The organism is Saccharothrix sabaoui (genome assembly GCF_051756985.1).
Lineage (GTDB): Bacteria > Actinomycetota > Actinomycetes > Mycobacteriales > Pseudonocardiaceae > Actinosynnema.
Window position 1 is genome coordinate 1 of the sequence record NZ_JBPKJK010000015.1, and the last position, 88,113, is coordinate 88,113.

At 72.1% G+C, this 88,113-nt stretch carries 74 protein-coding genes and 1 pseudogene; 48 read left to right on the plus strand and 27 right to left on the minus strand.

What is annotated here, in order from left to right; genetic code table 11:
• A partial coding sequence (locus ACR807_RS06930) for an amino acid adenylation domain-containing protein (protein ID WP_438920377.1) occupies positions 1-1,406 on the minus strand: 1,406 nt, incomplete at its 3' end.
• On the minus strand, positions 1,406-2,527 hold the full coding sequence (locus ACR807_RS06935; RefSeq protein ID WP_438920378.1) for an NAD-dependent epimerase/dehydratase family protein: 1,122 nt from the start codon (positions 2,525-2,527) through the stop codon (positions 1,406-1,408). The genes ACR807_RS06930 and ACR807_RS06935, both read right to left, overlap by 1 nt.
• A gap of 146 nt (positions 2,528-2,673) precedes the next feature.
• Here ACR807_RS06935 and ACR807_RS06940 point away from each other — a divergent pair, with 146 nt between their 5' ends.
• The 14 genes from ACR807_RS06940 to ACR807_RS07005 all read left to right on the plus strand — a co-directional run bounded on the left by ACR807_RS06940 (position 2,674) and on the right by ACR807_RS07005 (position 27,575).
• The gene (locus ACR807_RS06940; protein ID WP_438920379.1) at positions 2,674-3,105 is read left to right on the plus strand and encodes a DUF6892 domain-containing protein; all 432 of its coding nucleotides are present in this window, start codon (positions 2,674-2,676) and stop codon (positions 3,103-3,105) included.
• Positions 3,106-4,780: 1,675 nt separating this feature from the next.
• Complete coding sequence (locus ACR807_RS06945) at positions 4,781-5,917, plus strand: GntG family PLP-dependent aldolase (RefSeq protein WP_438920380.1); 1,137 nt, start codon at positions 4,781-4,783, stop codon at positions 5,915-5,917.
• The gene (locus ACR807_RS06950; RefSeq protein ID WP_438920381.1) at positions 5,886-6,785 is read left to right on the plus strand and encodes a cupin-like domain-containing protein; all 900 of its coding nucleotides are present in this window, start codon (positions 5,886-5,888) and stop codon (positions 6,783-6,785) included. Before ACR807_RS06945 ends, ACR807_RS06950 begins: the two co-directional genes overlap by 32 nt.
• Before the next feature lie 16 nt (positions 6,786-6,801).
• Complete coding sequence (locus ACR807_RS06955) at positions 6,802-7,083, plus strand: acyl carrier protein (protein ID WP_438920382.1); 282 nt, start codon at positions 6,802-6,804, stop codon at positions 7,081-7,083.
• Positions 7,076-9,382 (plus strand): lantibiotic dehydratase, encoded by a 2,307-nt coding sequence (locus tag ACR807_RS06960; RefSeq protein ID WP_438920383.1) that lies wholly within the window; start codon positions 7,076-7,078, stop codon positions 9,380-9,382. The genes ACR807_RS06955 and ACR807_RS06960 overlap by 8 nt, the downstream gene beginning before the upstream one ends.
• A complete protein-coding gene (locus ACR807_RS06965) occupies positions 9,379-10,671 on the plus strand; it encodes an acyltransferase domain-containing protein (RefSeq protein WP_438920384.1) in 1,293 nt (430 codons plus the stop codon). The genes ACR807_RS06960 and ACR807_RS06965 overlap by 4 nt, the downstream gene beginning before the upstream one ends.
• Entirely contained in the window at positions 10,668-12,173 is a 1,506-nt protein-coding gene (locus ACR807_RS06970) for an argininosuccinate lyase (protein ID WP_438920385.1), read from the plus strand. The genes ACR807_RS06965 and ACR807_RS06970 overlap by 4 nt, the downstream gene beginning before the upstream one ends.
• Entirely contained in the window at positions 12,170-13,138 is a 969-nt protein-coding gene (locus tag ACR807_RS06975) for a GHMP family kinase ATP-binding protein (protein ID WP_438920386.1), read from the plus strand. Before ACR807_RS06970 ends, ACR807_RS06975 begins: the two co-directional genes overlap by 4 nt.
• Before the next feature lie 56 nt (positions 13,139-13,194).
• Positions 13,195-13,413 (plus strand): phosphopantetheine-binding protein, encoded by a 219-nt coding sequence (locus ACR807_RS06980; protein ID WP_438920387.1) that lies wholly within the window; start codon positions 13,195-13,197, stop codon positions 13,411-13,413.
• Positions 13,410-14,240, plus strand: a complete 831-nt coding sequence (locus ACR807_RS06985; protein ID WP_438920388.1) for a thioesterase II family protein — start codon at positions 13,410-13,412, stop codon at positions 14,238-14,240. Before ACR807_RS06980 ends, ACR807_RS06985 begins: the two co-directional genes overlap by 4 nt.
• Positions 14,240-15,427 carry a pyridoxal phosphate-dependent aminotransferase gene (locus ACR807_RS06990; protein WP_438920389.1) on the plus strand — a complete coding sequence of 396 codons (1,188 nt, stop codon included), beginning with the start codon at positions 14,240-14,242 and terminating at the stop codon, positions 15,425-15,427. Before ACR807_RS06985 ends, ACR807_RS06990 begins: the two co-directional genes overlap by 1 nt.
• A gap of 8 nt (positions 15,428-15,435) precedes the next feature.
• Positions 15,436-18,639, plus strand: a complete 3,204-nt coding sequence (locus ACR807_RS06995) for a non-ribosomal peptide synthetase (RefSeq protein WP_438920390.1) — start codon at positions 15,436-15,438, stop codon at positions 18,637-18,639.
• 13 nt (positions 18,640-18,652) lie between these two features.
• The gene (locus tag ACR807_RS07000) at positions 18,653-18,841 is read left to right on the plus strand and encodes an MbtH family protein (protein ID WP_438920391.1); all 189 of its coding nucleotides are present in this window, start codon (positions 18,653-18,655) and stop codon (positions 18,839-18,841) included.
• Positions 18,842-18,860: 19 nt separating this feature from the next.
• Complete coding sequence (locus ACR807_RS07005; protein WP_438920392.1) at positions 18,861-27,575, plus strand: non-ribosomal peptide synthetase; 8,715 nt, start codon at positions 18,861-18,863, stop codon at positions 27,573-27,575.
• A 377-nt stretch (positions 27,576-27,952) separates the two neighbouring features.
• Here the strand turns inward: ACR807_RS07005 and ACR807_RS07010 are convergent, their stop codons facing one another.
• Together ACR807_RS07010 and ACR807_RS07015 are read right to left on the minus strand one after the other, a co-directional pair.
• Positions 27,953-29,170 carry an ATP-grasp domain-containing protein gene (locus tag ACR807_RS07010; RefSeq protein ID WP_438920393.1) on the minus strand — a complete coding sequence of 406 codons (1,218 nt, stop codon included), beginning with the start codon at positions 29,168-29,170 and terminating at the stop codon, positions 27,953-27,955.
• A complete protein-coding gene (locus tag ACR807_RS07015; protein WP_438920394.1) occupies positions 29,155-30,159 on the minus strand; it encodes a cysteine synthase family protein in 1,005 nt (334 codons plus the stop codon). The genes ACR807_RS07010 and ACR807_RS07015 overlap by 16 nt, the downstream gene beginning before the upstream one ends.
• 184 nt (positions 30,160-30,343) lie before the next feature.
• Between ACR807_RS07015 and ACR807_RS07020 the strand changes: the two genes are divergently transcribed.
• On the plus strand, positions 30,344-31,615 hold the full coding sequence (locus ACR807_RS07020; RefSeq protein WP_438920395.1) for an MFS transporter: 1,272 nt from the start codon (positions 30,344-30,346) through the stop codon (positions 31,613-31,615).
• A gap of 50 nt (positions 31,616-31,665) precedes the next feature.
• Here ACR807_RS07020 and ACR807_RS07025 read toward each other — a convergent pair whose 3' ends face one another.
• Positions 31,666-32,580 (minus strand): phytanoyl-CoA dioxygenase family protein, encoded by a 915-nt coding sequence (locus ACR807_RS07025; protein WP_438920448.1) that lies wholly within the window; start codon positions 32,578-32,580, stop codon positions 31,666-31,668.
• 278 nt (positions 32,581-32,858) lie between these two features.
• On the opposite strand from ACR807_RS07025, the gene ccrA reads away from it, so the two are divergent.
• From ccrA to ACR807_RS07040, 3 genes are read left to right on the plus strand one after another with little or no spacing between them, the layout of a single operon-like run.
• Positions 32,859-34,199, plus strand: a complete 1,341-nt coding sequence (ccrA, locus tag ACR807_RS07030; RefSeq protein WP_438920396.1) for a crotonyl-CoA carboxylase/reductase — start codon at positions 32,859-32,861, stop codon at positions 34,197-34,199.
• Entirely contained in the window at positions 34,196-35,185 is a 990-nt protein-coding gene (locus tag ACR807_RS07035) for a 3-oxoacyl-ACP synthase III family protein (RefSeq protein WP_438920397.1), read from the plus strand. The genes ccrA and ACR807_RS07035 overlap by 4 nt, the downstream gene beginning before the upstream one ends.
• Positions 35,182-36,045 (plus strand): 3-hydroxybutyryl-CoA dehydrogenase, encoded by an 864-nt coding sequence (locus tag ACR807_RS07040; protein WP_438920449.1) that lies wholly within the window; start codon positions 35,182-35,184, stop codon positions 36,043-36,045. Before ACR807_RS07035 ends, ACR807_RS07040 begins: the two co-directional genes overlap by 4 nt.
• Positions 36,046-36,345: 300 nt before the next feature.
• Here ACR807_RS07040 and ACR807_RS07045 read toward each other — a convergent pair whose 3' ends face one another.
• Positions 36,346-37,170 (minus strand): AfsR/SARP family transcriptional regulator, encoded by an 825-nt coding sequence (locus tag ACR807_RS07045; protein ID WP_438920398.1) that lies wholly within the window; start codon positions 37,168-37,170, stop codon positions 36,346-36,348.
• A gap of 310 nt (positions 37,171-37,480) precedes the next feature.
• Here ACR807_RS07045 and ACR807_RS07050 point away from each other — a divergent pair, with 310 nt between their 5' ends.
• A complete protein-coding gene (locus ACR807_RS07050) occupies positions 37,481-38,836 on the plus strand; it encodes a serine hydrolase domain-containing protein (protein ID WP_438920399.1) in 1,356 nt (451 codons plus the stop codon).
• 39 nt (positions 38,837-38,875) lie between these two features.
• Here the strand turns inward: ACR807_RS07050 and ACR807_RS07055 are convergent, their stop codons facing one another.
• The 4 genes from ACR807_RS07055 to ACR807_RS07070 all read right to left on the minus strand — a co-directional run bounded on the left by ACR807_RS07055 (position 38,876) and on the right by ACR807_RS07070 (position 41,555).
• Positions 38,876-39,820, minus strand: coding sequence for a GNAT family N-acetyltransferase (locus ACR807_RS07055; protein ID WP_438920450.1), 945 nt, complete (start codon positions 39,818-39,820; stop codon positions 38,876-38,878).
• Positions 39,821-39,894: 74 nt separating this feature from the next.
• Complete coding sequence (locus tag ACR807_RS07060; protein WP_438920400.1) at positions 39,895-40,809, minus strand: HTTM domain-containing protein; 915 nt, start codon at positions 40,807-40,809, stop codon at positions 39,895-39,897.
• Positions 40,806-41,318: a hypothetical protein gene (locus ACR807_RS07065; protein ID WP_438920401.1), complete on the minus strand. Its 513-nt coding sequence runs from the start codon at positions 41,316-41,318 to the stop codon at positions 40,806-40,808. Before ACR807_RS07065 ends, ACR807_RS07060 begins: the two co-directional genes overlap by 4 nt.
• 75 nt (positions 41,319-41,393) lie before the next feature.
• On the minus strand, positions 41,394-41,555 hold the full coding sequence (locus tag ACR807_RS07070) for a hypothetical protein (RefSeq protein WP_438920402.1): 162 nt from the start codon (positions 41,553-41,555) through the stop codon (positions 41,394-41,396).
• Between the two features lie 12 nt (positions 41,556-41,567).
• Here ACR807_RS07070 and ACR807_RS07075 point away from each other — a divergent pair, with 12 nt between their 5' ends.
• The 8 genes from ACR807_RS07075 to ACR807_RS07110 all read left to right on the plus strand — a co-directional run bounded on the left by ACR807_RS07075 (position 41,568) and on the right by ACR807_RS07110 (position 50,301).
• Positions 41,568-44,813: an AfsR/SARP family transcriptional regulator gene (locus ACR807_RS07075; RefSeq protein WP_438920403.1), complete on the plus strand. Its 3,246-nt coding sequence runs from the start codon at positions 41,568-41,570 to the stop codon at positions 44,811-44,813.
• A gap of 258 nt (positions 44,814-45,071) precedes the next feature.
• Positions 45,072-45,503, plus strand: coding sequence for a DUF6892 domain-containing protein (locus tag ACR807_RS07080; RefSeq protein WP_438920404.1), 432 nt, complete (start codon positions 45,072-45,074; stop codon positions 45,501-45,503).
• A gap of 870 nt (positions 45,504-46,373) precedes the next feature.
• Entirely contained in the window at positions 46,374-46,646 is a 273-nt protein-coding gene (locus ACR807_RS07085; RefSeq protein ID WP_438920405.1) for a peptidase inhibitor family I36 protein, read from the plus strand.
• A gap of 75 nt (positions 46,647-46,721) precedes the next feature.
• A complete protein-coding gene (locus tag ACR807_RS07090; protein WP_438920406.1) occupies positions 46,722-46,904 on the plus strand; it encodes a hypothetical protein in 183 nt (60 codons plus the stop codon).
• Between the two features lie 63 nt (positions 46,905-46,967).
• A complete protein-coding gene (locus ACR807_RS07095; RefSeq protein ID WP_438920407.1) occupies positions 46,968-47,693 on the plus strand; it encodes a hypothetical protein in 726 nt (241 codons plus the stop codon).
• On the plus strand, positions 47,690-48,604 hold the full coding sequence (locus tag ACR807_RS07100) for a DUF6895 family protein (RefSeq protein ID WP_438920408.1): 915 nt from the start codon (positions 47,690-47,692) through the stop codon (positions 48,602-48,604). Before ACR807_RS07095 ends, ACR807_RS07100 begins: the two co-directional genes overlap by 4 nt.
• Positions 48,601-49,623, plus strand: a complete 1,023-nt coding sequence (locus ACR807_RS07105) for a serine hydrolase domain-containing protein (RefSeq protein WP_438920409.1) — start codon at positions 48,601-48,603, stop codon at positions 49,621-49,623. The genes ACR807_RS07100 and ACR807_RS07105 overlap by 4 nt, the downstream gene beginning before the upstream one ends.
• A 192-nt stretch (positions 49,624-49,815) precedes the next feature.
• Complete coding sequence (locus ACR807_RS07110; RefSeq protein WP_438920410.1) at positions 49,816-50,301, plus strand: DUF5980 family protein; 486 nt, start codon at positions 49,816-49,818, stop codon at positions 50,299-50,301.
• 74 nt (positions 50,302-50,375) lie between these two features.
• On the opposite strand, the gene ACR807_RS07115 is transcribed toward ACR807_RS07110, so the two are convergent.
• The 3 genes from ACR807_RS07115 to ACR807_RS07125 are packed head-to-tail and all read right to left on the minus strand — an operon-like array spanning position 50,376 to position 52,816.
• Complete coding sequence (locus ACR807_RS07115) at positions 50,376-50,570, minus strand: ferredoxin (protein ID WP_438920411.1); 195 nt, start codon at positions 50,568-50,570, stop codon at positions 50,376-50,378.
• A 37-nt stretch (positions 50,571-50,607) separates the two neighbouring features.
• The gene (locus ACR807_RS07120; RefSeq protein WP_438920412.1) at positions 50,608-51,813 is read right to left on the minus strand and encodes a cytochrome P450; all 1,206 of its coding nucleotides are present in this window, start codon (positions 51,811-51,813) and stop codon (positions 50,608-50,610) included.
• A 43-nt stretch (positions 51,814-51,856) separates the two neighbouring features.
• Positions 51,857-52,816, minus strand: coding sequence for a ketopantoate reductase family protein (locus tag ACR807_RS07125; protein ID WP_438920413.1), 960 nt, complete (start codon positions 52,814-52,816; stop codon positions 51,857-51,859).
• Between the two features lie 89 nt (positions 52,817-52,905).
• Between ACR807_RS07125 and ACR807_RS07130 the strand changes: the two genes are divergently transcribed.
• The 4 genes from ACR807_RS07130 to ACR807_RS07145 all read left to right on the plus strand — a co-directional run bounded on the left by ACR807_RS07130 (position 52,906) and on the right by ACR807_RS07145 (position 56,677).
• Positions 52,906-53,475: a TetR/AcrR family transcriptional regulator gene (locus tag ACR807_RS07130; RefSeq protein ID WP_438920414.1), complete on the plus strand. Its 570-nt coding sequence runs from the start codon at positions 52,906-52,908 to the stop codon at positions 53,473-53,475.
• Positions 53,476-53,734: 259 nt separating this feature from the next.
• Positions 53,735-54,166 (plus strand): DUF6301 family protein, encoded by a 432-nt coding sequence (locus ACR807_RS07135; RefSeq protein WP_438920415.1) that lies wholly within the window; start codon positions 53,735-53,737, stop codon positions 54,164-54,166.
• Between the two features lie 5 nt (positions 54,167-54,171).
• Positions 54,172-54,624: a TY-Chap domain-containing protein gene (locus ACR807_RS07140; RefSeq protein WP_438920416.1), complete on the plus strand. Its 453-nt coding sequence runs from the start codon at positions 54,172-54,174 to the stop codon at positions 54,622-54,624.
• Positions 54,625-54,631: 7 nt separating this feature from the next.
• Positions 54,632-56,677, plus strand: coding sequence for an ATP-binding protein (locus tag ACR807_RS07145; RefSeq protein ID WP_438920417.1), 2,046 nt, complete (start codon positions 54,632-54,634; stop codon positions 56,675-56,677).
• Positions 56,678-57,050: 373 nt separating this feature from the next.
• Here the strand turns inward: ACR807_RS07145 and ACR807_RS07150 are convergent, their stop codons facing one another.
• From ACR807_RS07150 to ACR807_RS07165, 4 genes are all read right to left on the minus strand, one after another.
• The gene (locus ACR807_RS07150) at positions 57,051-57,521 is read right to left on the minus strand and encodes a hypothetical protein (protein ID WP_438920418.1); all 471 of its coding nucleotides are present in this window, start codon (positions 57,519-57,521) and stop codon (positions 57,051-57,053) included.
• Positions 57,522-57,586: 65 nt separating this feature from the next.
• Positions 57,587-58,600: an ArsR/SmtB family transcription factor gene (locus tag ACR807_RS07155; RefSeq protein WP_438920419.1), complete on the minus strand. Its 1,014-nt coding sequence runs from the start codon at positions 58,598-58,600 to the stop codon at positions 57,587-57,589.
• A 13-nt stretch (positions 58,601-58,613) separates the two neighbouring features.
• Positions 58,614-60,173, minus strand: coding sequence for an RICIN domain-containing protein (locus ACR807_RS07160; protein ID WP_438920420.1), 1,560 nt, complete (start codon positions 60,171-60,173; stop codon positions 58,614-58,616).
• 91 nt (positions 60,174-60,264) lie between these two features.
• Complete coding sequence (locus ACR807_RS07165) at positions 60,265-61,176, minus strand: SDR family NAD(P)-dependent oxidoreductase (RefSeq protein WP_438920421.1); 912 nt, start codon at positions 61,174-61,176, stop codon at positions 60,265-60,267.
• A gap of 100 nt (positions 61,177-61,276) precedes the next feature.
• Here ACR807_RS07165 and ACR807_RS07170 point away from each other — a divergent pair, with 100 nt between their 5' ends.
• A complete protein-coding gene (locus tag ACR807_RS07170; RefSeq protein WP_438920422.1) occupies positions 61,277-61,942 on the plus strand; it encodes a TetR/AcrR family transcriptional regulator in 666 nt (221 codons plus the stop codon).
• A 246-nt stretch (positions 61,943-62,188) separates the two neighbouring features.
• Here the strand turns inward: ACR807_RS07170 and ACR807_RS07175 are convergent, their stop codons facing one another.
• Entirely contained in the window at positions 62,189-63,040 is an 852-nt protein-coding gene (locus ACR807_RS07175; RefSeq protein WP_438920423.1) for a helix-turn-helix domain-containing GNAT family N-acetyltransferase, read from the minus strand.
• Between the two features lie 100 nt (positions 63,041-63,140).
• Between ACR807_RS07175 and ACR807_RS07180 the strand changes: the two genes are divergently transcribed.
• A complete protein-coding gene (locus ACR807_RS07180) occupies positions 63,141-64,466 on the plus strand; it encodes an FAD-dependent oxidoreductase (protein ID WP_438920424.1) in 1,326 nt (441 codons plus the stop codon).
• Positions 64,467-64,517: 51 nt separating this feature from the next.
• Positions 64,518-64,741, plus strand: a pseudogene (locus ACR807_RS07185) (MFS transporter); the annotation flags it as partial.
• A 172-nt stretch (positions 64,742-64,913) separates the two neighbouring features.
• On the opposite strand, the gene ACR807_RS07190 reads toward ACR807_RS07185, so the two are convergent.
• The 4 genes from ACR807_RS07190 to ACR807_RS07205 are packed head-to-tail and all read right to left on the minus strand — an operon-like array spanning position 64,914 to position 69,549.
• Positions 64,914-65,909, minus strand: a complete 996-nt coding sequence (locus ACR807_RS07190; protein WP_438920425.1) for an NAD-dependent epimerase/dehydratase family protein — start codon at positions 65,907-65,909, stop codon at positions 64,914-64,916.
• On the minus strand, positions 65,906-67,552 hold the full coding sequence (locus tag ACR807_RS07195) for an AMP-binding protein (protein ID WP_438920426.1): 1,647 nt from the start codon (positions 67,550-67,552) through the stop codon (positions 65,906-65,908). The genes ACR807_RS07190 and ACR807_RS07195 overlap by 4 nt, the downstream gene beginning before the upstream one ends.
• On the minus strand, positions 67,549-68,529 hold the full coding sequence (locus tag ACR807_RS07200; protein ID WP_438920427.1) for a 3-oxoacyl-ACP synthase III family protein: 981 nt from the start codon (positions 68,527-68,529) through the stop codon (positions 67,549-67,551). The genes ACR807_RS07195 and ACR807_RS07200 overlap by 4 nt, the downstream gene beginning before the upstream one ends.
• 36 nt (positions 68,530-68,565) lie before the next feature.
• Positions 68,566-69,549, minus strand: coding sequence for an alpha/beta fold hydrolase (locus tag ACR807_RS07205; RefSeq protein ID WP_438920428.1), 984 nt, complete (start codon positions 69,547-69,549; stop codon positions 68,566-68,568).
• A 360-nt stretch (positions 69,550-69,909) separates the two neighbouring features.
• Here ACR807_RS07205 and ACR807_RS07210 point away from each other — a divergent pair, with 360 nt between their 5' ends.
• From ACR807_RS07210 to ACR807_RS07220, 3 genes are read left to right on the plus strand one after another with little or no spacing between them, the layout of a single operon-like run.
• Positions 69,910-70,155 (plus strand): acyl carrier protein, encoded by a 246-nt coding sequence (locus tag ACR807_RS07210; RefSeq protein WP_438920429.1) that lies wholly within the window; start codon positions 69,910-69,912, stop codon positions 70,153-70,155.
• A gap of 52 nt (positions 70,156-70,207) precedes the next feature.
• On the plus strand, positions 70,208-71,479 hold the full coding sequence (locus ACR807_RS07215; RefSeq protein WP_438920430.1) for a beta-ketoacyl-[acyl-carrier-protein] synthase family protein: 1,272 nt from the start codon (positions 70,208-70,210) through the stop codon (positions 71,477-71,479).
• A gap of 27 nt (positions 71,480-71,506) precedes the next feature.
• Positions 71,507-72,499 carry an ACP S-malonyltransferase gene (locus tag ACR807_RS07220; protein ID WP_438920431.1) on the plus strand — a complete coding sequence of 331 codons (993 nt, stop codon included), beginning with the start codon at positions 71,507-71,509 and terminating at the stop codon, positions 72,497-72,499.
• Here the strand turns inward: ACR807_RS07220 and ACR807_RS07225 are convergent.
• Entirely contained in the window at positions 72,438-73,328 is an 891-nt protein-coding gene (locus tag ACR807_RS07225; protein ID WP_438920432.1) for a DUF6114 domain-containing protein, read from the minus strand. The two genes, ACR807_RS07220 and ACR807_RS07225, sit on opposite strands and share 62 nt — an antisense overlap.
• A gap of 25 nt (positions 73,329-73,353) precedes the next feature.
• Entirely contained in the window at positions 73,354-73,923 is a 570-nt protein-coding gene (locus tag ACR807_RS07230; RefSeq protein WP_438920433.1) for a DUF6230 family protein, read from the minus strand.
• 349 nt (positions 73,924-74,272) lie between these two features.
• Between ACR807_RS07230 and ACR807_RS07235 the strand changes: the two genes are divergently transcribed.
• The 3 genes from ACR807_RS07235 to ACR807_RS07245 are packed head-to-tail and all read left to right on the plus strand — an operon-like array spanning position 74,273 to position 77,947.
• Positions 74,273-76,012: a carboxyl transferase domain-containing protein gene (locus tag ACR807_RS07235; RefSeq protein ID WP_438920434.1), complete on the plus strand. Its 1,740-nt coding sequence runs from the start codon at positions 74,273-74,275 to the stop codon at positions 76,010-76,012.
• Between the two features lie 17 nt (positions 76,013-76,029).
• Positions 76,030-76,596, plus strand: a complete 567-nt coding sequence (locus ACR807_RS07240; RefSeq protein WP_438920435.1) for an acetyl-CoA carboxylase biotin carboxyl carrier protein — start codon at positions 76,030-76,032, stop codon at positions 76,594-76,596.
• Positions 76,583-77,947 (plus strand): acetyl-CoA carboxylase biotin carboxylase subunit, encoded by a 1,365-nt coding sequence (locus tag ACR807_RS07245; protein ID WP_438920436.1) that lies wholly within the window; start codon positions 76,583-76,585, stop codon positions 77,945-77,947. The genes ACR807_RS07240 and ACR807_RS07245 overlap by 14 nt, the downstream gene beginning before the upstream one ends.
• Positions 77,948-77,996: 49 nt before the next feature.
• Here the strand turns inward: ACR807_RS07245 and ACR807_RS07250 are convergent, their stop codons facing one another.
• Positions 77,997-78,494, minus strand: coding sequence for a response regulator transcription factor (locus tag ACR807_RS07250; RefSeq protein ID WP_438920437.1), 498 nt, complete (start codon positions 78,492-78,494; stop codon positions 77,997-77,999).
• Between the two features lie 334 nt (positions 78,495-78,828).
• On the opposite strand from ACR807_RS07250, the gene ACR807_RS07255 reads away from it, so the two are divergent.
• The 3 genes from ACR807_RS07255 to ACR807_RS07265 are packed head-to-tail and all read left to right on the plus strand — an operon-like array spanning position 78,829 to position 80,990.
• Positions 78,829-79,125 carry a hypothetical protein gene (locus tag ACR807_RS07255; RefSeq protein ID WP_438920438.1) on the plus strand — a complete coding sequence of 99 codons (297 nt, stop codon included), beginning with the start codon at positions 78,829-78,831 and terminating at the stop codon, positions 79,123-79,125.
• Positions 79,126-79,165: 40 nt separating this feature from the next.
• Positions 79,166-79,498 carry a hypothetical protein gene (locus ACR807_RS07260; RefSeq protein WP_438920439.1) on the plus strand — a complete coding sequence of 111 codons (333 nt, stop codon included), beginning with the start codon at positions 79,166-79,168 and terminating at the stop codon, positions 79,496-79,498.
• Entirely contained in the window at positions 79,491-80,990 is a 1,500-nt protein-coding gene (locus ACR807_RS07265) for an ABC1 kinase family protein (RefSeq protein WP_438920440.1), read from the plus strand. Before ACR807_RS07260 ends, ACR807_RS07265 begins: the two co-directional genes overlap by 8 nt.
• A 43-nt stretch (positions 80,991-81,033) precedes the next feature.
• Here the strand turns inward: ACR807_RS07265 and ACR807_RS07270 are convergent, their stop codons facing one another.
• Positions 81,034-81,822: a helix-turn-helix domain-containing protein gene (locus tag ACR807_RS07270; RefSeq protein WP_438920441.1), complete on the minus strand. Its 789-nt coding sequence runs from the start codon at positions 81,820-81,822 to the stop codon at positions 81,034-81,036.
• 288 nt (positions 81,823-82,110) lie between these two features.
• On the opposite strand from ACR807_RS07270, the gene ACR807_RS07275 reads away from it, so the two are divergent.
• From ACR807_RS07275 to ACR807_RS07285, 3 genes are read left to right on the plus strand one after another with little or no spacing between them, the layout of a single operon-like run.
• The gene (locus ACR807_RS07275; protein WP_438920442.1) at positions 82,111-83,172 is read left to right on the plus strand and encodes a carboxylate-amine ligase; all 1,062 of its coding nucleotides are present in this window, start codon (positions 82,111-82,113) and stop codon (positions 83,170-83,172) included.
• 15 nt (positions 83,173-83,187) lie between these two features.
• Complete coding sequence (locus ACR807_RS07280) at positions 83,188-83,772, plus strand: pyruvoyl-dependent arginine decarboxylase (RefSeq protein ID WP_438920443.1); 585 nt, start codon at positions 83,188-83,190, stop codon at positions 83,770-83,772.
• 8 nt (positions 83,773-83,780) lie between these two features.
• Entirely contained in the window at positions 83,781-85,019 is a 1,239-nt protein-coding gene (locus ACR807_RS07285) for a metal-dependent hydrolase family protein (RefSeq protein ID WP_438920444.1), read from the plus strand.
• Between the two features lie 495 nt (positions 85,020-85,514).
• Here the strand turns inward: ACR807_RS07285 and ACR807_RS07290 are convergent, their stop codons facing one another.
• Positions 85,515-86,747 (minus strand): AraC family transcriptional regulator, encoded by a 1,233-nt coding sequence (locus ACR807_RS07290; protein WP_438920445.1) that lies wholly within the window; start codon positions 86,745-86,747, stop codon positions 85,515-85,517.
• Here ACR807_RS07290 and ACR807_RS07295 point away from each other — a divergent pair.
• Positions 86,648-87,658: an aldo/keto reductase gene (locus ACR807_RS07295; protein ID WP_438920446.1), complete on the plus strand. Its 1,011-nt coding sequence runs from the start codon at positions 86,648-86,650 to the stop codon at positions 87,656-87,658. The genes ACR807_RS07290 and ACR807_RS07295 overlap by 100 nt on opposite strands.
• Before the next feature lie 181 nt (positions 87,659-87,839).
• Positions 87,840-88,112 (plus strand): GlsB/YeaQ/YmgE family stress response membrane protein, encoded by a 273-nt coding sequence (locus tag ACR807_RS07300; RefSeq protein ID WP_438920447.1) that lies wholly within the window; start codon positions 87,840-87,842, stop codon positions 88,110-88,112.
• Position 88,113 lies beyond the last annotated feature (1 nt).

An 88,113-nucleotide genomic window follows, 5' to 3' on the forward strand; every position in this document is an offset into this window, starting at 1 on the left:
GTGTACGCGGCCTCCAGCCGCGTCTGCCCGTCCTCGCCGCGCAGGGCCACGACCGCGACCTGACCGATACCGTCCTGCTCGCGCAGCACCGCCTCGACCTCACCGATCTCCACCCGCTGGCCCATGACCTTGACCTGCTGGTCGAGCCGCCCCAGGTGCACCAGGACCCCGTCGTCCAGCACCTGCACCAGGTCTCCGGTGCGGTACCAGTGCTCCTCGTCCGGGACGTACCGCCCGGCGGTCTCCACGGGACGCCCCGAGTCGTCCAGGAACCGTCCCCGGTTGTCGTCCTCGTCGAGGTACCCGGCGAACCGCTGCACGCCGCGCAGGCGCAACTCGCCCACGTCGGAGGGCCTGCCCCGATCGTCCACGACCTGGTGGTCGAGATGGGGGTAGACCAGGCCGATGGGCAGGGTGCCGTTGACCGTGCGCGGCCAGTCCTCCACCCGCTCCGGCAGCCGGTACTGCGTCGAGAGGATGGTCAGCTCGGTCGGCCCGTACACGTTCTCCACAACGCTCTGCGACGCGGCCCTGCGCCACGCCCTGGCCTGCTGCACCGTCAGCTGCTCGCCCCCGAACAGGCTCCAGCGCAACGAGGGCATCGAACCGGGGGCGAGACCTCCGGTCAGGTCCGCCATCGTGATCACGGACGGTACCGAGAACCAGTGCGTGATCCCCTCACGGGCCACGAACCGGGCCGGTTTGGGCAGTTCGCTCCGGGGCGGGACGACCAGGGTGGCGCCCGAGCCCCAGGCGCCGAACAGTTCGAGGACGGACGCGTCGAACGCGAGGCCGCTGTTCTGGGCCATCCGGCAGCCGGGCCCGAGCGCGTAGCGGTCGATGACGTACCGCAGGAAGGCGTCGATGCTGCGGTGCGCGACCGGTACGCCCTTGGGGGTGCCGGTGGACCCCGAGGTGAACAGCACGTACGCGGCATCCCCCGCGGGTGCTTCGACCCGGGGCGGTACTTCCCCCACCGCTTCGCCTCGGCGCAGCCGCGCCAGGAGGTCCGCGGACAGGCGGAGGACCGGTACGTCCGGGACCTCCGGCGCCGGGGTGTGGTCGACCAGGCGCAGGTCCAGACCGGAGGCCCGCGCGATGTGCGTCAGCCGTGCCGCGGGGAAGGACGAGTTGAGCGGGACCACGGCCGCGCCCAGGCGCAACGCCGCCAGGCACGCCGCGTAGGTCGACGTGCCCGGCGTCGTCGTCAGGCCCACCCGACGCGGAGCACGACCACCGCACGCGGTCAGGATCTCCTCGGCCAGCTCCACGGCCAGGCCGTCCAGTTCGCGATAGGTCAGCCGTTCCCCGCCGACCTCCAGGGCGACGAGCCCGCCGTGCTCCCGTGCCGACGCGGCGAACCAGTCGTACAGGTCGCGCGGCGCACCGGGTTCCTGTCCGGTCATCAGTCGCCCACCTCGGTCCGCCATGCGCGGAGTACTCCGCGCTCCTTCACCGGGTCGATCCCGAGCACGGCGTCGCCCTGCCGGTAGGGGGTCTCGGACGGGCCGCGCTCGCCCAACCACTCCCAGGTGTCCGCGACCGTCCGGGCCAGCGGGCGGCAGCGCAGCCCGGCGGCGACGGCCTTCGCCGGGGAAGCCGCCCAGGCACCCGCCATGGCGGGCTGCTCCGGCGCCCAGAACGGCATCTCGGTCCAGGGCCCCACGCCCTGGTCCACGAGGAAGTCCTCGGCGACCCACACCGGTCGTGCCCCGGCTCCGGTCACCCGCGCGCACAGGTCCAGCAGCTCACCGAAGGTCGTGGTGCCGTTGGGACCGGTGACCAGGTGCCGCCCGGCGGCGCCCCTCTCCAGCAGGTCGAGACCGAACGCCGCGACGTCCCGGGCGTCGATGAGCTGGACCGGCTGCTCGGCGCGGCCCGGCGCAACGACCTCACCGCCGCGAGCCATGCGCTCCAGCCACCACAGCAGCCGTCCGGGAGTCTCGCGGGGACCTGTGATCAGTCCGGGGTTGAGGACGCAGGTGTCACCTTCGAAGTACTTCTCGACAGCTCGCTCGCACCCTGCCTTGAGCACGTTGCCGGACACCTCGTCAACGGCAGCGTCCGGCGGGCAGGGGTGGCGCGCCGACTGCTCGTCGACGGGGCCGGCGGGCCAGTCGGCGTAGGCGTGGACGGACGACACGAACAGGTAAGCGCCCGCCCTGCCGCTGAGGGCTCGGGCCGACCGCCCGACGGTGCGGGGCTGGGAACCACTGGTGTCGATGACCGCGTCCCACGGTCCCGCGGCGGCGAGGACCTCCAGGTCGGCCGAATCCTCCCGGTCACCCCGAAGATTCTTCGCCCCCCGTATTTCGGGTCCGGATTTTCCTCGGTTGAACAAGGTCAAAGAATGTCCGCGATCGATTGCCTCCTGCGCGAAAGACCATCCGAGGAATATCGAGCCCCCAATGATGAGAATCTTCACCTCCTCATGATCGCATGACCACGAACCCCTGACAAGGACCCGGAATTCAGGTTGCCGCGCACAGCGGGCCGCAAACGAATGCAGATCTTGAAAGGCCGGCATTACCGCGGTCCGGGCTCGATGTCCGGTGCGGCGCGGGCGAAGAAAGCCCCGGCCGGCTCAAGCCGGTACCGGGTCCGCTTGGTCCGCCGATCGGAAGGTGGTGTCGACCGCCCGGATTGTCGGGGTGGCCTGGTAGACAGTGGGACATGTTCCGCGACTTCAACTTCAAGCTGCTGGTCATCGACAAGCTCATGTACCAGGACAAGGTGATCCAGCCCCGTTTCCGGATCGCCGACGTCCTCCACGCCAAGGGCGCCACCGGCGACCTGTGGAAGTACCTGCACCAACAGGACCTGCTGCACACCGTCCTCGAAGAAGCCCGCCAGTACTTCACCGATCTGGAGATCACCCCCGAGCAGCTGGCCACTGTGGACGAACTGACCACCGACGGCGGCTTGGAGATCTACCACCAGTGCTCGCCTTTCTGGGACGGGGAGGACGACCTCTTCGACGTCACCTCACTGGACGACCTCGACCTGCTGCCCAACCTCCGCGTGATCCACGGCGGCGACGAGGCCATGATGGCCGCCCCCGACGCCGAGGCCACCCTCAAGGCCCGCGGAATCGCCGTGGGCTGAGCACCCGCGTCCACCGCCACCGCTCAACGGCCCCCGCGCCCCCGCAGGAGAACTCCCCGAAGGCTTCCCTCCTCCCCCGACGGCAACGACGGGGCATCCTCGACGGGTACCACCATGCCGCGTGAACTGCACGGACGACAGGATCGACTACGTGACAGCCCGCAGTTCCGCGACGGCGCGCGTGGTGCTGTCGCGGAGTCGGGCGGCGAGCGCGTCGGGTCCCCATCGGGAGAGCCAGGCCGGCGCGGCCGGGAACGGGTCTATCTCGTGATCGGCTCTGGCGCACTTTCGGTGGTGACGGTGAGCAGCCGGTCGGGTCGTGATCTTGCGATGGGCGCCAATCCCTTTGTGGGGACGGCATTTCCGGACTGTCGGTTTCGGTCGTTGGGTGCGTGGCAGAGAGCGGTGGTCGCGGTCCGCATCCGGGTTGTCGCCGTGCCTTCCGGCGCCCCGGGCCTGCGATGACGAGGGCGTCGACAGCCCGAAAGCACCTTCCCGACAAGGGCATCGATCTCCACCGCAAGGTCACGGCCGCGACCGGCTACTCATCGTCAGCACCGGAAGTGCGCCAGGGCCGATCTTGAAACAGTCCCCGACCGGGTGGCGCACGAGTGCCGTCGCGACGACCGCGGCGGCTCCGGCGTCATGGACCTCGACCCGGCGGACGTGCGAGATCCTCCTGGCCTGGTCCCGGATCGGGCCGGATACGCGGCACCTGGTCGTGGTCAACCTCTCCCCGTGCCGTCCCGGGACCTGTACGTCGCGCTGCCACCCCCGGGGGTACCACCTGCTGGCCGTCACCGGCTGGTCCTGCGTGCTGATGTCGCGGCACGGCGCGAATTCCCGGACTTGTCGGTCGTCGAGCGCCGGCGCCGCGAACTTTCCGGGACGGCGACTTCGTGCCTGTCGACAACTCCACCCATATCGGTAGGAGGGCATGAGCGGTACAAGGGCTCAGCCTGACCCTGCCGGTGATCTCGGAACAGTCGGTGTGTCGCGGAGGGTGACCGGTTGGTCCCGGGTGCTTGACGGAGATCGAGGAGTTCACCGCGCGGAGGGCGCGAGCCGGTAATCCCGGTGGTACGGCGGCGATGGGGGTGCGTGCGGCCCTGGGGAAACCCGCCCGCGTCGCCGATCATGCGCACGACGGCCTGCTCGAACACCTCGGCCTCAACCATCCCGGCCTGCTGGACATTTTCCAGGTCCGGGCTCTGCGGCAGGCGCCGGCGCGGAACCACCACTGGGACGACACCACGGGCCGCCCGCGAATCGGGTCGACATCCTCGGTCAACCTGGCGCGGCCACAACGCGAAAACCGGATCACCGTCGTCGAACCACTCCGGGGAGCCCACCCATCGGCACCGCGGCGGACCTTCCCATTCGGCCGCCCCCGCGGGGTGGTGGACGAGACCCGCGTCCACGACTCGGGCGGAGGCTCGGGTGCGCGTCGGCAGTCCACCTCCGTCCAGCCCGAAACAGCCCGAAACAGGTCACGGACGGCGTGGCGGCGACCTCGTCCACCTCGCGTGGAATCCCCGCTGCCCCTCGATCCTGATCCGACCATCGGCCCCTCATCCCGGCACGGTGATAGCGGGCGGACAGGGCGCTGATCGCCGCGCACCCGACTGTGGTGTCGGAGAGTCCGTTGCGACGGACACCGACACCGGAGGTGGTCGTGGGCGAGGGCTTGGTGAAGGACGTCGGACGAGCTGGGCGTCGGATCGAGTTGCGCAGTGACACTTTCACCCTGCCGACAGCCGAGATGATGGCCGCGATGGCCGCAGCACCGCTCGGGGACGACGTTTACGGTGAGGACCCGACGGTGGTTGCGCTGGAGGCAGAGGCTGCCTCGGTCCTGGGGAAACCGGCCGGCTGCTACCTGCCGAGCGGGACCATGGCCAACCTGGCGAGCATCCTCGTGCACTGCCCGCGCGGTACGAAGGTGATCGTCGGTGAGCAGTCGGACATCTACGTCTACGAGGCGGGTGGCGCATCGGTCTGCGGCGGCGTGGTCTACCACCCGGTGCCCAACCTCCACGACGGCTCGCTCGACCCGGACGCCCTGGTTGCCGCGTTCCCCACCGATCCAGGGGACCCGCAGTTCGCCCTGCCCGCCCTGCTGTGCCTGGAAAACCCCCAGAACCACGCGGGCGGCAAGGTGCTGTCCCAGGCGTATCTCGCCGACACCGCCGCCTTCGCCCACGCACACGGCGTTCCGGTGCACGTCGACGGCGCCCGCATCTTCAACGCCGCCGCCGCGACCGGCGTCGATGCCGCCGACATCGCCGCGCACGCCGACAGCGTGCAGTTCTGCCTCTCCAAGGGTCTCGGCGCCCCGATCGGTTCCGTGGTGGTCGGTCCGGAGGCGTTCGTCGCCGGCGTCCGCAGGGTGCGCAAGATGCTCGGCGGCGGCATGCGCCAAGCTGGCGTGGTCGCGGCAGCGGGCCTCGTCGGCCTCCGCGATCGCGGACGGTTGGCCGAGGACCACGCCACCGCGCGTCGCCTGGCCGAGGGGTTGTCCGCGATCCCGGGCATCACCCTCGACGGCGACGCCGACATCAACATGGTCTTCTTCCGCGTCACCGCGCACGGGTGGGACAGCACAGCGCTCATCGGCGCCGCTCGCGAGCACGGGATCGACCTCGCTGAACTCGGTCCGGGACGCATCCGGGCCGTCACGCACCTGGGAGTCGATACGGCGGACGTCGACCACGCGGTCGACGTCGTCGCTTCGATCCTGCACGACTCGACCGCTCGATCCGAGCCTGCTGGGAGTCCGCATGTCCGCTACCGCGCCGACCTGGTCGGCTGACGTCCGATCCGACCTGTCTCCAGCCGAGTTCTACCGCGACTACGTCAACAAGCGCCCGGTTCTGATGAAGGGCGCGCTCGCGCACCTGCCGGCCACCCGCTCGTGGAGCCTGCCCTACTTCGCCGAGATCGCACCGGACCTGCCGGTCAGGCTCAAGGTCGGCCGGGTGGCCGATGGCAGGACCTCCTCGGTCAGGATGGCCGACTACTGCGCGTCCGTGCTGGAGTGGGAGGCACTGCCCGAGGAGGTGCGCGCGGAGCGGGAGCCGCCCGCCTACCTGCACGACGTGCCGCTGCTGGCGATGGTGCCGCGGTTGAGGGACGAACTGAAGCCGTTTCCCGCCGAGCTGCTGCCGTCCTTCTTCGCCAAGCAGTGGTGGGAGTTCCCCCAGTTCTTCGTCGGACCGTCCCGGGCGGTCACGCCGCTGCACTTCGACACCCTGCTCACCCACAACCTGTTCTTCCAGTTCCACGGCAGCAAGCGGTTCGTCATGGTGGCGCCCGAGGACCGGGACCGGGCGTACACCTACAACTGGCGGTGGTCCGGTGTGGACCCGGACGCCCCGGACTACGAGAAGAACCCCAGGTTCGAGGGAGTCCAGACCACGACGCGCGTGGTCGAGGCGGGCGACGTGCTCTACATGCCACCGGGCACCCTCCACAAGGTCACCTCGCTGAGCGCGTCGGTGTCGTTCAACATCGACTGGCACGACCCGGTGAGTGCCGTGCGCTCGGTGCTCGCGGTGAAGGACGGGATGCCGATCCAGAACCTGCGCTACAACCTGCTGTTCGCACTCGGGGTCTGCGGACGCATCCCGCTCAAGGTGCTGATGCCCGCGCTCAAGTCCTACTTCGTCTACATCTCCTGACCTGGAAGGCCGTGCGATGACCAACGACCAGGCCGTCTCGACCGAGGAAATCCGGCTCGCCGTCCTCGGCATCTACCGCGAGGTGCTCGGTTCGACCGCGTTCACCGCCCAGGACGACTTCTTCGACCACGGTGGCGACTCCGTCAAGGGCGTCGACGTGGTGCACGGGATACGCGACCTGCTCGGTGTGAAGCTGCCCGTCTCGACGCTGTTCATGCTGCGAACCGTGGACGAGATCACCGAGGAGATCACGAGCGTGCTCGTCGACCCGGCGGATCACGATGCGCCCCGTGGGTGACCCCACCGCCGCCACCCACGTTCGGATCGGCGACGATTGGGCACTGTGGCGCCCGTTCCTGCTCAGGGCGCCGGGCTTCCCGGCGTCCGGGGTGGCGGCCCTGGCCGCGCCCGACCTCGCCGCCGCCGCGGACCGCGCGACCACGCCCGTGGATCGGGCCGCCTACCGCGAGCGCTTCGCCGAGGCGATGTCGACGCTGACCCTCCGGTTGCAGGAGGTCACCGGGACAGCCGGGTTCCGCCGCGCCCTGGTGTGGCAGAACCACCGGGCGGCCGAGGGCGGGCTCGGGTCGTTCCTGCGGCGCGACCCGGTCGCCGATGGCCGGAACGCGCGCTACCGCCAGCAAGAGGAGCGGATGGCCAACTACTGGCAGCGCTACTGCGTCAAGAACGACACCATCGGCTTCTTCGGCCCGGTCGGCTGGGGTCGGTGCGACCCCTCGACGCCCACGTCGGCGGTGACGAACGGCCCGGCGCTGGTCGAGCGCTCCGAGATCTTCTTCGAGTCCTGGGCCGTCGATCGGCTCGCCGCCCTGATCGGCACCGATGAACGAGTCCGACGCTGGATGCCCCCTTATCGACGGGCGTTCGCCGAAGTCGGGGGAACCGAGGTCCGGTTGCCCGGTTTGCGGCCCCTCACCCTGTCCGCGTCGGATGCGGCGGTCCTCGCGCGGTGCGACGGAACCACCCCCGCCCACCGCATCGCCGGGGAGCTGGCCGGAACCGCGCCCGGCCTGGCCACCGAGGACGACGTCTACGCGATGCTGGACCGGCTCTGTCGCAAGAGGGTCCTCACCTGGCGCTTGGAGGTGCCCGCCGGGCTGAGGCCGGAGGTCGCGCTGCGGGCGCTCCTCGCCCGGATCGGGGACGGGACGCTGCGCGATGCCGTCGAGATCGGTCTTGACCGGCTGGAAGCCGCACGCGACACCGTGCGCGAGGCCCAGGACGACCCGGACAAGCTGGCGCTGGCGCTGGTCGGCCTGGACGAGGTCTTCCGGGAAGTGACCGGTAGCGAGCCGGGACGCAACCACGGCAAGATGTACGGCGGCCGGACCCTGGTCTTCCTCGACGCGCTGCGGGCTGCCACACCGGTCATGGGCCAGGACTTCCTGACGGCGCTCTCCCCCGTCGAACTCCTGCTCCGCAGCGTCCGCTGGTACACCCACCGGATCGGGCAGGCGCTCGCCGAGCGAATGCGCGACTTGGTCCACCAGTACACCGCCGAACACGGCTCCGCTCCCACGTTGGCGTGGCTGTGGAGCACCGCCATGCCATTGGTGCACGACGAAGGTCGAGTCCTCGCGGACGCGGTGGACGCGGAGTTCCGGCTCCGCTGGCGGACCGTCCTGGGTGAGCCCGCCGACACCCCCTCCCTGGCGTACCGCGGCGCGGACCTCGCCGGCCCGGTGGCCGAGGTGTTCGCGGCGCCCAAGGCGGGGTGGACGGCCGCGCGCTACTGCAGCCCGGACGTCATGGTGTCCGCCGCGGACGACGAGGCGTTCCGGCGTGGCGACTTCACGCTGGTCCTGGGCGAGTTCCACATCGCGGTCAACACCTTGCGCAACGCTGTCGGCGTCGCCTTCCACCCCGAGCGGGACGAACTGTTCGCCTGCCTGGACGCCGAGGACCCGAGGCCCCGGCTGCACCCCGTGCTGCCCAAGGAGTCCGGGCGTCTCTCGGCCCGCACCCGCCCGGCCCTGATCCGCGACCGGGACTTCCTGGTCGCGCTGTTCGACCAGACCGAGGACCCGGCGCGGCCGGGGCTGCTGCGTGCCGCCGACCTCGTCGTCGGCAGCGACGCCGACGGGGTCCACGTCACCGTGGAGGGACAACGGTTCGACGTCCTCGACGTGTTCGCCGAGATGCTCATGAACCTCGTCGGCGACCGCTTCGACATCTTCGGGGACGTCCCGCACACACCCCGCCTCACCGTCGACAGACTCGTCGTCACCCGCGAGTCGTGGGCGTTCCCGGCCACTGCGCTCGGGTTCGCCGCCGTCCGCGACGAGGCGGACCGCTACGCCCGGACCCGGCACTGGTGGCGCGACCACGGCCTGCCCCGGCACGTGTTCGCCAAGGTGCAGGGTCAGCAGAAACCGATCTACGTCGACTTCGACAGTCCGTTGCTCGTCAATGTCCTGTGCAGGGCCATCCGCAGCGCGGATCTCACCGGCGATCGGACCGTCCGCCTCACCGAGATGGCACCGGGGGCGGACCACCTGTGGCTGCGCGACGCTGCGGGGCGCCGGTACACCTCGGAGCTGCGGCTGGCCACGGTGGACCTCGGAGGTCACCCATGATCACCCGCGCCGCGCCCGTCGAGCCGGGCACCGCCCTCCCCACCCCCTTCCCGCACGTCCTGCCGCTGTCCGCACCCGATCCCGCCGCGCTCACGGCGTTGGCCGGCGAGTACGCGGACCTGCTGGACGCACACGGTCCCGAGACCGTGTGCCGTACCGCCGCGGAGCGCGCGCACCACCCGTGCCGCGGTGCGGTCGTCGGCCGTGACAGCGCCGAACTGGCCGCTGCGCTGCGTGCGCTCCCGACGACCGGCTCCGGCCCCCGTCCCGGTCCCCCCGACCGCGTGGTGTTCGTCTTCCCAGGTCAGGGAGCGCAGCGGGCCGGGATGGGCCGCGAACTCCTCGCAGCAGGACCGGTCGTGGCCGAGGCCCTCGACGAGTGCGACGCCGCCGTGGCACGGCACGCCGGGTGGTCGCTCCTGGACGCGGTGCGCGGGTCCGCGAACATCGAGGGGGAGGGCCGCGTCCAACCCGTGCTGTGGGCGCTGCAGGTCGCGCTCGCCGCGCTCTGGCGGCACTGGGGCGTGGCGCCCGACGCCGTGATCGGTCACAGCATGGGCGAGATCGCCGCCGCCGTCACCGCCGGGGCGCTCACCGTCGACCACGCGGCGGCCTTGGTGTGCGTCCGAGGCGAACTGCTGGAGTCCATGGCGGATTCCGGTGACATGTGGGCGGTGCAGGCGGATGAGCGGACCGCGCGGGCGGCCGTTGCGCCGTACGCGGACCGGGTGTTCGTCGCGGCGGTCAACAGCGACCACTTCGTCACCCTGTGCGGCGATCCGGCGGCGCTCGTGGAGGTCGTCGAGCCACTGCTCGCGCGCAAGGTCTTCTGCCGCAAGCTCAAGGCAGGTGCCGCCTCGCACTCGCCGAGGGTCGCCTCCGCCGTGCCCGAGCTGGTGTCCCGGTTGACGGCGCTGGAAGCCACCGACACCGACATCCCGATGTACTCGACCGTCCTGGCCCGCGTGGTGCGCGGGCCCGAACTCGGCGCCGCGTACTGGGCCGCGCACCTGTGCTCGCCGGTGTTGTTCGCCGCCGCCTGCCGCGCCGCCGCGGCCGACGCCCGCCGGCCCCTGTTCGTCGAACTGGGGCCGCAGGCCGCGCTGACAGCGTCCGTGGAGGACCTGCTCGTGGCCGACCACCGCGACGGCACGGTGCTGCCCTCGGCGCGGCGCGACGTGCCGGACGCGGTGTCGCTGGCCACCAGCGTCGGCTTGGCCCACGTCGCGGGGTACGACCCCGATTGGCGTCGGGTGGCCGGTACGCGCGAGAGCGGGAGCGGCCGATGACCGCGACTTCGGGGAGCGCGACCCCGCTCAGCGGCCGGGTCAGCGGGCACCCGGACGACGTGTGGCGCCGCGAGGTGCTGAACCCGCAGTTCCACCACGACGCCGACCACCTGCTGCGGCACCACCTGGTCGTGGAGAAGGTGCTGCTCACCGAGTACGTCCGCTTGGGCGTGCTGGACCGATCCGCCGCGGAACGAGTCGTAGCCGCGCTCGACGGCATCGCCGCCGAGGGGGTGACCGCCGACCCGGGTGGCAACCTCTCCGACCTGGCGCTCGCCGTGGAGCGGCGGGTCGCCGACCAGGTCGACGCCCCCGCCTGGCACGTCGACCGCAGTCGCAACGACCTGCAGGCCACCGTGGCGCTCATGGCCGGGCGAGACGGTGTGCTGGACGTGCTGGACGAGTTGTTGGCCTGCGCCGCCGCCGCGCTGCGCACCGCCGGTCGCCACCTGACCGACCCGTTCCCCGGCTTCACCCACCTGCAGGCGGCACAGGTGGTCACGCCCGCGTTCCACCTGTCCGCCGTCGTCTCGCACCTGCTGCACACGGCCCGGCGGCTGCTGGCCGTCCACGAGAGCATGGCCCGCTGCCCGCTGGGCGCGGGGGCCATGTCGGGGCAGGAACTGCCCTGGGATCGCGACCGGATGGCCGCGCTGCTCGGCTTCTCCGGGCCGGAACCGCACGCCCTGGTGAGCGTGGCGTCCCGGTCGTGGGTGCTGGAGGTCGCCGCCGAGTGCTCGACGTTCGCGGTCGGCGCCAGCAGGTTCGTCACCGACCTGATGGCGTGGTCCGGGAGCGAGTACCGGTTGGTCGAGCTGCCCGATGCCCTGGCCGGGATTTCCTCCGCCATGCCGCAGAAGAAGAACTACCCGGTGCTCGAACGCATCCGCGGCCGGGCCGCGCACCTGACGTCGTGGTACGTCGACGTCGCGCTCACCCAGCGCAACACGCCGTACAGCAACACCGTCGAGGTGTCCAAGGAGAGCACCGCCGGGCTGGTCGGGGCGCTCGGGACCGCAGGATCGCTGCTGCGCTTGTGGACGCACGTCCTCGACGAACTGGTGTTCCGCACCGAGCACGCCCGACGCCGATGCGCCGAGGAGTACCTCGGTGGGTTCTCCCTGGCCAACCGGTTGACCCTGGACGCGGGCGTGCCGTGGCGGGAGGCCCAGGTCCTGGCCGGCCGGTTCGTGTCCGTCGCCCACGCGGCCGGTCGTGACGGGGAGGCCGTCGCCGGTGACCTGCTCGGCACCATCGCCGAGGCGCACGGCCACCACCTGACCGACCCGGGGGGGCTGCTCGCAGACGCACTCGACCCGGCCGGCGAGCTGCTCCGCCGAGCCTCCGCGGGGGCGGCGCACCCGGACAGGACGGCCGAGTTGTTGGCCGCGCAGACCACTGAACGCGCCACGCTGGCCGACCAGGTCGCCGGACTGCGCCGGGCGCTGGAAGCGGTTGCGGGTGGCGTCGACCGCGCCTTGGGCGGGAGAGGTCGGCCGTGACCCGGCTGGGCGACCCGGTGTCCCGCAGGATCGGCACCGGCGAACGCAGCGGCACCGCCTCGGCGTTCGGCACGTTCGGCGAGCTGTTGCAGGGTGCCCTGCCCGACGGCTCCGACTTCCTCGTGACCATGCCCATCGCGCGGTGGAGCACCGCGTCCTTCCACCACGATCCGGGCGCCCACGACGTCGTCGTCCGGCCGCGGCACAAGTCCAAAGCCCTGACCCTGGTCAGGACGATGCTGGTCCGGTCGGGTCGAGGTGGCGGAGGGCTGCTGCTGCTCGACGGCAACCTGCCCGAGGGCAAGGGCCTGGCCAGCTCGTCGGCCGACCTGGTGGCCACCGCACGCGCCACCGGGTTGGCGCTGGGGGACGTGCCCACGCCGGAGGCCATCGAGGACCTGATGCGCGACATCGAGCCTTCCGACGGCGTCATGTACCCGGGCGTGGTGGCCTTCCACCACCGCGAGGTGCGGCTGCGCGCGATGCTCGGGCACCTGCCGCCGATGGTCGTGGTCGGTGTCGATGAAGGCGGGGAAGTCGAAACAGTCGGTTTCAACCGGCAGCCCAAGCACTTCACCGCGGCCTCGATGCGAACCTACGAGCGCCTGCTCGCCACCGTGACAGGCGCAGTCGCCGCAGGCGACGTCGGTCTCATCGGTGAGGTGGCGACCCGCAGCGCCCTGATGAACCAGCGGCTGTGCCGCAAGCGATTCCTCGACGAGATGATCGAGGTGTGCCGGGCGGTCGGTGGGCTGGGGGTCGTCGCCGCCCACAGCGGAACCGCGCTCGGAGTGCTGCTCGCTGCCGACGACCCCTCCTACCCGGATCGGTTGGACCGAACGCGGCGCGCCTGCGCCGCCCTGTCGGATTCGGTGTGGGTCGACCGCTGCCTGCCCGACGACGGCGTCCCGGGAGAGCCGGGCTACCAGCCCCGGGCCGCACACCCGTTCCCGGCGTCCCTGTAACCCGCGAGAAGAGGAACCAAGCCGTGGTCAACGACGATCGACACAGGTCGGCAGGCGTGGTGCGGTCGGTCTGGCGCGATTGCCTCGACACCGACGTCACCGACGGGGACGACTTCTTCGACCTCGGTGGTGATTCCGCCACCGCGCTGGCGATCTGCGCCCGCATCGAGGCCGAACTGGGGGTGCGGCCCGAGTTGCGCGCCCTGTTCGACCACCCGGGGTTCGCCGACTTCGCCCACCGCGTCGACCTGCTGGCCCGGGAGGCGACCCGGTGACCGGCTCGCCGTGGCTGCGCCGGCTGGGCCGCACCGAACCCGACGCCCAGCCGGGGGTGGTGTTCTTCCCACCAGCCGGAGCGAGCGCATCGGCGGGCTGGGCCCTGGCGACCGGCCTCGCCGGGACCCGTGCCGTGCTCGGCGTCCAGTACCCCGGCCGTGGTCCCAGGCTGCGCGAACCACACGCCCGGTCGGTGCGCGCGATGGCCACCGCCACCGCTGCCGCGCTGGCCCCCGACGCCCACGCGGTCGTCCTGTTCGGGCACAGCTTCGGCGCGCTGCTCGCGTACGAGGTCGCCCGCACCCTGGAGGGCATGGCACTCCCGGTCGCCGGGCTGGTCGTCTGCGGCGGTTCCGCCCCGGGCAGGGGTGACCTGCCCACCCACCCCGAGGACCTGTCCGACACCGCGCTGCTGGCTTTCCTCGGCTCACGCGGCGGAACCCGGCCCGACCTGCTGGCCGACGACGACCTGATGCGGCTCACCCTCCCCGCTCTGCGCGCCGACCTGGCCGCGGGCGGGACCTACGTGGACACCCACGCGGAACGCACGCGCACACCCGTGGTCGCGATCGGCGGAGCAGCCGATCCCGTGGTCCCGGCGGCCCGCTTGGCGTCGTGGGAAGCCGTCACCGATACCTGGTGGGGGACGGAGGTGGTCGACGGTGACCACTTCTCGTTCCTCACCGACGCCGCCGCGCTCGCCGCCGTGCTCGACCGCCACTGGCCCACCCGCGAAGGGGGCGAGCACGAGCCTCGCGGTCCCTCGGCCACGACGCCGGAGGCCCGCCGCCCCGTGCAGACCACCCGTTTCCCGAGAGGTGAATGATGAACGATCGAGTGCCGCTCTCCCTCCAGTCCCGGCTACCGGTGTCCTTCGCCGACGAGCGGTTCCTCATGTTCGTGCTGGACGGGATGGCCCAACAGATCGAACGAACGCGGGACGACGTCGTCCGGCTCACCTTGGGCAAGGTGGAGGAACCCCCGGCCGCGCCGATCGTCGACGCCATGCTGGAAGCCGCAGCCGACCACGCGAAGAGTTCCCTGGTGTTCCCCGGTGGCCTGCCGCAGCTGCGCGAACGGCTGGCCGTGGAGTACGAGAAGCGGCACAACGTGACCCTGGACCCGGAGCGGTTCGTGGTCAGCGTCGGTACCAGCATGGCGTTCCGCAACCTGAACCAGCTCCTCGCCGGGCCCGGCGACGAAGTCCTGGTGCCGATGCCGTACTACCCGCTCTACACCTTCACCGCCCGCTTGGCGGGTGCCACCGTGCGGTACTACCGCATCGACCCGCACACCTTGCGGATCGATCTCGATTCGTTGGCCGGAGCGATCACCGACCGCACCCGGATCGTCGTGGTGAACTCGCCCGGCAACCCGCTGGGCAACGTCGTCAGCCGGGAGGAGTTCGCGGCCGTCGACCGCATCGTCGACGGCGGTGCGGTGATCATCAGCGACGAGATCTACAACAACTGCCACTTCGACGACGTCCCGTTCTCCGCGGTCGAACTGACCGGGACCCGTTCACCGATCGTGGTCACCAACGCCTTCTCCAAGGGCCACCGCATGTACGCCCGGCGGGTCGGGTACGCCTTGGTCCCGCAGGAGTTGGTCGAGCCGCTGACCGTCGTGCAGCACCACACGCTGCTGACCACGGACCCGGTACCCCAGTTCGGTGCGATCGCCGCACTGGACCACCAGGACGGCCTGGCGGAGATCGTCGGTCGTTACCGCAGGCGCCGCGACTACACCGTGCGCGCGTTCGCCCCGGTGCCCGGAGTCACCGCGATCCGCTCGCGCGGCGGCTTCTACCTGACCCTGGACTGCGCCGAGCACATGGAGGAGCACCGGATCCCCGACTCGCTGACCCTGGCCGTCGACATCCTGCGCGAAACCGCCGTCGCGACCGTGCCCGGCGCGGACTTCGGACTGCCCACGACACTGCGGCTGTCCTACACGTCGGCCCGGTACGAGGACGGCATCGACCGCATGGTCCGCTACTTCACCACCCGGTGATGGCCCGGATGACGCCCGCTGTCGCGGACCGGGTCGCGGTGCCCAGGAACCAACACGTGCTGTGGCTGGCCGACCAGCTCACCCCGGCGAGCGCGGTCTACCTGAGCACGACGTTCCTGCGCCTGACCGGCCCGTTGGACCTCGAAGCGCTCCGGCTCGCCCTCACCGGGATCGTCACCAGGCACGAGGTCCTGCGCACCTCGATCACCGAAGACGGCGGCGCCCTCGTCGGACTGCGCAGGCGGTTGGAGGAGTTCCGGTTCATCGTCGCCGACACCTCCCCCGACGACCTCGACGACACCCTGCGGGCCGTGGCGGCGGCGCCGCTCGACCTCGCCGCGGAACCGCCGATGCGGACACGCGTGCTGAGGCTCGGACCGGAGGAGCACGTGCTCTGCGTGACAGTCCACCACGTGGCGATCGACCGGGCATCCCTGGGCGTGCTCTACCTGGAGCTGGAAGCCCTCTACAACCGGTTGGTGGACGACGGTCCCGGAGGGGTGCCGCTGCAGCCGGTCCGCCAGTTCCGGGACGTCGCCGCCGAGGCCACCGCGGCGGTTCGTCCGGCCGCGGTGGAGCGGTACTCGGCGGCGCTGACGGGTCGGGCGCCGTTCGAGTTGCCCCCGGATCACCCGAGACCCCCGACGCGGGGCGGCCACGGCAGGCGCAGCACCGCGTTCCCCGTCGCCGGGGAAACCGTGGCCCGTCTGCGCGAGGTGGGCCGGACGCACGCCGCGACCCTGTTCATGGTCCTGCTCGCGGGTGCGCACGCCGTCCTCTACCGCTACAGCGGTCGAACCGACGTGACCACCGGCAGTTCGTCGTCCACCCGCCCGGGGGCAGGCGGCCCTCCGGTCATCGGTCCGTTCCTCAACATGGTGGCGGTCGCGGGGGACGTCTCGGGCAACCCGGCGTTCGGCGAGCTGGTCGACCGCGTCCGAGCCACGGCGCTGGACGCCTACGAGGCACGGACGGTCCCGTTCGACACCGTCGTGACCGAGACGGGGGTGGTGCGGGACCCGTCCCGCACTCCGCTGTTCCAGGTCCTGGTCGACCACACCACCCCGCTGGTGCCGCCCCGGCTGCACGGCTTGACCGTGGCCGAGGTGCCGACCCCGGGCAGCGGCGCCAAGTACGACCTGTCGCTGGACTTCCACCGGACCAAGGGCGGGCTCGACCTGTACGTGGAGTGGGACACCGCCTTGTACGAGGTGGACACGGTGACCCGGTTCGCCGAGCACCTGGTCCGCTTCCTCTCGGCCGTCGCCGCCGACCCGACGCTGCGGGTGGACGACGTGCCCATGCTGGACCGCCCGGACCTGGTCCTCCTACGCACAGCGGCCGACGGCGGCGCCTCCGGGCGGGCCCCGGACGTGCTGCACCGGCTGATCACCGAGCAGGTGCGGCGGACGCCGTCGGCGGAGGCCGTGGTCGACGGCGACACCCGGCTCACCTACGTCGAACTGGACGCCAGGGCCGAGGCCATCGCACGCGGCCTGGTCGCTCGCGGTGTCGGGCCGGACGTGCCGGTGGGCGTTCTCGTGGAGAGGTCCGCCGACCTGGTGGCCGTGCTGCTGGGCGTGCTGAAGGCGGGCGGCGCGTACGTGCCCCTGGAACCCGACACGCCCGCACCGCGGCTCGCTCGCCTGCTGTCCACCGCCGGAGCCCGGATCTGCATCGTCGCGGGCGGCGCGGAACCGGCCACCGACGGCCCGGATCGCGTGGACGTCGCCACGCTGGTCGAAGCGGGGCTCGCCGGGCCCGCGCTGCCCGAGGTGCGACCGGACCACCTGTGCGCCGTCTACTTCACCTCGGGGTCCACCGGCGAACCGAAGGCCGTCGGGTGCACCCACGCCGGGTGGGTCGGCCAGATGGTCGACCTCCAGCTGCGCTACCTGCTCGCTCCCGGCGATGCGGTGCTCCTCAAAACCCCGCTGACCTTCGACGACGTGGCCCGCGAGGTCTTCTGGCCGCTCATGCACGGGGCGCGAACCGTTGTGCTGCCGCCCGGCCTGCACCGCGACCCGCGCGCCCTGCTGGCGGCCGTCGCCGACCACGGCGTCGTGTGGCTGCAGTTCGTCCCGGGGATGCTGGCGCTGTTCTTGGAGGAGATCCGTCCCGAGCACAGGTCCGAGCTCGGCGCGCTGCGGAACCTGGTGTCCGACGGCGACCGGCTGCCGCCCTCGGCCGTCCGCCTCTTCCACGAGCGGTTCGCGGGTCTGGACTGCTCGCTCAACAACCACTGGGGCACCACGGAGGTGTCGATCGACTCCACCCACCACGTGTGCGTCCCGGCCGACGCCGATGGCGACGAGGCCGTCGCGCTCGGCCGTCCCATGGAGGACCAGGCGGTGTACGTGCTCGACGATTCACTGCGGCCGGTGCCGCCCGGCGCGTTCGGTGAGCTGTGCATCGGCGGGATCGGTCTCGCCCGGGGCTACCTGGGACAGCCCGGTCGCACCGCCCGCGTGTTCGTGCCCGATCCGTGGTCGCCCGGGCGCCGGATGTACCGGACCGGGGACTTCGGCAGGGTGGGGACCGATGGCGTGCTTCGCTACCGGGGGCGCGACGACCACCAGGTGAAGCTGCGCGGGGTGCGGATCGAGCTCGGTGAGGTCGAGGCCGCGGTGCGGGCGTTCCCCGGGGTGGCGGACGCCGCCGCCGCCGTCTGGGAGCCGATGCCGGGTGAACGCCGCCTGGTCGCGTACGCGGCCGTGGGGGCCGCCGAACCCACCAACGCGGTGCAGGCGGCGCTGCGCGAGTTCACCGCCGAGCGGCTCGCGCCCGCCGCCGTGCCCGCGGTGTTCGTGCTGCTGCCGGACCTGCCCAGGACACCGTCCGGGAAAACCGACCGTCGGTCGTTGCCACCGCCCGACCCGGACGATGCGGACGACCGGCCGCACGTCCCACCCAGCGGGGACGCGGAGGTGGCCGTGGCACGGATCTGGGCCGAGGTGCTCGGGGTGCGCGAACTCGGCGCCCACGACGACTTCTTCGCGTCAGGTGGGCACTCGCTGCTGGTGACCAGGGCGGTCAACCGGATGCGCGACGCGTTCGCCGCCGACATCCCCATCCGGCTGATCTTCGAGCACCCCACGGTCCGCGCGGTGGCAGCCCGCGTGGAGGACCTGATCGTGGCCGAAGTCGCGGGGCTGACCGAAGCCGAGATCGCCGCCCTCGTAGCGGCCGACCCGGACCACACGAGCCGCTGAGGGAGACACAGCGATGACCGAGCCCACCGAACGGCAGTACCTCGTCGTGGTCAACGACGAGGAGCAGTACTCGATCTGGCCGCGGGAGCGGCCCCTGCCAGCCGGGTGGTCGGCCGAGGGCACCCGGGGCCCGGAGGAGGACTGCATCGAGCACATCGAGCGGGTGTGGGTCGACATGCGGCCCCGCAGCCTGCGCGACTGACACGGACCGGGAGCCACAGATGACCGACACCGACCGCGCGACGCAGCTCGCCCAGGCCAAACGGGACCTCGTACTGCGCCGCCTGCGCGGCGCGGGCGGCCGGGCCGAGGTGGTCCGCATCCCGCCCCGTCCGCCCGGCCCCGCGCCGCTGTCCCCGGTGCAGCACGCCATGTGGGTCGCCCACCAGTTCTCAGCCGCCACCGGGCTGTACAACGTACCGAGGGTCCTGCGGATCCGGCGCCCCCTGGACGTGAGCGCACTCCGTCGGGCGCTGGACACCCTGGTGACCAGGCACGACATCCTGCGCACCACCTACCCGGACCCGGCCGGGGCCACCCAGGTGGTGGCCGACACCGTGGAGGTCCCGTGGCGCTTCGTCGACTTGGGCGACGTCGCGGAGCCGCTGCGCTGGACCGAGGCCGTTCGCGTCGCCGAGGCCGAGTTCGCCACGCCGTTCGACCTGCGACGTGGACCGGTCCTGCGCGCCCTGCTGGCCACCCTCGCGCCGGACGACCACGTCCTGGTCCTGACCACGCACCACATCGCCACCGACGACTGGTCGAGCGCCCTGCTCCTGCGCGAGCTGGACGTCGCCTACCGCACGCTGCTCGACGGGGACGCACCCGAAGCGGCCTCCCGCCCCGTGCGGTACGCCGACTTCGCGCAGTGGCAGCGTGACCGGCTCTCCGCCGGGTTGGCCGACCGGCAGCTCGCGCACTGGCGGACCGCGCTCGCGAACACCCCGGAGGTGCTGGAACTACCCACCGACCGCCCCCGCCCCGGCGAGCCGTCCCACCGGGGTGACACGGTTAGGCAGTCCCTCCCCGCCGACCTGGCCGACGCCGTGCGCGCTGTGGCGGCGACCAGCGGAACGACCGTCTACACGGTGCTCCTCGCCTGTTTCGCCGCCGTGTTGCGGCACTGCTCGGGCCAGGAGCGGTTCGCGGTGGGGTCCCTGCTCTCCGGTCGCGGTGACACCGCCACCGAATCGATCGTCGGCCTGTTCGCCACACCGGTCGCGCTGCCGGTGGACCTGACCGGCGAACCGGTGTTCACCGAGGCGCTGCGCCGGGCGAAGGACGCCGTCCTCGCCGCCTTCGACCACCACGACGTGACCGTCGAGCAGGTGGCGGCCGAACGGGGACGCGGCCCGCTGTACCAGGTCGTCTACCAGTGCCTGGAAGCCGCCGAACGCCCGGCGGAGGTACCCGGCCTCGGGGCCTCGGTCGTCCAGCTCACCGAGCGCACGGCCAAGGTCGACCTGGCACTCACGGCGGTCAACGGCACCGACGGGATCGACCTGGCGCTGAACTTCGCCACCGACCTGTTCGACACCGGCACCGCGCGGCGCCTGCTGCGGTACGTGGGCAACGTCGTCGCCCACGTGGCGGAACACCCCGGGGAACCCGTCACCGCCGCCGCCGTGATGGGACCCGCCGACCTCGCGCTGGTCACCGGGAACTGGGCCCGCAACACGGCCGACCACCCGGACGACGGTTCGTACCCCCTCGACCGGACGGTCGTGGACCTCCTCCGCGCGCAGGTCGCGGCCAGCCCGACCGCGACCGCCGTCGTGGCCGCAGGGCACACCCTGACCTACGCCGAGCTGGACCGGCACACCGACGCCTTCGCGGCCGGGCTGCGGGCCGCGTCGGTCCGCCGGGGCGACGTGGTCGGGGTGGGCCTGCCCAGGAGCGCCAACCTGGTGGTGGCCATCCTCGGCGTGCTCAAGGCGGGCGCGGCGTACGTCCCGCTCGATCCCGGCTACCCGGCGGCTCGGCTCGCGTTCCTCGCCGAGGACGCCGGTGCCCGGGTCGTGGTCACCGACGACGGAGCGGACCACCCAGCCCTCGGGATCGCGCGCGTCCTGGAGTTCTCCGGTGTAGCTAGGGACGGAGCCCTCCCACCGAGCCCACCGCGCCCGACCGACCTCGCGTACGTGATCCACACGTCCGGATCCACCGGGCGGCCAAAAGGCATCGACATCACCCACACCGGGCTGACCAACTTCTTGCTCGGCGCACGCGACCACCTGCGTTCCGGCCCCACCGACCGGTGGTTGCTGGCCACGTCGCCGAACTCCGACCCGTCCACCGTGGAGCTGTTCCTGCCCCTGATCACAGGGGGCACGGTCGTGGTGTCACCGGACTCCGGCCACGCCGACGGCGCCGTACGCGCGCGGGCGATCCGGGAACACGGCGTCACCCACGTCCAGGCCACCCCGGCCGGGTGGCGGTTGCTGCTCGCGGCAGGCTTCGACGGGCCGCTGAAGATGGCGGTCACCGTGGGCGAAGCGATGCCGCCGCCGATGGCGGCCCGGATCGCGGACTTCTCCGGACGGCTGGTCAACGCCTACGGCCCCACCGAGATCACGGTCTTCGCCACCTATGCCGACCTGACCGGGCACACACCGACCACGCTCATCGGCACCCCCACCGCCAACACCCGGGTCCACCTGCTCGGCGACACCCTCGACCCGGTTCCTCCCGGCGCCCTCGGCGAGCTGTACGTCGCGGGCCACGGTGTCGCGCGCGGTTACCACGGCCGCCCGGGCTTGACCGCCCGCACCTTCGTACCCGACCCCTACGGGCCGCCCGGCGCCCGGATGTACCGGACCGGCGATCGCGCCCGCTTCCGCTCCGACGGTGCCCTCGACCTGCGGGGCCGCATCGACAGCCAGGTCAAGGTGCGCGGCCACCGCGTCGAGCCGGGCGAGCTGGAGGTCGCGCTGCTGGCCCACCCCCGAGTCCGGGAAGCCTCCGTCACCACGTTCGGCGGCCCCGATGGGGCGCTGCGGCTCGCCGCGCACGTGGTGCCCGTCGACAGGGGCGATCGGCTGGAACCGGAGCTGCGTCGCCACCTGGCCGACCGCCTGCCGCCTTTCCTCGTGCCGAGCAGGATCGTGCTCCTCGACCGGATGCCGTTGACCCCCAATGGCAAGACCGACCGCCGTGCCCTCGCCGCGGCACTCGCCGCCGACCCCGCGGCCGCCGTTGACCCGGTGCCGACGGTCCCGGGCACCGACGCCGAGCAGGTGCTCGCACGGGTGTGGGCGTCAGTGCTGGGTCGGGCCGCGGTCTCGCCCGCGGACAACTTCTTCGACATCGGCGGCGACTCCCTGATGGCCATCCTGGTCGTCTCGGGTGCCGCGAAGGCAGGTCTGCGGGTCACCCCGACCCAGGTCCTCACCCGCACGACCTTGGCCGAGCTGGCCGCCGTCGCCGAACCGCTCACCCCGAGCGCCGTCGCCGATACCGTCCCGGCCGAGGAGAGCCACCCGTTGTCGCCCCTGCAAGCGGGCATGCTGGCCACCGCCCTGTTCGAGCCGGGCAGCACGGACTACGTCGTCCAGTTCGCGTACACGCTGGACGAGCCCGCCGAACCGGATCTGGTGCGCCGCGCCTGGCAGCACGTGGTCGACCGGCACGCCGCCTTGCGCACGACCTTCGCGTGGCGGGACCGCCCGGAGCCGGTGCAGGTCGTGCGGACCGCGGTCCAGGCGGCGTTCCGCGACCTCGACTGGCGGGACAGCGCCGCCGACGACGTCGCCGCCCGCCTCACCCGGCACCTCACCGAGGAGCGTGCCCGCGGCGTGGACCTGGTGCGGCGACCCCCGTTCCGGCTCGACCTGGTGCACCTCGCCCACGACGCCCTGCTCATCCTGCACGGGCACCACTCCCTGCTCGACGGGTGGAGCGTGCGCCTGGTGGTGAACGAACTGGTGACGACCCTGCGCGTGCTGCGCGCCGCCGGAGTGCTGCCGCAGCTGCCCGAACCGGTCGCGTTCCCCGACTACGTCCACCGGTTGCGCGAGCTGGCCGGCTCCGAGGACACGTACTGGCGCGACCTGCTCGCCGACGTCACCACCCCCACCCGGCTCGCCGTGCTCTCCGACCGGGGCGGTGACCACGACGTCGCCTTCCTGACCGGCGAGGTGACGCCCGCGGTCACCGACCGCCTGGTCGAGCTGGCGCGGCGGGAGCGGATCACCTTCGGCTCCGTCGTGCACGCCGCGTGGGGTCTGCTGGTCAGCCGCCACTGCGGGAGCGGTGACGTCGTCTTCGGGTCGACGACGACGGGGCGGTCCGGCGACCTGCCCGGCATCGACCGGGTCGTCGGCCTGCTCATCAACACCGTGCCGGTGCGGGTCCGGGTCGACGCCCGGACCCCGGTCGCCGCCTGGCTGCGCACGACCCACGACCAGGTCACCCGGTCATGGGACCACGACCACCACTCGCTGACGCGGATCCAGCGGGAGAGCGGGCTGCCACCAGGTACCGCCCTGTTCGACACCGTCCTCATGGTGGAGGGCCACCACACCGATCCGGCGACCGGCGCCGTGCCCGCGGGGTCCTGGGAGAAGACCGAGTACCCGGTGGTCATGAACGTGGGCCGGCGGGAGGGGCTGCGGTTCCGCCTCGACTACCACACCGACCGGCTTGCCCCGGACGCCGCCCGCAGGCTCGCCGCCCACTTCAGCGCCCTCCTCACCGAACTGGCCGAGCACGCCGGCCGGTCCGGCTCCCTGCTCTCCGACCTCGCCCCACTGCCCGATGAAGAGTGGGACGCGGTGGTCCGCCAGGTCAACGACACCGACACCCCCTTCCCGAACGACCTCTGCCTGCACCAACTCTTCGAGCGGGCCGCCGACCGCGCTCCGACGGCCGTGGCCGTGCGTGACGAGGGCACGGCCACGACCTACGCCGAGCTGGAGGCGCGGGCGAACCGGCTCGCGCACCGCCTGCGGGAACTCGGCGTGCGTCCGGAGACGCTGGTGGGGATCATGCTGGAGCGCGGCGTGGACGCGGTCGTGGCCGTACTGGGCGTGCTCAAGGCGGGCGGCGCGTACGTACCGCTGGACCCGGACTACCCGCGCGAGCGCTTGGAGCACATGCTCGCCGACAGCGGCGCGCGGGTGGTGCTCACCGAGTCCGCTCTCGCCGACCTGCTGCCCGGGGACAGCGGACGGGTGCTGTGCTTGGACGACCGCGCCGAGCGGGCCGCGATCAACGCGCAGCCGGCACACCGGCCGCCCCGGACGACGGTTCCGGAGGCGTTGTCGTACGTGATCTACACCTCCGGGTCCACCGGCAGGCCGAAGGGCACGCTGATCCGTCACCGGGGCATCGTCAACTACGTGTGGTGGATGGCGACCACGTTCCCCCTGGACCCCGGTGACAAGGTCCTGCAACTCGCCGGGTTGAGCTTCGACATCTCCGTCTACGAGATGTTCTGGCCGTTCAGCCGGGGCGCGACCGTCGTGCTCGCCAAGGCCGACGGCTACCGCGACCCCGGCTACATCGTGGACGTGGTGGTCGAGGAGGGCATCACCGCCGCCCACCTGGTGCCGTCCATCCTGCGCATGGTGATGCCTGCGGTGACACGGCCGTTGCCGCTGCGGTGGCTGTTCGCCAGTGCCGAGGCGCTCACCACCGATCTGGTGGCCGAGACCGCCCGCCGGTGTCCCGGCACGGCCCTGATCAACCTCTACGGCGCCACCGAGGTGTCGGTGGACTCCACCGCCTGGTTCGCCGACCCGGACGCACCCGCGGTGTCGGTCGGCAGGCCCATCGCCAACACCGCCGTCCACGTCCTGGACGCCGACGGCGCGCCGGTGCCCATCGGCGTACCCGGTGAGGCCTGTCTGGCGGGTGCGAGCGTCGGGCGCGGCTACCACCGGCGCCCCGGTCTCACCGCCCGGCGGTTCGTGCCCGACCCCTTCGGACCGCCGGGCGGCAGGCTGTACCGCACCGGGGACCTCGTCCGCCGGACGCCCGACGGCGGGCTGGAGTTCTTGGGCAGGCTCGACCACCAGGTCAAGGTGCGCGGCTTCCGGGTGGAGCTCGGCGAGGTCGAGGCGGCCTTGGACACCCACCCCCGGGTGACCCAGGCCGTCGTCGTCTCCCTGGATGAACCCGGCGGCGGGAAGCGGCTCGCCGCGTACGTCCACGCGGCGTCGGGCGCCCCTCCCACCACGTCGGAACTGCGGGCACACCTGCGCGTGCTGCTACCGGACCACATGATCCCCTCGGTGTTCGTGCCCGTGGCGCGAATCCCGTTGAACCCCAACGGGAAGGTCGACCGCGCCGCACTGCCGGTACCCGACGGGGAACGACCTGACCTCCAGACCGGTTTCACCGCCCCGAGAACCGCGGCCGAACACGCGCTCGCGGAGGTGTGGTCCGAGGTGCTCGGGGTGGCCGGGATCGGTGTGCACGACAACTTCTTCGACCTCGGCGGCGATTCGATCCTGGCCATCCAGGCCGCGGTCGGTGCCCGCCGGGTCGGACTGTCGGTGACACCCCGCATGGTGGCGGCCACCCCGACGATCGCCGAGCTGGCCGCGGAGACGCCGGGAGGTGGCGGGGTCGACGCCGAGCAGGGCGTGGTCACCGGGGACGCGCCGTTGACACCGATCTTGCACTGGTTCACCGGGCTCGGTGTCCCGTTGGACCACTACAACCAGGCCGTCCGCCTGCGCTGGGAGGGCCCGGTGGCCCTCGACCCGCTGCGATCCGCCCTCGCCGCGCTGACCGTCCACCACGACGCCCTGCGACTGCGACTGGCCCGTTCGACCGACTGGCACCTCACGGTCGCAGCACCTCGGGAAGGCACTGCGCTGACCGTGCTCGACATCGGCGGGCTGGGCACCGCCGCAGCCGCCGCCGCGGTCGAGCACGCGGCTTCCGAGATGCACCGAGGGCTCGACGTGCGCACCGGTCCGCTGCTGCGGGCGTTGGCGGTCGTCGGCGGGGACGGCGCCGACGAGGTGATCGTCACCGTCCACCACCTGGCCGTGGACTCCGTGTCGTGGGGCGTCCTGCTCGACGACTTGGGCACGGCCTACGACCAGGGCCTCCGGGGCGAGCCCGTGCTCCTTCCCGCGAAGACCACCTCGTTCCGCGCGTGGGCGCGGCGGTTGGCGGAGTGGGCCGGGTCCTCGGACTTCGCCGACGAGGCGGCGTACTGGCGACTGCCGGAACCGGACCTCCCGGGGGGAACACCGGCGCCCCGGCGGACCGCGACCACGCTCACCCGCGCCCTCGACCACGAGGGCACCGCGGCCCTCCTGCGGTCCGCCGGGAACGGGCACCGGGTCGAGGACCTGCTGCTCGCCTCGCTCGCGCAGACCATGGCCGATCACTCCGGCACCCGGGACGTCCGGGTGGACGTGGAGGGCCACGGCCGCGAACCGCTCTTCGACGACGTCGACCTCAGCCGCACCGTCGGCTGGTTCACCACGATCCACCCGCTGACCGCGCGCGTGCCCGACGACCCGGGTGCGGCACTCGCCACAGTGCGGGAACACCTGGCCTCCACTCCGCACCGCGGGATCGGCCACGGCCTTGCCCGCTACCCGGGCGGTCCGCGCCCGACCCCGGCACCGTGCCTGTTCAACTACCACGGCCAGGTGCGGACCTCATCCCGATCAGGCCACTTCGTGCGGGTCGGCGAGGTCCCCGGCGTGCTGGTGGACCCGGACGGCGTCATGCCCCACCGGTTCGAGGTCGACGTCGCCGTCGTGGACGGCGCGTTCCGGGTGAACTGGACCCACTCCACCGCCGACGCCGCCGAAGCGGCACACCTGGCCGACACCTTCGTCGCCGCGGTGCAGCGCCTGGTGGAGCACCGGAGGCGGGCTTCGACCGCGGACACCCCGTCACCGCCGCAGCGCCGATTCCTCGAACGGCTGTCCCCGTGGCTACCCGCCACCGGGTTGGCGCTGGCCAGGCACCGCGTCCCCGGGGTGAGCCTGGCGCTGGTCGACGGCAGCGAGGTCGTGGCCGCGTGGGGCGAAGGGATCGCCGCGTCCGCCACGGGTGCCCGGGTCCACCCGGGCACCGTGTTCCAGGCGGGCTCCGTCAGCAAGCACGTGGCCGCCATCGTCACCACCCGACTGGCCGCCGAGGGCGTGCTGGACCTGGATGAGGACGTGGCACTCCTGCTGCGCGGCACGCGGCTCCCACCGGTCGACCCGGCCCGCCCGGTCACCCTGCGCGCCTTGCTGTCGCACACGGCAGGCCTGACCCAGGACGCCTTCGACGGGGAGTGGGCCGTGGAGCCGGGCGGCCCCGACCTGACGGTCTCGGACCTCCTGACCGGCCGGGGCGTCTCGACCGCCTCCGCCGGCCAGGAATTCCCGACCGGCGACCGGTTCCGCTACTCGGGCACCCACTACCTGATCGTCGAGCAGGTCCTCACCGACGTCACCGGCGCCCCTTTCCGGGACTTGGCCCGCGAGCTGGTGTTCGATCCCCTCGACATGCGCGACAGCGGTTACGGCGAAACCTTCCTGGCCACCCGTCCCGACTCCGTAGCCGACGGCCACACCACGACCGGCGACCCGATCCCCGGCCGCAGGAGGAGGTACCCCGCAGCAGCGGGCGGCCTGTGGTCGACCGCAGGCGACCTCGCCAAGATCGTCGCCGAACTCCACCGCGCCGTCGACGGCGACGGCCACGTCCTCGACCGCGCCGGCGCGCTCGACCTGATCACCCCGCTCCCCGGCACCACCTACGGGCTGGGCACGGTGGCCCGCTCCTCCGACGGCACCCGCTGGTACGGCCACTCCGGCGAGACCGCGGGTTACCGCGCTCACACCGCGGCGGGTCTGGAGACGGGCGCGGGCCTGGTGGTGATGACCAACGGTGAGTCCGGCAACGAGTTCCTGACCGACCTCCTGATCCACGTCGACCTCGGGCTCCGTGTCTGGATCGACCACTCGGACCGGTGAACCGGCGGACCGGGCCTGCCGCACCGAAGCGGCAGGACCGGTCCGCCGGTTGCACGGATCGTCCCCCCGTGTGGTCGTGCCGAGCCCTCGCTCGGCGGACCGGCGCACCGCGCCCAGCCGGCACCGGGTCCCGTGCCCGGGTCCCTCCGGCGCGTCCCGACCCGGTGCGGGTTCGTGGCCGACGCGTCAGTGGGACTTCGCCGGGTGTCGTCGGGGGTGTTGGACCGCTGTGGTCCGGACAGGTCGTCCGCAGGTGGGGCATCGGCCGGTCCAGACCTCGAACAGGTGTCGGAGGTGGCACCGGACGCCGGGGGCCGGCCGTAGTCGGTGGGCTCAGCCGCGCCGGCGGGCCGTTCGGCCGACCCGACAAACCCCCGTTAACCGGTGCGCACCTGGATCAGCCCCAATGCCTTCCGCACAGCCGCTCGGACCTCGGACGCGTTCGGGGCGACGGCGATGACGTGTCCCAGGCGTTCATGGGCGTTGCGGGCCGGGACCACCGGCCTTCCCGGCTCCGCCGTCACGGTCACCCGCACCACGCCGGGCAGGGCACCGGCTTCGGCCGCGCCCACCACCGCTGTGACGGTTCCGGGCGCGGCTGCCGTGACGAAGCCGATGGCCGCGAACCGCGTCGGGTCGCGCAGCTGCTCCACCGGGAGGCCGACGGCGGCGCGGATCTGCTGCTCCAGCAGGTCCGCGCCGCCCGCCAGCCGGACCAGTTCGGGGATCATGCCGCCCGCGAGGCGCGCGTTGACCTCGATCACGGCCACCCGGTCGGGCAGAACCCGGACCTCGGTGTGCGCCGGGCCGTGCCGCAGGCCCAGCACCGCCAGGGCGCGGGTCACCTCGGACACCACGCGCCGTGCGGTGCCCGGGGGGAGCACCGCGGGGAAGCAGTGGCCGGTCTCCACGAAGTACGGGCTGCCACCGACCTGCTTGGCGGTGATCCCGACGATCCCGGTGCGACCATCGACCGCGAACGTCTCGACGCTGTACTCCGGGGCGTCCAGGTACTCCTCGACCAGCGCGGTACCCGAGGTCCGTTGGCCCCGCGCGTTCACCCGACGTGCCAGCACCCGGCCGAGGTGCGCCCGGACCTCCGACACCGACCCGCAGAGGAGCACATCCTGTGAACCGGACTCGTCCACCGGCTTCACCACGGACGGCAACCCCGTCACGGCGACCGCGGCGGCGGCCTCCGACGGGTCGCGCACCACGGCGAAGCGGGGTTGACCGACGCCGGCCGCTGCCAACGCCGTCCGGGTACGGGCCTTGTCGCGGCAACGGGTCACCGCGTCCGGCGGGTTGCCGCGCAGTCCCAAGCGGGTGACCAGACCGGCGACGGCCGGCAGGAAGTACTCGCTGGTCGTGGTGACCCCCGCGACCTCGCCCAGCGCGGCGACCGTCCAGGCCAGGGCGTCCGGCGAGTTCGTGTCGCACAGGACCACATCGGCCGGTGCGCCACCCAGGCCGGCGTACCGCTGCGGTGCGCCGGTCAACAACACCGGCCGGAGGCCCATCCGGTGGGCGGTGCCGAGCGCGAGCATCCCGGACCCCGTGGTGTTGGATTCGACGAAGATCAGGCGAGCTCGCACGCGGCCTCCTCCGCGGGCCGTGACAGGTAGCTGCGCGACCACGCCGCCACCGGCTCGCCGTACCTCACCGTGTCGGGCTCCGCGCGGTCCGGCCGCCGGCCCAGGTCGTGCTCCTCCCAGTGCGCGTCGCTGTAGACCGTGTCGACGTACCGGTCGCCCCGGTCCGCGAAAATGCCGACGACCCTGGTGCCCGGGCGGGACCGGCGCGCCACGTGCGTCATGACCCGGTACACCGACCCGGAGGTGTTGCCCGCGAACAACTGCTGTTCACGGGCCAGCAGCCGGGTCGCGGCGAACGCCTCGCGGTCGTTGAGCCAGTGCACCTCGTCCACCACCGACTGGTCGAGGTTGGCGGGCACCATGCTGTTGCCCAGGCCGCTCTGCAACCGCCCGGGCGTGTCCGGTTGTCCGAACAGGACGCTGCCGACGCTGTCCACGCCGACCACCCACAGCTCCGGCAGGTGCCGGCGCAGCGCTCGCGAGGTTCCGCACAGCGACCCGCCGCTGCCCACCGAGCCGACCAGGACGTCCACGCGATCCAGCTCGGCCAGCAATTCGTCGGCCAGGCCGGCGTAGGCCGCCGGGTTGTCCGGGTTGCTGTACTGCATGGGCCAGAACGCACCGCCGAGTTCTCGGCGCAACTGCTCCAGCCGTTCCAGCCGGGCGCTCTGCCAGCCGTGCGCCGACATCGAGGACACCACGTCCACCGCGCAGCCCAGGGCGGTGAGCTTGGCCAGGGTGACCGGGTCGGTGCGCGGGTCCGTCACGATGTGCACCGGGTGCCCCAGTGCCCTGCCGACCAGCGCGACACCCAGCGCCATCGTCCCCGACGAGCTTTCGATGATCGGGTCACCCGGTCGGAGTTCGCCGCTCCGGCGGGCGCGCAGGATGATCTGCCGCGCCACCCGGTCCTTCATCGCGAACGCGTTCTGCATCTCCAACTTCGCGTACATCTCCACTCGCACGGCGCCGGTGTCGGCCAACCGCACGAGCGGAGTGTTCCCAATGGCCTCGATGACAGTCTCGTACCGCATTCCGTTCCTCTCCACACGCGCTTCTGCGGGCAGGCAGCGATCCGCCACAATCGTCGTCCACAGGTCCATCAGTGTTTCTTTTCACGACGTACACCCGAATTCGCCGGATCACCACCCGGCTGTGTGCTAGTACTGGCCCATGACGAACAACGACTCAGCTGCGGGGAAACCCCTCCGGCCGTCGACCGCCCTTGGCGGGAATTTCTGGCGGTTGTGGGCCTCCGCCGGATTGTCGAACATCGCCGACGGCGTGGTGAAGGTCGGTTTTCCGCTGATCGCCGTGGCCTACACGAGGTCTCCGGTGCTGATCGCGGGCATGACGGTGGCCTTCTACCTCCCGTGGCTGCTGTTCGCGCTGCCGTCCGGGATGCTCGTGGACCGGTTGGACCGACGCCGGGCGATGGTCGCGGCCAACACCGCCCGGGCCTGCCTGCTCGCCGCGCTCGCCGTGACGGCCGTGACCGGCGTCGGGTCGGTCTGGCTGCTCTACGGCGTCGCGTTCGCGACCGGGGCCGCCGAGACCGTCCACGACCTGTCGGCGCAGTCCATCGTCCCCCGGGTCGTGGCCAAGGACCACCTCCCCCGGGCCAACGGGCGGCTGTACGCGGTGGAGTTGTCGGCCAACGAGTTCGTGGGCCCACCGCTGGCCGGGCTCCTCGTGGCCGCGGGCGCGGTCGCTGCCTTCGCCGCACCCGCGGCAATGTGGCTGTCCTCGGTCGGGGTGCTGCTGCTGGTGCGCGGCGCGTTCCGGCCCGAGCGCGAGACCGGGCAGCGCACGTCGATGCGCGCCGACATCGCCGAAGGGCTGCGGTTCCTGTGGCGGCAGAAGGTGCTGCGGACGTTCACGGCGATGGTCGCCGTGTTCAACTTCGCCACCACGGCCACGTCCGCGGTGTTCGTCCTCTACGCGGTCGGCGAGGCGTCCGCGATGCGCCTGCCGGAGGTGGTGTTCGGCCTGCTGCTGGCCACGACGGCGGCAGGCAGCGTGGCCGGGTCCCTCGCCGCGCCCGGGCTCGTGGCACTGCTGGGTCGCACCCGAGCCCTGGTGGTGTCGTTCGCCACCGGCACGCTGCTGGTCGGCGCCCCGGCGCTGACGACGGAGCCGCTGCTGGTGGGCATCGGCTTCTTCCTCGGCGGCGCCGGCATCATCACGTCGAACATCATCATGGTGTCGTTCAGGCAGCGCGTGGTGCCGGACCGCCTGCTCGGTCGGGTCGGCAGCGCGCACCGCTTCATCGCCTACGGCACCCAACCGCTCGGCGCGGCCGCCGGCGGTCTGCTCGGCCAGCTCATCGGCCTGCGCGCGGTGTTCGCCGTGATGGCCCTGCTCGCCCTCAGCGTCCTCATCGGCATGATCGTCGTCAACAACGACGCCCTGGACTCCGCGGAACGACGGGCCGACCAGGGCTGACCGTCGTCCCGGGGCACGAGACGACCTCCCGCGCCCCGGGACGACGGCCATCAACGGCGCGCCCGGCGCCTCGGCGGTGCCCCCGACACCCACACGGTGGCGGGCTTCGTGAGCCTGGGCTGCCACTCCGGGGTGCCGATCGCCGCGCCCTCGACGTCGAGCACCCCCAACCGCTTCAGCCGGTTCGCCGCCGTGCTCCTGGCCGTGCTGGTTTTCACGCCCACCAGCCAGTCCCGCCAGACGGACCACTTCTCGTGGTCCAACGGGTGACCGCCGTAGTCGCCGATGTGCAGGATCGCGTCGCGGATCTCCTCACTGCGCTGAGCGCCCTCCAACGCCGGGTCGGCGAAGTAGTAGACGTCCCACGCCATCCGGCGCCGCCCGCCCACCGACGAGTGCAGCAGGTTCGAGTGGAAGGCGATCACGTCACCGGGCTCGGTGTCGATGCCGTACGCCGGCACCGGCCAGTCGTCGAGGTCGGCCGGGAACCCCTGCCTGCACGGGTCCTGGCGCAGGTAGTCGGCGAACTCCGGGCCCGCCGCCGCCCGGTGCGACCCGGGGAGCACCTGCATCTGGCCCGAGTCCGGCGTGCACGGCTCCAGGTACGCCATGAACTTCACGCCCTGCACCTCGGACGTCATGTCGGCGTGCCAGCGGGCGTTGGCCCGGAAGCAGGTCACCTCGCCGTTGGTCGGCACCGTCGCGCGGCCCATCAGGTACTGCGACGCCTGCCAGAACCTCGGGTCGTCGGCGACCAGGCCCGCCGCGAACGGAGTCCTGTCCGACATCGTCGGCACGTCGAACGCGGGCGCGTCGGCCACTGCGAGATCATCGTTGGACGCCTCGCCGCCGTACGCGTCGTCGACCGCGGCCTCAGCTTCGACGCGCAGCCGCTCGGCTTCCTCGGGGGACAGCAGTCCGCGCAGGACGACGAACCCGAACGTACGAAAATGGGAAACGGTCACATGGCTCAACACAGGATTTCAACCGCCTATCTTGGGTGCCGGAAGCCCGCGCAGGAGCAGAACACGCCCGACTCCGGCGCGCCACCTCTCCCGTTGTCGGTCGGTCTGACGGTCCCCACAGTGTGACCCGATCGCCCATCAGGCCGCTGTCCGCACGCTATTCCGGTCCCCGAATAGTCCGAGAATAGGTGCCGGTCTTATTCTCGGGGAAACCGCGAAGCCTGCCCGTGCCAGGCACGGGACGGCGATCCGTGAATTCCGAGATCGAGGAGCGGCAAATGGACCCGCTTACCCGGGCGGTACTGGACGATGCTGGTCCGGACGACCTGGCGGCAGCCCCGGTACCCGCCGACTACCTGGCCGCGCACCTGCGCGAGTCCGACGCGGGGATCTTCGTCGACGCGCCTGACCGCGATGTGCGGCGCACCGTGCGAGTCGGTCGGGTACCGATGCCCGAACTGGCGCCGGACGAGGTGCTCGTGGCCGTCATGGCCGCTTCAATCAACTACAACACCGTGTGGCAGTCGACCTTCAGCCCGGTGTCCCCCTTCGACATGATGCGGAAGCTGGCCCGGGGCGGCGGGTACCTGGCCAGGCACGATCGGCCCTACCAGGTGGTGGGGTCGGACGCGGCGGGCGTCGTCGTGCGGATCGGCGACGGGGTCCGCCGCTGGCGCGTGGGCGACCACGTCGCGGTCAGCCCGGTGTACGTCGACGACCAGGACCCCGCGACGCACGCCGACGCCATGCTGAGCGAGCACAGGGCCTGGGGCTACGAAACGAACTTCGGCGGACTCGCCCACTACGCGGTCGTGCGCGCCACGCAACTGGTCCCGAAACCGGCGCACCTGACGTGGGAGGAGACCGCGTCGATCCTGTTGTGCGGCGGTACCGCCTACCGGATGCTGGTGAGCGACCGCGGAGCGCGCATCAAGCAGGGCGACGTCGTGCTGATCTGGGGTGCGGCCGGTGGGCTCGGAGCGCACGCCGTGCAGTTGGTGAACAACGCCGGAGCCATCCCCGTCGGGGTGGTCGGCTCCGACGACAAGGCTGCCCTGCTGCGACGCCTGGGCTGCGAACACGTGGTCAACCGCGCTGAGATCGGCCTGGGCCACGCCGCCACCGCCGAGGACACGGTCAGGGCGGGCAAGCGCTTGGGGAAGGCGGTGCGCGCACTGGTGGGAGAGGACCCGCACGTGGTGTTCGACCACGTCGGCCGGGCCACCTTCGGCATCTCCGTGCTGGTGGCCCGACGCGGCGGCACGATCGTCACCTGCGGCTCCACCACCGGCTACGAGCACGTGTTCGACAACCGCTACCTGTGGATGAACCTCAAACGCATCATCGGCAGCCACGGCTCGAACCTCGCCGAGGCCGACGAGGTGATGCGGCTCTACCGGCTGGGCATGCTCGCCCCGGTGGTGTCGGCCGTCTACCCCCTCGACCAGGTGGCCGAGGCCGCTCGACTGGTGCAGGTCAACGGGCACACCGGCAAGGTCGCGGTGCTCGCCCTGGCGCCGCGCGCGGGGCTCGGTGTGACCGACCCGGTGACCCGGCACCGCCTCGGCGAGGAGTGGCTCAACCCGCTGCGCCCGGCGCGGGCGGAGGTGGCGGTGTGAGCACCGGCATCCTCGGCACCGGTTCGTACCTGCCCGACAACGAGATCGGCAACGACGGCATCGCCGCGGCCGCGGGGACCACCCCCGACTGGATCATCCGCAAGACCCACATCCGGACCCGTCGCTACGCGCTGCCGCACCAGGCCACCTCCGATCTGGCCGCCGGCGCTCTGCGGGCAGCGCTCGAGCAGTCCGGCGTCCTGCCGGAGGAGCTGGACTACCTCGTCGTCGCGACGTCCACGGGCGACTCCCCGCAGCCACCCACGTCCTACCGGGTGCAGTCGGCGGTCGGGACGTGGCGGGCGGCCTGCTTCGACATGAACGTGGTGTGCAGCGGGTTCGTCTTCGCCCTCGCCGTCGCCCGGGCGCTGGTGGCGGCCAAGCCCGGTGCCCGCGCGGCCGTGGTCGCCGCCGACCTGTACTCCCGCTCCCTCAACACCGGCGACCGGCGCACCGCTGTGCTGTTCGGCGACGGCGCCGGCGCCGTCGTGGTCGGCGAGGTGCCCGACGACACCGGGTTCCTCGGGTTCGACCTGCGCAGCCGTGGTGACGCCGCCGGCCTCATCCGCGTTCCCGCGGGCGGCAGCAGACTGCCCACGAGCCACGACACCGTCGACTCCGGCGCGCACCTCGTGCACATGGAGGGACGCAGCGTCAAGGAGTTCGTCCTCGCCACCGTGCCCGACACCATCCGCGATCTGCTCAAGGAGCACGACACCGACTGGGCCGACGTCGCCCACCTCGTCCCGCACCAGCCCAACGGCCCCATGCTGGACGACCTCGTGGCGCTGCTGCCACTGCCGAACGCCGAGGTGCACCGCACCCTGGAGCGCTACGGCAACACCGGCAGCGCCGCTACGCCGATCACACTCGACGCCGCGCACCGGTCCGGCGCCATCACCCCCGGCGACCTGGTGCTGCTGTCCGCGTTCGGCGGCGGCATGGCCACGGCGTCCTGCCTGCTGCGCTGGGCCGGCCCGTGCTGACCGGGGAAGTGCGGCGCGTCGGCGTCGTCGGCTGCGGCACCATGGGCGCCGGGATCGCCGGTCTGTGCGCGGAGTCGGGGTTGGAAGTGGTGGTCGTCGTGACGAACCCAGCATCGGCGGCGCGCGGCCGGAAACGAGTCGAGGCCGGTCTCGACCGGCGGGTCGCCAAGGGCCAGCTCGACGCCGGGGACGCGGCAGCCGTCGCGGCCCGCATCGACGTCGGCCACGACTACGCGGCCCTCGCGGACTGCCACTTCGTGGTCGAAGCGGTGCAGGAGAGCGAGATCGAGAAGCTGGCCGTTCTCAAGCAGGTGTCCGCGGCGGTCGGGTCGACGGACGCGGTGGTGGCGTCCACCACCTCGTCGATCCCGATCGTGCGGCTGGCCCGGGGCCTGGAGCACCCCGAGCGGTTCATCGGGGTGCACTTCTTCAACCCCGTCCCCTCCATGCCACTGGTCGAGCTGACCGCCTGCCTGCTCACCGACGACCGGACCAGGCTCCGCACCGAATCGTTCGTCACCGACGTGCTCCGCAAGCGGGTCATCTGGTCCCGGGACCGGGCGGGGTTCGTCGTCAACGCCCTGCTCGTGCCCTACCTGCTCGCGGCTGTCCGGATGGTCGAGTCCGGCGCGGCGGACGCGGAGACCGTCGACGCGGGTATGGAGCTGGGCTGCGCCCACCCGATGGGTCCTCTGCGGCTCATCGACCTGATCGGCCTCGACGTCGTCGCGGCCGTCGGGTGCGCGCTCTACGACGAGTTCAAGGAACCGCTCTACGCCCCGCCGCCGCTGCTGTCGCGAATGGTCGACGCGGGACGACTGGGCAGGAAGGCCGGTCACGGCTTTTACCGGTACGGGTGACACGAGGCTTTCCCGCACCCGGTGGGCACCGCCCGCCCACCGGGTGCGACAGCCGATACCCCGGGACGACCGCCGCGCGTGACCGCACCCATCCCCTCCTGCCGCTGCCTGCCCCGAGCGTGGCGGCGGACGTCGCTCGACGCCACGCCGCCCGCCGATCGGCAGGCGCCACGTCGGCGCGCGTGTGCCGCGACGGTGCGGCCCGCCTGCTCCCGACAGCAGCGGACCGGGTTGTCCACGTGTGGCTCCGGAACAGCGGGCCCGGAGCACGTTCGTCCCCGCACCGGCTCGACGCCGGGCTCAGGCGGTCCAGCGCAGGGCCGAGTCGTCAGTGAGGATCTGCGCGGCCACACGGCGCAACTCCGCGCTCGGCTCGAGGCCGAACTCGTCCACCAGTTCACGACGACCCCGGTGGAAGACCTCCAGGGCCTCCGCCTGCCTGCCGGAGCGGTAGAGCGCCAGCATGAGCTGAACCCGGCTGCGCTCCCGCAGCGGGTGATCGATGACCCGCTCCATCAGTTCGCCGACGAGCCGACGGTGCAACCCCAACCGCAATTCCCAGTCGGCGCAACGTTCCCACGCGTCCAACCGCTCCTCGTTCAACCTGGTGGCCCTGGTGGCCAAGGCGGGGGTGGGCACATCGTCCAGAGCGGCCCCGCGCCACAGCCGCAGGGCCCGCCGTTGGACCGCTACCGCCTCGTCGAGCAGGTTGCTCTCGGCCAGGTGGCCCGCCTGCACCGTCAAGTCCACGAACAGCCGGACGTCGACCTGATCCGGAGAAACCGTGATCGCGTATCCGCCCGGCTCGCTGACCAGGAGGTGCGCCGCGTCCGCCCCCGCCAGGAGGCGCCGCAGCCTGGACACGCAGATGTGGATCTGGGCGCGCGCGGTGGCGGGCGGCGACTCCCCCCACAGCACGTCGATCAACCGCTCGCTGCTGACCAGCCGGTTCGCGTCCAGCACCAGCGCCGCCAGCAGCGTCCGCTGCCGCAGCGCGGGGACCTGCACCACCTTCCCGGCGTGGACCACCCTGGTCGCCCCCAACACCTCGAACCGAACGGTGCCGGTGCTCGCACCGCCGGTGCGCCGCCCCGGCATCGCGGAGCCCGCCCTGGTCGCCCCCATGCTTCCTGCCCTCCTGCGAAATCGCCGGCACTCGCCCGTCCACATCGTGAACTCGCCCCCTACCGCACCGGTACCCGGCTCCTACCTGTGGCCCTGCGCTCGCACGGACGGTGCCGTCCAGGGCCGCGGCCACCGTTCCTGTCGTCGGTCTTCTGGCGGGTGCGGAACTCGTCGGACCGCCGGCGATCGGGCGAACTCCTGCCCGGCTCCCCGCGGATCGCGTAGCCGGAGCTGATGCGGCGCACCTGTGCGCTTCGCGAATCCTGAGTAGGGTGCGGTGCCGGAGACCTTGTCGATCGGAGGCCCGTTCATGAGCCGAGCGCGCGCCGCCGCCGAGTGGATCACGGGGACCCTGCCTCGACTGCTGGAGCGGCACGAGGTGCCCGGTGCCCAGGTGGCGGTGCTGGCGGACGGCCAGGTCGGAGGTGCCGCCGCCGGTGTGCTGGACACCGCGACGGGCGCACCGGTCACGGACGACGCGCTGTTCCGGATCGGCTCGATCACCAAGGTGTGGACGGCGACCTTGGTGCAGCAACTCGTCAACGAAGGTCTGCTCGACCTGGACCGGCCGGTGCGTGACCACCTGGTCGACTTCCGGCTCGCCGATCGGTCCGCCGGCGAGACCGTGACGGCCAGGCAGCTGCTCAGCCACACCGCGGGTTTCGAAGGAGACCTGTTCGCCGACACCGGCACCGGTGACGACGCCATCGAGAAGTACGTGGCCGGTCTCGCCGACGCACGTCAGGTGTTCCCACCCGGCGAGCGGTTCTCGTACTGCAACAGCGGTTACGTGGTGCTCGGTCGCCTGGTCGAGACGTTGCGGGACGAGCCGTTCAACGCGGTGCTGCGCGAGCGCCTGATCGATCCGCTCGGACTGGCCAACGTCGCGACCTCACCCGACGAGGCGATCCTCCGACGTCCCGCCGCAGGACACGTCCGCTCCGCGTCGAACGGCACGGTCAAGCCGGTCCGGGAGCTGTCGATGGGGGCTTCCACCGCCCCGGCGGGCGCACTGCTCGCGATGAACGCGCGTGACCTGCTCGGCCTCGTTCGGATGCACCTGGAACACGCCGATCTCGACGCGATGCGGGAGCCCCAGGTCGCGGTCCCCGACCTGGGGCTGATCAGCGGCCACTGGGCGCTGGGCTGGGCACTGCCCGATTACGGGGGGCCACTCGTGCTCGGCCACACCGGCTGGACGGCCGGGCAGCGCTCGTTCCTGCGCGTGGTGCCCGACGCGGGTGTGGCGGTGGCGATGCTGACCAACGGTGGGGACGTGTACCCGGTGTTCACCGAGGTGTTCGGTCACCTGCTCGGCGAACTGGGCGGGGTGGTTCAACCCGACTTGCCCGTCCCACCGGAAGTTCCGCAGCCCGTCGACGCCGGCCGGGTCACGGGAACGTACCGGTCGCCCGTTGCCGACAACGTGGTGCACGTCGACGCGGACGGACGCGCCTGGCTGCGCATCTCGCCCCACACCGCGCCCGCCGATCCGGACACCTTCGCGGCGGACGCGCGCGAAGTGGTCGCGCTGGATCGGGACAGGTTGATCACGGTGGCTCGCGAGGAGGGGGCGCACTCCGTGATAGGTCTCGTCGACGACGTCGAGAACGGCCTTGTCGAGTACCTGCACACCAGTCGTGTGATCCCCCGAGTGCGCGAGTGAGCAAGCCGGCCGACACGGCGCGTCGTGGGCGGGCGTCGATCACCTCACGCCGAGGTCCGACTCCAGCTCCGCGAGGTCACGGTTGACGGCGATCATGATCCGGACCGTGGTGCAACCCAACTGGTGGTTGACCCGGATCATGTGCTCGTTGCCGGCGCCGGTGGTCGTGTAGATCCGGTCCAGGTCCGGGCGATCGGCCAGCAGCCAGCGGATGAGGTGCGCCTTGATGCACCGACCCAGCCCGTGCCCCCGGTGCGGCGCCGACACCGCGGTGTCACGCTGGAAGCCCCAGAACGGCCGGTGGGGGTGCAGTTCGAGTTCGGTCAGCCCGGCGACTTCACCGGTGTCCTCGTGCACGGCGACGACCGCCCGCAGCTCGATGTTGTTCTGCCGCAGCTCAGCCTCACGCGCCCGAACTCGATCGGGGGTCCACTCGGGCTCCTGGTAGCCCAGTTCACCCGACGGCGCGTCGTGCATGGCATTGCGAGCGGCGGCGAAGGACGCGATGAGATCCGCGGGCACGACGCCCTCCCAGCGCTGCAGGCGATAACCGGCGGGAGCATCGTCCTGCCACAGGGCTCTGTCGGTTCCGGGGATCACCAGCACCTGCGTCAGCACGGTGTGCACAGGTCGGAAGTTCAGCTCGCGGGCCCACCGCTCACCGTCACTGCCCTTGGTGATCTGCCAGGTCTCGACCACGCGGCGACCACGGGCGCGCAGCTCCGGGACGACGGCCTTCAGGATCGCGGTGCCGATCCCCCTGCGCCGCACCCGTGGGTGGACGACGACCTCCGTCAGCCCGATGTGGCTGCTCTCCTCTTCCAGGAAGTAGACGATCGCGAGTCCCACGACCTCGTCATCCAGGCGCGCGACCCAGTAGACCACCGGCCCGAATCCGACGAAAGGGTTCTCCAAGCGGCCCACGACATCCGCGTACGTCAACCGAGGCTCATCAGGGCGGTCGGTGTCCGACCTCGCCAGCATCACCTCGTAGTACCCGCGGAGATCGCTCTCGGTGGCGCGCGCGGGGTCGAATCGCTCGACTTCAAGACCTGCTGTCACGGGTTCCCTTCCTTGGTCGCGGCGCTGGGCTGCTCGGCGCGCCGCTCGGACGTCACGGACGCGGTGCTGATGACCAGCACCGCGATCATGACCATGCCGAAGCTCGGCAGGCTCATGAAGAACATGATCCCCAGGTGGAGCCCGCACCCGAGCACCAGGGCGACCAACCGGTGCTTTCGCCGCCCCAGGGTCAACAGCGCCAGCACCACCTGGACGCCGACCACCGACCACGAGAGGAGGGCGACGAGCCAGTAGGAGTCCATCACCGGCGAGAGGAGGTCGCGAACCGGCGCCGGGAACCCGTACTGGGGGTGGTTCGCCACGATGGACAACGCGGCGCCGTGCCGCCACAGGGGGTCCATCAGCTTGGCGGTCACCGCGCCGAGGTAGATCAGGCAGAGCTGCCCGCGCAGACCGAGGTGAGCGGCGAACGCGCTGCCCCGCCACGACGGTGCGAGGGGGCGGAGCGGGCGCTGCCAGTGCGATGCCCGGTCGTCACCCAAGCACATCGGGATGAGCAGCATCGTGGCGACCTGCGCGATCGCGTCCCCTCCGTTGGCCATCTCCATCGCCGCCGCGAGGCTGAACGAGACGTACCAGTGCGGCACGCAGGTCCATCGCGGGCTCAGCCCGACCAGGACGAGCACCAGCACCGCGACTGCGATGGCCCGGCTGACCAGGAGACCGGACTCGGTCGGCCCCGTCAGGCACCACAGCGAGGCCGCACGCACACCTGTGCACCGCATGCCGTCCGGCAACTCCGCAGTGCGGATGAACAGCTCTGAATTCGAGCTGAAGAGGATCGTGAGCAGGCCGGCGGTGGCCAACAGGCTGCGGCCGACCGCGAGGGGCGTCCCCCGCAGCTCTGCTTGCTCGATCGCGCGGGCCAGTCGTCCCGCCACCCTGCTCACGTCCGGCACCGGAGGTCCACGAACGCGATGCGGAACACCTGCCTGGGCTGCTCCGGAAGTCGACGGGCGACCAGCGCCGACGGGCGTTCCACCGCGATGGCGAGCTGCCCGCACAACACCGGGCTCTCAGCTCGGTTTTCCCCCCGGTAAGGTTCTACGCCGTTCCGCATGCGGCCGCAATCAACGGCCTCCGATTCGTCACACGGCAACCAGTATTCGTCCGGTATCCGGCGCGCGACCGCGCGCAGCTCCGCCGACTCCGCATATCCGGCTCGACTGAGTCCCCAGGACCACGTGTCCCATTGCCGTCGTTCGGTCAACTCGCCCAGCCGCGGGCTACCGGGGACAACCCGGTAGCCCACGAGCAGGTCCCTGTCAAGATCCACGAAGAACGTCCAACGCTGCGGCCAGACCTCAAGATAGCCGGTGAGCCGATCACGCAGCCCGGCGACGTCCAACGCGGCGAGCCAGGTGATCACGAGGCTGGTCACCAGCACCGTCGCCGTCAACGCGAATCCGTGCACCCCGCGCGCGGCATCCCCCTGGAGCTGAACTACCCGTCTCACCAGCGGCACCTTCGCGGCTCACGTGCCTTGACTGCACACTTCCTGACCGGTGCCCCCGTTCACCACGCTGTTGTCCGCGTACGGCTTGTCACCCACTTCGGCCGACGAACCACCTGCTGTCACCACCACGACGAACACGGCGGCGGACAGCGCGAACCCGAGCGAAAACGCCTTCTTCACAACAAATCCCCCATGGGCAAAGTCATCGACGTAGTGCCGCAGGTCCAACTGCGTTGGCGGACCTCGACCTCCGCCACTGTGGCATCATGGACTACCGGACCGCTATCGAGTCCCTACTCGCTGTGCCCGCTTGTCTCGATCGATCGAGTCAGACCAGGGGGTGTCGTCACATTGGAGTTTCGGGTCCTGGGACCTTTGGAAGTCCGCTCCGGCGGAGAAATGGTCCACATCGGCGGAGCACGGCAACAGCGGCTCCTCGCGCTACTGCTGCTGGCCGGCAACCGGGTCGTTCCAGTCGAGCGCCTCGTCGACGAGCTGTGGAGCAGTCCTCCCCAGTCCGCCCGCCAGCAGATCCACAACGCCGTCGCAGGCCTTCGGCGCGCATTGGTAGAGCACTCCCCGGACGTGCACATCCGGTGGACCGAGGCCGGCTACCGGCTCGAAGCCCTGGAGGTGTCGATCGACGTCGACCGGTTCCTGGTTCTCCTCGACGAGGCCAGGCGTGCCGAGGCCCAGGAGCGGTTGGCCGAGGCGGTGGCCGCGCTGCGCGCCGCGCTCGGCATCTGGCGGGGAGACGCGCTGGCCGGGCTCGGCGGCACGACGATCGAGAGCGCGGCCGCCGGGCTGCACGAGCAACGGCTCAGCGCGGTCGAGAGCATGATGTCCCTCCGCCTGCGGACCGGCGAGACCGGTTCAGTGGTCGGCGAGCTCCGACAGCTCGTCACCGAGCACCCGCTGCGTGATTCGCTGCGCATCAGCCTGATGCAGGCCCTCCACCGCAGCGGACGACAGGCTGACGCGCTGGCCGTGTACGACGACGGCAGGAGGATGCTGGCCGACGACCTCGGGCTCGACCCGAGTCCGGAACTGCGACAGGTACACGCCACTGTGCTGCGCGGCACGCCGGCGCCTGTACCCGCGGCCGCGGCCGTGCCGACCGAATCCGACGAGGACCCATCTCGGCAGCGGACCGTCCGGTCCTACTTGCCCCACGACATCAGCGACTTCTCCGGCCGGTCGGCGGAACTCCTGCACCTGCGCGACGCCACGCAGGCCACGTCGCCGACCGCGATCACCATCTCCGCGGTCGACGGCATGGGCGGGGTCGGCAAGACGACACTGGCAGTCCACCTGGCACACCAGGTCGCGGGTGACTACCCCGAGGGCCACTACTTCATCGACCTGCGCGGTTTCACGGCCGGGATGAACCCCGTGTCCCCGGAGCAGGCACTGGACATGTTACTGGGCGACAGCGGGGTGCCCCCCGAACTCATACCATCCACAATAGACAGCCGAAGTGCGCTCTGGCGCTCGCGGATGGCCGGTCAGCGAATATTGTTGATCATAGACAACGCCGTCAACGCCGCACACGTGCGGCCGCTGTTACCCGGAGCGGCGGGCGCGCTCGTGGTGGTCACCAGCCGCAGGAAGCTCACGGCGCTCGAAGGCGCGCTGCCCATCTCCCTCGACGTGCTGCCGCACGAAGACGCGATCACCCTCTTCGAGAAGATCGCCGGCGCGGGGCGCGTGGCGGCGGAACGCGATGCCGTCGCCACTGCCGTCGAGTTGTGCGGCAGGTTGCCGCTGGCCATCCGGATCGCCGCCGCACGCCTGCGGGATCGCACGGGGTGGACCGTCGCGGAGCTGGTGAACCGACTGCGGAACCACGCACAGCGCGTCAGGTTCCTCGAAATCGACGACCGCGGCGTCATGGCGGCGCTCAGGGTGTCGTACCGCTACCTGTCGCCGCCGCAACAACGGTTGTTCCGGCTGCTCAGCCTCCACCCGGGCGGTGACTTCGACGCCTACAGCGCCGCCGCCCTCGCGGGCCTGCCGTTGGACGAGGTCGAGCAGCACCTCGACTCGTTGTTCGACGACAACCTGCTCAAGCAGAGCATCGCCGGGCGCTTCTACTTCCACGACTTGATCCGCGACTGCGCCCGTCAGCTGCTTTCCGACCAGGACGACGGCACTGAGCAGCACGCCGCCCTCGGTCGGCTCCTCGACTACTACCTGCACGCGGCGCACGTGTGGTGTCGTCACCACCACAACGCCATCCACCGCGAGGCACCCAAGGTGGAACACGTGCCCGATCAGCTCCCAGCGGTGTCCACCGCCCAGGAGGCGGTCGAACTCCTCGGCGTGGAGTACTCCAACCTCGTCGCGGTCGCCCGGTTCGCCGCGGACAACGACTGGCACCGGCACGCATGGCAGCTGGTGTGCGCTCTGCAACCCATGCTCAAGCTGCACAACTACGGTGAGCCGTCGTACGACTTGTTCGAGGGTGGAGCACGAGCGGCCCGGGAATCCGGTGACGCGCACGGCGAGTCGGCCTGCCTGCAGGGACTGGCGGCCGTCTGCCGCGATCACCGGTCCATTGCCGAAGCCCGGGAACACATCGAGCGGGCTCTCAAGTTGAGCAGGCAGATCGGCGCCTCCGAGGGCGAGACCGCGCAGCTGATCGACCTCGGCAACCTCTTCCTGCACGAAGACCGGCTCCAGGAAGCCAGGGACATCTTCCTCCAAGCCGAGCCCCTGACCGCACGGGCCCCGAACGCGTTCCTGAGCCTCGCGGTGGCGAACAACCTGGGCGTCATCTGCCGGGATCTGGGGGACTTCGACCAGGCGCTGCACCACCTGCGGCGGGCCGAGGCGCTGCTCACCGCCGAGGACGCGCGGTCGGCGCAGTTCATCTCGTGGTGCATCGGGTCGGTCCTCCACGCCATGGGGGCCCACGAAGAGGCTCGGCGGGAGTTCACGCGCGGTTTGCGGATGAGCAGGACATCCGGGAGTTCCCACGGTGAAGCGTTCGCGCTGCAGGGTCTCTGCGGTGTGAACCGATCGCTGGGCAACCTCACCGAGTCGCTCGACCAGGGGAGGCGAGCGCTGACCACCGCCCGGCGGTTCGAACTGCGGGTCGTCGAGTGCGAGGTGATGAACTGCCTCGGTGAGACCACCTTCGCCATGGGGGACCTCGACCGTGCCAAGCGGACGTTCGAGCTGGCGATGGAGGCCGCCGACCGGTTCGGCATCGCCCGCTACCGAGCACGTGCGCTGGAGGGCCTGGCCCACGTCGCGTTCACCCGTGGTCGGCTGCCGGAGGCCCGGCGGTACTGGAAGCAGGTGATGAGCACCTACCCGGACGGCATGGTCGACGTCGAGTACGCACACCGTCACCTGGCGGCTCTCGACGACAAGGCGGTTGTCTGCTTCCGTTGCGAGGGAGCGAGCCGGCCACCTGCCGATCCCCGGAACTGACCGGCGGCACGGCGTCGGACCGGTTCGACGCCGTGCCGGTGTCACACCTCCCCGCGGCACACGTGCCTCGCCCATCCCGGCTGGTGCCACCAGTGCTCGGGACCTGCATCGGCGTGGCGGTGCTGAAGCACAGGTCAGACACCGTGGCCGACTATCGGCAATTCTCGGCAGGTACAGGGCATCAGGGTGCACGATTCGCCGATCGGAAGGTGGTGTCGACCGCCCGGATTGTCGGGGTGGCCTGGTAGACAGTGGGACATGTTCCGCGACTTCAACTTCAAGCTGCTGGTCATCGACAAGCTCATGTACCAGGACAAGGTGATCCAGCCCCGTTTCCGGATCGCCGACGTCCTCCACGCCAAGGGCGCCACCGGCGACCTGTGGAAGTACCTGCACCAACAGGACCTGCTGCACACCGTCCTCGAAGAAGCCCGCCAGTACTTCACCGACCTGGAGATCACCCCCGAGCAGCTGGCCACCGTGGACGAACTCACCACCGACGGCGGCTTGGAGATCCACCACCAGTGCTCGCCTTTCTGGGACGGGGAGGACGACCTCTTCGACGTCACCTCACTGGACGACCTCGACCTGCTGCCCAACCTCCGCGTGATCCACGGCGGCGACGAGGCCATGATGGCCGCCCCCGACGCCGAGACCACCCTCAAAGCCCGCGGAATCGCCGTGGGCTGAACACCCGCGTCCACCGCCACCGCTCAACAGCCCCCGCGCCCCCCGCAGGAGAACTCCCCGAAGGCTTCCCTCCTCCCCCGACGGCAACGACGGGGCATCCTCGACGGGTACCGCCCCCGCCTGGCACACCGCCGCACCCGACGCCATCACCACCTACGCCATCACCCTCACCGGCCTCTGGCACCGCCGCACCCGACTACGCCCCACCCCCACCGGCCACCACCTCACCACCGCAGCGACCACCTGGCTCCACCACCGACTCGCCCCACCCTCCCCGACCGGGTGATCGCCAAGGGGCGTAAAGAAACCAGGGCACGAAGGTGTCGTCGTGGTACTGGATCGGGGCGCCGTCGCTGTACTCGCCGACCGCCGGCCGGTCCATTCCGCTGCTGGGTGCGTTGTGGTGTCGGGCAGGGACGGGGTAGTGCTCCGCCGCCTCCCGCGCCCCACCCGCCGCCGATCATCGCTTGCCGCCCGACCCCGCCGGCCACCACGACCCGCCCGGGCCCCGGGCGACGCGGGCAGCGGGGACGCGGTGGCGGGGCCACCCGAAGCTCGATCGGTCACGACTTCGACCGGATCCCGCTGCCTCCGCCGCTTCGCTGGGCCGATCGGATGAACGTCTGCGTACTGGGCGGCGTTCGCACGTCTACCGGGTGAAGGGCCGGTAGCACCACACGCCGCCGCAGTCCTTCGAGGAGGTCACCGAAGAACGCTCCGCTGTCGTTGCCCGTCCCCTCCGGACGAGTGCGGCACCCTTCCGAACGAGGAGAGAACATGCGTTGGTGGAGAAGTCCACGAGCCGCCGCCGCTGCCGTTGTCACGGCGGTATCGGTCCTGTTGTCCGTGACCCTGGCGGCCCCTTCGGCGGTGGCCGCCCAGGGTTGCGCCACCTTCCCGTCGTTCTGCGCGTGGGACCAGTCCTTCATGCAGGGCAACGTCCGCAACGTGACGAACCCGGCCCCGGAGATCTGCTACGACCTCAACGGGCCGCGGCGGTCGTTCGTGAACGACACCGGGTACACGGCCGTCGTCTTCGAGGACTCGACGTGCGGCCTGTTGTCGGTGTCCGCCGTGATCATCCCGCGCGGGTACATGAACGAGATCCTCCCGATCCAGAGCGTCCTCTTCCTTCCCGTCTGACCCGACCGCCCCGGGTGACCGGGGCACGTCGACCGTCCGCTCGACATCGATGCAAGACCGATCAAGGAGGTTGTGATGTCCGTTCACACGTCCCTTCCCGCGGTGGCCACCGCCGAGGAGCAGAGCGCGGTGGAGGCCCTGATGGTGGAGCCCGAAGCCGGTGTCAGCGACGCGCCGCGCTACGTCGAGATCCCGCAGGCGCTGGCGCTGCTCAAGCTCAAGCTCTCGCCGCCGCTGCCCAAGGACTCGAAGCGCTAGAAGGGCTCCTGCCCTGAACCGCCAGGGCGGGCCCGGAGCCGAGCAGAAGGGTTGTTGGTACCGGTGAACAGTGGACGATTGCACGTGTCGCTGATGGACGCGGCGGCGGAGGTCGCCGACCGCGTCCTGAACTCCGTGGACGGCGATGGGGAAATCGGGCTCGCCGACTACGTGAACACCGGTGCGGACGCGACGATCGCCCTGGGGGCGGTCCGGCTGATCGGTGCGGACGTCTTCGCTCCGCACCTGCTGCTGGGCCGCCCCGTGCACCGCGACGACGTGGCGGTCGTAGCGCGCTCCTTCGTGGTCTTCCCCCCGGCCCGGCGGACCACCACCCGGCAACAGCGGGTTGCGGCGTGGCGGGACTGGGCGGCGGGTCGACTGGTGGCCCGCGCCGGCGAGGCATCGCCCGCGGGATCGGACGTCGCCCCGACGCCGGAGACGGCCGCGGCGCTGCTCGACGGCGCGAAGACCTGGCAGGAGTGGTCGGCGAACGCGGCGCAGCTGTCCCCGCTGGCGTTGCCGGGCGTGGGCGGCCCGATCACGGCGGCGGTGCTCGAAGGGACACGCCCGCTCGCGCAGGGGGTCACCCGGGCGGTGCTGCGCCGGGACTTCGTCACCGCGGCGCGGTTGCTCCGGTGGGTGGCGTTGTCGAGCAGCAACGGCCTGAGACAGCCACTGGACGCGGCCCTGCTCGTCGAGCGCATCCGGTTGTACGGCGGCACCGGGTCGCGGCTGTCGCTCGACCTGGCCATCTCCCGCCGACTGCTCCGATCGGAACCGGCATGACGACCCCGCTGATCCCGATCGCCCACAACGTCGCCCACCGCGCCCTGACGTACCTGCACGACCACCAGGGCGCCGACATCTTCCCGGACGACATCCCGGTCGAGCCGGACGACCCCGACACCGTCTACAAACCCGTCTCCGAGATCGGCATGGCCGCGGCCCTGGTGCTGCGCGAGGGGGTTGGCGGCACCGCACAGCTGCGCGCCGCCCGCGAGTTGATCGACTCCACGTGGCGGCAGCTGCGCGAGGGCGACCTGCTCTACGAACGCCAGCTGCGCAACTGCCTGCTCACCGACCCGATCGAGGTGTACTGCCACTTCACCTGCGGCGGCCACCGCCACCAGGCACTCGAACGACTGGCGGCGCACAACGCCGCGGTGCGCTCGACGCCCGAGGTGTACCCCAACCGCCGGCTCGCGGTGGCCAACGCCTACCGGACGTGCGGCATGTCCACCGACGACGATTGGGGCGCCCTGCTGCGGGCGACCTGGTTGGGGGCGACACCGCCCCCCTGGGCCATCGACTGGGACACCGCGTACAGCGTGACCCACACCGTTTTCCACGTGACCGACTGGGGCGCCAGGCCCGACGACCTGCCGCCCGACATCGTCGACTACCTCGCCACCTGGCTGCCCGTGTGGACGGACGTGTGGGCCGAGGTCGGGGACTGGGACCTCGTCGCCGAGCTGCTGATCGTGGACGCCTGCCTGCCCGAGCCGCGGTTCGACCTCGACGTGTGGACGCGGTTCGCCGCCGTGCAGCACGACGACGGCCTCGTGCCGCGCGACGGCGAGCCCGTCGACGACGACCGGGTCCGGCGCTTCTGGGACCACCACCACGCCACGGTCGTCGCGGTGGTCGCCGGCACACTGGCCGTGTCCCGGCTGCTGGGCGCCGGCCGATGCCGGTGACCGGCACGTCCGACCTGGACGAGCTCGTGCGCCCGCTGCTCTCGGCGGCGCCCGGCGCGACCGGCGCCGCGGTCGCGGCCCTGCACGGCGACCGGAGAACCCTGCTGGTGGCCGGCCACACCGCTCGGGACCGGACGCAGCCGATCACCCCGGACACCCGGTTCGAAATAGGATCGGTCACGAAGACGTTCACCGCGTTGCTGCTGGCCGAGATGGTGCGGCGCGGTGAGGTCCGCTACGACGACCCCGTCGACGACCACCTCCCGCCAGGCTGGCGACTGCGGCGTCCGGCCCCCGTCACGTTGGAGCACCTCGCCACCCACACCTCCGGCCTGCCGCTGGTACCGCTCACGACGATGCCCAGGGTGCTGCGGACCTGGTTCGCCAACCCCTACCGGGACCTGGGGCCGGCACAAATCCGAACCGGGCTGGCCCGTGCGCGGTTGCGATCGGCACCGGGTTCCCGGTTCCACTACTCCAACCTCGGCGTCGGGCTGCTCGGGTGGTCGCTGGCCGAAGCCGCCGACCTCCCGTTCGAACGCCTGCTCACCGACCGGGTCCTGCACCCCCTGGGGTTGACCGGCACCGGCAGCACCCCGACCCCCCAGGCCGTCGGGCACCGGCGCGGCAGGCCACTGCCACCGTGGCACATCCCCGGGTTGCCCGCCGCCGGAGCACTTCGCTCCACCCCGCGCGACATGCTCGACTACCTCGCCGCACACCTCACCCCCCGCGCCACACCACTGGCCTCGGCACTCGCCGACGTCACCCGCCGCCGAATCCCCTTGGCGGACAACGGTCACCTCTGCCTCGCGTGGTTCCAGCGGACGAAGCCGGACCACGACCTGCTGTTCCACTCGGGCGGAACCTGCGGGTTCACCGCCTTCACCGGGTTCAGCCCGCAAACGGGCACCGCCCTGGTGAGCCTGACCAACGCCGGTGCGACCCTGCGCGGCACGTTCATCCAACGCTCCTACGACACGCTGCGGACCCTCGCGGCGCTCAAGCCCGTACCGTGAGCGACGAGACGTGGCCGTGCTCACCGATCCGCTCCCACCCCATCACCACCTGAGGTGACCAGCGGCCGGTCCGGTTGACCACCGGCCGGTCGCGGTGGTCCTGCCCCACGTGACAAGTCGCCTCAGAGATCCCTGAAACCCGGTCGCTAGCGTGGACCGAAGCGTGTTCACACCAGTTTCGGGAGGGATTCGGTGAGAGTGGTGTTCCGGATCGTCAGATCGGTGCTCGTCCTGGCCTCGGTGCTCCTGCTGTCCCTGGTCGGCGCGTCCGTCGTCGCGTCGGCGCAGGCGGCATCGCAGACCCGGACGTGGCAGCTGGAGCAGTTCGACAGGACCAGCCGGATGTGCGTTCAGCAGGGTCCCGACGGGAGGACCCACGCCTCCTACTTCATCTTCGTGGTGAGCGGGGAGTGGACCACCGACCTCCAGTACGGGATGCGCGACCTGCCTCCCGGCTGGACCGCCACCGAGCACCACCTCCCACCGGGCTCCAACTTCCACGACCCCGACGGCTCGATCGACGTCAACGGGTTCGTCGGCGTGCAAGGGCCCGCGTCAGTGCCACTGGCGACCTACCACGCGCACATCCGGGTGTCGGACGGGACCGTGACCGAAACCCTCCCGACCGACATCGTCGTCACCACCGAGTCCTGGGTGGACTGCATGAACCGGAGGTGAGTCCCCGGCACTGGGCGCCGACAGCACTGGCTCGGCGTACCGGGGTCCGGCCGGCAGCCCCGGCCATGACTGCCTCATTCCTCCAGGTAGAGGGCCTGGCCGGGGCACAGGTGCACCGCTTCGCGGGCCTTCTCGACCAGCTCGCCCTCCGGCGTCTCGTTCAGCACGATGATCGTGCCGTCGTCCTCGCCCTGGTCGAACAGCTCGGGCTCGGTGAGCACGCACTGCCCGGCACCGACGCACCTGCCGGTGTCCGCGATGATCCTCATGACCTCTCCTCCCGAGGTGGGGGTGGTGGTTCGTCCGCTACCAGGTCACCGGGAGCCGGTACAGGCCGTAGATGTTCGCGTCGTCCTTGAACGGCAGCTCGTCCACGTCCACCGCCGGCTCCAGCGTGGGGACGCGGCGGAACAGCGTGTCGAACACGATCTGCAGCTCCATCCGGGCCAGGTTCTGCCCCAGGCACTGGTGCGGCCCGAAGCCGAACGCGACGTGGTGGCGCGCGCCACGCGCGATGTCGAGTTCGTCCGGGTTCTCGAACGCCCTCGGGTCCCGGTTGGCCGAGTAGCCGAGCGCCAGCACTCCTTCGCCGGCACGGATCAGCTGCCCGCCGACCTCCGCGTCCTCGACGCACAGCCGAGCCGTCGCCACGTCGACGATCGTGAAGTACCGCAGCATCTCCTCGACCGCGTCGAGCGTCCTGACCGGGTCGGCCTTGATCATCGCGAGCTGCTCCGGGTTCCGCAGGAACGCCACGGTCGACAGCGAGATCATGTTCGCCGTCGTCTCGTGGCCGGCCACGAGCAGCAGGAAGCCCATGTTGGCCAGCGACGCCCGCCGGTAGGTGCCGTCCGCGCGCAGCTTGACGATCTGCCGCCCGAGCAGGTCGTCCGGCGGGTCCTCCTCCTTCTCCGCGATCAGGTCGACCATGTAGTCCTGGACGGCTTGCACGGCCGCCCACCGCTCCTCGGGCGGCGTCGACTGCCTGATCACCTTCACCGTGTGCTCCTGGAAGAACTCGTGGTCGGCGTAGGGCACGCCCAGCACCTCGCAGATCACCAGCGACGGGACCGGCAGCGACAGCGCGTCCACCAGGTCAGCGGGTCGCGGCCCGGCCAGCAGCGCGTCGATCCGCTCGTCGACGATCTCCTGGATTCGCGGCCGCAGCGCCTCCAGCCGGCGCACCGTGAACTCGCCGAGCACGGCCCTGCGCGCCGGCCCGTGCTCGGGCGCGTCCATCGCGATCAGCATGCGCTCCTCGTCCGGCCGCCGGGACGCCGCCTCGCCCTCGACCAGCGCCGGGAAGTCCGGGTGCTGCCGGTCGGCGCTGAACCGCCGGTCGTTCAACACGGTTCGCACGTCCTCGTGGCGGCTGACCACCCAGGCCCACCCGCCGTCGGGCAGGCGAACCCGCGAGACCGGCTCCTCCTCGCGGATCTCCTCGTACGCCGGCGGTGGGGTGAACGGGCACGTACGGGCCATGGGGAACTCGTGCTTCCCGGCGGTGGTCATGACTTTCCTTTCCACGACGTCACGGACAGGCAGAAGAGGTCGGTCACCGGCTGTTCTCACGGGCGAAGTGCGGTTCCGCCGCCTCCAGTCGCGGTACCGGGATGCCCAGCCGCCGTGCTTCGGCCAGGGTGTCCCGGCAGACCTCACGCGGTTCCTCGGCGTCGGGGTCGGAGTGCGCCGCGAGGCTCACGCGCGCGAGCGCGACATGCGCGGTCAGCCAGGCGAGCGCTGGAGCCGTCAGCCAGGTGGGCGCCCGGAACAGCAGCACACCGCCCCGGTGGCGTCGCAGGTCGACGCCGCGCGCCTCGACGAGTGACAACAGCTCGCGGCCGGCCAGCAGCGCCTCGCGGAAGTCGCGCGTCGACCCGACCAACCCGGACAGGGAACCCAGCCGCAGGCCCTGCGAGAACATGCCGGCGTCCGACGCGAAGTGGACCCACAGCCAGCCGCGGAAGTCGGGCCGCTCCTTGAGCCGGAGCCCGGCCTCGCGGAACACCCGGCGCACGGCCAGTTCCCGCTCGGTCGGGGGCCGGCCGAGGGTGCCGAAGACCACCGACGGCAGCAGCGCCCCGTGGAGCACGCCGTCCGCGCCGAAGCCTCCACCGGCCTGGGGAAAGCCCCAGGCGACCCGGTCGGCGGGGAGGTCGCCGATCGCGGCCTGCGGCTCGGCCCAGACGTTGCCGAAGACCAGCACCGTGGCCCGGCCGACCCGCGGGGCCAGGAAGCCCGTCGCCCCCGCGAGGCGGTGGTGCGGCACGCTGAGCACGATCAGGTCGAAGTCGTGGTCCGGCTCCAGCGCCTCGCGGTAGCGCACCGGCCACTTCCCGACGACGCGCCGAGCGCGACCCCGGCGCCGCGTGTCGATCAGGTCGAGGTCCACCCCGTCCCCGTACGTCGCCGCGCGGCCCGGCCGGACGTAGAACTCGACGTCGTGCCCCGCCTGTTCCAGGACCCAGCCGTAGACGGTGGCGATCACGCCACGGCCGAACATCAGGATCTTCACGATGCACCTCGTGGGGTACGATTGATCTGGAGATCATCTCCACTTTCAACATATGGAGATAATCTCCACTTGTCAACGCGAGGAAGCGCATGACCGCCGACAAGCCGCTGCGGGCCGACGCCCGGCGCAACCGCGACGCCCTGATCGCCAAGGCACGGGAGGTCTTCGACGCCGGGGAGTTCTTCGACCTGCGCTTCGACGACTTCGCCCGCCTCGCCGGGGTGGGCACCGGCACGCTGTACCGCCACTTCCCCACCCGCGAGGCACTGGCCGAGGCGGTCTACCACGGGGAGGTCGCGGCGCTGTGCTCCCGCGCCCGCCGACTCCAGGCCACCCTGCCCGCGATGGAGGCCCTGGAGGCGTTCCTGCACGGCATGGTCGACCACATAGACGCCCACAAGGGCCTGGCCCGGACGCTGGCCACGCTCATGGCCGACCGCTCAGGCGCCCTGACCGAGGGCGGTCGGGCGCTGGAACAGGCCGTCGCCGACCTGGTGGCCGCCGCGGTGCGGAGCGGCGCCCTGCGCGACGACGTGGACGCGGGTGCCGTGGTGGTCGCACTGCACGGCATCAGCGCGGCTCATGATCGCCCCGACTGGCGGACTCAGGCCGACGGTCTCGTCACCCTCGTGCTGGACGGGCTGCGCCGCCCGCACTGACCGAGGCGACGACCCGGAGGTCACTCACCGCGCCCACGCGATCCACAGCGGTCGCGGGGAAGGCGTGACGATCACGGCCGGGCCGGCCGCCGGGCCGGGAACACCGGACCCGGCCCGTCCTAAGGTAGCCCGCAGGAGGTTCCCGTGACAGAGCAATGCAGCCCGGCCACGAGGACGAGCAGGGCGATCCGCGACGGGATCAGCACGCCCGTCCTCGCCCACGACCCGTGCTCCGGCGGCTGACGTGGACCACTCCGCGATGTCCCCCACCGAGGTCTGGGAGACCGTCGACTTCTGGGCCGGCATCCCCTGGCCGGTGTCCCGCGCCGACGCCCAGCGGAGGGCGGTCGACCGCCTCGGCTGGGTGATCGAGGTCGAGGACGGGCTGGGGTACCTGGTCAACCCGGCCTTCACCCCACCGGGGGTGTCGATGTCCGGCATCGACACCGTGTCGTCCGTGCGCTTCCGGATCACGGACGTGGTCGCGGAGGAGACACCGGCGACGAGGGCCTTCCTCGGCGACCTCTTCACGCTGGCGGTGCGCGAAGGGGCGGCCCGGCTGGGACGCCCGTCCCTCAGGCGCGACCGCGGGTGCACCGACGCGACCTGGGAGGTGGAGACCGCCCAGGTCACCATCACGCTGTTGTCGAGGTCCGTGGCGGTCCGGTTCCTCACCCCGGAAGGCAGGTGACCGGGGTGTCCGACTGGGAGGCGTTCGGCGGCGGTCTCACCGAGGCGCTGCGGGAGGTGTCCGACCGGGTCTTCCTGGTCGTCTTCTCCCGGGCCGACCCGCGGGTGTTCGTGCAGTTCGCCGGCGGCGAGCACGAGCTGCACTGCGAGGCGGCGGGGGCGCCATCCGCGGGGTACAGCCGCATGGCCGAGGCCGGGTGGACACCGCCGACCGGCATCGACCCGCCGAACTGGACCTGCTCTTCGCCACTGCCCGCGTTGACGGCGGAGTACGCCGCGATGGCGGCGCGCTGCGTGGTGGCGTTGCGCGACGTCCACGGGCTTCCGGGTCCCGACGGGCTGGCGTACAAGGCGTGGCGCGACGCGGAATGGCCGTCCGGCACGACTCCGTCCGCCGAACGCGACCCGGGCGAAAACCCGCTGGTCCTGCCGTGGCTGGACATCCCGTCCGCGCACTAGAGGTTCCTTGACCGGCTCCAACTCGGGAACGGGCATCAACGCCGCTTTTTGCGGTCCAACGGCGATCAGGGCCTGGTTGACTGCCCTCATGGACAGCGTTGCACGTGGTGCACCCGACCTCGCGCGCAACGAGCTGTCCGGGAACGTGCACGGGATGGTGCTCCAGGCCAGGAATGTCCACCTGCAGGCTCCCGTTGTGACGGCACTGGTCGGGCTGCCGCCGATCGACGCGGCGTTCACCGGCCGAGCGGTCGATCTCGCGTTGATTGCCGAGGCTTTGCACTCCACCCGCCCGGTCGTGGTGTCCACCCTCATGGGCCTGGCGGGCGTCGGCAAGACCGCGCTGGCGGTCAAGGCGGCGCACGACGCCATCGAGGCGGGCAGGTTTCCCGGAGGTGTGCTGTTCGTCGACTTGCAGGGCTACTCGCCCGCCTCGCGAGTCGAGCCCCGAACGGCTCTGTCGATCTTCCTGCACGCACTGGGCGTGCCGGTCGGACAGGTACCGGCGGAACAGGCGGCCCGCGAGGCGCTTTACCGCACCAGACTGGCCGAACACGCCGCGCCGATGCTGATCTTGTTGGACAACGCCTCATCGGTGGAGCAGGTCGTACCGCTGCTGCCCCCTGTCGCCACGCACCGGGTACTGGTGACGAGCAGGCACACGCTGGGCGGCTTGCAGGGCTCACGGAAGATCCCGCTCGACGTGCTGACCGAGGCCGACTCGGTGGCGATGCTGGACAACGTCCTGCGGGCCGCCGATCCGACCGACCGGAGGGTCGCGGATGACGTCGACACGGCGGGAGAGATCGCCACGCTGTGCGGACGACTGCCGTTGGCGTTGGGCATCATCGCCGCACTGCTGTCCGACGACCCGCAACTGCCGCTCACCGAGATGACCGGGTCGTTGCGCGAGGCGACGACAAGGCTCAACGAGCTGACCTACCACGACGATCTCGCCGTGCGCGCGGCGTTCGACCTGTCCTACGCCCGCCTCGGGGCCGCCGAAGCGCGCCTGTTCCGGCTCTCGTCGCTCAATCCCGGCAGGCAGGTCAGCACCGAGGCGGCTGCCGCACTGGCGGACCTGCCGTCACGCGAGACCGGGAAGCTGCTCAACGGGCTGCGCCGCGCCCACGTGATCGAACCGGGTGAACCGCGCGGCTGGTTCCGGTTCCACGACCTGCTGCGGCTGTACGCCGCGGATCGGGTGACGACAGACGAATCCGACGACAACAGGCAGACCGCGATCCTGCGCCTGATCGACTTCTACGTGAACGCGACCGAGCTCACCCAACGGCAACGCCCGTCGATCCGGACCCGCCACCAAGCCCACGCGTGGTTGGAGGTAGAGCGGACCAACCTCGTCGGCGCCATCGCACTCGCCCACCGGGAGGGCCACTACGACCAGGTGTTGCGGCTTGCGTTCGCGATGGGCACCTTCCTGTTCTACCGCCGCCGCCACGGAGAGGACGGGCTCGCCTCCTACGAACTGGCCCTCGACGCCGCCGCACGGCTGGACGACTCCTCCAGCCGTGCGAAGGCGCTCCGAGGCCTCGGCCGGATCCACCGCGAGATGAAGCACCACACCGCCGCGCGAGAGCGGTTCGACGCCGCCGCGGCCCTCAGCCAGGACCTCGGCGACCACCGCGGCCGGGCACGGGCGTTGCACAACCTGGGATCGCTCGCCCGACGCGAGAACGACTTCCACTCCGCGTGGAAGCACTACCACCAGGCACGAGCGGCGTACCGCGCAGCGGGTGACCGTGCGGGCGAGGCCCAGATCCACTTCAGCATGGGCATACTGGCGCGCAGCCAAGGGAAAACCGAAAAAGCGAACTCCTGTTACCAGGTCACCATCGAGATCTGCCGACAGATCGATCTGCACGACCTGGAGGGGCGGGCACACCGACGGCTCGGCCTGATGGCCGAGGACTTCGGCGACCTGCCCACCGCACGCGCCCATCTACAGCAGGCCTACGCCGCGTACACGGCAGGCGGAGAGCACCGTCGAGCCGAAAACGTTCTGCACCGATTGGAAGACATCCACTTGCCCTGACGCACAGCCTTCGAATTCACGGTACAACGGACGCACTTCCCGAGGTGCCGCGTGAGCACCGGTTGGTGACACCTGTGCGGGACCGCGGTGAACGGCGTGGTGCGCATCGGTCTCGGGACACCTGTCCGCGCGATGGGCACTTCAGTTCGACCAGGCCACCGCCCGATCCTGATGGACGTCCTGCCCCAGTCCGTGGAGGTGGTGTTCGTCCGAGTTCTGCGCACACACATCGATCAGGCCGGTCGACCTACCGTCCGGCTGAGGAACGGAGAGGTGCTTCACGACCACCGAGGCATCGCGCCCGGTGGGGAGCGCGGGTGCGCTCCCCACCGACCCCCCTGCCCGGCTTTCACGCCGGGGGTCTACCTCGGGTTCAACCGCAGCCGCCGCTGGGCATCCACCGGTGCGAGCGGATCTGGTACGTGCCGGACAGGTTGCCGCCGTGCTCCGGTCTGGTGCACCCCGCGCGGTCGCTGTTGTTCGACTTCTTGTAGTAGACGACGCCGATCCCGCCGCCGTTGGCCGTCGACTTCATGTTCATGACCGAGCGGGCGTTCAGCACCGCCGCCCACGAACAGGTGACGCTCCCGCTCGTCCAGTTGGGGTCGTCGACGCTCCACATGCAGCGCGCGCCCACCCCGTTGTACTCGGGCCAGAAGCAGACGTTGTTCCAGTCGCACTCCCACGACGACAACTCCTCGCCGGTCCGGTCGTCCCACGCCGCCACCGCACCGGGTTGTTCCGGCGTGGACACCGCGATCGCCGGTGCCGCCGCGAAGACCAGCGCGAGGACGACGATCAGGGCGTGGAGAAGTGCTCGTGCGCCTTTTCGGGTGTATGTCATGTCCACAGCCTGGTGAACGGCGCCTCGGCGTGCACCAACCTTCGCCGTAAGTCGAAAAACGCTGGTCAGGTACCTGTCGCCGTTGACATCAGCGCTCTACCGAGTGGGCTGATGACGTGCAGCGACCGGTTGGCGTCCCGCCGGGTGGTGACGAGGCCCGCGTCCCGCAGGACGGTGGTGTGCTGACTTACCGCCGCCGGGGACAGGCCGAGCCGACGGGCCAGCTCGCCCGTCGTGTGCATGTCGGCCAACGTGACGAGGACCCGGCCGCGGGTGTGCCCGAGCAGCGCGCCGAGTCGCCTGTCCGCGGGCATGGCGGCGAACGGGCCGTTCGCCGAGGTCATGGTGAGGTCGTGGTCGACCGGGTAGACCAGCACCGGCACGGGGATCGACTTGTCGATCAGCGTCACGGGGTTGTTCCAGCAGAAGTAACTCGGGATCAGCAGCACACCGCGGCCTTCGAGGGGGACGTCCCAGTCGACCGGGTACTCGGCCTCCAGCACGGGGGAGTTCCACCGGAGCGCGGGCCGGAGGCTGTCGAGCACCCCCTCGACACCACCGTCGAGGAACGCGCGGGCGCGCAGCGCGCGGTCCGCGTCGGTGTGCGCCCGCACCACGTCCCAGAAGGGCTCGATGACCCGGTCGTGGTACGAGCGCAACGAGCTCGCCACGTCGTCGAGCACCGCGGGTCTGCCCAGTGCCAGGTCCGCCATCCAACCGGGCAGCCGGCGTTGCCGCGCCAGGAACTCGACCTCGCGCAGCAGCCGGGCGCGCGGTGTCCGCAGCACGGCGTCCAGGCCGTGCTCGAACCCGTCCACCGACTCGACCGGTGTGATGAAGTCGGGGAAGTCCCCACGTCGCGGCACGAGTTGCCTCAGCAAGGGCTCCCCCGTCCGCTTCCGCGGCGTGGCGAGGGCGGGCAGCGCCTGCCCCCGCCACGCCCGGTAGGCCAGGCCCCCGGTTGTCGTGCGCAGCTTGTGGACGCTCATCACCAGCTCCCACATCGGGTCCGGTGCGGGCGCGACCCTCGTCCTGGCCAGGTCCTCGGCCGTGAAGTGCACGCGCAGTACGCCCCGCATGGCCCGCCTCCGCTCACTGGCTCCAGGTGAGGTGCTGCTGGTGGTTCCCGCTCACGCAATCCCACTGCTGGAGCTGGACGCCGTCGGCCTTCGACGAGCGCGGGAGGTCGAGGCACTTGCCCTCGGCGCTCCTGGGACGCAGCTCGTAGTGGTCGATGTCGCCGTCGTGCACGAGGGTCCCCTTCCACGACGTGGCGTTGGAGCACTGCTCCAGCACGACGGCCGCGCCGTTGTCCGTGCTGTGCCCTTGTACGTCCAGGCACATCCCGGTACCGCTGTTGCGGATCTTCGCGAAGCCGCTTCCGTCGCCGTCCCACTCGAAGGACCAGCGCTGGTTGTCGGTGTCGGGATCGCCCGGACGCGCGCAAGCCCATTGCTGGACCTTGTTGGAGGACCGGGCGAGCCCCTTGTGGTTGTCGACGCACTTCCCGGTCGGCTCGAACGTGATCCGGTACGGCTTGGCGGGGGGTTGGACCGGCGGCGCGCTGGGGCGCAGGGTCGCCCGACCGGGCGGACCGGGCGTCGTGGTCGCGGCACCGGTCCGCGGCACCGGCAGTCCACGCGCCATCGCCTTGTTGAAGGCACTCGCCACTGCGTTGATCCGCAACTGGCCGGAGACGGGGTTGTTGGTGTCGGTCAACACGGCCATCTGGTAGTCGTAGTTCCCGCCTCCCGCTCCCCCGTAGATCGCCCCGACGGCGTTGGTGTGGTAGGCGGTCGCGATATCGGACGCCTTCTTCGGCACCCACGGAAGAGGACTGACGGGCCGCCCGCCGAGTTTGTCGTAGCCGATCTTGTTCGCGGTCGTGGCCCCCGCCGGCGCCGCGTTGTGGGTACCCCACCCGTACTTCGTCGCCGCTTCGACCAGCAACTCGAGGACGTGCGTCCTGCGGTTCCTGCCGAGGAACTCCTCGTTCGGCGAGGTCAGGAACTTGAACAGCGCCACCTGGTCGCGCGCGGTGGTCAACGTCGTGCCGAATTCGTTCTCGCCATCGGGCACGGTGCCGCGGAGCCCGATCCTGTCGATGACCTCGCCCAGGTACGGGACCCGGTGCTCGTCGTCGTGGTGGACGATCCTCCACAGTTCGGCGGCGGCACCGGTGGAAGCGTTGCCGTACGGGCCGCCACCAGCCGTGCTGGTGATCATCGTCCGCATCTTCGCAGCCGTGTCCGGGTCGACCGGGCGAAGTTCCTCCTGGGCCTTCCACTCCAGTGCGACCGCGATGAGGACCTTGACGATGCTGGCGGTTTTGAACTGCCTGTCGGCGTTGTAGTAGCACGTGGTCCCGGATGACCGGTCGTGGAAGCCGATCGCGAGCCGCGAGCGCGACAGGACCGGCACCGGCGAGTACAGGTCGCTGCCGGCGACGGCCAAGGTCATGGTTTTCTCGAGTGATTCTTCGACTGCGGGGCCGCTGTCCGAACTGCACTGCCCCGATGGAGGGATTCCGACTTGCGGCACCCGGGCGTGTGAAGGTGTCGCAAGCGCTCCCAACAGGGCCGCGGCGGTTGCCGGGACGGCGATCCGCGCACGTAATCGGTGGTTGATCATCAATTCCCCCTGGAACGGCATCTGCGGATGAACGTTCTCCCTTGGGCATCAACACGTAGCGCGTGCTCACCCGGTTCGACAGGGGGTGGGTCCGGTCCGGGCGCGAGCCTCGTCAGGCGGCGACGGCCCGGCCCACCGGGAAGCGCACGCCGGTGAGGTCTTCCGAGATGGTCCAGAGGCGTTGCTGCGCGGTCAGGTCGTAGGACGCGGGGCTGGAGGTGACCGGCGTCGGGTAGCCGCGTCCCCCGGCCAACCCGTCGGGGCCGTAGTACTGCCCGCCGAGGACGGAGGGGTCGGTGGCGGCCCGCAGGGTGGGCAGCGCGCCCGCCGACGCGGGTTGGCCGACCACGGGGGCGAGCCAGGTGATGAGCCTGCGGGTGACCGCCGGGGCGTTGCGGGCCAGGTCGGTGCCGGAGATGCCGGGGTGCGCGGCCACGGCGGTGGTGGTGCCGTGCGCGGCGAGCCTGCGTTGCAGCTCGTAGCTGAACATCAGGTTGGCGAGCTTCGACTGGCCGTATGCGGCGACCCGGCTGTAGGAGCGCTCCCACTGCAGGTCGTCGAAGTGGATGGCCGCGCGGATGCGGTGGCCGGTGCTGCTGACCGTGACCACCCTGGAGCCGGGCACGGGCAGCAGCAGGTCGAGCAGCAGCCCGGTGAGCGCGAAGTGGCCCAGGTGGTTGGTGCCGAACTGCACCTCGAAGCCGTCGCGGGTGGTCTGCTTCGGGGTGTACATCACGCCCGCGTTGTTGATCAGCAGGTCGATCCGCGGGTGGGTGGCGCGCAGGCCGGCCGCGGCGGCGCGCACCGAGTCCAGCGAGGTCAGGTCCAGTTCCCGCACGGAGACGTCGCCGTCGATCCGGGCGGCGGCCCGCTCGCCCTTCTCCGGGTCGCGCACGGCCAGCACGACCGAGGCCCCGCGTTCGGCGAGCCGCCGGGCGGTCTCGAAGCCCAGTCCGGTGTTGGCGCCGGTGACCACGGCCACCCGGCCCTGCTGGGACGGGATCTGCTGCTCGGTCCACTTCATCCGGACTCCTAATGTACCGTCGGTAACTTACCGTTCGGACGGTAATGTACCGCCGGTACACTGTCAAGGGACCGCCGGTACCGCAGCTAGGCTCGGCCCCATGACGTTCCAGCGGGCGCGCAGCGAGGAGCAGCGGGAGATCCGGCGCCGGGCGATCCTGGAGACGACCTCGGCGATGCTCGACGAGATGCCGGTGGCGCAGGTGACCCTCAACGAGCTGAGCCGACGGGTCGGCCTGGCCAAGACGGCGGTGCTGCGCTACTTCGAGTCCCGCGAGGCCGTGCTGCTCGACCTGATGGACCACCGCACGACGACCTGGCTGGCCGGGCTGGAGCGGGAACTGGCCCGCGGTGTCGACCCGGCCCGGTCCGCGCTGGAACGGGCGGAGCAGGCCGCCGACGTGCTCAGCCGCTCGCTCGCCGCCCAGACGGTGCTCTGCGACCTCTTCGGCGCGCAGGGCGGGGTCCTGGAGCACAACGTCTCGGTCGAGGTGGTCCGCCGGCACAAGCGGGCCTCACTGGCCAACCTCGCGGCGATGACCGACCTCGTCCGGCGGCACCTGCCCGAGGTCGGCGACCGCGCGGAGCTGTTCTGCCTGAACACCCTGATCACGGCCGGCGCGCTGTCCTCCTACACCTCGCCGCCGCCGAGCCTGCTCGCCGTCTACGAGTCCGAGCCGGCGCTCGCGGTGCACCACGTCGACCTGCGGACCGCCCTGCGGACCGCGATCACCACGTCGCTGGTGGGCCTGCTGCCGCGCCCCTGACCCCGGAGCACGGCAACACCCGCGTCGCCGAGGAACACCCAACGGGCGCGGTCGCGCCGCTTCACCGGCAGCCGGCAGCCGGTCGGAGTCGTGCCGCTCGAAAAGTCATCGTCGCAGGTCACCGGTCGCAACAGGCCGCGCACGGACTTGCCTGCCCAAGCGATCGGCATGGTCGTACCGCGGAACGGCCGGCGAGCGGTGCCGTGAACGAGGTCGTGGTCGACGCAGTCGCCCCGAGGTGTCCGGTCAGCAGGTGGGGGCGGAGGGGGAGCCGGCGCGGCGTTCGAGCATGACGGTGTCGCGCCACACGCCGTGGTGCCGGGCGATGCGTTCGCGGACGCCGACGGTGCGGAAGCCGGAGGCGTGGTGCAGGGCGATGCTGGCCCGGTTCTCGGGGAAGATCGCGGTCTGCAGCGTCCACAGGCCGCCCTCGTCTGCGGCGGTGACCTGCTTGTGCAGCAACGACTTGCCCACGCCCCGGCCGCGCACGCCGTCGCCGACGTAGACGGAGGTCTCGGCGACGCCGGAGTAGCACTCGCGGGTCGAGACGGGGGTGGCGGCGGCCCAGCCCGCCACCCGGCCGTCGACCTCGGCGACCCAGCGGTGCCCGGGCAGCCACTTGGCCTCCAGCGTGCGGCGGCTGGGGGTCTCGGTCTCGAAGGTGGCGTTGCGGGTGGCGATGCCCTCGCCGTAGATGCGGCGCACGTCGGCCCAGTCGTCGTCGGTCATGGCGCGCACGGTGACGTCGGCGGGCAGGTCGGCCGGGCAGCACGGGCGGGTGACGATGGTGCCCATGACCGCGTCGGCGGCGTGCGGCAGGCCGGTGCAGCAGGCCGGGTTGACCGAGACCAGGGTGGCGGTGCCCTCCTTGCGCAGCCGCACGAACCCGACGTCGGCGAGCTTGCGCAGGTGGTGCGAGCAGGTGGACTGGCTGATGCCCAGCGCCTCGGTCAACGCGCCCACGGTGATCTCGCCGGGCCGCGTGGCGACGGTGTGCAGCAGCCGCACCCTGGTCGGGTCCGCCAGGCAGGCGAACCACTCGGCGTAGGTGGTCGCGTCCTGGAGGTCCAACCCCGCCGCGGGCGCAGTCATCGTCATGCTCCGCAGTCTATCGACCGGAACCGATGGTTGCATCTATCGACTTCGCTCGATACATTCATCTCGTTCGATCGATGAAAACCGATGAAAGAGGTGGGCCGTGAGTGAGCTTCCGGTGGTCGTGGTGGGTGGCGGACCGGTCGGGTTGGCGACGGCGGCCCACCTGCTGGAGCGCGGCGAGCGACCGTTGGTGCTGGAGGCGGGCGCACAGGCCGGCGCGGCGGTGGCCCGGTGGAACCACGTGCGGCTGTTCTCGCGGTGGTCCGAACTCGTCGACCCGGCCGCACGGCGTCTCCTGGACGGCGCGGGCTGGACGGCACCGAAGGGCGAGGAGTACCCCACCGGGGCCGAGTGGGTGTCGGAGTACCTGGTGCCGCTGGCCGGGGCGTTGGGCGGGCACGTGCGGTTCGGCGCCCGCGTCGTCGGGGTGGCCCGTCGCGGCCGGGACCGCGTGGTGGACGCCGGGCGGGACGTCGAGCCGCTGACCGTGCACGTGGAGACCGCCGACGGCGAGGAGCGCATCACCGCCCGCGCGGTCGTGGACGCCTCCGGCACGTGGGGCTCCCCCAACCCGCTGGGCGGCGACGGCCTGCCCGCCGTCGGCGAACGCGCGGCGGCCGACCGGATCACCTACCGCGTCCCGGACGTGGCCGCCGAGGTCGGGCGGTACGCGGGCAGGCGGGTCGCGGTCGCGGGCAGCGGCCACTCGGCGCTCACCGCGCTGGTCGCGCTGGCGGGACTGGCCGAGGAGCACCCCGGCACGCACGTCACGTGGCTGCTGCGCCGCGGCGCGGTCGGCAACGCCTTCGGTGGCGGTGAGGCCGACCAGCTCCCCGCGCGCGGCGCGCTCGGGCTCCAGGCGCGGGAGGCGGTCCGCGCCGGGCACGTCGAGGTCGTGACCGGCTTCCGCACCGCGGCCGTGGAACGCGACGGCGACCGCCTGGCACTGGTCTCGCAGGACGGGCACCGGGTGGAGGCGGTGGACGAGGTCGTGGCGCTGACCGGGTTCCGCCCCGACCACTCGTGGCTGTCCGAGGTCCGGCTCGACCTCGACCCCGTGCTCCAGGCCCCGACGAAGCTCGCCCCGCTGATCGACCCGAACGCGCACTCCTGCGGCACCGTCTACCCGCACGGCGCGGACGAGCTGCGCCACCCCGAGCCGGGCGTCTACCTGGTCGGCATGAAGAGCTACGGCCGCGCGCCGACCTTCCTCGCCCTCACCGGCTACGAGCAGGTCCGCAGCGTCGTCGCCGAGATCGCCGGGGACCACGAGAGCGCGCGCAAGGTCGAACTGGTGCTGCCCAAGACCGGCGTGTGCGGCGGCTCGGGCGTCTTCGACGTGGCCGAGCCGGAGGTGTCCGGGGGTTGCTGCGGCGCACCCGCGGTCGCCGAGCTGACGCCGGCCGCGCCGGGTGCGCGGTCCTGAGGTCCGGCAGCCCGGCGCGATCGAGGGGGCGCCGGGCTGCGCCGCGTCCTGGTGGTGCTGTGCCTGACCCGGGTCACCGGCTGGGGCGTCCTCCACTACGCCTTCCCCGTGCTCGCGCCGTCCATCAGCGCGAGCACGGGCTGTCCGCGGTGACCGCCGGGTTCTCGCTCGGCCTGCTCGTCCCGGCCGCCGTCGGGGTGCCCCTGGGCCGGGTGCCGGACCGGCGCGGGCCCCGCCTCGTCATGACGGCCGGGTCCGCGGTCGCGGTGGCCGCCCCACGAGCAGCACGCCGGCCGGATCGACCACGCGCCGGACGTCGCGGCGGGCGCGTCGTGGAAGTCCGTGCCGCACCGAGCGCGACACAGGTGCGGATCGGCGGTGCTCGTCCTGGCGCTCCTCCGTGACGAAGGGTAGGTGGACCTGGCTGCCGCTCGGCGGTCGTGCCCGTCACCGGCCGCCGGTGGAGCGGAGGAAGCACTCCAGCAACGCCAGTCCCTGCCGGGTGCTGATCTCCGGTGCGAACCCCAGCTCGTCCTTGGCGGCGGTGATGTCGAACCAGTGCGAGGTCGCCAGTTCGGCGGCCAGGAAACGGGTCAGGGGTGGTCCCGACCGGCTGCCCGCGAGCTTCCAGAGCAGTTCCATGATCCCGCCCACCGCGTAGGCCGGGCGCGGGGGCAGGCGGCGGAAGGTGACGGGGAGGCCCGCCGCCCCGACCAGCCCTTCGACCATGGCGCGCAGCGCCACCGGCTCGCCCTGGCTGAGGAAGTACGCCTTCCCGGTCGTCGCGGTCGACGTGGTCAGCCGGCGCAACGCGAGCAGGTGCGCCTCGGCGGCGTTGTCCACGTAGAGGGTGTCGACCTCGTTGTCGCCGTCGCCGATCAACGGCAGCGGTCGGCGGGCGGCGCGCAGGAGGCGCGGCAGGAAGTGCGGGTCACCCGGCCCCCAGATCAGGTGGGGCCGCAGGACGGTGGTGGCCAGCCGGGGTCCCGTGGCGGCCATGACCACCTTCTCCGCCAGCGCCTTGGACCACGGGTACGCGGCCAGGTGCTTCGCGGGGTACGGGGTCGCCTCGTCGGCGCCGGTCAGGTCGGAGCCGCCGAAGACCACGCTGGCGCTGGAGGTGTGCACGAGGACGCCGACGCCGCGGTCGTGACAGGCCTGCACGACGTGCCGCGTCCCGAGGACGTTGACGTCGTGGAACTCCCGTCGAGGGCCCCAGGCGCTCGCCTTCGCCCCGGCGTGGACCACGGCCTGGCAGTCCTCCGCGGCGGCCGACACGGCCGTCGGGTCGCGCAGGTCCCCGCGGTGCTGCTCGACGCCCCACTCGGCCAGTTCGCCGTCGTGGCCGCGCCCGAAGCTGCGCACCGAGTGCCCGTCGAGGAGCAGTCGGCGGCAGATCGCCCGGCCGAGGAACCCGCCGCCGCCGGTGACCAGGGTCCTCATCGCCGCACCGCCCCGCGCACCCGCCGGCGCGCCCACCGCGCCAGCCGGTCCCGGTCGATCTTGGCGTTGTGCCTGATGTCGACGGGGAGGCCGGGGTGGACCAGCACCTCGCGCACCACGTCGCCGCCGCACACCTCGGTCAGCCTCCGGCGCAGGGCGGTCACCACCGCCTTCCCGTCGCCACCCGCCGGGGTGTCGTCGAGTTCCACGCACAGGACGGGGACACCGGCGTCGACCAGGGCGGTGCGGCGCACGCCGGGCACGGCGTCGCAGGCGGGCTCCACGTGTTCGGTGTCGAGGTGCCCCGGTCCCGTCGGCACGCGGTGGGCCTTGCGCCCGGCGAACCACAGCCGTCCCTCCGCGTCCACCCGGCCCAGGTCGCCGGTCCGGTGGACGACCTCGTCACCGTCGCGGACCTTGGCGGCGGCGTTCCCGTCCGGTCTGCCGAAGTAGGCGTGGCTCACGCTGGGACCGGACACGGTGATCTCGCCGATCTCCCCGGGCTCGACGGTCAGGGAGGGCGACCAGCGGGGAACCGGTCCGGCACCGGGCCGGACGATGCGCACCGACAGGTGCGGCAGCGGTCTGCCCAGGCACGTCCCCGCCCCGTTCTCCCTGGCCTGCCTGGTGCCGACCAGGTCGTGCCGGTCGGCGGCGCTGATCGGCAGGCACTCCGTGGCCCCGTAGACGCTGCGGATGCGGGCCTCCCCGGGCACGCAGCGGTCGAGCAGGTCGACCAACCGGGCGGGGATCGGCGCGCCGAACGACGCGACGCAGGTGATGGTGTCCAGCACGACGCGGTGCCGCGCGCAGTGGCGGGCCAGGACCGACAGCAGCGCGGGCGAGCCGAGCAGCACCGAGGCCCGCGTCTCCGCGATGGTGGCGGCCAGCCGGTGCGGGTCCACCTCCGCGGGCTTGCGGAAGTCCATGTCCGGGACCACGACGGTGGCGCCGAGCACCGGCCCGTACAGCGCGAAGGGGGCGAAGCCGGTCACCAGCACGGTCCCGGGCGTCACCCCGAGCGCGTGGCCCGCGTGCGCCACCTGGGAGGCCAGTTGGCGCTGGGTGTACTGCACGGCTTTGGGCGACCCGGTCGAGCCCGAGGTGAAGGCGAGGAGCGCCAGGCCGTCGAGGTCCGGCGCGACCGGCTCCGGCGCGTCGCCGGTGGCCGTGCGGGCGAAGTCGTCCCGCAGGGTGATGCGCGTCGTGTGGCGTCCCCAGCCGAGCAGGCGCCGGGCCGCGTGCGCGACCGCGCCCCCGAGGAACGCCTCCGGCGCGACGTCGTCGAAGCAGCGCTTGAGCCGGCGCAGCGGCAGGCCGGGGTCGAGGAGCACCGGGACGGCCTCCAGCGCGGTGAGGGCGTAGACCGAGCCGATGAGGGTCAGCGGGTCGCGCACCAGCACCGCCGTCCTGGTGCCGCGGCCGATGCCCGCCGCGGCGAACGCGGCGGACGCCCGTCGGTGGAGTTCGCGGAGTTCGGCGAACGTGGTCCGCGGTCGTGCTGCGCGCGGCGAGCGGCAGATCACCGCGTCCTGGTCGGGGTGGACGCCGACCCGGGCGAGGAAGGCCGCGGAGAGGGTGTCGGCCACGCCGAGGTCGGGCACCGGGCCGGGGGTCGGGTCGGGGATCGGTTCGGGGGTCACCACTTCAGCACCATCAGCCCCGCGCTCACACCGCTGGCGACGCCCATCAGGACGACCAGGTCACCGCGGCGCAGCCGGCCGGCCTGCTCGGCCAGGTGCAGCTGGAGCGGGAGGGTGGCGGCGCCGACGTTGCCGTAGCGCGACACCGTGGGGATCACCTTGTCGGTGGAGAGGCCGAGCGCCGCGCACACCTGGCCGGCGAACTCCACCGAGGGCTGGTGCACGCACACCAGGGCCACGTCGGCCGGGCTCAGGTCGAGTTCCTTCCACAGCTCCAGCACCTCACCCGCCATCCTGGCGTCGAACCCGAGCATCAGGTCGCGCGACCGGACGACGCCCTCCCCCACGACGTCGTGGCCCATGCTCTGCTGGACGTAGACGTTCGGCAGCGTGGCGGCGCGCCAGGCCGTCGAGTTCGCCGAGAACCCGGAGGCGATGATGCCCGGTGTGGTCGAGGCTTCCAGCAGCACGGCGGTTCCCAGGTCGGCGATCGAGTACGACGCCAGCGCGTCGAGCAGTTCCGCCCGGTCGCGGATGGTGCGCCTGGTGTGCCGCGAGAGCGTCTCGCCGCAGGCCACCAGCACCCGGCGGCAGCGCGGGTCGGTGCGGATGAGGGCGTCGGCGACCTGGAGGGCGTTGAGCACGCTGTTGCACGCGTTCTTCAGGTCGAACACCGGGCACCTGGCGCCGATCCTGTCGGCGACGACGTGCGCGGTCGCCGGCTCCTCCACGTCCTCGGAGACCGCGGCGAACAGCAGCAGGTCCAGTTCCCCGGCCTCCCAGCCGGCCGCGTCCAGCGCCTTCACCGCCGCCGCGGCCGCCAGGTCGGACGGGTAGCACGACGGCGGGGCGACCACCCGGCTGTGCAGGCCGTACATCTGCGTGAAGGTGCGCGGCGGAACGGTCACCCCGGGGGCCGCCCGGCGTATCGCCGCGATCAGTTCCGCCTCGGTCTCGACGTGCGGTGGAACTTCCACGGCGACGGCACGTACGCGCGCGTAATCGCGTGACATCTATTTCCCTCCCGGTCGTGGGGATCGGTGCGAGCCGTGGTCGGACGAGCGGACGAACCGCAGGATCGCGGGGATCAACTCCTCCCCGGCGTCCTCCAGCACGTAGTGACCGGCTTTCGGGTACAGGTGGACCTCCGCGCCGGGGAAGCGCCGCAACCACTCCTGGAGGATGCGGTCGTCGAACACCGGGTCGCGGGCGCCCCAACCGATGAACAGGGGCAGGCCGGCGGTGGGGTCCTCGTCGGGGCCGAACAATTCCCAGGCGGGGTCGGCCGGTGACAGCGGGATGTCCTGGACGAACCGGACCACCGCCCGGCGGTGCCGGCGGTGCGCGTAGGGCGCGACGTACGCCTCGCGCGCCGCGCGGCCCAGCCCGCGGGTCGTGCCCAGCCGCACCGCCGCCAGGGCGAAGGCGTTGGTGCGGTCGACGAACCGGGCGGCCGGGGGCACGTCCCGGATCAGCCGCAGGAACCACGGCAGGCGGTAGCCCGGCGGCCAGAGGAAGGCGACCGTGTTGAGCGCGACGACGCGCGTGACGAGCCCGGGGTGCCGCCGCGCCCAGGCCAGGCCGATCGGTCCGCCCCAGTCGTGCGCCACCAGGGTCCACCCGTGCCGCGGCGCTCCCCGGGCCTCGACCAGGTGCTCCACCAGCCTGTCCAGGTCCGCCACGCGGCGGGCGGCGCTGTAGGGGTAGGCGGACTCGGCGGGGCGATCGGACCACCCCATGCCGATGTGGTCGGGCACGACGCACCGGTGGTCGTCGCGCAGCGCGGTGACCAGGTGCCGCCAGTGGTAGCTCCACGACGGGTTGCCGTGCAGCATCAGCACCGGCGAGCCCTTCCCCTCGTCCAGGTAGTGCTGCCCGATGCCCTCGTTGTCGAACCAGCGGGAGGTGAACGGGTAGTCCGGGAGCGGTCGGTCCGGCGAGGGGGCGACGCCCCCGGACGTCGCCCCCGCTTCTTCGCGCACTGGTTTTCTGAGCACCCGGCTTCCCATCTTCGACACCGTCTTCGACATTGGTGATTCATCGGGATTGCGCTCGGCGGCCTTTCCCGTTCGAATGTGACCCGGCCGGGACTTCGCGCACAAGCCGGCTCACCCGTTCACCCGGAATGGTCACCCGGTCGGCGATGTACTTCCGGACACCGTCCGACCGGACCAGATGAGGGAAAAGCGGCGGTGATCACTGATTTGTTCGCCCGACCGGCCGAACGGCGCGGGCTTGTGGGACGCCGACCGCGTGGGGTGTAATGGGCGAAGAATTCGGTCAGGCCGTCTTCGCCGACCGGCGCCGCGAAACCGGCGATCGCACACCACTCAACCCGTTCCGGAAGGGGCCCCGCCATGTCCGTTGATCCCGGCACCGTGCCGAGTGAATTCATCAAGCTGCTCTCGGAGATCGCCGAGATCCCCGAGGAGGAGATCAACGTGGAATCGGCGCTCAAGACCGACCTGGAGGTCGACAGCCTGGGGGTGGTCGAGCTGCTGACGGCCGCCGAGACGCAGTGGGGGATCAAGATCCCGGACGAGGAGGCCGTGGAGCTCACCACGGTCGGCGGGATCATCGAGTACATCCAGCGGAAGCTCTGAGGGACCGGCACCCGGCCACCCACCACGCAGCCGACCGGCGAGGAGCCCCCGCATGCCAGTGACAACCCCCACCGTCGTCGTCACCGGGGTGGGCGCCACCACGCCCCTGGGCGGGGACGCCCGGACGACGTGGGCGAGCCTGCTCTCCGGGGCCTGCGGCGTCCGCGGGCTCGACCTCCCACCCGAGTGGGCCGACCGGTTGCCGGTGCGCATCGGGGCGCCCGTCGCCGTCGACCCCGCCGAGACCCTGTCGCCCAAGCGGGTGCGGCACACCGACCGGGCGAGCCGGCTGGCGCTGGTGGCCTCGGCGGAGGCGTGGTCCGACGCCGGGTTCACCGGTGCGGCGGGCGGCCCGGACTGCCCGCTGGACCCGCTGGAGGTGGGGGCCGTCGTCAGCAGCGGCATGGGCGGGGTGGTCTCGGCGCTGGAGCAGTACGAGGCGCTGTGCGACCGCGGACCCGACGGCGTGTCCCCGTACTGCATACCCATGATGATGCCGAACGCCCCCAGCGCGGAGGTGGGACTGCTGATCGGGGCGCGAGCGGGCGTGCACGCCCCGGTCAGCGCGTGCGCCGCGGGCGCGGAAGCGGTCGCGTACGGCGCGCAGATGATCCGCTCCGGACGGGCGAAGGTGGTCGTGGTCGGCGGGACGGACGCCATGCTCCACCCCCTCGCGCTGGCCGCGTTCGCGCGGATGAACGCCTTGTCGCGCCGCAACGACGACCCGCGGCGCGCCTCGCAGCCCTTCGACACCCGACGTGACGGCTTCGTCCTCGGCGAGGGCGCGGGCGTGCTCGTGCTGGAGGAGGCCGGACACGCCAGGAGCCGGGCCGCGCGCGTGTACTGCGAGCTGGCCGGTTACGGCCTGGCCGCGGACTCCCACCACATCGCCCAACCCGACCCCGCGGGCGCCGGCGTGGCGCGGGCCATCACCGCGGCCCTGCGCGACGCCGGCACCTCGGCGGACGAGGTGGACCACGTCAACGCCCACGCCACCTCCACCCCCCAGGGGGACCTCGCCGAAGCCGGTGCGATCCGCCTGGCGCTGGGCCGCCACGCCGACCGGCCCTGCGTCTCGGGCACGAAGTCCTCCACCGGGCACCTCATCGGGGGCGCCGGCGGCGTGGAGTCGGTGCTGACGGTGTTCGCGGTGCACCACCGCGTCGCCCCGCCCACCGCGAACCTGACCGACCTCGACACCGCCATCGGCCTCGACGTCGTCGGACCCGAACCCCGTCCCCTGCCCGCGGGTCCCGTCACCGCGCTGAACAACGCGATGGGCTTCGGCGGCCACGACGTCTCGCTGCTGTTCCGGTCGAGCTGAGGCCCCGCGGTGGCCCGGCGGTTGGCGATGCTCTTCCCCGGGATGGGCGCCTACCACCCCGGGGTCCTGACCGGGCTCCGGCACCTCCCGGAGGTGCTGGAGGTCGTCGAGGCCGTGGACCGGGCCGACCGCGGCCGGCACCGGGTTCCCGACCTGCTCCTCGACCCCGCGGCCCCGGACGCGGCCCACCTGCTGGCCCTCGACCGCACCGCCCTGCACCTGGCCATCTACACCGCCTCCGTGGCCGCGTCCGCGGTGCTGCTGCGACGTTTCCGGGTCCGCCCCCACGTCCTCGTGGGGCACAGCGCCGGGGAGGTCGCCGCGCTCGTCGCGGCCGGCGGCACCGGGGTCGGCGACGGTGCCCGGGTCATCCTGGCCAGGGACGCCGCGTTCGCCGGGAACCCGCTGCCGCCGAGCGGGATGATCGCCCTGACGCTCCCCGCCGACGAGGTGCCGGCGCTCCTGGCGGAGGTGCACCTGCCCTCGCTCCAACTCGCCTGCGACAACGCGCCGACCCAGTCCGTGGTGTCCGGTGTGGACGCCGAACTGGCCGTGCTGGCCGCGTTCGCGGGCTCCAGGGGGGTGCGCGCCACGCGGTTGCCGGCCGCGTCCATGTTCCACAACCGGATGCTCGCCGACGTCGAGCGGTCCTTCCGGGTCGGGATCTCGGAACTCCCCGCCGGACCGCCGGACGTCCCGGTCTTCTCCCCGTTGCTGGGGCGCCCCTACCGGGGTGCCCGGGAACTGCGGGAGGCGCCGACGCACCACATCACCCGACCGGTGGACTTCCGGCGGACCCTGGAGCGCCTGCGCGCGCTCGGGGTCGGGACCTTCCTCGAAACCGGCCCCCGGAGCATCCTCACCGCGTTCGCCAGGGCGACCCTGCCCGACGTGCGCGCCGTGTCCGCGCTTCCCCGGAAGGTGACGGCGGAGTGCCTCGCGGACACCGTCGCGGCGGTCAGCGGACCGCCAGCTCCGCACCCGGGATCGTCACCTCCCCGCCGCGCACCAGGGCGTTGACCGCGGTCACGTCGGTGAGCACGACGGACGTCGGCACCAGCGGCGGCGGGGTGTCGGGGGTGAAGTCGACCGGGACCGACAACAACCCCAGCAGGCTCACCCGCCCGGTGATCCGCAGGACGAACAGCTCGATGTCCCCGGCGGCCGTCGACAGCCCGCCGTGCGGGACCGCGAGGACCACCCGGCGGCCGTTGCCGAGGTCGCCGACCTGCACCGGGTCCGTCACCCGGATGACGGCCGCGGTGAACCGCATGGCCCTGGCGGGCCGGCCGTCGACCTGGACGTGGTCGACGCCGTGGTAGGCCAGCCCGGACAGCTCCACGGCACCGGCCAGCAGCGTCCAACCGGCGGCCGGTGGGACGTCCCGCGCCTGGAGCGGCGCCGCGCCGGCGGCGAACGCCAGCAGGCTGACGACCGCCGCGGCGCGGCGCGCCCTGCGGGGCGGGCGCGGTTCGTCGGTCCAGGCCAGGGCGAGCGCCGCGCCGACCACCCCGAGCAGCGTGCCGATCAGGAACCCGCCGAGGTTGGTCGCGGCCAGGGCGACGAGCGACAGCAGCATGGCGGTCACCCCGGCGGCGAACCGGAACCGCGGGCGCAGCCACAACGACGCGCCGCAGATCCCGAGCAGCGTGCCGATCAGCAGCGCCGAGACGCCCCCGACCGTCGTGACCGAGACCAGCACGTCCCCCACCCGGAGGGTGGCGTAGGGCGGGATCACGATCACCAGTCCCGAGAGCACGAGGAACGCGCCCGCGGCGAACGGCCGGCCGCGGCGCCAGTCCCGGAAGTCGCGTCGGGCCCGGTCCGCCCGCCTCCGCACCGAACCCATCAGGTCCTCCTCGCCGCACGGGCGGTCAGTGGCACTCGGCCGGATCGGTGTGCAGGGTCAGCCGGGTGTCCTTCAGGCGCAGCGTGTACGCGGTGGCGCTCCACGCCGTCAGCCGCGGCGCGGCGATGGAGACCTCGTCGGCCTGCTGGGCGAACCCGCCGGGCAGGCCGACCAGCTCGGGCGGTCCTTTCGAGACCTGGCCGGCGTCCACCCCGATCTGCGGGTTCACCAGGGTGAGGTCACCGCTGAGCCCTTCCACGCCGAGCACGATGTCGGTCGCGGACATGCCCTCCGCGCCGGTGGAGTCGATCCGCAGGGTCACGTCCCCCACCGCCGGGAGGGAGCGCAGCGTCACCGACTGGCAGAAGTTGTCCATCACCACGGTGCGGAAGGCGCTGGTGGCCACCGGGTGAGCCGCGTCGGCCCCGCTGTCCACCCCGCCGAACTGGACGAACCCCTTTCCCGCCAACCTGTCCGCCGACACCTTGAAGCTCGTCCCGGACACGGCGAACGACGCCGCCAGCGCCCCTTGGGACAGTCCGAGCAGCACGACGGCCGCGGCGGCCGACCCGGCGGTCAGCACTCCCGCGAACACGGCTCGGCGAGTCCTCCCGCGTACTCCGCATCTCGACATGCCCGGTCCCCTCTCGGTGGGTGCGGCACCTCAGCCCACCCCGCCGTCGAGGGGCGGGCAAGCGCGTTGCCCGATGTTCACAGCCCCGTCCGCAGACGCGCCTGGAGTGGGCGCGGCGCGGGAACCCCGCCGACCAGCGACCTCCGGGGTGGTGACCGCGGCACCCGCGCCCGACGGGACCGAACGGCCGGAACCCGAATCCCCGGGGCGAGCGACCCATGGCCCGCGGGTCCGCGCGGGGCCCAGACTGCCGAGGAGGACGCCGCGACGACGACCCCGCGCGGCGGCGACCAGCTCGGTGGGAGCGGACATGCGACTGAACGGGAAGCCGGACGGTGTCCTCGACCGGATCGACGCGCTGCCGCCCGGGGTCTGGCAGCGGTGCGCGGAGTGCCGGTGCCTGGTGCACCGCGGCACGTGGGAGCGGTCGCACGGCACCTGCCCCGCCTGCGGGGCGACCCGGCGGCTGAGCGCGCGGGAGCGGATCGACCAGCTCACCGACCCGGGCACCTTCACCGAGCTCCTCGCCGGCCTGCGGTCCGCCGACCCCCTCGCCTTCACCGACTCGATCCCCTACCGGGACCGGTTGCGCGCGGCCCCCACCCGGACCACCGCCTCCGAGGCCGCGGTGCTCGGCACCGCGGACGTCGGCGGTCGCCCCGTCGTGCTGCTGGTGATGGACTTCGACTTCCTCGGCGGGAGCATGGGCGTGGTCGTCGGCGAGAAGGTGGTCACCGCGGCCGACCTCGCCACCGCCCGCGGCGTGCCGCTCGTGGCGGTGTCCTGCTCGGGTGGCGCGCGCATGCAGGAGGGCATGTACTCCCTGCTCCAGATGGTCCGCGCGTGCGACGCGGTCCGGCGGCTCAACGAGCGGGGCGTGCCCTACGTCAGCGTGTTGACCGATCCGGTGTACGGCGGTGTCGCCGCGTCCTTCGCCGCGCTCGGCGACGTCATCCTCGCCGAGGCCGGCTGCCGGTCGGGGTTCGCCGGTCCCCGGGTGATCGCGCAGGCCCTGGGCGAACGGCTGCCGGCCGACTTCCAGACCGCGCGTTTCCTGCGCGACAAGGGCCACGTCGACCTGGTCGTGGAGCGCTCCGCGTTGCCCGAGACGCTCGACCGGGTGCTCTCCTGCCTGGCGGGCCGCCCGGCGCCCGGCTCGTGCCCGCTCCCGGACCTGCCGGGGCCACCGGACCCGCCGGGGACCACCGACCCGGCGGACGGGGGCCGGCCCGCACCGGGTACCGCGTGGGAGGCCGTCCGGGTGGCGCGCGACCCCGGCCGGCCCACCGTCCTCGACCACGTGGCCGGTGCCTTCGACGACTTCGTGGAGCTGCACGGCGACCGCCAGGTCGAGGACGACCCCGCGCTCGTCTGCGGCGTCGCCCGGTGGGGCGGGGTCGGGTTGGTGGTGCTGGGGCACGCGAAGGAGCACGACCCGGCACGCGCACGCGCCCGCAACCACGGGATGCCCCACCCGGCGGGCTTCCGCAAGGCGACGCGCCTGATGCGCTTGGCGGGGCGACTGGGCCTGCCCGTGGTCACCTTCGTGGACACCCCCGGCGCCTACGCGGGCCGCCGCGCGGAGGAGGGCAACCAGAGCGGGGCCATCGCCGAGGCGCTGCTGGTCGCCTCCGGCCTGCCGGTCCCGCTGGTCACGGTGGTCATCGGCGAGGGCGGCAGCGGCGGCGCGCTGGCGCTGGCCGCCGGGGACGTCCTGCTGGCCATGCGGAACACCTACTTCTCGGTCATCAGCCCCGAGGGCTGCGCCGCGATCCTGCACGGGGACGCGGGCCGCGCGCCCGAGGCGGCCGAAGCCCTGCGGCTGCGCGCCGCGGAGCTGCACGAGGCCGGCCTGGTCGACGAACTGGTCCCCGAACCCGACGGCGGCGCGCACGCGGACCCGGTGACCGCGGTGCGGCTGGTCCGGGCCGCGCTGCACCGGCACCTGGTGGCGCTCGGCGCCCTGCCCACCGCCGAGCTGCTGAGCCGACGCGACAACCGACTGCGGGTCCGGGGAGCCTCCGCGGACGCGCTCCGAACAGACGAGTGAGGCGGTACCACGTGTCGATGCCCGTACCACCCGTTCCCCTCCCGCAACGAGACCACGGCCCCTCCCCCTCGACCAACGGCACCTCGTCCGGCGGCTCGGCGAGCAACGGCTCGGCGGCGGGAGTCGCGCTGGACGTCGTGCGCCAACTGCTGGCGGCCGTGCACCGGCACCCGGCGAGGCGGCTGCTGGTGCGCACGGCCGACTTCGAGGTGGAGATCGAGCACGCCGGCCCGACCGGCGTCCCGGCCCGGCCCGTCGAGGCCGGCGGCGAACCGGACGGCGGCGAACCGGACGGGAACGCGAACCCGGCCCTGGTCGACGTCCCGGCCCCCGCCGTGGGCGTGGTCCGGTTCGGCACCGGGGCGAGCGGTTCACCGGGACCGGAGGTGGGCGCGGTCGTGGGCGCCGAGGACGAGGTGGCGCAGGTCGAGGCGATGAAGATGACCACACCGGTCCTCGCGGGTCGCGCGGGCACGATCCGCGAGGTCTGCGTCCACGACGGCGACGTGGTCGGGTTCGGGGAACCGCTGCTGCGGCTGGAGCCGGCCCGCCAGGACGGGGGAACGCCCGATGGCGCCCGTTGACACCGTGTTCATCCCCAACCGCGGCGAGATCGCGCTGCGCGTCGTGCGCGCGTGCCGTGACTTGGGCATCCGCGCGGTCGTCGGGTACTCGACCGCGGACGCGGACGGCCTGGCGGTGCGGTTGGCCGACGACAGCTTCTGCCTCGGTCCGCCCGAGGCCGCGCACAGCTACCTGAGCGTCCCGGCCGTGCTGTACGGCTGCGCCAGGACCGGCGCGGACGCGGTGCACCCCGGTTACGGCTTCCTCTCCGAGGACCCGCTGCTGGCACGCGGGTGCGCGGAGACCGGGCTGACGTTCGTCGGGCCCTCGGCGGAGCACCTCGCGCTGTTCGGCGACAAGATCGCGACCCGGGCGGCGATGGCCGGGGCCGGTCTGCCGGTGCTGCCCGGCTCGCCCGGCGCGCTGCGCGGGGTGAACGACGCGCTCGACCAGGCGCGGCGGCTGGGCTACCCGACCGTGCTCAAGGCCGCGGCGGGCGGCGGCGGCAGCGGTGTGCACCCGGTGCACTCGCCGCAGGAGCTGGCGGAGGTGTTCCCGCGCGCGACGCGCACCGCGCGCCGGCTGGCCACCGACGCGCGCCTGTACCTGGAGGACTACGCGCCCTCCGCCCGGCACGTCGAGGTCCAGGTGCTCGCCGACCACCACGGCGGTCTGGTGCACCTCGGCGACCGCTGCTGCTCGGTGCAGCGGCGCTACCAGAAATTGCTGGAGGAGGCGCCGACGCCGGGCCTGTCGCCCGGGTTGCGGGAACGGCTGCACGAGGCCGCCCTCCGGGGCGCGCGGGCGGTCGGCCTGACCAGCGTGGCCACGTTCGAGTTCCTGGTCACCGGGCCCGACGAGTTCTTCTTCATCGAGGTCAACCCGCGGTTGCAGGTGGAGCACCCGGTGACGGAGGCCGTGACCGGTGTCGACGTGGTGGAGTGGATGCTGCGCGTCGCGGCGGGCGAGCGGTTGGGGTTCGACCAGTCCGACGTGTCGGTGCGCGGTCACGCCGCGGAGGCGCGGATCAACGCCGAGGACCCGGCGGCGGGCTGGCGGCCGTCGGCGAGCCGGATCACCGGCCTGGTCCTGCCGGGCGGCCCCGGCGTCCGGGTCGACTCCCACGTCCACACCGGTCACCGGGTGCCGCCGTTCTACGACTCGCTGCTGGCCAAGGTCGTCGTCAGCGGTCGGGACCGGGCCGAGTGCCTGCGCCGGCTGGCCCGCGCCCTGGCCGAGTTCGAGTGCACGGGGGTCCTGACGAACACCGACGCCCACCTCAGGGTGCTGCGCGACCCCACCTTCCGGTCCGGCGAGTACGGCCTGGAACTGGGCGGCATCCTGACCGGGGCGGGGACCGGGGGCGGGTAGGCCGGCGCGCGCCGGGTGTCCGATCAGGACATCGGCCGCCCCCGTCGCCTCAGGACATCGGCCGCGCCCGTCGCCCGGATGCCGGGGGCGACGGCCTCCGCCTGGCGGCGCGGCGGCACTCGTCCGGGTCCACGAGGCGTTCGTGCAGCGCGGTGACCGCCGCCTCGGTCCTGCTGCCGGCGTCGAGTTTGAGCAGCACGGCGTGCACGTAGTTCTTGGCCGTCTTCTCGGAGATGCCCAGGCCCTCAGCGATCCCCCGGTTGGAGGCACCGGCCGCGATCAGCGTCAACACCCGCTTCTCCTGCCCGGTCAGCCGGCGCTCGCGCCCGTCCTCGCCCGTCGCGCGGCCCTCCCCCGCGGCGAGCGCCGCACGGCCCCCTTCCGCGGCGACCGCCGCACGGCCGTCCTCCGCCTGCGACAACACGCGGGCAACGTGCGTCAACGCCTGCTGAACGCAGTGCAGCGCGTGCCGGACCACTTCGAGCGGGTGCTCGCCGAGCCCGTCCGGCGGCGCGGGCGGAAGTCGTCGCGCGTGAAACGGGACCACAGCAACTCCTCTGCGTCGAGCGGAGAACGACACACCCGGTTTCACCGGAACCGGGCGGACATCCGTCCATTCCAAACAAAAGACGTGATCCGGTACACCGCCGACAGGGTTGCCCGCTCCCACCGACGAGCGACAGACCCGTGACGCGCTGTGCGAAGGACCACCGGAGCCATGGGCCATGGGCACTAGGACGAGGAAACCATGTCACCGCACCCTCGGCCGCGCGAGACTGAACGGGGCGGCGGAGCACGCCGCCCGCGACCCGGGGACAGCGGAAGACCAGTACCCCCGACCCCATCGAGGATTCCACCTTTTCCGAGCGGGAGGATTCACCATGACCACCAGGAGCGCGGGCAGGAGAACACGCAGGCGCGGTGGCATCGTCGGCTACCTGGGCACCGTCGTCGACGCCACCAAGGACTACGTCGACGAAGTGCTCGACCGCGGCGAGGACATCGACCACGACCTGCGCGACACGGCGCGCAGGGTGATCGGCGAGCACGACGAGGGCGCTCCCGACGCCGCCGAGGACATCGCGGACCTGAGGGCGAAGCTGGAGGACCTGGCCCGGGAGGTCGGCAGGCTCGGAGGTGGGCGGTCCTCGCAGGGCAAGGAGAAGGCCGCTTCGTGATCGGTCGGCACCGATCGCGCACGACCTCCCGGCACGGCGCATGACCGGGCCCGCGGGCGGGCGGCGGCGGACTCGGCGGGTGCTGCGGCGCGAGCCGGACGGCAGCCTCACCGACGTCGACGGGCGCGTCGTCGCACTCGGAGAACTGCTGGACGACCTGAGAGCGGGGTTGTGCTTCCGCGCGCACCGCCGCACCACGGGGCAGAACTGCACGGTGGAGGTGCTCGTCGAAGTGCTGGCGCTCCCGTTGACCAGGTACCGCACCACCGGGATCGGCTCGCCGGCACCGGGCCCGATACCGGACCCGCCGACGCGGCGGCCCGGCGACGAGCGGTCCGCTCCGCCGCCCGCGGGCGGTCCCGACCGTGCCTGACTCGCGACTCCGGTTGATCACCACGACGCTGGGGCGGTTGTTGGCGCACGAGGCCGCCGCCTCCGCCGGAGGGGACGCCCGACTGCGCCGCGACCGGCGCGCCCGAGCCGTTCGCGAGGCGTTCGAGCGGCTCGGCCCGCTCTACATCAAGGTGGGCCAGGTCCTGTCCACCCGACCGGATTTCGTCTCCCCCGAAACCCTGCGGGAACTGGGCAAGTTGCACGACCAGGTCCCCGCGTCGCCCTTCTCCGACTTCGTCCCGGTGCTGGAGGACGAGCTGGGCCGCTCCTGGCGGCGCCACTTCCGCCACGTCGACACCGAACACCCGCTCGGTTCGGCCTCCCTCGCCCAGGTCTACCGGGTCACGCTGGCCGACGGGCGCCCCGGGGCGCTGAAGGTCCAGCGCCCCGGCGTCCGCGCGGTGGTCGAGACCGACATGGCGTTGTTGCACACGGCGTCGAGAGCGCTGATCGCGGCGAAGACGAGGTTCAACGCCGTGGTGGACGTGCGGGCCGTCCTCGACCTGATCTTCGACGCGGTGACCGGCGAGCTCGACTTCACCGCCGAGGCGAGGAACATGGACGTCGGGCGGGCGCAGGCCAGGGGCTTCGACCGCATCACCGTGCCGGACGTGCTGATGGCGACGCGACGCGTGCTGGTGCAGGGCATGGCGCCCGGGCGCTCCATCCGCGACGTGCCGCACAGCGCCGTCCCGGCCGACGAGCGCCTGGCGATCGCGCACGACCTGCTCGCCTACACGTACCGCAGCTACTTCCTGGGCCGCTTCTTCCACGCCGATCCGCACCCCGGCAACGTGTTCGTCCACCCGGAGCTGGGCGCGTCCCTCATCGACTGGGGCATGGTGTGCCGGCTCGACCGCACCATGAGCCTGAAGCTGGCCCTCACCCTCATCACCATCGCGGAGAACGACGGGGACGGCGCCGCGCGGGCGTGGGTGGAGATGGGCACGCTGACGCAGTGGGCCGACATCGGCGGTTTCACCGACGACGTGGCGCGGCTGGTGCCGAAGGCGGCGACCGCCTCGTTGGAGGAGTTGAACTTCGGCCTCACCCTGACCACCGTGCTGGGGCACTCGACCAGGCGGGGCATCAAGATCAACCCGGTGGTCCCGGTGCTGGGCAAGGCGTTCGCCAACATGGAGGGCTCGATCCGCTGCCTGGCGCCCGAGCTGTCCGCCGCCGAGGTGCTGCGCGCCGAACTGGCCGACATCATGGTGGAACTGGCGTGCGAGACGCTGTCCGAAACCCGCCTGGCACGCGGCGTGGTCGAGACGCTGCTGACGGTCGACGGCAGCTACACCCAGGCCCGCGGCATCCTGCGGGACCTGTCGAACCGGGAGTTGCAGATCCCGGTGGACTGGCGGAAGCCCCACGCGGACAACGCGACACCGGCCAAGGTCCTCTACGGGGCGCTCGCCGGGGTGGGCGGGGTGGCGCTGTGGCGGGCCCTGCGGCAAGGCGGTGCACGGTGATGGACCGACGCCCACCCCGCCGGCGCCGCGGCGGGCTCGACGTTCAGGCTTTCCGCATCAACCTGATGACCGCCTGGGTGCGGTCGCTGACGTTCAACTTGTAGAAGATCGAGTGCAGGTGGTTCTTCACGGTGCGCTCGGAGATCTCCAGCCTCCGCGCGATCCGGCGGTTCGACAACCCCTCGACCAGCAGTGCCGCCACGTGCCGCTCCCGATCGGTGAAGCTCCACCCGTCGCAGAAAGCCGATGCGGTCGGCGTGTCCACCGGGGAGACCCGGGAGCTGATGCCCTCCACCCGCGCGAGCAGGATCTGGGCTATTCCCTGGTGAATTCTCGCCAATCGGAGGAGATTCGCCAGGTCGGACCCCACCGCAACATCGTCACCACTGGCGGACGGGCACACTTTACGCTCCTCAGCGGTGTTCACCACAGGCGTTCCGCAGTTTTCACGGAACGGCTCACGACTTCGACCCAATGTAGCAAATCGATAACCCTCCGCGACAGCGCCATTCAGGCTGTGGGATTGGCGCACGACCAGCACAATCACCCACTTCGACGCCCGGGGGTGACTCTCGGTGAGAATTTGTAGGGCGATCCAGCGACTCTGACACGATAGTGGGGAATCGAGCGTTCCATCGTGCGAAGAAGAGAACGGCTCAGGCTTCAGGACCCGGTCGGGGAGCGCGCTGTCCCGGCCCCCGGCCCCGCTGAGTGCGAGAACCCGGTTCGGGCAGCCGAGCGGGAGGCTCTGACGGAGCACCGTGCCGGAGTCGTCGCCCCGAGGCCGTGGGCGGCGAACGGCGTCGGCGCTGGTGGAGTCGGACGAGCCCATCACCGAGAGGCGATTTTTGCGGTCCGGCTCTGCTCAGGCCATACCGGCGCTCGTCCGGCAAGGTACGAAACCGACTCGATGGAGTGATTCACGGAGAACCATTCGGCAACGGGCGGTCCCGCTTGTCTGCCGCCAGGGTGATCCGGTGCCGCGTACACGGATGAAGACTGTCGGGGTAGTCGATGGGCGAAACGCTTCCGACTACATTCGAAGCAGAAAACGAATTCGGGGCAATCGGGGTGCCGGCGGACGCGGGCGGCCACCCCGGACAGCGCGGGGGGTGGCCGGGTGGATCTGACGATGGGCGTCGAGGAGGAGTTCGTCCTGACCGACGCGACGAGCAGGCAGGTGGTCCGCCGTGCGGAGACCGTGCTGCGCCGGGCGGGCGACGAGGTGGTGCCGGGCGGCGGCGTGGTGGAGCCCGAGATGGACCAGGCGCAGGTCGAGAGCGCCAGCCGGGTGTGCACGGACCTGGTGTCCCTGCGGGCGGAACTGCTGCGGTTGCGGCGCGGGATGGCCCGTGCCGCGCAGGAGCAGGGCTGTCGCCTGGTGGCCAGCGGCACCGCGGTGCTCGGTCGGGCCGGGCCACCGCCGATCCTGGACAAGCCGCGCTACCACCGCATCGCGGAGCGCTACGGGCCGCTGGTGGAGCAGCAGTGCACCTGCGCCTGCCACGTGCACGTCGGGGTGCCCGACCGCGAAGAGGCCGTGCAGGTGGTCAACCACCTGCGGCCGTGGTTGCCGGCGTTGTTGGCGTTCTCGGCGAACTCCCCGTACTGGGAGGGGCGCGACACCGGCTACCACAGCTGGCGCACCCCGCTGTGGGGGCGGTGGCCCGCGGCCGGTCCGCCGCCCCACCTGTCCTCGGCCCGGGAGTACGAGGAGCTGGTCGCCGCGCTGCTCGACACCGGCGTGATCCTCGACGGGGCGATGCTCTACTGGTACGCCCGGCCGTCGCGGCACCTGCCCACGGTCGAGGTGCGCATCGCCGACGTGGCGCAAACGGTGGACGAGGCCGTGGCGATGGCGGGCCTGGTGCGCGCCCTGGTGGCGACCTCGCTGACCGACGTGCGGGCCGGGCGCCCCGCGCCGCGCGTCGACGACCACGTGCTGCGGGCCGCCTGCTGGCGAGTCGCCCGCTACGGGCCGGACGAGCACCTGGTCGCCGGACTGCTCGACCACGTCCGGCCCGCGCTGGAGGACTTCGACGGGGCCGAGGTGGTGCTCGACGCGGTGCGCGCGGTCGAGCGCGACGGCACCGGAGCGGACAGGCAGCGCTCCGCCTACCGCAGGCGCGGTCGGCTGGAGGACGTGGTGGACCTGGTGGCCGCGCGGACCGTGGCCGGGTGAGCGAGGAGGGAGACGATGGTGGAACGCGAACTGCCGCTGGGCCGGTTGCTCGTCCCGGACCGGATGTTCTTCACCGGCGGGACCGGGGTGCACGAACGGGAGTTGCAGGCGCACGACCTGATGTACGTGGACGCGGGCCTGGGGCGGGTCAACCGCGTGCAGGTCTCCAGCCGGGTACCGCCGGGGTGTGAACGGGTGTCGCGCGAGGACGGGCTCCGGCTGCTGCACGAGGGGCAGGTCCTGTTCGCCATCCAGGCCCTGGCCGAGACCGGCGAACCCGGCCGCCGCATCGCCACGGCCGTGGGCGTGGCCGTGCCCACCGGCGGGGGCGTCGGCTGCGTGGCCGAGGTGCACGAGCAGGACTCGGTGGACAAGACCGCCGGACAGGCCGGGCGCAAGGCCGTGGAGATGGCGCTGACCGCGATGGCCGTCGAACTCGGTGTCGACGGCTACGACGCCGAGGCCGAGTACCGCTCCCGGCGTGACCTCTACCGCGTCGGCGACACGGAGGTGCGCACCGACGCGGTCACCACCGCGGCGGTCGGCGACCCGGCCGGCCGCATCACCAAGATCGTCTCCGCGCTCGTCTTCCTGCTCTGAGGAGGACCATGTCACCCACCGGACTGACCATCGTCGCCGACCGCTGCTGGGACGGCACGAGCGACCGCCCCGCGGGCCCCACCACGGTCACCGTGACCGACGGCGTGATCGCGTCGGTGGTCCCCGCGGCCGGGCTCCCGCCCGACGTGCCCGCCGTCCGGCTGGGTGCGCGGACCCTGCTGCCCGGCCTGATCGACTGCCACGTGCACCTGGTGGACGAGGAGCACGACGGCGGCCTCGCGGCCTACCAGGCCCTGAACGCCCTGCCCGCCGTGAAGGCGGTGCTGGCGGCGGGGTTCACCACCGTGCGCGACCTGGGCTGCGCGCACGACCCGATCAACGTCGCACTGCGGCAGGCCGTGGAGGACGGCCTGGTCGAGGGACCTCGCCTGGTCGTCGCGCCCAACATCATCTCGGTGCCGGGCGGGCACGGGGACAAGATGCCCGCCCTGAGCCACCGCTACGGCACGGACGTGGGCACGCTCGCCTCCGGACCCGCCCGACTGCGCGCTCTGGTGCACGACCAGGCGCGAGTGGGTGCCGACTGGATCAAGTTCACCGCCAGCGGTGGGTTCAGCTCCCCCGCCGACGCCCCCGACCACGTCGCGTTCACCGTCGAGGAGATGGCCGCGATCGTCGCCGCGGCCCGCGACCACGGCCTGCACTGCGCCGCCCACGCGCTCAACGACGAGGCCGTGCGCCGCGCCCTGGCGGCCGGGGTGCGCAGCATCGAGCACGCCAACCTCGCATCCGCGCGGACCCTGGCGCGCATCGCCGACCACGACGCCTACCTGTGCCCGACCCTGCACGCCCAGCGCCACTTCATCGACAACCTCGACGACGACGACTTCTGGGCCGACCGCAGTCCCCTGACTCGGGCGAAGTACCGCGCCCACGCCCGGCGCGTCCGCGAGTCGACGGCGCTGCTGGCCGACAGCCCGGTCCGCATCGCCTTCGGCACCGACGCCGGCATGTTCCCGCACGGCGAGGCGTGGCGGGAGTTCCTGGACCTGACCGAGGCCGGCCTGTCGCCCGCGCGGGTGCTGCGGGCCGCCACCTCGGTGGCCGCCGAACTGCTGGAGCGCCCCGACCTGGGACGCATCGCACCCGGTGCCGCCGCGGACCTCGTCGCCGTGGCCGGTGACCCGTTCAGCGACATCGCCGCCATGGGCCGGGTGGAGTTCGTCGTGCGCGGCGGCGTCGTCGCGGTCGACCGCACCGGCGACCCGGTCGGCTCCACCCGCTGAGCGCCCCGCGCACCCACGCCCCGCACACCTGCCCGAACCCGCAGGAGGTGACCGTGACCGAACCCCCACCCACCGACCTCCAGGTCGACTTCCCCTTCGACCACACCGTCCACGTCGCCGGCGACCGGCGCGTCGGCGTGCTGCCCGACCTGCGCGCAGCGGTGGCGGCCCGTGACCTCCCCGCGGTCCGCCGGCGGTGGCGGCGACCGGTGGACCGCTACGAGCAGTGGACCTTCCACCGCTTCCTGCGCGACCCCGTGCGAGACCCCGCTGCCTGCTCCGCGCGACGGGATCTTCCAACGGATGCCCGCCGGGCCCGCGTTGCAAGGTGCACGCCGTCCACCCCGCACCGTTCTGGCGCTCGGCCGGGCGGTCCGGGGCGAGCTGCGCCGGCACACCCCCGCGGCCCGGCTCGGCGCCGTGCTCGACCACCTCGCCGTCCGGTGGGGCCGCTGCCACGACCGACCACCGACCGAGCAGCCGAACGTCTCCGGACTACGGGTTGTGAGCCCCGGACAGCCCCGCCGGAACGGGATCACCGGACCTCCGGTCCCCCGGCTGCGCGTTCAGCGAGACGCGGAACTCCCGCGGTGACATCCCGACGACGCGCCGGAAAGCGGTGCTGAAAGCACTTTCGGACTGGTACCCGATGGCCCCCGCTATGGCAGTGAGGGAGTCCCCCGTGCGCAGTGCGGCGCGCGCCAGCTGCATGCGCCACTCGATGAGGTAGTCCAAGGGAGGTCTGCCCACCCTGTCCCTGAAGTTCGCGGCGAAGGCCGACCTCGACATCATCGCGATCCTGGCGAGCTCGTCGAGCGTCCAGCGGTGGCGCGGTTCGGCGTGCACGGCGCGCAACGCCGCCCCGATCCCGTCGTCGGCGACCGACGCGAGCCATCCCAGGGGCTCGTGGGACGACCCGGCGTGCGACCTGAGCATGTGCACCAGGAGGATCTGGGCCAGGTGCTCCAGGACGAGGGACCGCCCCGGCTCGTGCGTCTCGATCTCGTGGACGAGCAGTGCCGCGATGTTCCAGAGCGGTCTCCCGCCGGCGTCGTCCGCTGTGACGAGCACAGCCGGGGGAAGCGACGAGAACAGGGTCGACGCGTCGGAATCCCGGAACTCGAAGTCGACGCTGCACGCGTACGTGACGGACCCCTGGGAGGTCTCGGGCCCGCGCCCGGAAACCCCCTCGCGGAGCGACCCGTCCGAGCCGCGGACCCGGGCCTCCTCGATCGAGCTGCCGAGGCCGTACGGGGGCGGGTTCCCGAGGAGGTAGAAATCGCCGGTGCTCAGGAAAAGGGGTTCCAGCCCGTCGATGCACAGCCAGCACTCGCCTTCCACCACCACGCCGAGCTTGATGTGCGGGAAGGGGGAGAACCAGGCTCCCCACGGCGCCGTCGCGCGGAGCGGGACGGGAGCGACGGCCCGGGGCCGCGCCAGTGCCAGGGCGTCCCGGAAAGGGTCGTGCGCATCCAGGGAAACCTCTGTGCTGGACGATCGGTAAAGAGTGCTGGACTCCACGTTATGGATTGTACGCCCGGTACTGGGAACGATGGGCGTCGGCGGCAGGAGCTGCCCGGTATGAGGAACCTGCGCATACCGGATCGACGCGAGGAGCGAGAAGACGCATGCGATACCGATTTCTCGGAAGATCGGGCCTGCGGGTATCGGAACTGTCGCTGGGGACGGGCAATTTCGGCATGGGCTGGGGGCACGGGGCGCACGCACCCGAGGCCCGGGCCATGTACGACGCCTACCGGGAAGCGGGAGGGAACTTCATCGACACCGCTTCCAACTACCAGTCGGGGGACGCCGAGGAGTACCTCTCGGACATCATCTCCTCCGATCGCGAGGACGTGGTCCTGGCGACGAAGTACACCATGGGCACGTCGGCGAGCAGCGGCCTCCAGATGACCGGGAACAGCCGAAAAGCGATGGTCCAGTCCCTGGAGCAGAGCCTGCGCCGACTGGGCACCGACCGGGTGGACGTGTTCTGGGCCCACGTGGCCGACACGTCCACGCCCATCGAGGAAATAGTGCGGGCCTTCGACGACCTGACGCGCGCCGGCAAGGTCCTGTACGCCGGTCTCTCCAGTTTCCCCGCGTGGCGCGTGGCAACGGGGGTCACCCTGGCGCAGCAGCGGGGGTGGGCCCCTCTCGTGGCGATCCAGGTCGAGTACAGCCTCGTCGAGCGCGGCGCCGACCGGGAGCTGGTGCCGATGGCGGACGCCTTCGGCTTGGGCGTCCTCGGGTTCTCACCCCTCGGCGGTGGCCTCCTGACGGGCAAGTACCGGCGGGGCGCGACAGGTCGTGCGCAGAGCTCGATCAGCCGGTTCCTCCACCGGGAGGACGACCCCGCCAAGGCGAGCGTCCTGGACGCCGTCGAGAGCGTCGCCCGGGACCTCGACACCACCCCGGAGCAGGTGGCGATCAGGTGGTCGATGTCGAAGGGGGTGATCCCCGTCATCGGACCGAGGAGCGTGGACCAGCTCACGTCCAACCTCGCCGCCGCCGAGCTGGACGTCCCGAAGCGTCAACTCGAACGGCTGGACGAGGTGAGCGCGCCTCGGTTGGGGTATCCCCACGGCCTGTGGCCGGAGCACGAACGGGTGGAGAAGAGCCGGTTCACCCAGCCGTGACGACCGCGCACGCGGCCCCTGGAACAGGCCTGCACACGTCGCGGCAACCGGCTGAGTCCCACATCACTTCCACGGCGAAGTGCTCACACAGGTGTGAAATCGGTGCGAGTTGGGCAACCCGGTGCTTGTAGCGATCACGCCGCGCCGGGAAGACGGCGCGGCACGAGGACAAGGAAGCACCGTGGGCATCCTGGGTTGGATCGTTCTGGGTCTCATCGCCGGCGCCATCGCCAAGGCCATCATGCCCGGCAAGGACCCGGGCGGCATCGTCATCACCATGCTGCTCGGCATCGTCGGCGCCATCCTCGGCGGTTTCATCGGCCGCGCGATCTTCGGCTCCGACATCGGCAGCTTCTTCGACCTGAGCACCTGGCTGCTGGCCATCCTCGGCTCGCTGATCGTGCTCGGCATCTACCACGTCGTCACCAAGCGGGGCCACCGCGCCCACCGCTGAC

Coding starts and splice junctions, on each gene's coding strand:
- ACR807_RS06935 (WP_438920378.1), bottom strand. CDS start 2,527: ATGCCGGCCTTTCAAGATCTGCATTCGTTTGCGGCCCGCTGTGCGCGG.
- ACR807_RS06940 (WP_438920379.1), top strand. CDS start 2,674: ATGTTCCGCGACTTCAACTTCAAGCTGCTGGTCATCGACAAGCTCATG.
- ACR807_RS06950 (WP_438920381.1), top strand. CDS start 5,886: ATGTCCGCTACCGCGCCGACCTGGTCGGCTGACGTCCGATCCGACCTG.
- ACR807_RS06955 (WP_438920382.1), top strand. CDS start 6,802: ATGACCAACGACCAGGCCGTCTCGACCGAGGAAATCCGGCTCGCCGTC.
- ACR807_RS06965 (WP_438920384.1), top strand. CDS start 9,379: ATGATCACCCGCGCCGCGCCCGTCGAGCCGGGCACCGCCCTCCCCACC.
- ACR807_RS06970 (WP_438920385.1), top strand. CDS start 10,668: ATGACCGCGACTTCGGGGAGCGCGACCCCGCTCAGCGGCCGGGTCAGC.
- ACR807_RS06990 (WP_438920389.1), top strand. CDS start 14,240: ATGAACGATCGAGTGCCGCTCTCCCTCCAGTCCCGGCTACCGGTGTCC.
- ACR807_RS06995 (WP_438920390.1), top strand. CDS start 15,436: ATGACGCCCGCTGTCGCGGACCGGGTCGCGGTGCCCAGGAACCAACAC.
- ACR807_RS07000 (WP_438920391.1), top strand. CDS start 18,653: ATGACCGAGCCCACCGAACGGCAGTACCTCGTCGTGGTCAACGACGAG.
- ACR807_RS07005 (WP_438920392.1), top strand. CDS start 18,861: ATGACCGACACCGACCGCGCGACGCAGCTCGCCCAGGCCAAACGGGAC.
- ACR807_RS07020 (WP_438920395.1), top strand. CDS start 30,344: ATGACGAACAACGACTCAGCTGCGGGGAAACCCCTCCGGCCGTCGACC.
- ccrA (WP_438920396.1), top strand. CDS start 32,859: ATGGACCCGCTTACCCGGGCGGTACTGGACGATGCTGGTCCGGACGAC.
- ACR807_RS07045 (WP_438920398.1), bottom strand. CDS start 37,170: ATGGGGGCGACCAGGGCGGGCTCCGCGATGCCGGGGCGGCGCACCGGC.
- ACR807_RS07050 (WP_438920399.1), top strand. CDS start 37,481: ATGAGCCGAGCGCGCGCCGCCGCCGAGTGGATCACGGGGACCCTGCCT.
- ACR807_RS07055 (WP_438920450.1), bottom strand. CDS start 39,820: ATGCTGGCGAGGTCGGACACCGACCGCCCTGATGAGCCTCGGTTGACG.
- ACR807_RS07075 (WP_438920403.1), top strand. CDS start 41,568: ATGGGCAAAGTCATCGACGTAGTGCCGCAGGTCCAACTGCGTTGGCGG.
- ACR807_RS07080 (WP_438920404.1), top strand. CDS start 45,072: ATGTTCCGCGACTTCAACTTCAAGCTGCTGGTCATCGACAAGCTCATG.
- ACR807_RS07090 (WP_438920406.1), top strand. CDS start 46,722: ATGTCCGTTCACACGTCCCTTCCCGCGGTGGCCACCGCCGAGGAGCAG.
- ACR807_RS07100 (WP_438920408.1), top strand. CDS start 47,690: ATGACGACCCCGCTGATCCCGATCGCCCACAACGTCGCCCACCGCGCC.
- ACR807_RS07115 (WP_438920411.1), bottom strand. CDS start 50,570: ATGAGGATCATCGCGGACACCGGCAGGTGCGTCGGTGCCGGGCAGTGC.
- ACR807_RS07120 (WP_438920412.1), bottom strand. CDS start 51,813: ATGACCACCGCCGGGAAGCACGAGTTCCCCATGGCCCGTACGTGCCCG.
- ACR807_RS07130 (WP_438920414.1), top strand. CDS start 52,906: ATGACCGCCGACAAGCCGCTGCGGGCCGACGCCCGGCGCAACCGCGAC.
- ACR807_RS07135 (WP_438920415.1), top strand. CDS start 53,735: ATGTCCCCCACCGAGGTCTGGGAGACCGTCGACTTCTGGGCCGGCATC.
- ACR807_RS07150 (WP_438920418.1), bottom strand. CDS start 57,521: ATGACATACACCCGAAAAGGCGCACGAGCACTTCTCCACGCCCTGATC.
- ACR807_RS07155 (WP_438920419.1), bottom strand. CDS start 58,600: ATGCGGGGCGTACTGCGCGTGCACTTCACGGCCGAGGACCTGGCCAGG.
- ACR807_RS07160 (WP_438920420.1), bottom strand. CDS start 60,173: ATGCCGTTCCAGGGGGAATTGATGATCAACCACCGATTACGTGCGCGG.
- ACR807_RS07165 (WP_438920421.1), bottom strand. CDS start 61,176: ATGAAGTGGACCGAGCAGCAGATCCCGTCCCAGCAGGGCCGGGTGGCC.
- ACR807_RS07170 (WP_438920422.1), top strand. CDS start 61,277: ATGACGTTCCAGCGGGCGCGCAGCGAGGAGCAGCGGGAGATCCGGCGC.
- ACR807_RS07175 (WP_438920423.1), bottom strand. CDS start 63,040: ATGACGATGACTGCGCCCGCGGCGGGGTTGGACCTCCAGGACGCGACC.
- ACR807_RS07190 (WP_438920425.1), bottom strand. CDS start 65,909: ATGAGGACCCTGGTCACCGGCGGCGGCGGGTTCCTCGGCCGGGCGATC.
- ACR807_RS07210 (WP_438920429.1), top strand. CDS start 69,910: ATGTCCGTTGATCCCGGCACCGTGCCGAGTGAATTCATCAAGCTGCTC.
- ACR807_RS07215 (WP_438920430.1), top strand. CDS start 70,208: ATGCCAGTGACAACCCCCACCGTCGTCGTCACCGGGGTGGGCGCCACC.
- ACR807_RS07220 (WP_438920431.1), top strand. CDS start 71,507: ATGCTCTTCCCCGGGATGGGCGCCTACCACCCCGGGGTCCTGACCGGG.
- ACR807_RS07225 (WP_438920432.1), bottom strand. CDS start 73,328: ATGGGTTCGGTGCGGAGGCGGGCGGACCGGGCCCGACGCGACTTCCGG.
- ACR807_RS07235 (WP_438920434.1), top strand. CDS start 74,273: ATGCGACTGAACGGGAAGCCGGACGGTGTCCTCGACCGGATCGACGCG.
- ACR807_RS07240 (WP_438920435.1), top strand. CDS start 76,030: ATGCCCGTACCACCCGTTCCCCTCCCGCAACGAGACCACGGCCCCTCC.
- ACR807_RS07245 (WP_438920436.1), top strand. CDS start 76,583: ATGGCGCCCGTTGACACCGTGTTCATCCCCAACCGCGGCGAGATCGCG.
- ACR807_RS07255 (WP_438920438.1), top strand. CDS start 78,829: ATGACCACCAGGAGCGCGGGCAGGAGAACACGCAGGCGCGGTGGCATC.
- ACR807_RS07260 (WP_438920439.1), top strand. CDS start 79,166: ATGACCGGGCCCGCGGGCGGGCGGCGGCGGACTCGGCGGGTGCTGCGG.
- ACR807_RS07270 (WP_438920441.1), bottom strand. CDS start 81,822: ATGGGCTCGTCCGACTCCACCAGCGCCGACGCCGTTCGCCGCCCACGG.
- ACR807_RS07280 (WP_438920443.1), top strand. CDS start 83,188: ATGGTGGAACGCGAACTGCCGCTGGGCCGGTTGCTCGTCCCGGACCGG.
- ACR807_RS07285 (WP_438920444.1), top strand. CDS start 83,781: ATGTCACCCACCGGACTGACCATCGTCGCCGACCGCTGCTGGGACGGC.
- ACR807_RS07295 (WP_438920446.1), top strand. CDS start 86,648: ATGCGATACCGATTTCTCGGAAGATCGGGCCTGCGGGTATCGGAACTG.